This window comes from Kitasatospora sp. NPDC004745, from assembly GCF_042873275.1.
Lineage (GTDB): Bacteria > Actinomycetota > Actinomycetes > Streptomycetales > Streptomycetaceae > Kitasatospora.
Window position 1 is genome coordinate 109301 of record NZ_JBIALK010000014.1, and the last position, 96308, is coordinate 205608.

Here is a 96308-nt window from a genome sequence, read left to right on the forward strand (position 1 = left end):
CGACCGCCGCCTGTCTCTACCTCGCGCCGCTGGCCGAACTGGTCGGCCGCCGGCGGCTCGTCGTCACCGTGCACGTGTGGTGCGGCCTCGCGCTGCCGGTACCGCTGCTGGTCGGACTGGCGTTCCGCGCGGTGCGCGCGGACCTGTCGAGGCTGAGCCGCTTCCAGCCCGTGGACCGGGCGTGGCTGCGGGCCACCCGGGCGCGTGCCGCGCACCGCCCGGCGGGGAAGTTCAACGCCGGGCAGAAGCTCTACGCCCAGTGGACGCTCGGCGCGATGCTGGTGATCCTCGGTACCGGCCTGCTGATGTGGCTCACCCACCTGGCCCCGGTGGCCTGGCGCACCGGCGCGACCTTCGTCCACGACTGGCTGGCGGTGGCCATCGCCGTGGTGACCGCCGGCCACGTCCGGATGGCCCTGCGGGACCCGGAGGCCCGGCGCGGGATGCGCACCGGGCTGGTCGACCGGCGCTGGGCCGAGCGGGAGCACCCGCAGTGGCGGGGCGGGAGCCCCTCGGGCACGCCGGAGTAGCGTTCGCGGCGTGCCCGAGGGATCCCGCGGCGTGCTCGCGGGGTTCCGTCAGTCGGTGTGGGCCGCCCGGCGGAAGGCGAGGAAGCGGCGGCCGTGGGAGGACCAGCGCTCCGTCTCGACGAGGCCGGCCCGCCCGGCCCGTCGGGCGGTGGCCACCGCACCGCAGCGGGCCCAGCGGAACGGCGGGCCGAGCCGCCCGTGGCGCCCCTCGACCCGGACGGTGATCCGCTCGTCGATCTCCCGCGGGTCCACCTCGACCAGCAACACGCCGCCCGGCGCGAGGAGTTCGGCACTGCGGCCGAGCAGCAACCCAGGGTCGCCGCCGATGCCGAGATTGCCGTCGGCCAGTAGCGCGCCGCCCCAGCGGCCCTCCGCGGGCAGCCGGTCGAACACCGACCGGCACAGGGCGGGCCCGCCGAGCCTCCTGGTCCGGGCCACGGCGGCCCGGGTGATGTCGACGCCGAGCGCCGGCACCCCGAGGCCCAGCAGGGCCGCGACCAGCCGGCCGGGGCCGCAGCCGAGGTCCACCACCGGCGCGGCCAGCCCGGTGCAGCGCTCCAGCAACCCGTGGTCCGCCCCGGCGGCGGGCGCGCACCAGCGCTCCACGTCGAGCGGGATCCGGCCGCCGTCCTCGCGGCGCAGCCACAGCGGGCCCCGGCCGGCGCGGACGGCCTCGGCGAACGGGTCGTCCGTCCACGCTCCGGCCTGTGCGGCCACTCCGGTCCGCGTGGTCGGCTCCACCTGCGTGGTCGGCCCGGTCTCCGTGGTCACCCCGTCACCTCCCGGGCGCCCTCGATCGCCTGCAGACAGGCCGCGAACCTGCCGCCCGGCGCCTCGGCGGCGACGTCCCGGGCGTCGCTGATGGTGTCCACGTCCGTGACCACCGGGAGGTGCTCGGTCACCAGGCCCTCCGCGGCCAGCCGGTCGAGCAGGCCCCTTCCGGTGTCCGCGGTCGACATCGGCAGGCCGAGGAGCAGCCGCCGGGCGAGTCGCTCGCCGGGCCGGGCCAGGCCGAGCGCCCAGAAGCCGCCGTCGCCGGCCGGGCCGTACCAGGCGTCGACGCCGGCGCGCCGGGCGGGCGACAGGGCCCCGGCGAGGAGCGCGGCGTCCAGCTGCGGGGTGTCCATGCCGACCAGCAGGGCCGGCGCCTCCGGGGCGATCCGGCCGGCGTGCGCGAACGCGGCGGCGAGCCGGGCGTCCAGTCCGCCGGCCACCTGCGGCACGACCTGCCAGCCGGGCGGCAGCCAGTCGCCGACGGCGCCGTCCAGGACGAGCAGCCGCCGGCCGGCCGGCACCCGGGAGAGGACGGCGAGGGTGTCGGTGAGGGCGGCCTCGGCCAGCGCCGCCGCCTGCTCGGGCGTGCAGGGCGGCGTGAGCCGGGTCTTCACCCGGCCCGGGACGGGCGACTTGGCGATCACCAGCAGGGTCGGCGGCGGCGCGGCCAGGACGGCCCGCATGTCGCGGACGGCCTGCCGGGTGCCGCGCACCGTCCCGGTGACCTTGGAGCGGCCCGTCCGCGGCAGGTAGTCGACGGAGGTCTCGGCGATCCGCATTCCGGCCGCCGACGCCGAGAGCACCATCTCCAGCGGGTAGCCGGAGCGGCGGTCGCCCAGGCCGAGCGCCAGCAGCCGGTCACGGCGGGCGGCCCGCATCGGGCCGAGGTCGTGCAGCGGTGCGCCCGTCCGGGCCCGGAGCCGGCGGGCCAGGGCCGCGTTGGCCAGGCGGGCGTGCAGCGGCCACGCCCCGGCGGCGGCGGGGCGGCGCCGGCCGAGCACCAGGTCCGCCGAGCCGGCGAGGACGGGCGCGGCGACCCGCGGCAGCTGGGCCGGGTCCAGCGAGCCGTCGCAGTCCATGAAGCAGACCAGCTCGGCGCTCGCGGCGAGCAGCCCGGCGTGGCACGCGGCGCCGAAGCCGCGCCGCGGCTCCGCGACGACCGTCGCGCCCAGCGAGCGCGCCACCTCGGCGGAGCCGTCCCGGGAGCCGTTGTCGACGACGATCGCCCGCCAGCCCGGGGGCACCCGCCGCAGCACCCAGGGCAGGGCCGCGGCCTCGTCGAGGCAGGGCAGGATCACGTCGGCACGCGGCAGCTCGGCTCGCGGCAGCTCGGCACGAGGCCAGGAAGGAGTCGGAGGGATCACGTCGGCCACGCTAGGCGCGGGCGGGCCCGCGGCGGCCGAACCGCGCCCTTACGAAAGTCCTACGTCGGCCCGGCGGAGGTGCGGCGCTCGGACGGGGCCCCGGAGCGGCCGGAGCCGTGATCTTACGGAAGACGAACGCCCTCCCCGAGGCGGCACCCGGCCACGGCCGGGGCTCGTATCCTCGGCGAGGTGAACGACAGCGCCGCCACCGCGGTACCACCGGACCCCGCCCGCATCCTGGTCATCGACGACGACCTCACCGTGGGGGAGGTCGTCGCCGGCTACCTCACCCGGGCCGGCCACCACGTCGACCGGGCCACCGACGGCGACCAGGGCCTCGCGCTGGCCCGCAGCCACCGCCCCGACCTGCTGGTCCTGGACCTCATGCTCCCCGGCATCGACGGCCTGGAGATCCTGCGCAGGCTGCGCGCGACCGCGGACGGCGCGGACCTCCCGGTGGTCATGCTCACCGCCAAGGGCGACGAGGCGGACAGGATCCTCGGCCTGGAACTGGGCGCGGACGACTACGTCACCAAGCCCTTCAGTCCGCGGGAGCTCGTCCTGCGCGTGCAGTCCGTGCTGCGCCGTTCCCGTTCCGCCGCGCCCGCGACGCCGCCCCCCGGACCGCTGGCGTCCGGGGACATCACGCTCGACCCGCAGGCCCGCCGGGCCCGCCGCCGGGGGAACGAACTCACGCTGACGCTGAGGGAGTTCGACCTGCTGGCGTTCCTCCTCCGGCACCCCGGGACGGTCTTCCCCCGCCAGGAGCTGATGCAGCGGGTCTGGGGCTGGGACTTCGGCGACCTCTCCACCGTCACCGTCCACGTCCGCCGACTGCGCGAGAAGATCGAGGACGACCCGGCCGCTCCGACGCTGATCAGCACGGTCTGGGGCGTCGGCTACCGCTACGACCCCGCGACGGGCACCCGGGCGGCCGAGCCGATGCCCGGCGACCCCGCGACGGCCGACCCCGCTGCGGTCGACCCCGCTGCGGTCACCTCCGCCGCGGACGAGAAGGACGGACCGGCGTGAAGGACCTGCTGCTCATCGCCCTGTTCGCCGGGCTCGGCGCCGCCGGTGCCGGTCTGCTCGGCTGGCCCGCCGTGCGCCTGCTGCGCCGCCGTTCGATGGCGCTCTCGCTGCTCTGCGTCGCCGCCGTCACCGTCCTCGCCGTCACCTCCGGGACGTTCGCCGTCGCCCAGGCGATGTTCCTGTCCCGGCACGACCTCGGCGTGGTGATCACGGTCCTCGGCATGGCGTCCGTGGTCTCGCTGCTCACGGCAGCCCTGCTCGGACGCCAGGTCGTGGCGGGCAGCCGGGCCCTGACGGCCGCCGCCCGCACCGTCGGGAGCGACACCGGCTTCACCGCGCCGGAGCACCCCCTGGCCCGGGAACTCGCCCAGCTCAGCGCGGAACTCGCCGCCACCAGCGCCCGCCTCGCCGAGTCCCGGGCCCGGGCGCAGGCGCTGGACGCCTCGCGGCGCGAGCTGATCGCCTGGATCTCCCACGACCTGCGCACCCCGCTCGCCGGGCTCCGGGCCATGGCCGAGGCCCTGGAGGACGGCGTGGCCGACGAACCGGAGCGCTACCTCAGCCGGATCCGCACCGAGGTGGAGCGGCTCACCGGGATGGTCGACGACCTCTTCGAGCTCTCCCGCATCCAGGCCGGCGCCCTCGCCCTCTCGGTGTCCCGGGTGTCCGTCTACGACCTGGTCGACGACGCGCTGGCCGGCGCCCACCCGCTCGCCCGCCAGCGCGGCGTCCGGCTGGAGGGCCGGCAGGTCGCCGCCGAGCCGGTCGAGGTGGACAGCCGCGAGATCACCCGGGTGCTGGGCAACCTCCTCGTCAACGCGATCCGCTCGACGCCGGAGGACGGCGTGGTCGCGGTCTCGGCCCGCCGGGAGGTGGACGAGGTCGTCCTCTCGGTCACCGACGGCTGCGGGGGCATCCCGGAACAGGACCTCTCCCGGGTGTTCGAGACCGGCTGGCGCGGCAGCACCGCCCGGACCCCGCTGCGCGATCCCGGGGAGGGCGGCGACAGCGGGGCCGGGCTCGGACTGGCCATCGTCCGCGGCATCGTCGAGGCGCACGCGGGCCGCGCCCGGGTGCGCAACGTCAGCGGGGGCTGCTGCTTCGAGATCGCGCTCCCGGCGGCGCGCGGGTAGCGGCGGGCGGGCCCCGGCGGGCGGGCCCCGGCGGGCGGGCCCCGGCGGGCGGGTGGTCCCGCCCGCCGGTGGTCAGGCCCGCAGGGGCGCGGCGGCGAACTCGGCCATCCCCGCGCCGAACGGCACCCGGGCCCGCCAGCCCAGCTCCGCCCGCAGCCGGGAGGAGTCGGCGGTGATGTGCCGGACGTCCCCGAGCCGGTACTGACCGGTCACCACCGGGGCCGGGCCGCCGAAGGCATCGGCCAGCGCCCGGGCCATCTCGCCGACCGTCCGCACCTCCCCGCTGCCGACGTTGTACGCCCGCGCACTGCCCGGCGGCCGGCCGCCGAGGTCCGCCAGCGCGGCCAGGTTCGCCGCCGCGACGTCGTCGACGTGGACGAAGTCCCGGCGCTGGCCGCCGTCCTCGAACACCCGGGGGGCCTCGCCGCGGGCGAGCGCCGAGCGGAACAGCGAGGCCACCCCGGCGTACGGGGTGTCGCGCGGCATGCCCGGGCCGTAGACGTTGTGGTAGCGCAGTGCCAGGACGGACCCGCCGCAGGCGCGGGCCCAGGCGGCGGCCAGGTGCTCCTGGGCGAGCTTGGTCGCGGCGTACACGTTCCTCGGGTCCCCCGGCGCGTCCTCCGTGACCAGGCCCGGCCGGAGCGGGGCCGCGCACACCGGGCACGGCGGCTCGAACCGGCCGGCGTCGAGGTCGCCCGGTCGCCGCGGCCCGGGTGCCACGCTCCCGTGCTCCGCACACGCGTACCGGCCCTCGCCGTAGACCACCATCGACCCGGCCAGCACCAGCTGCCGCACCCCTGTGCGGGCCATCGCGGCCAGCAGCACCGCGGTGCCGAGGTCGTTGCAGCCGACGTACTCGGGCGCGTCGTCGAGGTCCAGGCCCAGGCCGACCATCGCCGCCTGGTGGCAGACCGCGTCCACCCCGGCCACGGCACCCGCCACCGCCGCGGCGTCCCGGACGTCGCCGTGCCGGAAGTCGACGCCGGCCGGCAGGTCGGGGGCCGCCCCCGAGGGGTGGACCGCGGGCAGCAGGGCGTCCAGCACGCGGACCTCGTGGCCCGCGCCGACCAGGGTCCGTACGACCGCCGAACCGATGAAACCGGCGCCGCCGGTGACCAGGATCCTCATGACCGGTGACGCTACCGGCCGGCCGGCGCGCCGGGCCGCCGCCGCGGGGCGGGGTCAGCAATCCGTAAGGTCGCCGCGGCGCCCCCGTGGTCCCGTTGCGCGCTGCGGCGGGACCACGGACGGGAGCCCGGTCGGGTGGGCGTGACGGTCAGTCGAGGGGGCCGCACAGGGCCGGTGCGGTGGCCTCCTGGGGCAGGGCGGGGTTCAGATCGCTGGGCCCGAGGACGCCGTCGTACCTGCCGTTGTGGTTGTAGTCGATGCCGTGGACCACCACGACGGCGTTGTCGGCCCGCACCTGCTGGGCGACGTCGCTGGTGAGCTGGATGGTCCGCGAGTAGTGGAAGGTGCCGGTGGCCGGGAAGCGGTCGACGGCCAGGGCGCTGGCCGGGCTGGTGTCGCCCTTGGTGGTCAGCGAGGTGCCGATCGGTCCGTAGGCGGGCAGGCCGTCGGTGGTGCTGATGGCCCGGTAGCCGTTGTGCAGGGTGGCGGCGTCGGCGGTGGGGCACTCGCCGCTGCCCTTGATGTGGATGTGCATGGCGTGCGGGGCGCCGTCGAGCAGTCCGCTGGCGTTCACGGTGATCCGGGCGGTGTCGTCGCTGTTGAGCTGGACGGTCGCGGTGCCGGCGCCGGAGACGTGGTTGTCCGGCACGGGCAGCAGGATGGCGAGGGTGAAGCGGGAGTGCTGCGGCGCCAGGAACGGCGAGGCGGCGTAGGCCGTACCGCCCTGGGCGCCGTCGTCGTCGCCCGGACCGCCGTGCGCGGCGGCCGGCAGTGCGCCGACGCCGAGCAGCACGGCGGTCAGGACGGGAGCGAGGAGTCTGGCTTTCATGGTCATCGGTCCTTGCGGAGGCGGTCGCGGCCCGTCACCCACCCGGTGCTGTGGGCCCCGGGGCCGGGCCGTGCTTCCTGTCTGGAATTCGTCCCCCGGTACCGCGGCGGATTGGTGTGATGGGCGGATCGCCCTCCGGGGCGCCCTCTCGCGGGAGCCACCCGGTCCACCGCCGGGGCGCCCCGGCGGTGCCCGTCCGGGCGGCGGACCGCGGGGTTCGCCGGGCCGGCCAATCCGGTGGGCCGTCCGCTCCGAAGAGCGGGTGTCAGCCGTTTCCGGTTCGTCCGGCGCGCCGAGCGCCGCCGTGGTCGTGGGAGGCCCGTTGTCCATCGCCCGTCCCTGGGGCCCACCGCCCGCCCGCCGTGCGGCAGGTGTCGCCGGATGAGCGCCGTCGTCCACCTGTCCGGCCCCGGACGGCCGGGGCCCGACCTGAAGGAACTGGTCGGGCTGGTCGCCCGCGGTGACCAGGACGCCTTCTCGCGGCTGTACGACGCGGTGGCCGGCCCCGTCCTGGGGCTGGTGCGAAGGGTCCTGCGCGACCCGGCGCAGTCCGAGGAGGTCGCCCAGGAGGTGCTGCTGGAGGTGTGGCGCACCGCCGCCCGCTACCGCGCCGACCGCGGCGAGGTGATGGCCTGGGTGCTGACGATCGCCCACCGGCGCGCGGTGGACCGGGTCCGGTCCGCACAGGCGGCCGCCGACCGGGACCAGCGCGCGGCCGCGGCCTCCCACACCACGGTGTTCGACGAGGTCGCCGAACAGGTCGAGGGGCGGCTGGAGCGCGAGCAGGTGCGGCGGTGCATGAGGACGCTGACCGAGTTGCAGCGGGAGGCCTTGACCCTGGCGTACTACCGCGGCTACACCTACCCGCAGGTCGCCGAGGTCCTCGGTGCGCCGCTGGGCACGATCAAGACCCGCATGCGCGACGGACTGATCCGGCTGCGCGACTGCCTGGGGGTATCCGCATGAGCGCCGCCGATCTGCACACCCTGACCGGAGCCTACGCCGCGCACGCCCTCGACCCCGCCGAGAGCGCCGAGTTCGAACGGCACCTCGACAGCTGCCCGGCCTGCGCCCAGGAGGTGGCCGAGTTCGCCGCCACCCTGGCCCGGCTCGGGGCCTCCGAGCCCGTGACGCCCCCGCCGGCCCTCAAGACGCGCGTGCTGGCCGCTCTGCCGACCGTACGGCAGGACGCTCCGCGCACCACCCCCGCCGTCCTGCCCGGGCGCCGGCACGGCCGACCCGCCCGCCGGTGGCCGGAGTTCGCGCTCGCCGCCTGCCTCGCGGTGGCCGTCGGCGCCGGCGGCGTCGCCGTCCAGCAGCACCGCCAGGCCGACCGGGCCGAGGCCCGGGCGGCCGCCCTCCAGCAGCAGCAGAACCACTTCGCCGACCTGCTCACCGCCCCGGACGCGCGCACCGTCACCGCCACCGCCTCGGGCGGGGCGGGCGTCGGCACCGTGGTGTGGTCGCAGAGCCGCGGTCAGGCCGGGTTCCTGGCCTCCGGGATGCCCGCGCCGGGCGCCGGCAGCACGTACGAGCTGTGGTTCAACGACTCCGGGACGATGCGCCCGGCCGGGCTGCTGCCCACCGGCGACGGGGCGATGGTGCTCTCCGGCCCGCTGGACGGCGCGGTCGGCGTCGGCCTCACGGTCGAGCCCGCCGGCGGCTCCGCGCACCCCACCGGGACACCGGTCATGCTGCTGCCGCTCACCTGAGGGAGCGGGACGTGCCGCCGTCCGCCTCCCGGCTCGTGGCCGGGAGGCGGACGGCGTTACCGGATCCCGTTGCCCGCCGTCGGCACCGGCGGTCGTTACCGGCCTTCGCCGACGGGCTTCGGACCGCGGCGCGGGGGCAGCGGGAGGAAGCCGCTGGTGCGGGCCGCGTAGTCGGCCCAACCGGGGCGTTCCGCGCCGAGCTGCCGCTCCAGCATCGGCTTGCCGCTGCCGAAGGCGAGCAGGTACGTCATCAGGAGCGGGCTGAGGACGAACGCCCAGCCGACCGGGGCGTCGGCGGCCAGCAGGAACAGGCCCCACCAGACGCAGGCGTCGCCGAAGTAGTTGGGGTGGCGGGTGTACCGCCACAGACCGCGGTCCATCACCCGGCCCCGGTTCGCCGGGTCGGCCTTGAACCGGGTGAGCTGGTGGTCGCCCACCGTCTCGAAGGCCAGCCCGAGCGCCCAGAGGGCGGCCCCGGCCCAGGCGAGCGCGCCGGGCGGGGAGGGCAGGTACTGGGCGGCCTGGACGGGCAGCGAGACGAACCAGACGATGGCGGCCTGCAGCAGGTAGACGATGCGCAGCGCGTACCGGGTGCGGGCCGGGCCGGCCGGGGCGCGGGAGAGCATCCGGGCGTAGCGCCGGTCCTCCGGGGCGCCCCGGGCCCGCCACCACAGGTGTGCGGACAGCCGCAGGCCCCAGACCGTGACCAGCGCGGTGGCGAGCAGCCGGCGCCCTTCGTCGCCGTGTCCGGCGGACAGCGCGTAGCCGGTCAGGGCCACCGCGGCGAAGGCCAGCCCCCAGGCGACGTCCACGCCCCGGTGGCGTCCGGTGCGCACCCCGACGGCGAAGGCCGCGAGCAGCACGGCGAGGGTGACCGCTGCGGTGACGCCGAGGTTGACCGCGAAGGCGCCGGCGTTCACCCGGCCACCTCCTCGCGGCTGAGCAGCACGTGGTGGACGTCCAGGTAGCCGGTGCGGAAACCGGCCTCGGAGTAGGCGAGGTAGAGCTCCCACATGCGGCGGAAGACCTCGTCGAAGCCGAGGCCGGCGACCTCCTCGGCCCGGGCGTGGAAGCGCTCGCGCCACAGCCGCAGCGTCTCGGCGTAGTGCGGCCCGTGGGCGTCGGCGGCCGTGACGCGCAGGGTGGTGTGCCGGGCGGCCGTCTCCCGGATCGCCTGCAGGGAGGGGATCAGGCCGCCGGGGAAGACGTACTTGAGGATCCAGGTGTAGGTGCGGCTGGACGCGAGCATCCGCTCGTGCGGCATGGTGATCGCCTGCAGGGCGGCCCGCCCGCCGGGGGCCAGGACGCGGTCGAGGGTGCGGAAGTAGTCCGGCCAGAAGGGGCGGCCGACGGCCTCGATCATCTCGACGCTGACGACGGCGTCGTACCGGCCCTCGACGGCGCGGTAGTCGCAGAGCCGGACCTCGGCGCGGTCGGCCAGCCCGGCGGCGGCGATCCGGTGGCGGGCGAGGGCCAACTGCTCCTCGGAGAGGGTGAGGCTGACGACGCGGGCGCCGCGGGCGGCGGCGCGCAGGGCGAGTTCGCCCCAGCCGGTGCCGATCTCCAGCAGCCGGGTGCCCTCGCCGACGCCGGCCAGGTCGAGCAGCCGGTCGATCTTGCGGTGCTGGGCGGCGGGCAGCTCCTCCCAGGTCGCGACCGGGCGCGGGCCGGGCCCGGTGGGGAAGAGCGCGGAGGAGTACGTCATCGTGGGGTCGAGGAAGAGCGCGAACAGCTCGTTCGAGAGGTCGTAGTGCCGGCCGATGTTGCGCCGGGCGTTGGCGCTGGTGGACAGCTCCGTCTCGGGCGGGCGCTTGACGTAGAAGCGGCGCAGCCACCGGGTGCCGCCGGGGACCAGGGTCTCCGGGGCGGCGGCCAGTGCGGTCAGCAATGCGACCAGGTCGGGGCTGTCCCAGTCGCCGGCCTGGTACGCCTCGCCGAAGCCGATCAGGCCGCTCTCGCCGACGCGGTGCAGGAAGTCCTGCGGGCGGTGCAGGCGCAGGACGGGTGCGTCGGGGGCGGCGGGCACCGTGCCTGAGGCGGTGGCGGCGTTCAGGGTGCGGCCGTCGGGGAGCTCGACGCGCACTCCGCGCCGGGCGGCGGCCCGGGCCAGCAGCCGCCCGGCGACGGCGGCACGCAGCGGCGCGTACGGGACGCGGGCGACGTCCGGCCAGCGGTCGGGGTCCACGGCGGGTGCCGGCGGGGCGCTCACGGGAGCGGTGGTGGTCATCTGCTGGGTACCTCTTCCGTGGGCGTGGCGTGCGGTGGTGCGGGGGTCTCGGGTGCCTGCCCGCCGGGCCCGGGGGCGGCGGGCGTGCTCCTGTCGGGCGTGCTCGTGCCGGCCTCGGGCCCGGCCGGGGCCGTGGACCCGTCGGCCACGGGTATCCCGGTCGGCCGGGGCGGGCCGGTGGCCGCTGGGCAGGGGTGCACGGGCAGTCCCCGTGCCCAGAGGCGGATGCCCTGGTAGCGGATATGTACACTCACCGCCCAGGTGGCGAAGGGGTGCCCGAGTGCGGCCCGGAGCAGGGCGGCGGGGCCGGCCGGGCGGCCGGTGCCGTGCACGGTGGCGGTGAACGCCCGCCCGCCGGCACGTTCGAGGTGGATGCTGAGGTCGAGCCGCTCGCCCGGCTCGGGCAGCGACATCCGGTAGTGGCCGTCGACCGGGAAGAACGGCGAGACGTGGAACTCCTTCGGCGCGACGGCCCGCCCGGCCGCGTCCGGGTGCAGCAGGTAGCGGTGCCGGCCGCCGTAGGTGTTGTGGACCTCGGCGACGGTGCACAGCGGGCGGCCCGCCTCGTCGTGGCACCAGTACACCGTGAGCGGGTTGAACACGTACCCGAGCGAGCGCGCCTGGGTGAGCATCAGCACCCGGCCGCGGCCGAGCCGGACGCCGTGCGCGGCCAGGAAGCCTTCGAGGTCCTGACGGATCGTCAACTCTCCTGAGGTGGGGTCGAGACGGTGGTCGCGTGACCGGAAGGAGGCCAGCGGGCGCAGCGCCCGGGGCACCCGGGGGAGGCGGTCCGGGTCCACCAGCCACAGGTAGCCGCGGTGCCGGAAGGCGTTGCGCAGCGGCGCGGTGCGCACGTGGGTGGTGCGGGTGTCGTAGAGGACGGCGCCCCAGGGCCCCGGCAGGGTGGTCACGGGGCTCCCACCCCCAGCAGGAATCGGGCCGCCTCGACGCCGGAGCGGCAGCCGTCCTCGTGGAAGCCCCAGCCGTGGTAGGCGCCGGCGAACGCCGTCCGGCCGGTGGCGAGTTCGGGCAGCCGGCGCTGCGCGGCCACGGAGTGCGCGGTGTACACCGGGTGCTGGTACTCCGTGCGGGAGACCACCAGGTCCTCGGGCACCGGGTGCTGGCGGTCCTCGTTGAGGGTGACCAGGTAGTCCTCGGTGGTGTCCAGGTGCAGCAGCCGGTTCAGGTGGTAGCTCACCCGCACCCGGTCGGAGGAGGCGTTGCAGTGCGGCATCCGGTAGTTCCACGAGCCGCGCGCCCAGCGGGCGGCGGGCAGGACGGCCGGGTCGCGGTGCAGCACCGTCGGGTTGCGCGAGTAGGTGAACGCGCTCAGCACCTCGAGCTCGGCGTCGGTGGGGTCGGCGAGCAGCCGCAGCGCCTGGTCCGCGTGGGTGGCGATGACCACGGCGTCGGCCCCGGTGCGGCGCCCGTCCTCGGTCACCACGGTGACGCCGTCCGGGTGGCGGCGCACGGCGCGCACGGGGGTGGAGCGGTGCACCGCGGTCAGCCTCTCGGCGATCTTCTCGACGTAGGTGCGCGAGCCGCCCACCACCGTGCGCCAGGTCGGCGAGCCCGTGACGCCCAGCATGCCGTGGTTGTGGAGGAACGCGAACAGGTAGCGCGCCGGGTAGTCGCCCGCCAGGTCGGGGGCGCAGGACCACACGGCGGAGACCACCGGGGTCATGAAGTGGCTCACGAAGTACGGCGAGAAGCCCTCGGCGGAGAGGAACTCGCCCAGGCTCGGGTCACCGGCGGCCGGGGTGGCGAGCAGCCGGCGCGCCCTCCGGTGGAAGCGCGGCACCTCGGCGAGCATCCGCAGGTAGCGGCCGCGCACCAGGCTGTCGGGCCGGGCGAGCAGGCCGGCCGGGCCGCGGGCCCCCGCGTACTCCAGGCCGCAGCCGTCGCAGCGCACGGACATGCTCATCTCGCTGTCCCGGGTGCGGACGCCGAGCTCGGCGAACAGGCGCACCAGGTGCGGGTAGGTCCGCTCGTTGTGGACCAGGAAGCCGGTGTCCAGGGACAGCGTCCGGCCGTCCGGGGCGGTCGCCTCCTGGGTGTGGGCGTGGCCGCCGAGCCGGCCGTCGGCCTCGAAGAGCTCGACCTCGGCCCCGGCCCGGGACAGCTCGTACGCCGCGGTGAGACCGGCCACGCCGGCGCCCACCACCGCCACCCGCCGGACGGGCGGGCCGCCGCGGCCGCGGGGGACGGTTCCGGTGGTGGGGGTGGTGGCGGATGTCGTCACGAAGGCCCCTGCGCTGTTCGGGGGCCGCGGTGGCGGCCCGCTCGGTCGTCTACAGCACTGGTTCGGAGCCGATCGCGTCGCGGATTGCCGGTGGGCGGGGCGGCGCGGGTTCCGGTGCGGGTGCCCCCCGGCCGCCGGCGCGCCCGGGGGGGGCGGTCCCCGGCCGGGGGCGTTGGCCGGGGACCGCGCTCGATGGCCTGACGCAGCGTCAGGAGGTGGGCATCAGAACGGTGTCGACGATGTAGACGGTGGCGTTGGCGGTCTGGACGTCGCCGCACAGCACCTTGGCGGCGGAGTTGACGGTGAAGTCGGGGGACGCGCCGGTGACGGTGACCTCGCCGGTGGCGAGCGTCTTGTGCGCGCCGGTGAGGGCGCTCGGGTCCAGGCGCTGGGGGACGACGTGGTAGGTGAGGATCTTGGTGAGCTTCTCCTTGTCCGCGAGGACGGCGTCGAGGTCCTTCTTCGGGAGCTTGGCGAAGGCGTCGTTGGTGGGCGCGAAGACGGTGATGTTCTGCGCGGAGTTGAGGGTGTCGACCAGTCCGGCCTGCTTGACGGCGGTCACCAGGGTCGACAGCAGCGGGTTGTTGGACGCGGCGGTGGCGACCGGGTCCTTGGCCATCCCGCTGAACGACCCGGCGCCGTCCTTCGGCACGGCCGAACAGGCGGTCCCGAACGGCTGCCCGGACATCGCCTGCGCCGCGCCGCCCCCGGTCATCGGCGCGGAGGAGGCCGAACCGGCGGCCGCGGCCGGGGCCGAGGAGGCGGTCGTCGCCTTGGCCGCATCGCCGGCCTTCGAGCCGTCGCCACCGCTGCTGCACGCGCTGAGGGAGGCGGCCAGCACGCCGGCGGCGAGGACGGCGGCGAAGGAGGTGCGCAGCGAAGGTGTCGTGTTCATCAGGTGAGGCTCCTGTAGCGGTCGCCGGGCGGATCCCGGACGCGGAACGTGACCGACCTGCCCGGGCCCGCGGGTGCCCGGTCGACGGCCGGCTCCCGCGGTGGTCCGGCGGATCCGGCCCGCCGTGCGGCCCGGCTCATCGGTCACGCCCCTCATTCGGCCGCCCACCGCCACCGGATGGGTGCCGATTTCCGGATCCCCCGATCGGGTGACGCCCCCCGGGCCGTCCGCCCCGGCGGCGTGCGCCGCTCCGCTGCGCGCCGGGATGTTCCCGGCCACGGGGGAACCGGACTCCGGACGGGCCCGGGGCGGTGATCCGGCGCACTTCCTGATCTTGGCGGGGTGACGGTAGCCTCCCAGCGGTACGTGTGCGCCTGAGCTCGCCCGTTCCGCGCCGGCCCGCCCGGGCCCGGTGGACCGGCGGCAGGCCGTAACCGCGCACCAGAGAGGCGATGTTTCGATGGCTGGCTCGACACCGACCAACGGTTCCCACCGGGCGGACGGACCGGGCCCGCTGCCCGCGCCCGCCGCCGAGGCGGAACTGCGGCTGCTGCTGGCCGGTCTGACGGCGGTGCGGGACGGCGACTTCAGCACCAAGCTGCCGGGTGACGCGGACGGGCTGCTCGGTGAGATCGCCACCGTGTTCAACGGCATGGTCGACCAACTGTCGCACTTCACCTCGGAAGTGACCCGGGTGGCCCGGGAGGTCGGCACCGAGGGCCGGCTCGGCGGCCAGGCGCAGGTGCCGGGCGTGTCGGGCACCTGGGAGGACCTGACCGAGTCGGTCAACGCGATGGCGGGCAACCTGACCACGCAGGTGCGGGACATCGCCCAGGTCGCCACCGCGGTGGCCAAGGGGGACCTCTCGCAGAAGATCACCGTCGACGCGCGCGGCGAGATCCTGGAGCTGAAGAACACCGTCAACACGATGGTCGACCAGCTGTCCTCGTTCTCCGGCGAGGTGACCAGGGTGGCGCGGGAGGTGGGCACCGAGGGCATCCTCGGCGGCCAGGCCGACGTCAAGGGCGTCTCGGGGACGTGGCGCGACCTGACCGACTCGGTGAACTTCATGGCCGGCAACCTGACCGGCCAGGTCCGGGCGATCGCCCAGGTCGCCACCGCCGTCGCCCGCGGTGACCTCTCCCAGAAGATCACAGTGACGGCCCGGGGCGAGATCCTGGAGCTGAAGACCACCATCAACACCATGGTCGACCAGCTGTCCTCCTTCGCCGGTGAGGTGACCAGGGTGGCCCGGGAGGTCGGCACGGAGGGCCGGCTCGGCGGCCAGGCCGACGTCCGGGACGTCTCCGGCACCTGGCGCGACCTCACCGAGTCCGTGAACGTGATGGCCGACAACCTCACCGCCCAGGTCCGTTCCATCGCCTCCGTCACCACCGCCGTCGCCGAGGGCGACCTGACCCGCAAGATCCGGGTGGACGCGCGCGGGGAGATCCTGGAGCTGAAGGAGACCATCAACACGATGGTCGACCAGCTCTCGGCCTTCGCGGACGAGGTGACCAGGGTCGCGCGGGAGGTGGGCACCGAGGGCAACCTGGGCGGCCAGGCGACGGTGCGGGGCGTCTCCGGCACCTGGAAGGACCTCACCGACAACGTCAACGTGATGGCGTCCAACCTGACCGGCCAGGTCCGCTCGATCGCCCAGGTCGCCACCGCCGTCGCCAAGGGCGACCTCTCGCAGAAGATCACGGTCGAGGCCAAGGGCGAGGTCGCCGCCCTGGCCGGGGTGATCAACACCATGGTCGACACGCTCTCCGCCTTCGCCGACGAGGTGACCAGGGTCGCCCGGGAGGTCGGCACCGAGGGCACGCTGGGCGGGCAGGCCCGGGTTGCCAACGTGGCGGGCACGTGGAAGGACCTCACCGACAGCGTCAACTTCATGGCGAACAACCTGACCAGCCAGGTCCGCAACATCGCCCAGGTCACCACCGCGGTCGCCAACGGCGACCTCACCCGCAAGATCGACGTCGACGCGCGCGGCGAGATCCTGGAACTCAAGACCACCATGAACACCATGGTCGACCAGCTGTCCGCCTTCGCTGCCGAGGTCACCCGGGTGGCCCGGGAGGTCGGCACCGAGGGCCGGCTCGGCGGGCAGGCCGAGGTCGAGGGGGTATCCGGCACCTGGAAGCGGCTCACCGAGAACGTCAACGAGCTGGCCGGCAACCTCACCCGACAGGTCCGCGCGATCGCCGAGGTCACCAGCGCCGTCGCCGCCGGCGACCTGACCCGCTCGATCACCGTGGACGCCTCCGGCGAGGTCGCCGACCTCAAGGACAACGTCAACTTCATGGTGGAGTCGCTGCGCGAGACGACCCGAGCCAACGAGGAACAGGACTGGCTGAAGACCAACCTGGCCCGGTTCTCCGCCCTGATGCAGGGCCGGCGCGACCTCGCGGTCGTCGCCGAGGCCGTCATGGACGAACTCGCCCCGCTGGTCGGCGCGCAGTGCGGCGCCTTCTACCTCGCGGAGGAGGGCGGTGACGGCACGGTGCTCCAGCTCGTCGGCTCCTACGCGTTCCCCGACGGCGAGCGCCCCACCCGCTTCCGCCTCGGTGAGTCCTTCGTCGGCCAGGCCGCCCGCAGCCGGCGCACCATCGGCGTCGACACCCTCCCGGCCGACTACCTGGTCGCCTCCTCCGGCCTCGGCCGCACCGGGACGCTCTCCCTGGTGGTGCTGCCGATCGTCGTGGAGGACCAGGTCCTCGGGGTCATCGAGCTGGCCTCCGTGCGGCCGTTCACCCAGGTCCACCGGGACTTCCTCGACCAGCTGATGGAGACCATCGGCGTCAACGTCAACTCCATCGTGGCCAACGCCCGCACCGACGAGCTGCTCGGCGAGTCCCAGCGGCTGGCGGCGGAACTCCAGGTCCGCTCCGAGGAGTTGCAGGCACGCCAGGAGGAGCTGCAGGCCTCCAACGCCGAACTCGAGGAGAAGGCCGAGCTCCTGGCCACCCAGAACCGGGACATCGAGACCAAGAACCTGGAGATCGAGCAGGCCCGGCAGGAACTCGAGGACCGGGCCCACCAGCTGTCCCTGGCCTCGAAGTACAAGTCGGAGTTCCTGGCCAACATGAGCCACGAACTGCGCACCCCGCTGAACAGCCTGCTCATCCTCGCCCAGCTGCTCGCGCAGAACCCCACCCGCAACCTCACCGCCAAGCAGGTCGAGTACGCCGGCATCATCCACTCCGCCGGCTCCGACCTCCTCCAGCTGATCAACGACATCCTCGACCTGTCCAAGGTCGAGGCCGGCAAGATGGACCTCACCGTCGAGCCCGTCCCGCTGCGCGCCCTGCTCGACTACGTCGACGCCACCTTCCGCCCGATGACCGGCCAGAAGAACCTCGCCTTCGCCGTGCACACGGCGGACGGCGTCCCCGCCGAACTCCTCACCGACGACTACCGGCTGCGCCAGGTGCTGCGCAACCTCGTCTCCAACGCCGTCAAGTTCACCGCGCAGGGCCGGGTCGAGCTGTGCATCGAGCCCGCCGAGGAGGCCGAACTGCCCGACGGCGTCCGGCCCGGCGGCCCGGTCGTCGCCTTCCGCGTCACCGACACCGGCATCGGCATCGCCCCGCAGCACCTGGAGAGCGTCTTCGGCGCCTTCCAGCAGGCGGACGGCACGACCAGCCGCAAGTACGGCGGCACCGGCCTCGGCCTGTCCATCAGCCGGGAGATCGCCTACCTGCTCGGCGGTGCGATCACCGTCCGCAGCACGGTGGGCCGGGGCAGCACCTTCACCCTCTACCTGCCCGCCGAACCCTCCGACCCGGCCGGCCCGGGCACCGTGCCGGCGGCCCGGGCCCAGGAGCCCGGCGGCGCACGGACCGTCGCGGTACCGGACGAGCCGCCGGCCGCCGCCCCCAGCAGCACGCCGCGGCGCCTCCTGGTGGTGGAGGGCCGACCGCACGGCCTGCTGCGCATGGTCGCCGAGAGCGCCCTCGCCGAGCTGGCCCGGCCCCCGCAGCACGGCGTCGGGAGCGTCGTCGAGATCGTCACGGCCGTCGGCGCGCAGGAGGCGGCCGCCACGCTGGCCGCCACCCCCTGCCACTCCGTGGTGCTGGAACTCGACATGCCGGACGGCGCGGCCCTGGACCTCCTGCGGGAGATGCACGGCGACCCGGCCCTGCAGGCGGTCCCGATCCTCGCGCACCGCAGCCGCGGCATCGCCACCGACGACGACCTCCCCGACGGCGGCGGCACCCGGACCCTGGAGGTCATCTCCAGCCTCGACGAACTGCGCGAGCGCATCGCCCTGCACATGAGCACCGACAACCCGGGGAACGTCCCCCAGCTCGCCCGGGCGGAGGGAGACTGGAGCGCCGACATCGACTCCTCGCTGACCGGCCGCACCGCGCTGGTCGTCGACGACGACGACCGCAACCTCTACGCCATCACCGGCATCCTGGAGCTGCACGGCATGCGCGTCCTGCAGGCCGAGAACGGGCGCGCCGCACTGGAGGCCCTGGCCGCGCACCCCGGGATCGACGTCATCCTGATGGACGTGATGATGCCCGAGATGGACGGGTACACCGCCACCGCCGCGATCCGCGCCATGCCCCGCCACGAGGGGCTGCCGATCATCGCCGTGACCGCCAAGGCCATGATCGGCGACCGGGAGAAGAGCCTGGCCGCAGGAGCCACCGACTACGTCACCAAGCCCGTCGACGCGGACGAACTGGTCGTCCGGATCAAGGGGCACCTCACCGCACAACCCGCGACCGCCGTGCCCGGCGCGGCGGTCCGTCCGCAGGAGGCCGTGTGAACCCGCCCCTGGAACCCGTGCCCACCGGCCCGGTCCGGGAGACCGCCGCCCCCGACGGCTTCCGGGTCGGACCCCAGCGTGACGCCGCCACCCGGGCCCCGGCCCCGGTCGGCCCGGACCACGAGCCCGGTGCGGTGAGCCGGCTGGCCGCCACCGTCGAGCGCCTGCGCGAGGAGCTCGCCCGGGCCCGCTCGGACGCCGCCGGCCGCTCCCTGGTCGAGCTCGCGGTCGGCGTCCTGGTGGAGCGGCTGCGCTGCGGCCCCACCGAGGCGTCCGTCCAGCTGACCACGCTGGCCGAGCAGGCCGGCGTGCCCGTCCTCGACGTCGCCGCCGACCTGCTCAACCAGGCCTCCGCGGACCGGATCTCCGCCATCGCCCGCACCTTCGTCGACCCCTCCGCGGACCCGGCCCCCGACCCGGCCGCGCTGCGGCTGCGCACCGCCCAGGCGAATGCGCTGGCCCCGACGGACAGCGAGTCGGCGGCCCGGTCGATGCTCGAACACGCGCTGCGCCCGCTCGGAGCGGCCGCCGTCGCGATCTGGGCCGCCCACCCCGACCAGTCGCTCTCGCTGCGCGGCAGCGCCGGCTTCGGCGCGGCCGAGGCCCGGCGCTGGCGGCACGTACCCCCGGGGGTCGTCACCCCGGCCCGCCGGGCCCTCGACGAACGCGCCGCGGTCAGCCACCCGGTGCTGGCCGACACCGCAGTGCCCTCGATCGGCCAGGAGGAGTTCACCGGGGGCAGGCTCGCCGTGCCGGCCGGCCTCGGCGGGCGCCTGATCGGTGTCCTGGAGGTGTGCTGGCACGAGCCGCTGCCGGAGCTGACCCAGTCGTTGCAGCGACAGTTCGAGGCCCTGGCGGAGCTGGCCGCCGCGACGCTGGAGACCTGGACCGACCAGGGGCCCGACACCGGCACCGGGAGCACCGAACTGGACGGCCTGCGCCAGCTCACCGCAGGGGTCTTCGACCCCTGCCTCGTCCTCCACCTGGCGCCCGACAGCGGGGAGGCGCCGCTGGAGTTCGTGGTGCGCCACGTCAACCCCGCCTTCGTCGACTTCGCCGGCCGGCCCACCAGCGCCGTCCTCGGAGCCCGGCTGCTGGAGGCCTACCCGCTGGCCGCCGAGCCCGGCGGCCTCGCCGAGAAGATCGAACACGTCTACGCCACCGGGGAGCCCTTCCGCACCACGAGCATGCGGCTCGCCGCCATGGTCGACGGCGTGCCGCTGCACACCCGGGGGCAGGTCAGCATCAGCCGGCACGGCGACCACCTGCTGGTCGTCTGGCGGCTGGAGGACGGCACCTCGCGCGTCGCCCGGCTGCTCCAGCACGCGCAGCGCCTCGGTCGGATCGGAGGCTTCGAGGAGAACCTGCACAACCGCCACATCGCCTGGAACGACACGCTGTTCGAGCTCCACGGGCTCCCGCCGACCGCCCGGCCCATCCCGCTGGAACACCTCGGCGAGCACGCCCACCCCGACGACCGGGACGCGATCGACCGCTTCCTGCGCACCGTCCTGCACCACCAGCGGCCCGCCTCCACCGCCTTCCGGCTCCAGCGCCCGGACGGCGTCACCCGCCACATCCGGGTGGTCGCCGAGCCCGTGGACCAGCCCGAGAGCGGCCTGCGGATCGTCCGGGGCGCCTACCAGGACATCTCCGCCCAGCACTGGACGGAGGTCGCGCTCGCCGCCACCCGCGACCAGCTCGCCCAGAGCGAGCAGCAGGCCGCCGAGCGCAGCCGCCTCGCCCTCCAGCTGCAGCACGCCATCATGCCGCCCGCCCGCGGGCCGCTCGACCTGCCGGACCTGCGCGTCGCCGTGCGCTACCGCCCGGCGGAGAAGGACCACCTCGTCGGCGGCGACTGGTACGACGCCCTCACCCTGCCGTCCGGGGACGTCCTGCTGTGCGTCGGCGACGTCGCCGGTCACGGGATCGAGGCCGCCACCGGCATGGTCGCGCTGCGCAACGCCCTGCGCGGCCTCGCCGCCACCGGCGCGGGGCCCGGCCAACTGCTGAGCTGGCTCAACAGCGTCACCCACCACCTGACCGACAACGTCACCGCCACCGCCGTCTGCGGGCTCTACGAACCGGCGACCCGCCGGCTGCGCTGGGCCCGCGCCGGCCACCTGCCGCCGGTCCTGCTGCGCGCGGGCCGGGCCGGGACCCTCCCGCAGATCGGCGGCCTGCTCCTCGGCGTGCTCGACCACGCCGACTACGAGGAACAGGAGATCCGGCTCGAACCGGGCGACACCCTGGTGATGTTCACCGACGGGCTGATCGAGCGGCGGGACCAGTCGGTGCACGCCTCCCTCGACAACCTGCTCGCCCTGACCGAGAAGGCGTCCCGGACGGCCCCGGACGGCCGGGTGGACCTGGAGGCCGCCCTGGACCACCTGCTGCGCTACAGCGCGGCGGACACCGACGACGACACCTGCCTGATCGGCGTCTCGGTGGGCGAGGCGCCGGCGGACGGCGCGGGCGGCGGCGCGGCCGGTGCCTGAGCGGCCGCCGGCGCGCTGACCGGCCCGGGCGGACGACCCCGCATGCACCGCCCGCGGCGGGGAAGCCGATCGGGGGAGAACGCGTCGAGCCGAAGGGACAGCCACCCATGAACCCCAGCCGGGAAGCCCTCGGCGCCCAGCCGGTCCCGGTCCGTGCGGGCCTCGCGCCCCTGCCGGCCGGCGGGCAGCGGCGGCGCCTGCCCCTGGTCGGACTGCCCAGGCCGGTGTCCCGCGCCCGGGCGTTCACCGTCGACGCGCTCGCCGACTGGTCCTGGCCCGATCCCGGGCGTGCGGGCGACGTCGTCCTGCTGGTCGCCGAACTCGTCGCCAACGCCGCGCTGCACGCCGGGGGAGCCCTCGAACTGGTCCTGCACACCTCCGCCACCCGCCTGCGGGTCGAGGTCAGCGACCGGTCCCGGGTGGTGCCGGTGCCCCGGGAGCCCCACCGGCCCGCCTCGCCCGGCGGCCACGGCCTGATCGTCGTCCGGCGCGCCGCCGACCGCTGGGGCACGGCCCTGCACCACCACGGCAAGACCGTCTGGGCCGAGGTCGACGTCTGAGGCACCGCCCACCTGCCTGCCCGGGGTACCGTTCACCCCTTTTGCCCGGGGTGCTGTCCGCCCGGCGCGGACATGACCGCGGCCGTCCCGGGCACCCGTCCGGACATGGGTACACACCAGGAGACCGAACGGAAGTACGACGGGGCCGCGCTCCCCGGGCGGCTCGACCGGGTGAAGGGCGTCGCGGCCGCGCGGAGCACCGACCCCGAGGAACTCGACGCCGTCTACTACGACACCCAGGACCTGCGCCTGCTGCGGCGCCGGATCACCCTGCGCCGCCGAACCGGCGGCGAGGACGCCGGCTGGCACCTCAAGCTCCCGCGCGGCGGCGACGTCCGCGAGGAGTTCCGGCTGCCGTTGACGGCGGGCCCGCCGAACGGCGTCCCGGCCGAGCTCGCCCGGCTGGTCGCCGCCTTCACCCGCCGCGCCCCGGTCCGCCCGGTGGCCCGACTGCGCACCCGCCGCGCCGCGCAGGCCCTGGTGGACGACCGGGGGAGCACGCTCGCCCAGGTGACCGAGGACCAGGTCACCGTGCAGCTCCTGGACGCCGAACGCCTCCCCGCCGCACGGCTCCCCTCCGCGCCGGCGGACGGGGCACCGGCGGGGGCGGCGGACGGGGCCGGCACCGAGGCCCGCGGGTGGACCGAGTTCGAGGTCGAACTCGTCGACGGCGCCCCCGCCCTGCTGGACCGCGTCGAGGAGCTGCTCACCGAGGCGGGCCTCGCCCGGTCCTCCTCGCCCTCCAAGCTGTCCCGCGCCCTCGGGGAGCCCGCACCGCCCGAGGCCCGGCCGGACGGCCCGGAGCAGGCGGAAGGGACGGCCGGTGCCCTCGTCATGGACGCCTTCCGGGCACGGCTGGAAACGCTCCTCCACCTCGACCCGGCCGTCCGCTGCGGCGAGGAGGACTCCGTGCACCGCATGCGGGTCACCGCGCGCCGGCTGCGCAGCCTGCTCAAGGCCCACCGGCGGCTGTTCGACCGCGACCGCGCCGACCCGCTGACCGACCGACTGCGCCGGCTCACCCGGCTGCTGGGCCAGGCCCGGGACCAGGAGGTGCTCGGCGCGGAACTGGTCGACGGGTTGGACGCCGTACCCGCGCCGCTGCGCCCGGACGCCCTGCGCGGGCGGCTCACCGAACGCTACGCCCGCGGTTACCGGACGGCCTGGCAGCGGGCCGTCGCCGAACTCGACGGCCCCCGCTACTTCGCCCTCCTGGACGACCTCGACGCCTTCGCCGCCGACCCGCCCCTGCGCGGACGGGCCGGCCGCCCGGCGAGCGCCCACCTGTCCCGCGTCCTGCGGCACGAGCAGCGCCGGACGGTGCGGCGCCTCGACGAGGCCCTGCGCCTCGACCCGGGCCCGCGACGGGACGAGCTGCTGCACCGCGCCCGCAAGGCCGCCAAGCGCGCCCGGTACGCCGCGGACGACGTCCAGTCGCAGGTGCCGCACCGGACGGCGAAGCGCGCGGCGAAGTTCGGCGCCGCGATGAAGAAGCTGCACAAGGTCCTCGGCACCCACCAGGACAGTGTGGTGGCCCGGCAGGAACTGATCGCCCTGCAGGGCGAGGACACCGCCGCGGGGCGATCGGACGCCTTCGCCTACGGCGTCCTCCACGAGCGGTGGCGGCACACCGCCGACACCGCACAGCGGCGGCTGCCGGAGCTCCGGCACCGGGCCTCCCGTCGCCGGCTCACCCGACTGCCCTGACCGGGCCCGGCGTGGTGGCCCGTGGGGGCGCGGCCACCCCGACGGTCGCCCCTTCGGTCACCACGGCGGCAGGTGGCGGGCCAGCAGGGCCGGCTGGGGGCTGCCGAGGGTGCTGAAGAGCACCGTGGTGCCGAGCGCGTCCACCGCGGGTGAGCGGGAGGCGGAGGGCAGTTGGCCGCCGTCGGGGGTGGTGCTGACGCGCTCGACGCGGCCGGTCCACAGGTCGCGGCGGAAGACGTCGGAGGCGCCGTTGGTGTCGCCGGGGACGAGGGTGTCGGAGTCGGAGGCGAAGTAGACCCAGCGGTCGTCCGCGGACATCACGGCGGTCAGGGCGTCGGCCGCCGCCACCGTCGTCACGGTGCCCTCCCGCAGGTCCCGGGCGTAGAGCCGGACGCGGACGGCGTCCTGTTCGCGGTCGAAGACCCGGAAGAGCGCGTAGCGGCCGTCGGGGCTGAGCCGGGCGTCCCTGGCCGCGTCGCGCAGGGTGCCGGAGGCGTCGATGCTGGCGCCCTGGATCCGGCCGGTGCGCACGTCGTAGGTGTAGAGCGGGAAGAGCTGCCGGGCCGGTGGGGGCTTGGTGGTGGTGCGCGCCGCCGTGGTGGTGGCGGGCAGCAGGTTCGTCGCCTTGGACCGGAAGGCGACGGTGAGGCCGTCCGTGCTGATCGAGGGCTCGACCGAGTCGCCGTCGGCGGGGGTCCGGTCGCGGCCGGTGCTGACCAGGCGGGTGGTCGCGGTGCGGCGATCGGTCAGGTGGACGTTCTGGACGCCGGGGCGGGCGCCGGGGGCGAGGTCGGTGCGGTCCGAGGTGTAGGCGACGTGCCGTCCGTCGGCGCTGATGGCCGGGGCCTGGGAGTTCCCGCTGCCGTCGCCGGGGGTGACCGGCTCGGTGCGGCCCGTCCGGCGGTCGCGCACGTAGACGTCGAAGCGGCCGCCGCCCTGCTGCCCCGGGACGACGCCGGCGGCGTCGGTGCTGAAGGCCACGTACCGCCCGTCGGCGCTGATCGCCGCCTGGTTGGTCGAGCCGTTCAGCTGCGAGCCGTCGTCCGCGACGCTGACGCGCTCGGTGCGGCCGGTCCACAGGTCGCGGACGAACACGTCGTACAGGCGGTTGGTGTCGCCGGGCACCAGATTGGACGCCAGGGAGGTGAAGAGCGCGTAGCGTCCGTCGGCGCTCAGGCCGAGCGGTTCCGACCAGTCGTCGGCCGGTGTGCCGTCAGGGGCGGTGTTCACGGTGACGGTGTCCCCCCGGAGCGGGGCGGCCTGGGCCGGGACGTGGCACACGGCGGTGGCCAGCAGGGCGGCCGCCAGCAGGCCGCCCGTCCTCGGCGCCCACCGGCGGCCGGTCACCGGACGGGCCCTCATGGAATGCTGCTTCACCCGGGATGTCCTCCCCTTCGCTCGGGCCGGCCGCCCTGCGCCCCCGTCGGCCGGCTGGAGGTGAGCCAACCCGTCCGTCCGTGTACGGGTCAACAGGGCGGGCCCGCGGTGCGGTGCGATCGCGCCACGCTCCGGCCTGCGGCGGGGGCGCCCGGCCGGCACGTCGGCGGACGCCACCGCCGGTCCGGGCGGTCCCCGGCGGGCGTTCAGGTTTGGCCGGAGCGAGGGGCGGTACACGCGGGGGATGGCAGGGCTGCAGTAGACGGGCTCCGCCTCCCGGGACGGCCCCGGTCCGACCGCCGGACCAGCGGGTCGCCCCTCCGACAACCGTCCCCGCACCCATCGGAGGGCACCGTGATCGTCCTCGGCGTCATTCTGCTCATCGTCGGCTTCGTCACCGGGATCTCGTTCCTGTGGACCATCGGCGTCATCCTCCTGGTCATCGGCCTCATCCTCATGGTCGCCGGAGCCCTCGGGCACGCCGTCGGCGGACGCCGTCACTACTACTGATCCGTCCAGGCCACATGCCGCGTCCGGCCGCCCCTCCCCGGGGCGGCCGGACGGGCGTTCAGCGGACGGGGCCCCGCGGGTGGCATGGACGCGGCGGACCGGGTTAGACGAACGGGCGGAAACCGACCGCTCCCCGGAAAGGACCCTCCCGTGACCGACCTGACCCGTCTTCCCGGAGCGCAGGAGCACCACTGGAACTGGCAGTTGGACGGTGCCTGCCGCGCCGCGGACAGCAGCATCTTCTTCCACCCCGCCAACGAGCGCGGCGTCGCCGCGACGGCGCGCGAGCGGGCGGCCAAGGCGGTCTGCGCCCGCTGCCCCGTCCGGGCCGAGTGCCGCCGGCACGCCCTCGCCACCCGTGAGCGCTACGGCGTCTGGGGCGGCCTGACCGAGGACGAACGCCGGGCGCTGCTGTCGGGCGCCCCCTCGGCTGCCTCGGCCGCGTGAACGGAGGCCGCGGCGGCGTCCGCGTCCGGCCCGAGGGGGCGGCGCGTTTGGCCCCGAAGCGCCGGGGGAGACGCCCGGTCGAAGAGGGGAGGCCGCCGAGGAGCCGAGGAGGAGACGCGCGATGTCGAACGACGCCATCGTCCTGCTACGAGAGGACCACAAGGAGGCCCGCCGCCTGTTCCGCGAGTACCGCAGCCTCGCCGACGCCGACGGCGACGGGGACCGCGACGGCCAGGACGGCCACGGCAACGACCGGGCGAGGCGCGAGGCTGTCGAACGGATCGTCGAGGCGCTGACCGTCCACACCTACCTGGAGGACGAGCTGGTCTACCCCCGGATCCGCCGGGAGGTGCCCGGACTGGCCGAGGAGATGGACCGCGCCAAGGAGGAGCACCACGTCGCCGACCTGCTCTGCGAGGAGCTCAGCCGGATGACGCCCGACGACGACGGCTACGACGCCAAGGCGGCCGTCCTGATCGAGGCCGTCGAACGGCACATCGCCCAGGAGGAGGACGACTGGTTCCCGAAGGTCCGGGCCGCGATCGGCCGCAACGAGCTCCGGGAGATCGGCGAGCGGATGCAGGCCGTGCGCGAGACCGCGCCGCGCCGCCCGCCCGGCGGGGGCATGCTGCACCGCATCGCCGACGCCCTGGAGGACTGACGCCCCGGACGACTGGCCCGGGCCCGCGCACCGAACCGGGCCCGGACGCCGTGGAGCAGCCCCCGGGCCGCGCTCAGCCGTCGCCGGGACCCGCGAGCGCCCCGCTGATCCGCCGGGCCGCGAAGCCCGTGCCGGCGACGAAGCGCATCAGCGGGCCGAAGGTGTCCGCCGCCGACAGCCCGGTGAAGTAGAGCCCGAGCACCGACGACTGGAAGTCCCGGTCCAGCCGGGGCGCGCCCGAGGGGGCGCGCACGACCGCCCTGCGCAGGGCGGCGTCGAGCACCTCCAGGCGGTCCACGTCGACCCGGTAGCCGGTGGCGGCCAGCACGTGGTCCGTCTCCAGCGGCTCGGGGGCGCCGCCCACCCGGAGCCGGACGACGCCGTTGGCGGACTCCACGCCGTCCAGGGGACGGCGCAGCAGCACCGGGACCCGGCCCTCCACGCGCTCCCGCAGCCACCACGCGCCGGAGGGCCCGAGCACGGTGCGGACCAGGCGGGACCTGGTGGCGTCCGGCAGGTGCCGGAAGGCGATCGGGGCGTGGCTCAGGGCGTAGTGGGACCAGCCGGGGCCGAGCGGGGTGCCCGGTTTGACGGCCCGCACCGGCAGCGGGCGGTCGCTGCTGAGGTCGGTGGCGGGAGGGTCGCCGAACAGCAGCTGCTCGGCGCGGGCGACCACGGTGGGCCGCGCGCCGTTCTCGTGCAGGAGCGCGGCGCTCTCCAGCGCCGACTGGCCGGCCCCGATCACCGCCACCCGCCGGCCCGCGAAGCCGGACAGGTCGGCGTGCGCGGAGGAGTGCGAGGCCAGGCCGCGCTCCTGCAGGCCGGCCAGGGCCGCCGGCACGCGGGCGTAGGGGCGCAGCCCGGTGGCCAGCACCACCGCCGCGGCGGTCAGCGACTCGCCGGTGTCGAGCGTGACGGCGAAGCCGTCCCGGTCGGCGGAGACCGCGGTCACCCGGGCCCGCTCCAGCGTCGGCACGAAGATCCGCTGGAACCACTCGCCGTAGGCGACGAACTCGTCGAGCGGCACCGGGTGCAGGTCCCCGCCGGACGGGCGCTGGTGGAGAGCCCGGAAGGCGGCCAGGCTGCCGTGGGCGCCGGGGTCGGAGATGGAGGACGCGGACGGGGTGGACTTCAGGAACATGCCCGCCGGCATCTGCAGCCGCCAGCTCTCCATGGGTTCGCCGAAGATCCTCAGCGGTACGCCCAGGGCGCTCAGGTGGGCGGCGGTCGCCAGCCCGTACGGTCCGGCGCCGATCACGACGACCGGCCGGCCCGCCGCCGCGCTCACGGCCCCGCCTCCGCTGGTGACTCGGTCCTTCGGGTCCGGGAGAGGCGTGGCATCGGTCCTCCTACGAGCGGCGGGACGGCTCCCATCCAGGATGCGTCGAAGCCGGGGCGGGGGCATCCGGGTGCCCTGGGGCGGCGGAGGGCGCCGGGCCGGCCCCGCACGGGCCCGGGGCCGTGAGGGGCCGACCATGCCCTCAGGGTGTTTCATGGTGATATGCCCGCTTCTCTCTCGGCGCCTCGTACCAGGACCGGGAGCCGGTGCGCGGAGGCCCCGACCGCTCCGGAGAGTCCGTCATGACGCTGCCCGTGCTGTCGGAGGTGACGACCGGGTTCCACTCCGCCGTGGGCGACCCGACCTCCGCACCCGTCCACGTGCTCCAACTGGACCTGGCCGTCCCGGGATCGCTGCGCGCCCCCGGTGGCCTGCCGCCGGAGAGCACCCACGGGCGCGTGCTGACCCTGGTGCGACTGGACGGGCACCCCATCGGGTGGGTGCGCGCGACCGTGGACCACCAGGACCCGGACGACCTCTACCGGGCCCTGGCGGACACCGCCCGCCGGGGCTTTCCCGTACCCGCGCCCGCCGTGCCCGCCGTGGAGCCCGCCCACCGGCGCCCCGACGGCGGGCCCCTGGTCAGCGTGATCGTGTGCACCCGGGACCGCACCCCGATGCTGGGCGCCTGCCTGGACTCGATCCTGCGGCTGCGCTACCCGCACCTCGAGGTCATCCTCGTCGACAACGCGCCGGCCAGCGACGCCACGCGCGAGCTGGTCCGCACCCGCTACGGCGACCGGATCCGCTACCTGAACGAGCCGGTGCCCGGCCTGTCCTGGGCCCGCAACCACGGGCTGGCCGCCGCCCGCGGCGAGATCTGCGCCTTCACCGACGACGACGTCATCGTCGACGACGCCTGGGTCACCGCCCTGGTGGACGGCTTCACCACCGACGCCCGCGCCGCCTGCGTGACCGGCCTGGTGGCGCCCGCCGAACTCGACACCGAGGCGCAGCTGACCCTGGAGGCGTACGCGCCGGCGGGCCGCGGCTTCACCCTGCGGACCTGGACGCTCGACGGGACGGACGCCGACGGACTGGCCCAGTTCTCCACGGGCCGGTTCGGCAGCGGCGCGAGCATGGCGTTCCGCACCGACGTGCTCCGCGGTGTCGGCGGCTTCGACCGGGCCGCGGGCGCGGGCAGCCCCGCCCGCGGCGGTGAGGACCTGCTGGCGTTCCAACAGGTCCTCACCGCCGGGCACACCGTCGTCTACCAGCCGGACGCCGTCGTCTGGCACCGCCACCGCCGCACCATGGACGCCCTGACCCGTCAGATCAGCGCCTTCGGCGTGGGTTTCGGCGCCTACCTGACCGCGGCGGTGATGCGCAGGCCCGGCCTGCTGCTGGTCCTGCTGCGCCGCCTGCCCAGCGGCGTGTGGCGCTGGCACCAGGCCGCCCGCAAGCGCACCCGGGGAGCCCCGCCCGGTTACCAGGGCGCGTTCCGCTCGCTCAAGCGGCTGGAGCGGCGCGGCTTCCTCTACGGGCCGTTCTGCTACCTCGTGAGCCTGCGCACCCAGCGGCGGGCCGCCCGGACGAGGGCCCCCGGGTGACGCCCGGGCCGGGGCCGTCGGCGCCACCACCCGACCCGCGCCGTGCCGACCCGTCACACCGCCCGCCCGCCGGCCCCCCGGGGCACGGCGGGCCGCCCGACCGCTCCGCGCCCGGGCGCCCCCCGCCGCGCGAACCCCCGGCGGGGGCCGGGCACGACGGGGCCACCGCCAGGGAGGCGCCGCACGGATCCACCGCCCTCCCGACCCGGACCCGCCGGCCGGCCCGCGCGGCCAGGGCGCTGCGCCCGGCCGCCCAGGCCGACTCACTGCTGCGTAACGGCCGCATCCTGGCGGCCAGCGCGGTCGTCGCCGCCGGACTCGGCGCGCTGTTCTGGATGCTGGCCGCCCGTCACTACAGTGCGGCGACCGTCGGGCGCTACTCGGCGGTGCTCGCCGCCGCGACCTTCCTGTCCACCCTCGGCAGCCTCAACCTCGGCGAGGCGCTGGTCCGGTTCGTGCCCACCGCGGGCGCGGGCACCCGCTCCCTGGTGATCCGCTGGTACGCCATCAGCGCCGTGTGCAGCGTCCTGGCGGCGGTGGGGTTCCTGCTGCTCGTCCCGGTGATCAGTCCCGAGCTGGAGTTCCTGCGCGCCCCCGGGCTCGCCGTGTCCTTCGTCGCCGCCACCGCCGGCTACTCCGTCTTCGTCCTGCAGGACGGCGCGCTCACCGGGGTGCGCAGGATGGGGTGGGTCCTCGGGGAGAACACCGTCTTCGCCGTGGCGAAGGCCGCGTTCCTGGCCGGCTGCATCGCCCTCGACCTGGCCACCGGCATCCTGGTCTCCTGGGCCGCGGCGATGGTGGTCTCGATCGTCCTGACCAACGTCGTGCTGTTCCGCTGGGCCGTACCCGCGGCCCAGCGCGAGTACGAGGGCCGGGACCACGACGGCCCCGACCGGCCGCCGGAGCGGATGGCCCGCTGGGCGACGGCCGACTACGCGGGCAACCTCTTCGGCTTCGCCACCTCCGCCGTCCTGCCGCTGATGGTGCTCGACCAGGTCGGGCCGGGCCAGAACGCCTACTACGCGCTGGCCTACGTGATCGCCTCCACGCTCTACGTCGCCGCCTTCAGCATGGGGTCCTCCCTCGTGGTCGAGGGGGCGCGGGACCCGCACCGGCTCCGCGAGTACTCCTACCGCCTGCTGCGCCACTCCGCGGTGCTGCTGGCCGCCGCGGTGGCCGTGATCGTGATCGCCGCACCGTGGGCCCTGCGGCTGTTCGGCCCGGACTACGCGGCGCACGGCACCACCGTGCTGCGGCTGATGGCGCTCTCCGCCGTCCCCAACGTGGTGGTCAACGTGGCGATCCAGGTGGCCCGGGTCCAGCGCTCCCTGCTGTGGATGATCCTGGTCCGGGCGGCCGTCGCGGTGCTGGTCATCGGACTCGCCGCCGTGCTGCTGCCACGGCTCGGGCTGGCCGGGGTGGGGCTGTCCTGGCTGATCGCCGAGTGCGTGCTGGCGGTGCCGCTGCTGGTGCTGGTCCGTCGATGGCTGTCCCCGGTCCTGGCGGGCCGGCCCGAAGGAGGCTGACGGCATGGACCTCGGGCCCGCTCTCCCGGGTGATCACGACGGCCCGGCACCGGGGAACGGCGTCGACGCCGCGGCGCGGGGCCGGCCGGTGCCGCTGGACGGCCGGACACCGGCGCTCCTGGTCAAGATCGGCCACTATCCCCAGCACCAGGGCGGGCTCGGCGTGGTGCGCACCCTCGGCCGGGCCGGCGTGCCCGTGCACGCCGTGGTGGAACACCCCTGCACCCCGACCGCGGTGTCCCGCCACCTCTCCCGGCGGTTCGTCTGGCCCACCACCGGGCTGGAGAGCCCCGGGGAGCTGGTCGCCCGACTGCACGCCATCGGCCTGGCGATCGGCACGCCGTGCGTCCCGGTGGCCACCGACGACGAGGCCGCGGTGCTCCTGGCCGAGCACGCGGAGGAACTCTCCGACGTCTTCCTCCTGCCGCCCGTTCCGCCCGGCCTGCCCCGGAGACTTGCCAGCAAGGCCGACCTGTACGAGATCTGCCGGCGTCACGGCGTGCCCACGCCGCGCAGCTGTGCACCGGCCGGCCTGGAGGAGATCCTGGACTGCGGGCGGCAGTGGGGGTTCCCGCTGGTGCTCAAGAACCGCGAGGCGTGGACCAGGCTCGCCCGCCCCGCCGTCGAGGCCACCACGATCGTGCCCGACCTCGCCACGCTCCGGGCCGTGATGGCGCCGCGGGCCGGGCGCCCGGTCCTGGTCCAGGAGTACCTTCCGCCGGAGCACTGCGAGGACTGGTTCACCCATCTGTGCTGCGGCCCGGGCGGTGAGCCGCTGCTGGTCTTCACCGGGCGCAAGCGCCGCTCGTGGCCCCCGGACGCGGGCGTGACCACCCGGGCCTGCTCGCTGCCGAACCCGGAACTGGCGGCCATGGCCACCGACCTCTGCCGGAAGGTCGGCTACGCCGGGGTGGCCGATCTGGACTGGCGCCTGGACCGGCGCGACGGGCGCTACAAGCTCGTCGACTTCAACCCCAGGACCGGCGCGCAGTTCCGGCTGTTCGAGACGGTCTCCGGCATCGACGTGGTGCGGGCCCTGCACATGTCGCTCACCGGCCTGCGGCCGCCCGCCGAATCCCAGCTGGTCCGGGACTACGGGCTGGGCAACCTCGACCTCGCGTCCGCCTCGGTCTGGGCCTGGCGGCACCGGCGGCTCCCGCCGCGGGCCACCCGCCTGCCCGCCCGCACGGAACGCTCCTGGCTCGCCGCCGACGATCCCGCTCCGGCCCTGGTCGAACTCGGCTGGCTCGCGGGGTCGGTGGCGCGCCGGATCACGGCGCGGGCCGCCCGTCGGGCCCGGCGCACCGACCCGCCGTTGCCCTCCCTGACGGACGGCCCCTCCCCGGCCACGCCCCACGGGGGACCGGGCGTGGCGCTCGACCGGCGCCGTCCGGGCCCGCGCCCCGTCGGCGGACCCGCCCCGGACACCGGGGCGCAGGTGGAGGAGCCGTACGCCGAGCCGTGACCGCGGCACCAGGCACCGCCGGCACCGCCGGCGCCTGCGGGTGAACGGACGGCGCGGTCAGCTCCTCCGGCGGAGTCAGCGGCGCACCGGCCCCGGCGCCGGGCGCTACGCGCTGCGGTCCGTGCCGCGGCGGAACCGGACGGGCAGCAGGCTCAGGGCCGCGGTGAGCGCCGCGGCAGGGTCCGCCCGGCCCGTGGTCGTCCCGGCCGTGGTGGTGGTGCGACCGGTGGAGCGCCAGGCGACGTGGCCGTCGGGGCGGACCAGGACGGCGCCGCCGGGGGTGGTGCCGGCGAGGGCGGCGAACTCCGGCCCGGGGTCGGCGTGGCGCAGCCCGGCGGCGTGGGCGGGCCGGGCCCAGGCGGGCGGACCGAGCAGGATCCAGTCCCCGGCGGGGAGGTCGAGGGTGGAGCGGGACCGGGCCGGGTCCGTCCAGGCGTGCGGGGCCCGGGTGCCGGGGCTGCCGTCGAGTTCGGCGGTGACGGGGGCCGCCGGGTGTCCGGCGTCGGCGAGGACGGCGGCGGAACGGTAGCGGTCGCCGAGGCCGTGGGCGGCCGGGACGGTCCAGTCGGGGTCGGCGGACGGGCTGCCGGGGACCATGGCCCGGGCGTTGGCGCCCGAGGCGGCGACGGCGTGGACGGCGGCGGGGTGGCGCTCCTCGTGGTAGGTGTCCAGCAGGGCCTCGTCCGCTCGGCCGTCGAGGACGGCGGCGAGCTTCCAGACGAGGTTGTGGACGTCGGCGATGCCGGTACTGGCGCCGCGGGCGCCGGCCGGGGGCATCTGGTGGGCCGCGTCGCCGGCGAAGAGGACCCGGCCCGCGCGCAGCCGGTCGAGCGTGCGCTCGCGGGCCTCCCAGGGCAGCACGCTGACCACCTCGGGCTCGACGCCGGGCACCCCGAGGACGTCCCGCAGGATCCGCTCGCACCGCTCGGGCGGATAGTCGGCAGGGCTCTCGACGGCCGGGTCGTAACGCAGGTGGAAGGCCCAGCGGGTGCGGGCGTCGATGGCGGTGAGCATGCCCCGCACACCGGCGCGGGAGATCAGGACGACGCTGAACTCCCGCCCCCGGACGAACTGTTCGAGGTCGGCGCGGAACAGGATGTTGAGCTGGTGCCCGTGGCTCGGGCCGTGCGTCGAGGGGACGCCCAGTTCGTGGCGCAGCGCGCCGCCCGCGCCGTCGGCGGCGATCAGGTAGTCGGCCGTGACGGCCTCGGTGGCGCCGGTGGCCGCGTCGGTCAGCTCGACGGCGAGGTGGTCGTCGTCCTGCCGGAGGCCGGTGCGCAGGGTGCCGAAGCGGAGCTCGGCCGGCCGGCGGCGGGCCGCGGCCAGCAGGACGGGTTCCACGGCGTCGAGGGTCGCGCGGCGGCCGGTGGTCGGGCTCCAACGGGCCATCGCGGCAGGGGCGAAGATGCTCTCGGGCCGGTCGCCGGCGTTCGGGCGGGGCGCCGTGCCGGCGAGGGAGGTGGCGAGGTCGGGGCCGCGGTGCAGTCCTTCGGCGCGGGCCAGCGGGGCGCCGGCCGTGCGGACGGCGTCGGCGACGCCGAGTTCGCGGTAGATCTCCATCGCGCGGGCGTTGAGGCTGCGGGCGCGCGGGTGGTCGTGGGTGCCGGGGTGGGCCTCGACCAGGAGCGAGGGGACACCGTGTTGGGAGAGGGCGAGCGAGGCGGTCAGGCCGACGATGCCGCCGCCGACGACGAGGACGGGGTAGTGCTTTCGGGTCTGCATGGAGTGCGCTCCGGGCGGGTGCCGAGGTGGACGGACGGGGGTTCGGGTGCCGAGGCGGGCCCGGCCGGGGTGGCCGGACGGGTCCGGGCGGGTTCGGACAGGGACTCAGGGGCGGGTGCTCCGGGCACCGGGCAGCAGCAGGGAGGCGAGGGCGCCCAGCAGGCTGAGCGCCGCGGCGGCGAGCAGCGCCGCGTGGGAGCCGTGCAGGAGCGCGGCGGGCGTCGCGGGGGCGGCTCCGGATGCGCCGACGTCGGAGGTGCCGGTGGCGGACTGGGCGATGGCGCCGAGCAGGGCGAGGCCGAGGGCGCCGCCCAGTTGGCGTGAGGTGTTGAGCAGGCCCGAGGCGAGGCCGGCCTCGGCGGGCGGGACGGCGGCGGTGGCGGCCGTGGTGGCGGACATCAGCATCAGGCCGAGGCCGGATCCGATCAGCAGCAGCGGCCCGAGCAGGTCGACGGCGTAGTCGGCGTCGGCCGGCAGGGTGGCGAGCCAGAGCAGCCCGGCCGCCGCCACGGTGCCCCCGTAGAACGGCAGTCGGCGGGCCCCGGCGTCCAGCAGACGCCGGGAGAGCAGTGCGGCGGCGGCCAGGCACACGCCCATCGGCAGCATCGCCAGTCCGGCCTGCTGGGCGGAGTAGCCGAGCACCTGCTGAACCAGCTGGGAGACGAGGAAGAGCGACGCCGTCAGACCGGCACCGAGCAGCAGGACGACGAGGTTCCCGGCCGGTACGCCGGGCAGCCGGAAGACCGGCAGGCGGACCAGCGGGTCGCCGGTGCGGGCCTCGATGCGGACGAAGGCGGCGAGCAGCAGAACCGCGGCGGCCAGGCCGGCAAGGGTGGTGGGGGACGTCCAGCCGTACTCGCCGCCGCGGGTGACGGCGAACAGCAGCAGGCCGACGCCGGCGGTGGAGACGAGGGCGCCGGGCAGGTCGAGCCGGCCGAGGGGGGCGCGCCCGTCGGCGGGCCGCAGACAGAGCTGGACGGCGGCCAGCAGCGCGACGCCGACGGGCACGTTGACGTACATCACCCAGCGCCAGCCGGCGTGTTCGGTGAGCACGCCGCCGAGCAGCACGCCGAGTGCGGCGGCCGACGAACTCGAGGCGGCCCAGGCGGACATGGCGCGCCGGCGCAGCTCCGGCCGGTCGGCGGTGGCGGCGAGGACGACGCCGAGGGTCGAGGTGGCCAGGGCCGAGGCCCCCAGCCCCTGGGCGGCGCGGGCGGCGATCAGGGCCGGGCCGCTGTCGGCGAGTCCGCCGGCGGCGCTGGCGGCGGTGAACAGCACCAGGCCCGCCCGGAGGGTGGCCCGGCGGCCGAAGAGGTCGCCGGCGCGGGCCGCGAGCAGCGTGAAGCCGCCGAGCACCAGCAGGTAGGCGTCCACCACCCACCGGGCGGCGGCGGAGCCGAGTCCGAGGTCGGCGTTCACGGCCGGCAGGGCCACGTTCACGATGGCGCCGTCCGTGACGACCATGAAGGACGCGGCGCAGGCGATGGCCACGGCCGCCGCGACGGGCAGGCCGGGCCGGAGGAGGGGCGGTGGTGCGGCCGGCGGGCCGGTGGGGCGGCCGGTGGGCGGAGGGGGTGCGGCGGGGTTGCGCGAGGAAGGTGGCGTGGGCACGGCGACTCCTGACCTGAACGGTGTTCTAGTAGAACGGTGTTCAGGTTAGGGTAGGCTCAGTGCCCTGTCAACGCGGGTGACCGGCGCCACGAAGGCGGTCCAACCCGCCCGCCCAGCAAGGAGATCCGCGTGCGCCTGCACCGCGAGGACGTGCTCGCCGGAGCCCTCGGGCTGCTCGACCAGGACGGCCTGGACGGCCTCACCATGCGCCGTCTCGCCACGTCCCTGGGCGTCGGACCGAGCGCCCTCTACTGGCACTACCGCGACAAGCAGGCCCTGCTGGAGGCCGTCGCCGAGGAGGTCATGAGCGGGGTCGCCGACGTCGACGCCGCCCTGCCGCCGCGCGAGCGGACGGCCGAACTCGCCCGGCGGCTGCGCCTCGCCCTGCTCGCCCGCCGGGACGGCGCCCGCGTCGTGTCCGGCACCTACGTCCGGCAGCCCAACACCCTTCGCTTCGGCGAGGTCGCCGTCCGGGCCCTCGCCGAGGCCGGCGTGCCGGCGGAGGAGACCGCACTGGCGTTCTTCGCCGTCCAGGACTACGTCCTCGGTCATGTCATCGAGGAGCAGAGCCGGGAGCAGCAGCTCGCCACCACCGACCGGAGCCCCGTGCCGGACGCCTCCGCCACCGGCGACTACGCGGCCATCGGCGCGGCCATCCGCCACTGGGCCGACCGCACCCCGGACGACCGCTTCGAGTACGGCCTGCGGCTGCTGCTCGACGGCCTCGACCGCCGCACCGGCGCCTGACCGGGCCGCTTCCCGCGGGTGGGGGGCTTGACGGGTCGGAATCACGTCAACCTCGTGTCCTATCGTCAACCTCGTGTCATCCCCGAGGGTGAACCCCGTCCGGACGGCTGCGCGGGTGCGGCTCGGCGCCCGGGTGGGGCCTGCGCTGCCGGCGCGCCAGGCGCGTGAGCTGCGGTGATGCGCCACCGACCTGCTGTTCGGCCCGTCCGGGCGAGCGGACGCGAGGCGTCGGCAGCCGAACCACGGGCCGGGCCCTCCGGGAGCGCCGGACGGCCCCTCGGCCCTCCGGCGGCTTGATTTCGTCCTGGTGCCGTCGAACGCCACCTGCCACTCTTGGCGCCGCCGAAGACGTCCGACGCCTCCCCGGTCCCCCCGCCCAGGCCGTCACAGGAAGCGAACGATGACCAGCCCGGAACCCGTCTGCCACGCCGCGACGATCACCGCACGGTGCGGCCCCGCCTTCTCCCCGTCAGGGCGCTTCGCCGCCACGCTGGCCACCGACGACACCGGCCGCCCCGTCCTCGAACAGTGGCGGCTCCTGCCGACGGGAGCGCGCCTGCTGCGCTGCCACGCCTTCCCCGGCGCCACCGCCCGTGCCGCTCTGCTGCCCCTGGACGACGGGCGGGTCATCAGCTCCTGGCCGTCCGTCACGGGCCGGCGCCTGTACCTGCACGGCGACGCCGCGTGCGAGGGCGAGGGCACCGAGCTGGCGGGGTGGCCGGGGCGCGGGTTCCACCCCCTGCCCGCACCGAGGGGCACCGGCCTCCTGGCCCTCGCCGTCAGTCACGACCAGGACGGGAACTCGGTGCTCCACGGCCTGCGCGCCGGCGCGGGCGGCTGGCGGGACCTGCGCACCGTCCCCGGCGCCCTGGTGGGCGGACACCTCTCCGGGCGCCGGGTCCTCTTCACGCTGAGGACGGCCGGCGGCCCGGGCGTGGTCGGGTTCGACCTCGCCCGCGGCACCCTCGGCCCGGCCGAACGCCTCACCTGCCGGCCGGCCCGGCTGCTGGCCGTCGGCGGCGGCCAGGCCCTCGTCGCCGTCGTCGAGGGAGCCGGCCACCGGCTCGGCATGGTCCCGGCCGGCGGGGACGGGCGGCTGCGGCTGCTGCCCGACGCCTCGCCGCTGTGCCGCCTCACCGCCGCCCTGCACCCGGTGGCCGTGGACCCCTCCGGCACCCAGGTCCTGCACGTCGAGGTGCGGGGAGTGCGGTCCGGCCTGATCCGGCACTCCTGGGACAGCGGCGAGATCCAGCGGATCGCCGTCCCCGAAGGGGAGTTGACGGCGCGCTGCGCCTGGACCGCCAAGGGCGCCTGGCTGCCGCTGTCCACCCCGGACGAGCCGCTGGTCATCGCCGGACTGCCCCCGGACGGCGCCGCCCTGAGCGCCCCGGCGCCCCGCGGCGGCGTCGCCCACGTCCACCGCATCGCGGCGCCGACCTGCGCTCCGCGCCCCCGGGCCGAGGTCCTCCCGGGTGCGGTCGGCCCGGTGGAGGCGGTGGTCCACGGCCCCGACTGGCGGTCGTCCCGGCACGTCGTCCTCGCCCTGCACGGCGGCCCGGGCAGCCGCTGGACCCTGCGCCACGACCCGTTCCTCCGGTCCCTCGCCGCGGCGGGCGTCACGGTCGTGGCCCCCAACCAGCGGGGCAGCGCCGGCTACGGGGCCGGCCACGCGCTGGCCGTCGTCAACGCGTGGGGCGGGCCGGACCGGGCCGACATCGCGGCCCTCGCGGACCACCTCCGCCACGGCCGCGCCCCCGGCGCCGAACCCCCGGCGCTGTTCGGCGCCGGGTACGGGGGGTGCCTGGCGCTGCTGACCGCCGCCACCGACCTCGGTCCGTGGTCCGCCTGCGTGGCGTACGCGCCGTTCGTCTCCGGCCCGAGGCCGTTCGCGGACGCCGCGCCCGCCGTCCGCGACACCGTGTTACGGCTCGCCGGCCTCCGACCCGCCGCCGACGCCATCGGCCCCCCGGACCTGGAGCGACTGGCCCCCGGCCTGCGGACCAGGGTGCTCGTGCTGCACGACGGCCTCGACGAGCCCGCCCCCGTCGCGCACGCCCGGGCCCTGGCCCGGTGCCTGTCCGAACGGGGCCGTGCGGGCGGGGAGTTCGGCTACGAGGAGCTGACCGCCGGAGGCCCCGGCGGCCCGGGCGGGGCGGGCCCCGACCAGGTCGCGGCCCGGGTCCTGCGGTTCCTGGCCGACGGCGGATCCGTTCCCGCCCGCCGGCCCGAACCGGCCCTCGGGCGGAGGTGAGACCGCGTCGTGGCACCCCGGTACCGGTGGCCGACGCCACCGGGGCCCACCATGCGCGGCCCTACGGCGCGGGCCACCGTACGGGCCCACGGCACGGGACCCAGCGCACGGGCCCCCGCGCGAGGCCCGGAGCGCTCCGCGCGGTGCACTTACGGCGTAGTCCCCGGGTACCGCCCCGGCGCCGAGGTTCCGCCCCGGGTATCACGGTTCGCCGCCGCGCCGCCGCTAGCGTGAGAGCAGGACGGCTGGTCGGCCCCCGGGCCGACCGTCCCACCGGGCCCCGGCCGGAAACTCCGGACCTCCCGGCGCCCCGCGGGCCGTCCGTGCTTGCGACCGGCACCACCGTCGACGGCATACGGAGGGCGTCATGAACACCGCGACCTGCCTGAACACGACCGGCCACGGGCTCGGCCGGACCGTCCGGACCCCCGGCCCCGCAGTCACACCCGCCCCGTGGGCGGCGCGCGACACCCGGCCGATCCCGACACCACCACTCATGCAACCGCTCACACCCCCGTTCACCACCGGCCCGGCGACGGCGGCCACCTGGACGCTCGGGATGCCGGCGTCGCCGCGCTGCGCGTGCCCCTGCTCCTGCCCGGCCGCAGCGCCGTCCGCACGGCGGGCCCCGCGGCCGGCCCGTCCGGTCCTGCCGGCGCCCGACATCGCCGGGGGCTCCCGCACCCGTCCGTCGCCGGACCTCCTCGGCATCCAGCGCCGGTGACCACGCGTCATCGGTGGGCGGGCGCCCGAGGCCGGGACCGACGGCCGGTCCCCGGTGCCGGACCGTCAGCAGCAGCGCCTGCCTGCGGACTCGCGGGGCCCGACTCCGCCCGACGGGGCGCCCCCGCCGTCAGGACCGCCCACCGGGGAGTTCGAGGCCGTCCACGAGCCCGACCACTACACCGTCTCGCTGATGGTCGGGTCGAAGCCCGGCCAGGGTGTGGGCGTCATGGTCACCCTGCCCTGCCAGGCCCCGCCCGCCGGTGCGGCCACGCCCACCCCGACCGTCACGACCTGAGGCCGGCACGGCCCGCGCCCCGGCGCCGGCTGTCCGGCGCGGTCACCGACCGCCCGGAGGGCCGGCCATGGCCCAACGGATCGCACCCACCACGCCGCGGCCGAGCGGCCTGATCACCGCCGCCTCCCCGGGAGGAGCCGGCGGGATGCCGATCAGCCTGCGGTACCCGGCGGGCAGGAGGTCGACCGCGGCGGCGGCCAGCGCACCGTAGGCCGGGCGGGCCGGGAGCGGCACCGGCGGGCGCAGCAGGAGGAAACGGGCCGCCGAACGGGCCTCCGCGGTGGCCTCGAGCTCGGGGCCGTAGGCGCTCAGGCGGGCGTCGAGCGCGCTCCGGTCGCACGGAGGGTCCGCGACGCCCAGGGCCGCCGCCACTCTGGCCAGGTCGGCGACGTAGCCGTCGCAGCCCGACCGGTCGAGCGGACGGGCGCCGTAGGCCTGGTGGGCGCGCAGGAAGCTGTCGGCCTCGGCGGCGTGCACCCAGGCGAGCAGGTGCGGATCGCCCGCCCAGTAGGCGCGGCCGTCGGCGGTGGTGCCGCGGATCCGCTCGTGCACGGCGCGCACCCGGTCCACGGCCGCCTGGGCGTCCCCGGCGGTGCCGAAGGTGGTGACGGCCAGGAACGTGCTGGTCCGCTGCAGCCGCCCCCAGGGGTCGCCGCGGTAGCCGGAGTGGGCGGCGACCGCCGCCATGGCCAGCGGGTGCAGCGACTGCACCAGCAACGCCAGCAGCCCGCCCACGAACATCGCCGCGTCCCCGTGCACCGTCCGGATCGGCCGCGACGGCGCGAACCAGCGCGGCCCCGGGGTGTCGTGGATGCGGTGCCGCACGGCGGGCCCGTCGGGGCCCGCCACGCGCGCGAACAGTTCGGCGCCGAGCCGCACGCGCAGCCGGTCGACCGCGGTGTCGGCCCGGAGAGCGTCCATGACGGCCACGGTACGACCGGCGTCCCCGGTCATCAAGGCCCCGCCGGGCGGCGGAGCGGCCCGGTCCGGCCGCCGAGCGGCGGCGGAACGGGCCCGGACCGGCCGTTCAGTGACGGTAGACGCTGAGCTCGCCGTAGGCCGGCAGCACACCCGCCAGGTCGCCGGGCCCGCCCTTCAGCACGGAGTCCAGGAAGGCGAGGGTGGCCCCGGCGACGACGCGCGGGCTCCCGGTGCGGCCCAGGGAGCCGACGATCGAGGGCACCGGCGGCAGGTAGAGCGGGCCGTCCATGAAGGTGAGGTGCGCGGCGCCGGGGACGGTGAGCCGGTAGCTCGTCGCGGTGCCGGAGGCGAGCACCTCGGTGAGGCGGGGCAGGTAGCGCGGGTCGGTTCCCGGGGTGACGGCCTGGGTGAGCGCGAGCGTCGGCCGGCCGAGGGCGGGCGAGGTGGGGCCGTGCGGGAAGCCGTCCAGATCGATGACGGCGTCGAACCGGGGGTCCTGCCGGGCCGCCTGCAGGGCGGCGGCACCACCCATGGAGTGGCCGGTCACCGCGACCCGGCCGGTGTCCAGCCGTCCGGTCAGCGGGTCGGCGCCCTCCCCCTTGTCGAGCGCCTCCAGCCGGGTCAGGACGAAGCCGAGGTCTGCGGCCCGGACCGCCGTCCAGCCGGCCGCCAGCTTCTCGTCCTCGTCCGCGTCGCCGCTGGAGGAGGTCTCACCGGTGATCGTCCGCCCGCCGGTGAGCACCACGGCGGCGGAGTCGTACGGGTGGTCGAGGGCGGCGACCAGGTAGCCGTGGCTGGCCAGTTCCTCCGCCCAGGCGGTGTTCTGGGTCCGCACTCCGCCCGACCCGGGGGAGAACAGCACCACGGGGAACCGTCCCCCCGCGCCGGCCACCGGGGCGCCGAAGACGGCGTGGCTACGGGCCCGCGGGACACCGTCGACCAGGAAGCCCGGCAGGCCGACGGCGTGGGCGAGGGCGGCGGAGACGGTGCGCGCCTCCTGCTCCGTGCGCCCGAGGTACTGGGCCCGCTGCGCCCCGGCGGGGCTCTGCTGCGCGGGGTACCAGAGCTGGACCACGACGGTGCGCCGGTCGTCCGGGTCGGCGGTGAAGGTCTCGGGGCGGCCCGGGTCCGTCCACTGCACCACGCGGGTGCCGACCGCGAACCCGCCCGACGGCTCGGGGAACACGGGAACGGGGAAGGCCCAGGCGGCCACCGGACCGGTGGCGATCAGCCCGGCGCAGGCCAGCGATCCCGGCAGCGCCAGCCACCAGCGGGCCCGCCACACCGGCCGGCCGGTCAGGCACGCCGGCAGACGGCCGCTCAGCCGACGGTGCCTCAGCAGGGGGAGGAGGGCGAACGGCAACGCGAGGGCGGCGCCCGCCAGGACCGGCAGCAGCTGCCAACGCAGCCCGGTCACGCCCAGCACGAGCACGGACAGCAGGAGAAGGGCCCCGGCCGCGATCGTGACGCGGGGGCGGGCGACGGGGGGCAGCCAGCGCGCCACGACCAGAGCGACGGCGCCCAGCAGGGCGAGGATTTCCAGGGGGGACAAGGACAGTCCCGCGATGATCTCGGTCACCCGGCCATGCTCGGCGCCGGGCGTGTGCCGCCACATCGATCCCCGGTCGCCATCGTGTGCGACCGGGGTCGCAGACCGGGGCGGGCCGTCGTGCCACCGGAGGAGCAGCCGAGCACACCGGATCGGCCGCCGCCCTGCGACCACGGGAGGTACGGACACTCCTCCTGCGGTCGTACCCCGGCACGGTGCCGTCCGACGTCGGGATCATGCGCGCCGCGGGGCCCGCGGCCTACCGTGACGGGGCTGCGGCGCGTGCCGGGCCGGGCGGGGCGAACGTCGCCCGTGCCCGACCCGGATCCGGCCGTACGGTGGCGGCCCCGGCCGGGGCCGCCACGAGGCCGAACCGACAGGGACGGACGTGTGATGACCGAGGCGGCCGCGGAACCCGGCGGGGCCCACCGGCACGGGCCACGGGGAGCGAGGACGGACCCACGGTCCACGGCGCGCGACCACCCGACCTCCGCACGAGCGGCGCGACCGGTGACGGCGGCCGCGCGCCGGGCCTCCCGCCTGCCGCCCGTGGTGGGGGACGCGCTGCTGCCGGCGCTGCTCCTCCTCAACGTCCTGACCACCCGCCCGGTGCACGAGCTCCCGGTGGCCGCCGCCCTCACCGCCGCCCTCGCACTGCCGCTGCTCTGGCGCCGCCGGGCCCCGCTCCCGGTGTTCGGCGCCGTGGCCGCCGCGGCCCTCGTCCAGTGGCTGGCGGACGTCCAACTCCCCGCGGACGTCGCCCTGCTGGTGGCGCTCTACACGGCGGCCGCGCACTCCGGCCGGCGCGGCGCGCTCGTCGCCGCAGCCGTCGTGGAGGCGGGGGCCGTGCTGGCCTGCCTGCGCTGGGCGCCGGACGGCGCCTTCCTGACGCCCTTCGTCGCGGTCACCGCGATGGTCGTCGCCGCCGCCGTCCTCGGCGTGAACGTGCGCACCACGCGCGCCTACCTCGCGGCCGTCGAGGAACGGGCCGCGCGCCTGGAGCACGAACAGGAACAGCAGGCGCGACTGGCCGTCGCCGAGGAGCGCACCCGCATCACCCGGGAGATGCACGACATCGTCACCCACAACCTGTCCGTGATGGTCGCGCTCACCGACGCCGCCGTCTACGCGCAGCACCGGTCGCCCGACCGGGCCACCACCGCCATGCTCCAGGTCTCCGAGACGGGCCGCCAGGCCCTCACCGACATGCGGCGCGCGCTGGGCGTCCTGCGGACCGACGAACCGGACGCGCAGCGCCACCCGCTGCCCGGCATCGCCCAACTGGAGGCCCTCGCCGACCAGATGGGCGCCGCCGGGCTGCCGACCCGGCTCGAGGTCCACGGCGGCCACGGGCACGTCCCCGCCACCGCACAACTCACCGTCTACCGCCTGGTACAGGAAGCCTTGACCAACACCCTCAAGCACACGCCCACCGGCACCCGCGCCACCGTCCGGATCGGGTGCTCCACCGGGGCCGTCACCGTGGACGTCACCGACAGCGGGCCCCGCCCGCCGCGTCCTGCGGCCACACCGTCCGGCCACGGCATCCCCGGCATGCGCGAACGCGCGGCCGCCTACGGGGGGACGCTGCGGGCCGGACCGCTCCCGGGCGGCGGCTGGGGGGTCCGCACCCGCCTCCTCCTCGACGGCGGCGGGGCGGTGTCCGCATGACGATCCGCATCCTGATCGCCGACGACGAGGCGCTGCTTCGGATGGCCTTCGGCACCGTCCTGGACGCCCAGCCCGACATGGCACCGGTCGGCGAGGCCGCGGACGGCGCCGAGGCCGTCCGCCTCGCCCGGGAGCTGCGCCCCGACGTCGTCCTGATGGACGTCCGGATGCCCGGGACCGACGGGATCGAGGCGACCGGACAGGTCATCGCGGCCTCCCCGCGGAGCAGGGTGCTGATCCTCACCACGTTCGACCTGGACGAGTACGCCTTCGCCGGGCTCAGGGCCGGGGCCTCGGGCTTCCTGCTGAAGAACACCAGGCCCGAGGAGCTCCTCACCGCGATCCGCAACGTGGCCGCGGGCGACGCGGTGGTCTCCCCGCGGATCACCCGCCGCCTGCTGGAGGACCTCCGCCCGCACATCCCGGGCGGCCCGGACGGCCCCGGCGGCCGCGGCCGTGGCACCGCCGAGCAGGACGAGCGGCTGGGCCGGCTCAGCGCCCGGGAACGCGAGGTGCTCGTCCAGGTGGGTCTGGGCCTGTCCAACGCCGAGATCGCCGCCGTCCTGTACCTCGCGGAGGCGACGGTGAAGTCCCACCTGGGGCGGATCCTGCACAAGCTCGAACTCCGCGACCGGATCCAGGCCGTGGTCTTCGCCTACGAGAGCCGTCTCGTCCACCCGGCCTGACGCCGCCGCGGTCGCCCGCTCACGCCGGGCCCGGCCGCGTCGGGTGCGCGTGGCCCGGAGCCGTCGCCGTCCGCGCGCTCCGGGCGAGGCCGGCCCGCAGGACGGCCTCGGCGGCCTCGGCCTGGCGGGCGTCGAGGACGCCGGCCTGCCGCCCGGCACGCTCCTCCAGCAGCCGCAGCCGGGAGTCGAACGGTCCGTCGGAGGCCGCCGTCGCGCGCAGCGCCCGCCAGAGCGCGATCTTGCCCTGGACACCGGCGCGCATGGCCTCCGCCTCCAGGAGGTCGCTCAGCGGGGAGCGGCGGACGACCCGGCCGTTGAGCTTGAGCCGGCCGGCCTTCTCCGCCGCGGTGCCCAGCAGCATCCGGTGCCACCGCGGCCGGACGCCGAGGGCCCGCATCAGGCCGACGAGGGTGTCACGGTCCTCGGTGATCTCCGTCGCCAGGCGCCAGAGTTCGGGCGTGTCCGGGTGCTCGCGGGCGATCCGCCGGGCCAGGGCCGCACCGCCGTAGGCACCGGCGAGGTGGTCGTTGAGGTAGAGCACCAGCAGGCGCCGGTCGTCGTCGTCCGTCATGGTGGAACCCCCTCGGGGTGTGGGTGCGGTGTCAGGCGGCCAGGGCGGCCGGGCGCAGCAGGACCTTCGTCCAGCCGTCGTCCCGGTGGTCGCGGCTGCCCAGTGGCAGGCGATGGAAACGGCCCCGGGTGGTGGTCTCCGGGCCCGGTCGCCGCTCCCGGCGGCCCTAACCGCGGCCCTCCACCGCCCGGGCGTCACCGGTGAGCGCGTAGCGGCGGCAGGCCAGGAGTTCGTCGAGCGTGCTGCCGACGTCCTTCCCGAGCAGGTGCAGCACCGACTCGGCGTCGCGGTCGGCGAGGTAGCCCGGCGCCACCCTCAGGGCCAGCAGGCCCAGCTCGCGGAACCCGTCGAGGACGCGCCGTTGGGCGTCCGCGCCCTGCGCGACGGCGGCGCGCCACGCCTCGACGTCGCAGCCGTCCGGTCCCTGGACGGAGCCGAGGTCGGCGGGCGGGGCGTCCGGGCGTTCGCGCAGTTCGGCGACGGCGTCGGCAACGGCGGTGCCGACCGCGGCCGCCGGCAGCCCGCCGGCGCCGTCGCGGGCCTGGCCGAGGCGCTCGGTGATCAGATCGGCGAGTTCGGAGAGGCGCCCGCGAAGCTCGACGACCGTCCGCACGGACAGCACCGGCCAGTCGTCCCAGGCGTGCGCGAGGGCGGGTCCGGCCGCGTCCGTCACGGTTGCCGCGATCACCTCGGCCGCCGCGGCGAGGTCGAGCAGGCGGTACGCGGTCGGCCGCGCGACGCCGAGCCGCGCCATGGCGTACGCACCCCAGGACGGGTGGCCGAGCGCGGCCCAGACCCGGGCCCGGTGCGCCGCACGGACCCGGCTCGTCAGGACCAGGGCGGAGGTGCCGGCGTCGGTGATCGCGGCCCGCAGCTCGTCGGTGAGGCGTTCGGCGTCGGCCCGGCCGACGGGGGCCCCGGGCCCGCGTGTGTCGTTCATCGGTCTCCCCTGGCAGTGGTTGGATGTGCCGGTCGGCCCCCGGTCCGACGGTAGGCGGAGGAGCGACCTCCGGGGTGGAGACCCCGCCGGATCGAGCTCCGTGGTTGAGGGGTGGCGTGGCCGGATACACGCCGGGTCGAGGTGTGCACACCGGAATGCGAGGGACCGACATGACCGCCCGCTGCGTCTGCTTCGACCGCTGCGACCCTCCCGCCCGCTTCGAGCGCTGCGGCGCGGGCCGCCGGACGTGGATGTCCGGGTGGCCGGGCGAGCCCGTCCTCCCGCGGCGCCCCCGGTGAGCGGCGTACGCCGCCGGGCCCCGAGCGCGCCGCGCACCGGGGGCCCGCGGTGGTGGCCCTCCCTGCGGGCGGTGGCGGTCGACGCGTGGCGGCAGGGACGGGAGATCGAACTCCTCCAGCGCTCGATGGCCTTCGCCGCGTTGTTCTTCGTGACGCTGGTGCCCCTGCTGATCGTCATCGCGGCCGCCTTCCCGTCCCGGGGCAGCGGGATCACCGAGTGGATCACCGACGGCCTCGGCCTGACCGGTCGCGGCGCCGACGCCGTCCGTGGGCTGTTCGGCTCCCGGGGCCAGGTCCTCAGCACCACCACGGCCTTCGGCCTGGCTGCCCTGGCGGTGTTCGGCGTGTCCCTGCTGGCCGCCGTCCAGGGCGTTTACGAGCGGATCTGGGGGCTGGACCGGGGTCCGTGGCACGCGGTGTGGCGGCAGGCGATCGGCCTGGCCGGGCTGACCGGCTACCTCGTGCTGGCCGCGTGGAGCGGCTCGCCCTGGCGGCACTCCGGCCTCCAGCCCACGGTCCGCATCCTGGCGTCGGTCGTCGGCGGGGTGCTGCTGTTCTGGTGGCTGCAGCGGCTGCTGCTCGCCGGCCGGGTTCCGGCCCGGGACCTCCTGCCGGGCGCCGTCGCGACCGTCGTGGCCCTGGCCGGGCTGCGGTTGTTCTCCCGGCTGGTCTTCGCGCCGCTGCTGGTGTCCAACGCGGTCTCCTACGGGACGGTCGGGACGGTCCTGGTCGTGCAGTCCTGGCTGATCGGGGTCGGCTACACCGTGTACGGCGGCGCGCTGGTCGGACGTGCGGTGATGCGCGCCCGCCGGGGGCCGTAGGCGCCCGTGTCGGGCCGTCGGGCGGCTCAACGCGAGGAGGCGGCGGGTGCGCCGGGCGGGTCGTCGCCGCCGCGGGGACCCTTCGCCCCGTCCGGTCCGGCCCCGTCCGGGGCCTCCCCGTCGCGGAAGGACACGTCGACGTGCTGCTCCGGCCGGCGTTCCTCCTGCCGGGCGACGGAGGACAGCACCTTCTCGTCCGCGCCGGTGAGGGGCGGCTGGAGCAGGCTGCGCGGCCACAGCCGGCGGGCGAGGACGACGTTGGTCTCGGCCGCGTAGACGGTGACCTGCGCGGCCAGGTAGAGCCAGGAGAGCAGGCCGATCACCGTCGCGAAGAAGCCGTAGACCTGGCTCGTGTGCCGCAGCTGGTGGGAGATCAGCAGCGCCCCGAACGCCTGCAGGACGGTGAACAGCGGCCCGGCGACGGCGCAGCCGGGCCACAGCGCCCGACCGGGCACCTCCCGCGGCGTGAGCACGCGGAAGCAGGCCAGGCACAGCGCGGCGTTGATCAGCGCCGAGACCAGCAGCCCGCCGACCCTGGCCGCGGGCCCGCCCAGCGTGGAGCCGACCAGCCAACCGGCGGCCGTTCCCAGCAGCAGTCCTACGGCGAGGACCGCGAACAGCAGCAGCCCGCGGGCCAGCCGGGGCCAGTAGCCCGGTCGTTTGACCCCGGGCACGTTCCAGACCTCCGCCATGGCGTGCTGGAGGACCTGGGCGATGCCGAGCGCTCCGTACAGCAGGCCGAGCACGCCGATGGTCAGGGCGAGGGCACTGCCCTGGAGGGAGTGGACGTTCTGGCGCAGCTGGTCGCCGATGATCGGGAAGTCGGCGAGGGCGGAGTCCAGCACCGACTTCTGGGCGCCGGGATGGCCGTGCAGCACGAACCCGAGGGTGGTGCTGAGCAGGAGCAGCAGGGGGAGCAGCGCGACGAAGCCGTAGTACGTGATCAGGGCGGACAGCAGACCGCCCCGGTCGTCCCCGTACTTCTTGACGACGCCGACGACCACACCGGGCACGAGGTGCCGCTGCTGGAAGCGGTCCGCGGACCGCAGCTTCCGTTCGATGGCGTTCATGCCCGCGCGTCTGCCCCGTACGGCGCCCCGGACACCCGGCACGTTCCCCGCGCCCCGGCCGCACCCCGTACCGCCGAGGGTTTCCGGGCCTACCGGGGAGTGATCCGCCGTGCACCGGGCACACGCGCAGCGGTCGGGGCGGGAACCGGCACGGGTTCCCCCGGCAGCCCGGGCGGCGCAGCGCCGCACCGGCGCCCGCGGGGCGACGGTACCCGGGGGCCCCGACCACCCGCCACGGAAGGAGCACGGCGATGAGCGGACGTACGGCCACGAGCCGACCCGAGAAGCCCGGCGAGCCCGGAAGCCCCGGGAAGTCCGGCAGGGGCGACGCCCCCGAGGTCGACGAGGAGACGCGCGAGCGGTCCTCGGAACAGCGGAACATCACCGCCCCCACCCCGCCGGACGTCCGGGCCGAGGGCGAGGACGACGACGAGCCGCAGCCGCCGGCCGCCGACACCCGGGCCCCCTGACCCGGCTCCCCGACGGCCCGACCCCGGGAGGCGGGGCGCATGACCTTCAGCCATCCGGCCGAGCGCGGCCGGGGGCGCTTCGCACGGCTGGCCGAGCGGGCGTCGAACCTGACCGGCTCGCCGCTCTTCTACGCCCTGTGCGTGCTGCTCGTGGCCGCGTTCGTCGGCGTCCACGTCGCCGGGGTCTCCCCGTCCTGGCAGTACTTCGTCGGCGACATGATGTCGGCCGTCACGCTGCTGCTGCTCGCCCTGCTGAAGAACGCCGAACGGCGGGCCGAGCGCGCGATCCAGCGCAAGCTCGACGCGATCGCGGCGGCGCTGCTCGCCCAGCAGGAGGACGACCCGGGCGAGGCGATGCAGGATTTGAGGGACGCGATCCGCATGGAGGAGGAGGTCTGAGCGGCCCGGGGTGTCACGGCGTTCCCCCGGCGGGGCGCCGTGACACCCCGGGGACCCACGCCCGGACGGAGAGGCACCAGGTCATGAGCGACGACGACACCGCGCTGGGCCGGGTGCTGGCCCGGCTGCTGGCCCGCTCCCAGGGGGCCGGACCGAACGAGGTGTCCCACCTGCTGCGGGAGGCCGCCCTGGCGCTGGGCGCGACCGACGCGCGGGTCTACCTGGCCGACGTCCAGCAGCGGAACCTCGTGCCACTGCCGGACCCGTCCGGCGCTCCCGGGTCGGACCCGGTGGACGTCGGGAGCACCCTGGGCGGCCGCGCCTACCGGTACCAGCAGGTGCAGATCTCCACCGGGACCCCGGCGGTCGGGTGGTTCCCGCTGGTGGACGGGATCGAGCGGATCGGCGTGCTGCGGATCGAGGCGCTGACCCTGGGCCGGGAGGCCGCCGAGGCCTTCGAGGCGCTGGCCGCGCTGGCGGCCCTGCTGGTGCTGTCCAAGGCCGCCTACAGCGACGTGATCGTCCGGACCACCCGGCGGGAGGACATGAGCCTGCAGGCGGAGCTCCTCTGGGCCTTCCTGCCGCCGCGCACCATCGGCACCCGCCACGTCACCTCCAGTGCCGTCCTGGAGCCCGCCTACGACGTGGGCGGCGACGCCTTCGACCACTCCATGGCCGGCGAGCGATTGCACGTGTCCGTCTTCGACGCGATGGGCCACGACCTCGCCTCGGGCGGCGCCAGCTCGGTGGCGCTGGCCGCCTGCCGGTCCACCCGGCGGGCCGGCGGCGGCCTGGCCGACATCGTCCGGACCATCGACGGCGCGCTGGCCCAGTGGATCCCGGACCGGTTGCTGACCGCGGTCGTCGCCGACCTCGACACCGCCACCGGTGACCTGACCTGGATCAACTGCGGGCACCCGCCCCCGCTGCTGATCCGCGACCGCCACGTCGTCCCCGACGCGCTGCGCCGCCACGCCGAGCTGCCGCTCGGGCTGGGGTTCCACGACGGCGAACAGACCGTCCACCACACCCGGCTCCAGCCGGGCGACCGGCTGCTGTTCTACACCGACGGCGTCACCGAGGCCCGCTCGGTCGCCGGTGAGATCTTCGGCGAGCAGCGCCTGACCAGCACCCTGGTGCAGTACATGGTCGCCGGCGAACCGGCGCCGGAGGCCCTGCGCCACCTGATCCACGGCCTGCTCGCCCACCAGGACCACCTGCGCGACGACGCCACCGTCCTGCTGGCCGAGTGGCACCCGGACCGCTCCGAGCAGTGACGGGCCGGCGCCGTGACCGCCCCCGAACTCCGCCGGGACGGGTCACGGCTGTGCGTGATCACGTGGCGTGGTCGAAGCCGGCGCCTGATTACGGTGGGTTGTTTGTGGCGGGTGGGGCCGGATAGACGGCACGGTCCATCGGAACGGGTCAACGCTCCGAACGGATCCACGTTCAGGGAAGTCGACCATGAACAACTCCAAGCCCTCCGCCGTGGGAGCTGGCTACCTGCTCGGGCGTTTGCACAAAGCCCAGTGGGCGCTGGCCCTCGCCGGTATGGCGGCCGGAGAGAGACTGAGTGCGAATCCCGGAGTCCTGGCAGGCCAGGCTGGAACGGACCGCACGCGCCCACCACCGGGTCATCGAGACCCTCGCACGGACCGGCCCCACCCTGCCCCTGCGCTTCGCCACCATCTACCGCGACGACCGGTGCAGCGAGGCCATGCTCCACGCACGGCGGACCGAACTCGAGGCCGGCCTGCGGAGGGTGGCCCACCGCACCGAACGGGGCGTCAAGGCCTACCTGACCCGCGGGCCGGCCGTCACCCCGCCCGAGGCGGACCGGCCCCGGCCGGCCGGCGGCGACCAACGGCCCGGCACCGCCTACCTGCTGCGCCGCCGCGCCCAGCACGAGGGCCGCCAACGGGCCGCGACCCGCGCGCTGGACGAGGCCCGGCAGATCCACGCGGCCCTCGCGGCCACCGCCGCCGAGTCGGCGCTGCATCCGCTGCAGAGCCCGGAGACGACCGGGCGGGGCGAGCCGATGGTCCTCAACGGCGCCTACCTCGTCGACGACGCCCGGCTCAGAGACCTCGACCGGGAGCTCGTCACCCTCGCGCTGCACCACCCGGGGCTGCGCCTGGAGGTGACCGGGCCGTGGCCGCCGTACTCCTTCAGCGGCGTCGAGCCGGCGGGAGGCGAGCGGTCGTGAGCCCGGCCCCTGACGCCCGGTTCGGTGCGGCCCTGGAACGGATGGAGCACGTCGCGCTGGTCGACCTCCTGGACCGGCTCCTGGCCGGGGGAGTGGTCCTGGCGGGCGAGATTACCCTGTAGATCGCCGACGTCGACCTGGTCCGGATCAGCCTGCGGGCGCTGATCGCCTCGGTGCGCGCGGCGGTCGAACCCGTTGACCGGAGACCGCCGTGACCGAAGCCCGGCAGGCCGGCCAGCACGTCGCCCTGGACCCGGAGGGCGTCGGCCGGGACCTCACCTGCCTGGTGCTCACCGTCGTCGAACTCGTCCGTGAACTCATGGAACGCCAGGCCCTGCGGCGCATCGACGAGGGCGACCTCACCGAGGAGCAGATCGAGGCCGTCGGCGTGACGCTGATGGCGCTGGAGGACCGGATGGACGAGCTGCGCGACCACTTCGGCCTCGCGCCCGAGGACCTGAACATCGACCTCGGGCCGCTGGGGCCCCTGCTGGCCCCCGAGCCTTCCGACGCATCGACCGCCTCGACCGCAGCGACCGCATCACCCGACGCATCGACCGGGCATGGACTCGGCGGTTCGGGGCAGACGCCGGACGAGGCCCTGGGCCCGTACCGTTCGAATCCGCCAAGGAGGACGTTGTGAGTGCCGGAAAGAAGATCAAGCACACGGCCGAGACCGCCAAGGGCAAGGCGAAGGAGGCGACCGGAAAGGCCGTCGGCAACGAGAGTCTGGCCGCCAAGGGCAAGGCCGAGCAGGTCAAGGGCGACATGTCCCAGGCCGGCCAGAAGGTGAAGGACGCCTTCAAACACTGACCCTTCCCCGTCCGGCGTGCGCCTCCCGACCCCGAGCCGGGAGGCGCACGCCCGCGCCCGGCCGTCGGGCGCGGGCTCCGCCCGACCTGCGCGGATCCGGTAGAGGACCGGCCCGGCGGGTACACGCCCGGTGGGTCCTCCCGGACCGAGGAGGAGGTGACGGAGATGACCAGGACCACGGTGACGAAGCGCCCCGCTCCGCAGCGGCCCAGCCCGCCGCTCGACCTGCGGACGCCGTCCGGCCGGCCGCTCCCGTACTGAATCCGGCCCGACTCCGGCACCGACTCCGCTCCGGTCCGATGACCGGGGCGGAGTCGGGTGCGCAGGGCGCGGTGCCGGCGGAGGACCACGGCCCTCCCGGCGGTGCTCCCGTCAGGACGCCGTGGGCTGGTTGGTGGCCCGGGCCGCCCGGCGTCCGAGGGCGGTGAGGCGGTGGACCGGCCCCCCGGGCCGGTGCCCGGCCGCGGCCCGGACCCCGGGCACACCGTGCTCGGGGGCGCCGCCGGCGGGCGGGAGCAGCCGCGCCGCCAGGGAGAGCAGGCGGTCGAGGTCCACCTCCGTGCCGAAGTGCGAGCGGACGGCCGCCACCAGCTGGTTCGGCGTGTCCGGGGCCACCAGGTCGCAGGCCGTCGCGGCGACGTCGCCGGGCCGCCCGCGCAGCCGCCGGACGGCCCGTTCCAGGGCGAGCTCGTCCCGGCCGCAGAGCATCACGGCGCAGCCGCGGTCCGCGAGTTCACTCGATCCAGGAACGCCCGGACCCGGTAGGGGGAGGCGCCGGTCCACTCCAGCAGGAAGGCGATCCGCCGCAGGGCCTCCTCCCGGGGCCGCGGCCGGTGGCCGGTGGGAGGTCACGGGCGCAGGTCCGGATCGGTGTCCGATGACGGGGTGTCCGCTCCCTTGCCGTTGCCGTTGCCGTTGCCGTTGCGCTGGCGCAGGTGGCGGACCGGCAGCAGCAGCCAGCAGAACGCGAACCAGCCCATGACGGCGCCGGTGATCCAGCCCGCGATCGCGGAGCCGGTCGCGACCCGGAGCAGGAGCAGCAGGGCGGAGCCGATGGTGAGGGCCAGCAGCACCAGGCCGACGGCCACCAGCTGCGCCGTGGCGTCCACCAGCTCCGGCTTCAGCCGGCGCCCGGCGAAGATCCGGTGGTAGGCCACCGGGGCGGCCAGTGCCCCGGTGGCGAGGGCGCCCTGGACGACCGTGGCCACGTACAGCCCGCGGTCGAAGGCCCCGAGCTGGGTGAAGCGGGGCATGAAGACCACGCTCAGCAGGAAGCCGAAGAGGACCTGCGAACCCGTCTGGGCGACCCGGACCTCCTGCAGGAGGTCGCCCCACCGCCGGTCGGCGCGTTCCTCCGGTGACTCCCGGCGGCCCACCCGGGCCTTGGGGATGCGGCCCGCACGGCCGGTGTCCGGTGCCGTCGGCATCGTGATCGCCTCCGTCTCTCTCCCCTCGCGGCGCGTGTAGCCGCAGCCGGGCCGGGCAAACGCGCGGCATGGACGAGGAACAGGCGGTGTGCCCGGCCGCACCCGGGCCACCCCGTGAGCTCCCGGTCGTCCGCGCGGCCCCCGGCGGGTCGGTGCGTGGGGGAGCCGGGGCCGGCGGGGCCGCCTGGCGCGACGGCCGGGGCGGCAGCGCGCAGCCCCGGTCGGACCCCGGGCCCGGCACGTCCCTGGCGCGGGCCCGACGGCCGCAGGGCGGCCTGCAGGTGGCCGTGGACCGCGACGGGCCGGTGCTGATCGTGAGCGTCGCCGGGGAGCTGGACCGCTACACCGGGGACGGGCTGCGCGGCGCGCTCGCCGGCCTCGTGGACGACGGCGTCGAGCGGATCGTGGTCGACTTCGCCGAGCTGCGGTTCTGCGACTCCACCGGGCTCAGCATTCTTCTCCAGGCCCGCATCCGGACCGGGCCGGCCGGGCCGCGCCTGGAGCTCGCGGGCCTGAGCCCGACCGCGGCGCGGATGTTCGCCATCACCGGAGCCGACACCGTGCTGCCGATCCACCCCGATCTCGGGTCCGCGCTGAAGACCCCGGACCGGTCGGGCGACGGTCCGGACCACCCGCTGCGGTTCGGACCACCCACTGACCGAGACGGGAAGGTGGAGCCGTGAACGGCTATGTGAGACCGCCGCCGCTGGCGGGGGTCGACGAGACGAGGCGCCTCGCGTTCGCCACCAGCGTGGGTGCGGTGCGGTGCAGCCGTGCCTTCAGCCTCGAGGCGCTGCGGGCCTGGCACTGGTCCGGCACCGACGACTCCGGCACCTACGACTCCGGCACCGCCGCCGGGGAGGAGCGGCGGGCCGTCGTCGAGGACGTCCTGCTGATGGTCTCGGAGCTGGTCACCAACGCCTGCCTGTACGCTCCCGGTGGCCCGCGGGAGCTGCGGTTGTCCTGGGACGGTATCCGCCTGCGGGTCGAGGTGGTCGACGACAGCCCGCTGCCGCCCCGGCCGCGTCCGTTCGCGGAGCCGGGACGGCCTGGCGGGCACGGCCTGCGCGTGGTGGACCGGCTCGCCCGGGCCTGGGGCTCGGTGCCCGAGGGCCGGGGCAAGGCGGTCTGGCTGGAGGTCTCGCCCCCGCTCGACGGGCACGTCTACCGGGGGCGGTACTGACACCTTCCGTGCGCTCCACGCGGACGCCCTCCGGGCCCTACGTGCAGTGGACCGTCACCGCTGCCCGGGATGCGGCGCCGGGGGCGGCGCCGGATCGGGATCCGGAAACGGCGGCACCGGCGGGGGCACCGGATCGGGGCCCTCGCCCGGCCGGGGTGCGGGGTTGGGGTGCGGGAACGGCTCGGTGTCCGGGTCAGGTGGCGTCGGGATGGTCATGGCGATGTCTCCGTCCGGCGGCGGGGTGGGGGTGCGGTCAGCGGCCGAGCGCGTGCGCCAGCTCGCGCTTGTTCATCTTCGAACGGCCCTTGATGTTGCGCTGCCTGGCCTCGTTGTACAGCTGGTCGTAGGTCGGGCCCTGGGCACCCTGGTGCGAGCGCAGCCCACCGCGGCGGCCGGACGAGATGTCGTGGGTGGAGCTGCGGCTCGCGGTCTTCGACTCGCCGTGCCGTGCGCGTTCCTTGTTGACCGTCCGGGCGGCGATCTCCTCGGCCCGGTCCTCACTCTCGCCGCGGTCGAGCGCACTCTCCTTGATGTGCTCGTACTGGCGCTCCCGCTTGGGGCTGGATCCTCGGGGCATGACCGGCACTCCTCTCGGCTTCGCGGTCGTTGCCCGGGCACGCCTACCCGGGCAAATCGAAACAAACCGGCCGAATCGTGAATTCAATGTCGCATGTCGGGTAGAACAACCGTGCGGCGGATCGGCAGAGACCCGCCGACCAGCACCGAACCGGGTGCCACCGGGACCTTCGCTTGAAGAAGCCGGGCACGGGTCCTGGGGGGAAGAAGCCCGCGATGCGCGAGCGAGAGCTCGCCGGCGTCGTCCGGGCGTTGACCCCGATGCCCAGGAGATTCAAGTGATCACTCCCCTCGATACCGCCAGTCCCACCGGCCGGGATCCCGCCGGGCCCGTCGACCCCGTCGAGTCCTCCGGCCTGCCCGCCGACCTTCCGCCGAAGCCCACCGAGGCCGAGCTGCGGGTGATGGGCAAGTCCGAGGCGCGCGAGCTCAGCGACGCGCTGTTCGAGCGCCTGGCCGGTCTCGCCCGTGAGACGCACGCGTACAGCTATGTCCGCGGCACGATCATCGAGCTCAACATGCCGCTGGTCCGCTTCATCGCGGCCCGGTTCCGGCACCGCCCCGAGGACATGGACGACATCCTCCAGGTCGGGACGATCGGCCTGATCAAGGCCGTCGACGGGTACGACCCGCAGCGTGGCGTCGAGTTCGTCACCTACGCCATCCCCACCATCGCGGGCGAGATCAAACGGTTCTTCCGGGACACCTCCTGGCCGGTGCGGGTGCCCCGCAGCATGCAGGAGCTGTACCTCACCGTGTCCCGCGGCTCGGACCGGCTGGAGCAGGAGCTCGGTAGGCTGCCGCGACCGGAGGAGATCGCCGAGGACCTGCACCTCACGGTCGAGGAGGCCACCGAGGGTCTGGTGGCCGGTCGGGTGTACCGGCCCAACTCGCTGGACGCACTGCGCGACCAGGACACCGACGAGAGCGGGAGCGCTCTGCTCGACCGCCTGGGCGCCTGCGACCCGGGCATCGAGCTCGCCGACTTCCGCACCGCCGTGCGCCCGCTCCTCGAACACCTGCCGGAGCGCGAGCAGACCGTGCTCAAACTGCGGTTCTGGGACGGCTGGACGCAGTCCCAGATCGCCGAGCGGATCGGCGTCTCCCAGATGCACGTCTCCCGGCTGCTCTCGGCGACCCTGGCGGGGCTGCGCGAACAGCTGGAGGACCAGGACGCCGACGGCTGGACGGACGACCCGCCGGAGGCGGAGGAGTGAGCCCCACGGGGCCGACGGGGGCCCGAGCGGGTGAACGCCCGGCGGCTTGATCCGCCGGGCGTTCGCCCGCCGGCCCGCACGGTCGGCCCGCCGCCCGGCGCGGTCAGTCCGCGTCTCCCGGGTCCGGGAACGAGTGGTGCTCGTGGGTGACCACCCAGCGCCCCGCGTCCTTGCGCAGGCCGACGGTCAGCCGCAGGCGCTGCGCGGGGCGGTCCGCGAGGTCCTGCGGCGTCCCGCAGCGCAGCAGGGCGAACGCGAACGCCACCTCCGACCCGGCGGTGACCTGCAGCGACTCGATCTCGAAGACGGCGCCCCGGGCCTGCCACTCGAAGAACGGCGGCCAGCTGTCCCGGTAGGCGTCGATGCCGCGCACCCCCTCGTACGGCGGGGGCACGTCGAACATCACCACGTCCGCCGCGTGGTCGGCCACGACGCCGTCCAGGTCGCCCGCGTGCACGGCCGCCGCCCAGCGCTCCACCAGTGCCCGGACCTGCTCCTCGTCAGTGGCCATGGTCAGGATGCTCCGCCACTCCGGCCCGCCCCGCAACGGCGGGGCGGGCCGGAGTCGCGGCCCGACCGGTGACCGGCGGGGCCGGGGTCGCTCAGGAGGACTTGCCGCGGCCGGTGACGAGGTCGCGGGCGCGGTCCACCAGGCCGGTGCCGGCGGCCAGCAGCTTGTTGTCCGGGGCGTTCGGGTGGGGCCGGGTGGGGGCGAGCTTCTTCGCCCGGCGCACCTGGTCCCCGAGTTCGTCGAGCGCCCCGGGCGGGCAGGCGTCCGCCAGGGCGGGGAAGAGGTTGCGCTCCTCGTCCTGGATGTGGGCCGTCACCTCGGCGACGAGGCGGTCGACCACCACGTCGAAGCGCACGTCGCCGCAGTCCACGCCCTCCAGCTCCTTGAGGAGCTTCTCCACCCGCTCGTGGTCGGCCACCTCGCGGTCCGCGATCGCGTCCCCGCCGGGGACGTGCTCGCGCACCGCCGGGTACAGGTACTGCTCCTCCGCCACCGAATGCCGGACCAGCTCGATGGTGACCTGGTCGGCGACCTCGCGGCGCCGTTCGTCGCCCACCGGAAGCGCCTGGATCCGGGCGAACATCTCCTCCACCTCGCGGTGGTCCGTCATCAGCTCGTTGACCACGTTGCCGCCGTGTCCCATGACCTCTGCTCCTGTTCCCGACGAGTGTGCCGGTCGACGCTCGGACGCGTGCCCGCTCGGGCGCGGGCACCTCGGACCCGGCGTCTTTCCGTGTTCGGGCGAGATATGCAGGGACCGGGGGCGGCGCTAGAAATCCGGGCCGTCGGGTAGGCGCGCGGTGGTAGCGGGACGTCCGGTACCGGGACGGAAGGGGAACTCCATGTTTCTGCTGGGATTTCTGCTGTTCGCGGCGTCCGGCGCCTTCATCGGGCTGCTGATCGCGGACAACCTCTCCGGAGGCCCCGAATACCAGGTGACGGTCCTCGGCCACGACCTGGTGACGCTGAACAGCCTGGCGATCTTCCTGTCCGGCGTCGCCCTCGCGCTGCTCTTCTGCCTCGGCCTGGCTCTGATGGGGGCGGGTCGGCGGGTCCGGCGCCCGGCGCCGGTGGCTGCGGGCGGCACCGTCCACCGCGAGGCCGATCCGCAGCCTCCGGCCCGACGGTCGCGGGTCGGTGAGGCGCACGACGGCGAGGAGCGGGTCGGCGAGGACCGGATCGGCGAGGAGCGGGTCGGCGAGGCGCGCGACGGCGAGGACCGGATCGGCGAGGAGCGGGTCGGCGAGGCGCGCGACGGCGAGGACCGGGCCGGTGCGGACCGGGCCGGTGCGGAGCAGGACGAATCGCTGACCGTCCCGGGGAGCCCGGCCGACGAGCAGGGCGGCCGAGCCGAAGGCATTCCCGTCGCGCCGCGCAAGGAGGCCCGCAGACGGCACCTGTTCGGCCACTGACCCGGCCGCGGCCCACGGCCGGGGGCGTGGCTCCCCGGCGTGAGCGGCTGCATACTGTCCGAACACGTCGGAGGTCCTCATGGCCATGGTGGATGTCGCCGCGCTCGCCCGGCTGGTCGCGGAGTACGACGCCCTGTCCGCGCTGCCGTCCGCCGAGGCCCGGCAGCGGCTGCGCGACGTCTGCTACACGATCGGCATCTACACCGGTGAGACCGACCCGGCCCGCGCGGTCGCCCGGGCCCGGACCCTGCTGGACCCGGCCCTCCGCGCCGCGGCGGCGGCCGCGGTGCAGCCGGTCGTGGCGGTCGCCGACCGGGCGACCGGTCCGTTGCTGGCCGAACTGGAGGAGCTCGCCGGCCGCGAGCGCGGACGGCACCGGCCGAGCCTGCACGACGTCGTCCAGCTGACCAGAGTGGTCCTCCCGGACTGCGTCGGCGCCGCCGTGAGCACCTGGTCCGACGACGGTTCCGTCGAGACCCTCGCGGCGAGCTCCCCACAGCTGCTGGCCCTCGAGCGGATCCAGGGCGAGGCGGGCACCGGGCCGCTCGCAAGGATCCGCGGCCAGGGGGAGGGGCAGGTCGTGGTCCACCTCGACCCGGGCCGCCCCGGCCGGTTCGCCGACCGGGCCAGGCGTTGCGGCGTGCGCGCCGTGGCGACGGAGCACCTGCGCACCCTGCCGCACGGGTGCACCGCCTTCAGCGCGTACCTGCGCACTCCGGTACAGCCCGGCACACCGGCGGCGGCCCTGGTCACCGTCCTCGCCCTGCAGGCGTCGGCCGCGCTGGACCGCTCCGCCCTGACCCGCACGGTCGCCGACCTGCTCGACCGGCGGCACGCCACCGGTCTGGCCCTCGGCATCACCATGGAGCGCTTCGGGGTCTCGGCGCACACCGCACTGACCCTGCTCGCCCGGGCGGCCCAGCGGCTGGGAACGGACCTCGACACCGTGGTCCGCCGCCTCGCCGCGGACGGCCGGCTGCTCCCCGCGGGCGCGGACGGGCCCGGTCCGTGACCGGTCCGGGGGAACGGCTTCCGTGCGGCCGGGCCCGGCGCGATGGTTACGCGGGCGGCGACCGGGCAGACGCGCGATCGGCCGGGAAGCGCCCGGTTGCACGACGCGAGGAGGCTTCAGATGAGCATGGTGAAGGAATCCGTCGACGTCGGCGTCCCCCTGCACGCCGCGTACAACCAGTGGACCCAGTTCGAGGAGTTCCCGCGGTTCATGGAGGGCGTCGAGTCGGTGACCCAGTTGGACGAGCGCCACAACCACTGGCGGACCAGCATCGGCGGCGTCACCCGGGAGTTCGACACCGAGATCGTCGACCAGCTGCCCGACGAGCGGATCGCCTGGCGCACCATGGACGGCGACGTCCGGCAGAAGGGCGTCGTGACCTTCCAGCGGCTCGACGACTCGCACACCCGCGTCAACATGGCCATCGACTTCCAGCCCACCGGGATGGTCGAGAGGGCTGGCGACGCCATGGGCATGGTCGACCGCAGGGTGAAGGGGGACCTGGTGCGGTTCAAGGACTTCATGGAGGAGCGCGGCCGGGCCGAGGGCGGCTGGCGGGGGCGGATCAGCCCGAGCTGAACCCGCCCTTCCGCCGTCCGGGCGGCTCCGGTCCCTCCCCGTGGGGCCGGAGCCGCCCGGGCTTCCGCCCGCCGCCGCCCGTGCTGCGGTGACCGGTCGCCTGCCTCCCGGTCGGGCCCGGTCCGCCACCCCGGCCGGAATGTCTTCGGCCCCCCGGGGTAGGCGCCCGACATGGAGGACACCGGACCCCCGGCGGACGACTGGACCACCGGCGACGACGCGGACGGGCTCGACCTGTGCGACCACTGCGGACAGGCCGTCGCCAACTCCGACCTGCTCGGCGCGCTGGTGCCGGACTCCTCGGCGCTGCACGCCACCGACCCGGCCCTGGACGGCAAACGGGTCCTGCTGGCCTGCTCCGTGGAGCACCTAGCCACCCTGATCGAGCACTACCGGGTCCGCCCGTTCGTCCCCGCGGAGCAGTGGGCGGGGAAGGTCTGCCGGGCGATCGCCGACTACGACGAGCCCGTACCGCTCAGCCTGGTCGCCCGGCTCAGTGGTCTCTCCGTGCAGGAGGCGTCGCAGGGCGTGGAATGGCACAACGCCCGCGCCCGGGAGTGGCGGGAGACCTACGGCGAACAGGGGGCGCCCGAAGAGGACGACGGCGAGCCGTGATCCGGTGGGCCGTCACCGCGAGAACGACGGTCACGACGGACCGCCGAACGACGGAGCCGTGAGAACGACGAGTCACGACGGGAAGGACGACGAGCCATGAGGAACGCCAGGCACTACCGTCTCATCGCCACCGACCCGCACCAGGAGATCCTGCTCACCGCCACCGGGGCGACGGGCAGTCAGGGCACCGAGGTGTACGTGGACGACTCCGGCGTCGTCCGGGCCGAGGTCGACGGCCACGGCGACGTGCGCACCGTCACCAGCACCCTCTTCCTGGGGCGCCCGCTCCGCATCGAACCCTGGTCTGACCCGGCCGGTCCGACCACCCGGGGGCGTTCGCGCCCCGACCCGACAGGCAGCCCGGCTGCCCCGACCCTGCACCGATCCCAGCCGACGCAGGAGGAGAGATGACCCATCACGCCAAGGCCCTGGCCATCGTCATGAACGAAGGCGTCGAACAGGACGAACTCCTCGTCCCCGTACGCCACCTGCGCGAACAGGGAGTGCAGGTCGACATCGCCGCCCCCGAGCGGGACCCCATCCGAACCCTCGTCCGCGACAAGGAACCCGGAGAGACCGTCGACCCGACCCACACCCTCGACGAGGTCGACCCCACCGGCTACGACCTGCTGCTCATCCCCGGCGGCACCCTCAACGCGGACGCCCTCAGGCTCCGCCAGTCCGCCGTCGACACCGTGCTCGCCTTCACCACCGCCGGCCGGCCCGTCGCCGCCATCTGCCACGGACCGTGGTTGCTGGCCGAGGCCGGAGTCGCGTACGGCAAGCGCCTCACGTCCTTCCCGTCGCTGCGCACCGACCTCGCCAACGCCGGTGCGACCTGGGCCGACGAGCCCCTGGTCCAGGACGACGCGAACGGCTGGCGGCTGGTCACTTCCCGCAACCCCGACGACCTCGAACACTTCCTGCGGGGCGTCGACGCCGCGCTGCGTGAGCGCTCCGAGGCCGCCGGCCTGCGCTGATCAGCTCAGGGGGCTGAGCGGCGTGCGGATCCAGCCATATCCTGAAGCGATGAGCGACCAGCACCCGGTCTCGGGGTGGACCTTCCTCACCAACCACGCCCGCGTGCTGGTGCAGATCGCCCGGGACCCGGGCATCCGGGTGCGCGACATCGCCACCCGCTGCCTGCTCACCGAGCGGGCGGTGCAGCGGATCATCGTCGACCTCGAAGAGGCCGGCTACCTCACGCACGAGCGTCGCGGCCGCGCCAACCACTACGAGGTGATCGCGGGCAAGCAGCTGCGGCACCCGGCCGATGCGGGCCCGACCATCGCGGAGCTGCTGGCCGTCCTGCTGCGCTGACCGGCGGTCCTGCTGCGCCGGGGTGAGTGCTGCAGGACGGCCGACCGTGCGGTCACCGCGGGTGTCCGGCTCGGCCCGCGCCGCGTACGGCTGCGCATCGCGGCCTCGACACGCAGCGATCCCCGCCGTCCCCTTTGCGTGGAATCCCCCTCGGGCGAAGGGGGTCGACGGGACGTCACCAGGGAGGTCCGGACGGCTCAGTCCCGGGCGCGGCGGTAGCGCTCGTAGACCACGCGGGAGGCGAAGACGCCGGTCTCGACCAGCTCCAGCCGGATCTGCTCGGTGACGGGCGGCAGGAAGGGGGTGCCGCCGCCGACGACGACCGGATGGCGGAGGATCCGCAGTTCGTCGACGAGGCCGAGTTCGACCGCCGCGGCGGCCAGGCCCGCACCGCCGACCGCGAGGTCGAGGTCGGTCGCGCCCTGTGCCGCGGCGGCCTCCTCGGTCAGCGGGGCCCGGGCGAGCCGGGCGTTGCCCCGGACGGTGTCCAGGGTGCGGCTGAAGACGACCTTGGGGACGGCGGACCAGGCGTCGGCGAACGCGGCGTGGAGCTCGTCGCCGCGCATCGATGGATCCGTCTCCCAGGGCAGCATGGTCTCGTAGAGCTTGCGGCCGCAGAGGAACCCGCCGAGCTCGCGGACCTGCCCGAGGTGGAAGCGGAACTGCTCGTCGCTCGGGACCGTCCAGGCGAACGCGCCCTCGCGGTCGGCGATGAAGCCGTCCACCGAGACGCCCATCGAGTAGATCAGCACGGCTTGGGCCTCCTGGGTGCCGGGGTGACGGACGGGGGTGTGACGCACCTCTCCCGCCCGGGTGATCGTACGGCCGGGCCCGCCGCCGGGCCGCGAACGCCGTGCCGCGGGTCGTGCGTGCGGGGCGGGCGTTGTGCGGCTGCGCCCCCGGCGTGCGCTCCCAGGCTGTGACGGAGGCGCCCTGCGCCGTGCGGAACTCCCTTGTCGGTGGCGGCGGTTAGTCTTGCGCCGCTGCCCCGCAGGTGGGTGGTGCCCGGGTGGCGGGCGGCGTTTGGCGGGAATCGGGGCGGTGGTGGTGCGGGTGGTGGACGTAGGGTGTGCGCTGCAGAACTGTGAACGACTCGACGGGGGACGACGATGAAGGTGGCTGCCAGAAGCCGGGACTTGGCCGGGCTGGAGCGCAAGCTCCGCAGCGCGGGGCGCCCGTGGACGCTCGCCGAGGTCGTGATGACCGCTGACGGGCAGTGGGCCGTGGGGGCGGCGAGCCGCCGGACGGCGAGCGGTCCGGAGCGGGGCCGGGAGGAGCACCGGGGGGCGGGTCCGCGCGACGCGGCGGGCGCCTGACCCCGGGCCGGACACGGCGTCAGGCCGCGGGCCTCGGGCCGGTCCGGCGGATCCTGCCAGGGCGCCGGGTCCCACCGGGCACGCGCTACCCGCCCTCGGCCGCGGTCTGCCGGGCGGCCGTGTGCAGGAAGGCGATCAGCTCGCGGACGAGGGTCGTCGGGCGGCGCTGGTGGACGATCGAGATCTCGCGGGCCGGCGCGCAGCCGGCCAGCCGGTGCAGGGCGAGCCGGGACCGGTCCGTCCTGGTCAGGACACTGGCCGGGACGAGGGCGACGCCGAGCCCCGCGGTGATCAGCGCGAGGATGGCGTGGTAGTCCGCGGACTCGTACGCGACGCGCACCCCGACCTCGGCCTGCCGGGACAGGCCCTCCAGGCAGACCCGGTTGGGGATCCCCGGGGCGCCGGAGATCCAGGACTCACCGGCGAGCTCGCGCAGGCCGACGGGCCGGTGCGCCGGCCGGTCGGCGAGCGGGTGACCGGCCGGGACGACCAGGCGCAGCGGGTCGTCGAGCAGCTTGTGCCGCTCGAGGCCCGGGTGCGGCGCCGCGGGCACGCCGGGATGGTAGCGGTGGGTGATCAGTGCGTCGAGGTCACCGGACGTCACCAGCCCGTAGCCGCCGGGCGGTTCGATGTCGACGAGGGAGAGTTCGGCCCGGGGGTGCCGGTCGCGCAGTGCGGCGAGGGCGGAGGGGACGAGGACCTGACCGGCGGTGGCGAACGCTCCCAGGGCCAGCCGCAGCGGTTGCTCGGCGATGACGGCGCCGATCTCGGCGCGCGCCCGGCGCAGCTCGCCGACGACCCGTTCGGCCTGGGCCAGGACGAGGGCGCCGACCGGGGTGAGGACGACGCCGGTGGCGCGGCGTTCCAGGAGCCGGACGTCGAGGTCCTTCTCCAGTTTGGCGATCTGCTGGGACAGCGCCGATGGGGTGAAGGCGAGCCGGCGGGCGGCCTCGGCGATCGAGCCGGAGTGCGCCACCTCGACGAGGATGCGCAGCCGTTGGACGTCCAGTTCCCGTTCCATGCCGCCCACCGTAAGCGCGGCTAACGGCCGGCAAGGAATCCTCGCTGGTGCTGATGGCTCGGCGCCGCCGATCATGAGGGCATGAACCCGACGCAGACGCTCTCTCCCGCCGCCGTCGCCCGTGCCGCCGAGCGGATCGGCCCCTACGCCCGCCGGACCCCGCTGCTCGACCTGGAGCTGGACGGCCGGCGGGTCCTGCTGAAGCTGGAGCACCTGCAGCGCAGCGGCTCCTTCAAGTTCCGCGGCGCCGTCAACGCGGTGCTGGAGGCCGGGGCGGCGGGCCCGGTGGTGGCGGCCTCGGGCGGCAACCACGGTCTTGCGGTGGCCGAGGCGTCGCGGCTGCTGGGCGTGCCCGCCACCGTGTACGTGCCGGAGTCCGCGCCCGTCGCGAAGACCTCGCGGATCGAGGCGGCGGGTGCGCGCCTGGTGCGGCACGGCGCCAGGTTCGCGGAGGCCGCGGTGGCGGCCCGGGAGGCGGCGGACCGGGCCGGGCACCGCTTCCTGCACGCCTACGAGGACCCGATCGTGATCGCCGGGCAGGGGACGCTGGCCGCCGAGGTGGTGGCGCAGGCCCCCGAGGTCGACGCGATCGTGGTCGCCGCGGGCGGGGGCGGCCTCGCGGCCGGGACGGTGCTGGGCGCCGGTGGTCGGACGGTGGTGGCGGTGGAGCCCGAGGGCTGCCGGTGCCTCCATGACGCGCTCGCGGCGGGCGGGCCGGTGGACTCGTCGGTGGAGTCGGTGGCGGCCTCGGCGCTGGGTGCCACCCGGGTGGGCGACCTGGCCTTCGGGGTGCTGTCCGGGGCGGGGGTGCGGTCCGTGCTGGTCGGGGACGATCAGCTGGTGGCGGCGCGGGACCGGCTGTGGGAGGAGTGCCGGATCGCGGTCGAGCCGGCCGGGGCGGCGGGCTTCGCGGCCTGGCTGGCGGGGCTCGTGCCGGGGCGCCGGCCGTGCGTGGTGCTGTGCGGGGCCAACGCGGAGTGGACGGCCGGGTGACGCTCCCGGCGCCCGCCGGGTGACGCCGCGGCCGTCCCCGGGCCCGGCGGGTGCCGGGGAGCGTGCGGGCGGCCGGGAACACGAAAGCTCGCCGGGAACGCGGACGCCGCCGGGAACACGAAAGCTCGCCGGGAACGCGAACGCCGCCGGGACGGGTCGGTCCCGGCGGCGTGGCGTGGCGTGGCGTGGCGTGGCACGACGGCCGCGGTCGCCCGCGGCGCGGGCCGTGGAGGGACCGGCCCTACAGCCCCTGCCAGGCCGGCTTGGCGGCGTAGGTGTCGCGGAAGTAGCCGGCCAGCTTGAGGCCGGAGGCGGCGGCCTCGTCGACCACGACGGTGGCGTGCGGGTGCAGCTGGAGGGCCGAGGCGGGGACGGCCGCGGCGAGGGGGCCCTCGACGGCCAGCGCGACGGCCTCGGCCTTGGCCTCGCCGGTGGCGAGCAGGACGAGGTGGCGGGCCTCCAGGATGGTGCCGATGCCCTGGGTGATGACGTGGTGCGGCACGTCGTCGATGCTGTCGAAGAAGCGGGCGTTGTCCTCGCGGGTCTGCCGGGTGAGGGTCTTGATCCGGGTGCGGGAGGCCAGCGAGGAGCAGGGCTCGTTGAAGCCGATGTGGCCGTCGGTGCCGATGCCGAGCAGCTGGAGGTCGACGCCGCCGGCCTGGGCGAGGGCCCGGTCGTAGGCGGTGGCGGCGGTGGCGATGTCCTCGGCGTTGCCGTCCGGGCCGAGGAAGGAGGCCTCGGTCAGGCCCAGCGGTTCGACGACCTCGCGCAGCACGACCGAGCGGTAGGACTCGGGGTGGCCGGCGGGCAGGCCGACGTACTCGTCGAGCTGGCAGACGCGGGCGCGGGAGGCGTCCAGCCGGCCGTCGCCGACGCGTGCGGCGAGGGCCTGGTAGATCGGCAGCGGGGTGGATCCGGTCGCCACGCCGAGCAGGGCGTCGGGTTTGCGCGACAGCAGATCGGTGATCGCCGTGGCGATGAGTTCGCCGGCCGCAGTGGCGTCAGGGACGATCACGATTTCCATACGGGTCCACCGTTTCTGAAAACGACAAGGAGGTCTAGACCATTCTGTCGTGAACGGGGGCCCCAGGTCCAGCCGGGTCCCGGGGCCGGTCACCAGGGGCCGGACCGGTGGTCGGGCGGTTCAGCGGCCGGCGGTGCGGGCGCGGCCGCCGGCGTGCCCGCGGAGGGGGCGGGGGACGGGCCGGCGGGCGGCGCGGACGACCGGCCGGACGGGAGCTCGGCGATGACGGCGCCCGCCAGCAGACCCACGGCGATCACGGTCAGGATGGTGACCAGCTTCGTGATGTCCCGGAAGCCCTCGATCGGGTGCCCGCCCGCCAGGTCCGTCAGCCCGCGCAGCCCCAGCGAGCCGACGGTGAGGGTGAAGAACCCCGGCAGCGCCAGGACGAGCCGGGGCGGCATGCCCGGCCGGCGACTGAGCAGGCCGGCGGCGGCCCCGAGCGCCACGGCCGCGACGAAGGTCCCGCCGAACTCGCCGAACAGCCAGGTGCCGACGGTCTGCACGCCGACGGTCAGGTAGACCAGCACCAGCAGCGCCGGCAGCAGCCGCCAGGGCACCGCGAAGGAGAGCACCGTGCCGACGGTGAAGACCACCCAGCTCAGGAACAGCATCCACCGCGGCAGGTCGCCGTGGGCCGCGACGTCGAACAGCGAGTGCCGCGGCGTCCCCGTGAAGACGAGCCCCAGCAGCACCCCGACGTACAGCTGCAGCAGCAGGAACACCGCGTAGACCAGCCGGATCGCGCCGGTGGTCAGGTACCCGGCGGCCAGCTCCGCGGCCGCGGCACTCAGGTAGTCGCCGGGGACGAAGTAGAACAGCGCAGGCAGCATCAGCAGGACCGGCCCGCCGTGGGCGGGGGTGTCGGCGAAGGCCTCCAGGGCGATCACCGAGACCGCCACCGCCGCGACCGGCGGCAGCAGGACGGCCAGCCGTGGCACGCGCTCGGCCCCCACGGCCAGCCCGGCGCTGACCGTGGCGAGCACCGCCGTCGTCCACACCTCGTACCAGGTGGCCTGCATCAGCGGGGCGAAGCCGACGGAGAACAGCACGATGCCCAGCATCCGCAGCCACCACGGGTAGGGCTGCGGGGCGTCGGCGATCGCGGCGAGCCGCCGGTCCGCCTCGGCCGCGCCGATCCGCCCGGCCGAGACCTCGGCCAGCAGGGGGCCGAGGGCGACCACCCGGTCGAGGCGGAACACCTCGGGGAACGCCCGCACCCCCGCCGTCGTGGTCCGCCCGTGCGAGGTCACCGTGACGGTGGCGCCGTCCGGCACCACCAGCAGGGCGGCGCTGCCCCCGCAGTCGCGGGCGGCCCGGCGCACCGTCCGCTCGACCTGCTCGGCGCCCTCCCCGCTGACGCCGAGCAGGACCTCCGTCAGCCGGGTCAGGAAACCGGCCAGCTCCTGGTGGGTGCCGGTCGGACGGTCCATCCGGGTACCTCCGCGGGTCGTGCCAGGGCGGTGGCGGCGGTCGCCGCGCGGCGCCGCGCGGGCGCTCAGGGGGTGCGATCCGTGATCCGTCCCACCCTGCCCCGGCCCGGGTGCCCCCGCCCGCCGGACACGGCCGTCAGGGCGCCCGGGCCGCCGGGCCGGGGACCCACGGCGACCAGCGCGATCAGGGCGACCACGGCGACCAGGACGGAGGCCCGGGTGCGGCGGCGTCCGGGCGGGCCGGTACATTCGCCCCCGTACCAGCCAGCGAGGGGAGAACTCCCGTGCCCGACCGGCCCAGCCTCCTGTACGTGACCGACCTGGCCTACCAGGCCCGCGGCCGGCGCTACTGCGACGAGGACATCCTGCTGACCTCCCGGCTCCGGTCCGAGTTCGACCTCGCGCTGTGCCACCCGCTGGACGCCCGCGCCCTGATGACGGGCTTCGACGCCGTGGTGGTCCGCAACAGCGGGCCGGTGCTGCACTACCGGGACGAGTACGCGCGCTTCCGCGAGCAGGCCCTCGCGGACGGCGTCCGGGTCTACAACCCGCTGACCGGGCGCGCGGACATGGCGGGGAAGCAGTACCTGCTGGACCTCACCGAGGCCGGCCACCCCGTCATCCCGACCGTCGACCGGCCCGGGGACCTGGACCGGCTGCCCGACAGCGCCGCCTACGCGGTCAAGCCCAAGGCCGGCGCGGACAGCATCGGCCTCGCCTTCCACCCGCGCGCGGAGCTCGCCGGGATCGACTGGACGGACGTCCTGGTCCAGCCCCGGATCGACTTCCGCTACGAGGTCTCGTTCTACTTCGTCGACGACGCCTTCCAGTACGCGCTGTACGCACCCGATCCGCACCGGCGCTGGGTGCTGGAGTCCTACCGGCCGAGCGAGGCCGACCTGGCCTTCGCGCGGCGCTTCGTCGCGTGGAACACCCTCGACCACGGGATCCAGCGGGTGGACGCCTGCCGGGCCCCGGACGGCGGGCTGCTCCTGGTGGAGCTGGAGGACCTCAACCCCTACCTGTCCCTGGACCGCGTCGACGACGCGACCACGGACCGGCTCGTCCGGGCCATGGCGGACTCCCTGCACCGCTTCCTCGGCTGAGGCAGGGGCCCGCACGCCCGCGAGCCCACGAGCCCCCGGGGCGGGCGTCAGCTCCGGGGCACGCCGCCGACGAAGTCCTTGAGGGCGTCGATCCGGGTGCGGCGCCCCGGCGGGAAGCGGCGAAGGGCGCGTTCGGCCCGGCGCGAGCCCTCCGGGTAGCGCCAGCGGGCCCACGGCGAGGCGGGCTTGGCCAGCCGCAGGCAGGCGACCATGGCGACGGGGGAGACCAGCAGTCCGATCACGCCCGTCGCCGTCTTGCCCTTGAGGATCGCGATGGCGCTCATCAGCGCGTTGACCAGCAGCACCAGGGCGAAGGTCAGATGGGCCGCGGTGCCGGAGCCGGCGTCGGAGAACGGGTTGAACCCGGCGACCAGCAGCAGCCCGACGGCCACCGCCAGGAAGGCGGCGTCGACCGACTTCCTGCCCTCGCGGCTCCAGTACACGTCCTCCAGGTGCAGCCAGAGCGCGTACTCGTCCAGCGCGAGCGCGGCGCCCGCGCCGAACAGCACCGCGAGGACCTGCACCCCCGGGCTGTCCGGGCGGTAGGCGAACTCGATCGCACCGGCCACCAGCATCGCGAGGATCCCGTACACCTGGTGGTGCACGTGGGTGCCGCCGACCTGGACGTCGCGGAAGGGCCCGCGACCGGCCCGGATCAGCCGGGTGATCACCCGGGTGCCGACGAAGGTCGCCACGAACGCGCCGAGCATCCAGAGCCCGATGCCGTGGTTCGGCACGGTGAGGTTCACCTCGATCCGCACTTCCGCGGTGTGCACGGCCGCCGTGCCCCGTCAGCCCCGGGGCCCGTGCGCGGCCCGCGCACGGGGCGGCCGGGGGAGCCACCGAACGGTCGTCGCCGCCACGCTTCGGGGGCCGCGCCCTGGCGGCGTTCGCTGTTCCGGCACCACTTCCGCACCTCCGTGGGCCGCGGCCGGCCCGCCCGTGCTCCGCGGGCCCGGGGCCCTCGCCCAGCCTATGCGGATTCCCCGCGCAGGGCCCGCGCCGGCGGGCCGGGTGGCCCGGTTCCCGTCCGCTCCTCGTCAGGCCTGGCCGGCCGCCGTCTCCGGCGCCCGGCAGGAGTCGATGAACGAGAGCAGGCGCTCGTTCACCAGGTCGGGGCGTTCCAGGGTGAGCCCGTGCCCGGCCCGCGGCACGATCTCGGCCCGGACCCCGGGGATCCGCGCCGTGCCCCGATCCAGCGCCCGGCGCGGCCGGCGCAGGATGCCGCGGCCGTCCTGCACTACCACCTCGGCCGGCTCTTCCCCGGTGCGCCGGCCCGCTCCGCCGACACCGGGTGACCGGCACCGGGTGACCGGCACCGGCCGGGGGACCGGTCGGGACCGGTGGGGACCGGGGCACCGCAGGACCGGGCCGCCGGAAAACCGCGAGCGCTCCCCGCCCCGGTCGTGCCAGGATGCTCGGCATGTCTGCTCGTGCCCTGAGCTTCGGCGCCGTCGCGGAAGCCTACGAACGGTTCCGGCCGGGATACCCCGACGAGCTCTTCGACCTGGTGGCGGCGTACGCGGGCCGGCCGTTGCGGACGGCCCTGGAGATCGGCGCCGGCACGGGCAAGGCGACCCGCCTGTTCGCCGGTCGGGGGGTCGCGGTCACGGCCACCGACCCCGACGCCGCCATGCTCGCCGAACTGGCCAGGGCCGTACCCGGGAACGTCACGACCGTACGGGCCGCCTTCGAGGACCTGCGGCCGGACGGGGCCCACGGGCTGGTCTACGCGGCGGCGGCCCTGCACTGGACGCGGCCGGAGGGCCGGTGGCCACGGGTGGCCGCGCTGCTGGAGCCGGAGGGCGTGTTCGCCTGCTTCGGCGGCCCCGTCCAGCTCGCCGACCCGGCCGTCGAGGCGGCCGTGCGCGCGGCACGGGCACCGTTCCTCGCGGACGACGAGGTGCCCGCCCCCGACGGCACCGCCCCGGGGGCGGAGCTGCAGTGGCCGGGCACCGAACTGCGCCGCTCCCCGCTCTTCCACGACGTCCGACAGGTCGTCGTCGCCCGGCGCCTGACGATGAGCGCCGCGGACTACGTCGGCCACCTGTCGACCGTCTCGGCCTACCTCCAGCTGCCGCCGGCGGTGCGGGAGCAGGCGTACGCCGCGATCACGGCCGCGCTGCCCGGCACGGTGGACATCGCCGCCGACATCACCGTCCACCTCGCCCGCCGCCGCCGCCCCGCCCACGGCCTGCCGGGCAGCTGACGGGGACGCCCGCTGGACCGGCGCTAGGCCTCCAGCGAGCGCTTCAACGCGGCCAGCGTCTCCGTCATGGTCCGGCGGTTCCACTCCGCGCGGTGGCCGGTGCGCAGCACGGTCTCCGTCGTCCAGGCGCTGATCCGGTCCCGGCGGTCCTGCCAGAACTGCTCCACCACCGTCACCCCGTCGCCCCCGGTGAGGCGGAAGCCCCAGCGGGCGACCGGGATCGGCCCGAAGCTGACGTCCCAGGCGAAGGCGTGCCCCGGCTCGGCCTCGACGACCCGGCAGACGGTGTTCCAGCGGATGCCCCCCTTGCGGTTGTGGCCCCGGAACCGCGCACCCGGCACCGGAGCGGCCGGGCTGCCGCGCCAGGAGGCGCCGGTGCACTCGGGACTCCACTCGCCCATGCGCGTCACATCGGCGACGGCGGCCCAGACGGCGTCCGGCGCGGCGGCGATCTCCGCCCGCACGGAGACGGACTCACGGCCGGCACTGCTCATGCGAACCTCCTGAGGATGTTCCCGGCATCGCACCGCGCGCGGGCCCGCCGCGTCAACGTGCGCCGGATCACAGCGTCCTGACGGGCCCGCCGGAGCGGGGGCGGCCGGGAAGCGCCGGCCCGTCGGCCGCGGCTCAGTCGAAGCGGATGTGCTGCACGCCCGTCCAGGCCCGGCGGAGGCGCCCCCGGAGCGCGCCGTCGGTGTTCGGGGCGAGTTCCAGCCCGCAGGACGCGGCGACGTGATCGGCGACCTGGCGGATCGTGAGGCGGTCGGTCCAGAGGTGTTCGGCGAACTCCGGCTCGCGCAGGCGTTCCAGGCAGAGGTCGAGCTTCGACACGGCGAAGCTCTCCCGGCGCAGCGGAGCGTCCTTCCCGGCGACGAACCGCACGGCCTGCCCGAAGCCGCGTTCGCGCAGCCGTCGCAGGACGGTGTCCCGCCCGGCCAGCAACGCGAAGTGCCGGACGTCGTGGTGCCGCTCCCGCAGCCGGCCGACGATCTCGCGGAAGTACGACGGCTCCACCACCGTCATCGGCACGATCACCACACCGTCGTGCCCGGTGAGGGCGCGGTCCAGGACCTCGAAGACACCCTGCCGCCAGGCCGGGAGGTCCTGGAAGTCCCCGCGCAGCGCCGGCGGCATCATCCGGTGCAGCCCGAACCCGACGTGTTCGGGGTCGCAGACGACGCTGCCGGGGAGCCGCCGCCGGATCTCGTGCGCGGTCTGGGTCTTGCCTCCGCCGAAGGGCCCGTTGATCCACAGGAGCATGCCCGGGACCCTACCCGGCCCGCCCCGGCGGCACCGGCGCCGGGCCCTCCCGGGCCCCCGGCGGCCGCGGCCGCCGGGGGAGCCGGTCTGCTCCGAGTGGAGGCCACGAGTGGTGGGCGGCCGCCCGGCGTCCGACGCTGGCCAGGGCCCGCCCGGAACCACCCGGCGGCGGGCGCAGCCACCCGGCGCCGCCCCGATCGGGCGGCCGGGGCGTCAGAGAGACGGGATCGCATGACGGAACAGGGCATCACGGCGGACCACCCGCCGCCCGTGCGCGGAACCGGCGGGACCGGCCGGGCCGGACGGCGGTGGCCGGGGCAGCGGTCCGCGCGCGGACGTCGCCGGGGCGCGCCCGCCGCGGCGGCGCTCCTCGCCGGCGTGCTGGCCCTCGCCGTCGCGGTCGGCCCGACGCCGAGCACCGCCGCCGCGCCCGCCGACCGGGCGTCCCCGGCGACGGGGGGCCGGGCGCGGTTCGTACCGGGCCCCTGCCCCGAGACGCCCGAGCCGGTCCCCGGGCGGTGCGGGTTCCTGGAGGTCCCCGAGAGCCGCGAGCGGCACCAGCACGGCGAGCGGGGTGGTCCCGGCGAGCGGGGCGGCGGGCGCACGCTCCGGCTGGCCGTCGCGATCGTCCCGGCCGTCTCGGCGACGCCGGCCGCGGACCCGGTGGTGTTCATGGAGGGAGGCCCCGGCGGCGACGCGTTCGGCAGCATCCCCTTCCTGATCGGCTCCGGGGTGAACCGGGACCGCGAGCTGATCGTGATGGCCCAGCGGGGCACGCTGCACGCACAGCCGAACCTGGCCTGCCCGGAGATCGACCGGTTCAACGCGACAGCGGTGGGGCTGCGCTACGACGCCCCCTCGACCGGGCGCCTCCTGGTCCGGGCGGCCCGCGAGTGCCGGGACCGGCTGACGGCCGACGGCGTGGACCTGAGCGCCTACAACACCACCGAGAACGCCGCCGACTTCGCCGCGCTGCGCACGGCCCTGGGCGTCGAGCGGTGGAACGTCTACGGGTACTCCTACGGCACCGAACTGGCCCTCACCTACCTGCGGCTGCACCCCCGGGGGATCCGCTCGGTGGCGATCGACTCCGTCGTGCCCCCGCAGGTGGTGAGCCTGCCGTGGACCTGGGACAGCGCCCGGGAGGGGATCGGCGCGATCCTCGCGGCGTGCGCGGCACAGCCCCGCTGCGGGAGCCGCTACCCCGACCTCCCGGACACGCTCACACGGCAGGTCCGGCGGCTGGAGGAGCACCCGCTGAGGGTGACGGCGCAACCGCCGGCGGGAGGCGAGCCGGTGCAGGTCGTCCTGGACGGCGGCGCGCTGGTGAACCTGCTGGTCGCCAACGCGGTCAAGGCCGTCGACGTCCCCGCGGCGCTCGACGAACTCGCCCACGGGAACCCGGAGCGCTTCGCCCGCGCCCAGGCCGCCGGAGCGACGCCCGTCATCGGCGAGTTCGCCCACGGCCTGACGCAGTCGGTGGCCTGCGCCGAATGGGTCCCGGGCCACTCGGAGGCCGACCTGCTCCGGGCGGGCCGCCGGGCCTTCCCCGACTGGCCGGACACCGTCCTGGCGCAGGCCCCGCAACTCCCCTTCGAACACGACGTCTGCCGCGTGTGGAACGTCCCGGACCGCACCGGGGTCCAGCGGGTCGCCACCCGCAGCGACGTGCCGACCCTGATCGTCTCCGGCAGCTTCGACGCGAAGACCGGGGCGAGCTGGGGCCCGTTCACGGCCCGGACGCTGCCCCGTTCGACCACCGTGCTGATCCCCGGGACCGGCCACTTCGTCGTCCCCCAGTCGCCCTGCGCGCAGAGCGTCCTCGCGTCCTTCCTCGTGGCTCCGACCGCACCGGACACCGGGTGCGTCGCCGGACTCGCACCGCCACCGTTCACCATCACCCCAGAGACGGACACCGCATGACGCCGATTCCCCCGCCCCACCGCCGACGCGACCGGCGACGGATCCGGGTCACGCTGGCCGGGGCCACCGCCGGCGCGCTCCTCGCGGGCCTCGCCGCGCTGCCCGCCCGGGCCGCGGACGGCGCCGACGCACCGCTCGGTACGCTCGCCCGGACGGCGGGCCGGGCCCACTTCGAGCCCGGCCCCTGCCCGCGGACGGCGGACCCGACCCCGGCCCTCGACGGGGCCCGCTGCGGAACGCTCACCGTGCCCGAGAACCGCGCCCGGCACAACGGGCGGACCATCACCCTCGCCGTCGCCATCGTGCCGGCCGCGCGGAAACGGGCCCCCGACCCGATCGTCTGGCTCGCCGGCGGGCCCGGGGACGACGCGAACTCCGAGATCCAGCTGGCGCTCGGCGGCGGACTGAACCAGGACCGGGACGTCATCTTCATGTCCCAGCGGGGGACCTACTCGGCCGACCCCGCGCTCACCTGCCCGAACGTCGACCGGTTCGCCGCGGACTCGCTCGGCCTCGTCTACGGCGCGCCGTCCACCGGGCGCCTGCACGTCGACGCGACGCGCGCCTGCCGTGACCGGCTGGTGGGCCTCGGGGCCGACCTGAGCGCCTACAACAGCACCGAGAGCGCCCAGGACTACGCGGACCTGCGCCTCGCACTGGGCATCCGGCAGTGGAACCTCTTCGGCATCTCCTACGGCACCGACCTGGCCCTGCTCTACCAGCGCCTGCACCCGGAAGGCCTCCGGTCGGTCGGCATCGACGGCGTCCTGCCGCCCTCGCTGGCCGGGGGAGCCGTGACCTGGAAGGCCGCCCGGGAGGGCTTCGACGGCATCTTCCGGGCCTGCGCCGACCAGCCCGCCTGCAACGACCGTTACCCGGAGCTGAAGGCCACCTTCGAGCGCCTGGTCCGCGAGCTCGAAGCCCGGCCGGTCACCACGACCGTCACGCTCCCGGACCACCCGGACCCGGTGGAGGTCACCCTGGACGGCGGCGTCCTGGTGAACTGGCTGACCTTCGCCAGCCACCTGGCCGCCGGCGTGCCCCGCTCCATCGACGAGCTGGCCCACGGCGACCCGGGGCGGATCGCCACCCAGTGGGCGGGCGGCAAGCTCAGCCCGCAGGCCGTCGGGCGGATGTCCCACGGGCTCGCCTACGGAGTCTTCTGCAGCGAGTGGACACCGTTCGAGACCGAGCAGGACGTGATCGAGGCGGGGCGGCGGGCGTTCCCGTCGTTCCCCGAGTCGGTGCTGGCCAATGCACCGCTGCTGCCCTGGCTGCACGAGGACTGCCGCGCCTGGGACGTCCCCGCCGCGCCCGCCTCGGTCCGGGACGTGACCCACAGCGACATCCCGACCCTCGTCCTGTCCGGCGGCTTCGACGCCCAGACCGCACCCAGCAGCGGGCCGTACGCCGCCCGCACGCTGAGCCGCTCCACGGCCGTCACCGTCCCCTACGTCGCCCACGTGGTCTTCGCCGACTCGCCGTGCGCGCAGGCGATCACCCGTTCGTTCTTCGACGCGCCGACCGCGCCGGACACGGAGTGCCTGGCCTGTCTGCAGCCGCCCGAGTTCGAGATCGCCCCCTGAGACCGAGCGGCCGCGGGGCCCACCGGCCGACGACTCGGAGGCGGCCCCGGCGCGACCGGGCCCGGCGCAGCCGTCGCTGCGCCGGGCCCGGGGTCGTCGCTCCTCCGGTCAGCCGAGCGTCGCCCCGCGCTCCTGTGCCAGGGCCTCCAGACCGTACCTGGCCACGTGCTCGGCGTTGCCCAGGTCGATCGGCCGGACGCCCTCGGCCGTCAGCCGCTCGTTGATCGCGTCCAGATGACCCTGCACCAGCTGCTTCTCGGCCTCCGTGGTACGGCCCTTGTGCGGCCGGCCGGCGTGCTCCAGGCTGGCGTAGTTGACCCGCTCCCTGGATCCGGCCGGCGCCGCCTGGACCGGAACGGCCTGCGCCACCCGCTTGGCACCGCGCAGCACCTCGGCCATCGGGGCGGCGGACGCCAGCCGGTCGAAGGCCTCGGCCTCCAGCACCACCGTCTCCGGCTCGTCGGCATCCGGGTAGTGCAGCTCGATCGTCACCAGGTCGAGCGCCAGGTCCTCCACCGCGGTCAACTCACTGCTCAGCGCCTCGATCTCGACCGGGCCGCCGTCCAGCTCGGGGTGCTGGCGCACCACGATGCGCACCAGGTCCCCGTCGTTGTCCACGTGCTCGCCGGTCAGGTCCGAGAACCGGATGATCTTCTGGCCCATGTCTTCCTCTCGCGATGGCGGTGATCAGTCCGAGAGCCTACGCCCGCACCCGATCACCGCCGACGCGGCGGTGGAGGACCCGAGGCCGGACGGGAACGGAGAGGTCGCGCTCCGGGCCGGGTTCGCGCTCAGGCCGTCCCGCGCAGCGCGGCCGTCGAACGCTCCAGGAGGGTGCGCAGCTGGGCGCGCTCCCCGGCGTCGAGGGCGTCGGAGAGCCGCTGCTCCACGCCGCGGGCGAGGGCGTCCGCCTTCCGCGTGAGGGTGCGGCCGGACCGGGTGAGCCTGGCCACCAGCACCTTCTGGTGGATGCTGGAGGCCTCGCGGGTGATCAGGCCCTTGGCCTCCAGGTTGGTCAGGATCGTCGTCATGGTCTGCGGCGTGACCATGCACTCGCGGGCGAGCTGCGCCCCGGACATCCCGGAGGACTGCTGGAGCAGCAGCAGGGTGACGTACTGGGGCACCGTGAGGTCGACGGTGCGCAGCACCCGCGACTTCTCGCCGATCAGCGCCTGCTCGGCCCGCTTGATGGCGTGGCCGAGCCGGTCGTGGACCTCGGACGCGGCCTGCCGGTCGGAGCTGTCGTCGGTCACAGTGCTCGCACCCCTGGCTCCCCGGCTCCGGATCATTCGGGCTTTACGGTACATCAGGGGACTGCCGGGCCTCCACGGACGGACGGACCCGCTGCCCGGCTCAGGACGCCGAGCGGACCGGCGCCATCCCGTGCAGCACCCGGCCGGCGGCGCGCTCGCGGTCGAGCTGCTCGGTGAAGACGGCGAGTCGCTCCTCGGGCTCCAGCTCGATCAGGCCGGGCGGCCAGGTGCCCGGCGGCACCAGGACGACCAGGGCGGCCCCCCGGCCGCGGGCCGCCGTCAGCCAGCCGGGCGACACCTCGACCCGGGCGTCGGGCTCCCACACCGACCGGCCGCCGACCAGCACCAGGCGCACCACCCGGCCGCCGCCGACCTCGACGAGCCCGGTGGTGTCCGGAGGCTCCCCGGCGGCGATCACGAACCCGCTGTCGACCGCGGCCTCCACCAGTTCGCCGTGCAACGCGGGGCCGACCTCCACCAGCACCTCGGCGAACGGCAGCCCGTCCGCCGCCTCGCGCACCGCCAACGCCCACACCACCGGGGCCTGACCCCGGTCCGTCTCATCCGTCACACCGGATCAACGAGCCACCGCCGGTGAGGAGCCGGGCAGACGGGGTGGTTCGCGGAATTCGACTGGTGCGAACGGGCGTGCGACCTCTAACGTGGCGCTCCGTCACGCCGGCCCGCCGCCGGCACCAGTACCCGTTCCGGAGCTCCTCACCGATGCCCACGCCCACCGCGTACCGCTCGCCCCGGGCGGCCGCGACCGCCGCCGTCGTCCTGCTCGCCGTCGTCGGCGCGGCGACGCTGTTCGTGCTGGCCACCGACGTCCGCCTGTTCTCGCTGGCCGGAGGCCTCGCCAGCGGCGTCGTCCTGGCCGAGCAGGCCGACTTCACGGACGTGGACCAGCTGCAGCAGACGGCGGGCACGATCCACCTCGTGGCCTTCCTGGTCTCGGCGGTCGTCTTCGTCAACTGGTTCCAGCGGGTGCGGGCGAACGCGGGGGTGTTCGACCCGCTCGGGCACCGGTTCTCGCAGGGCTGGGCGGTCGGCGGCTGGGTCGTCCCCGTCGGGACGCTCTGGATCCCCCGTCAGATCGCCGGTGACATCTGGAAGGCCAGCGGCCGGCCGGACGAGTCGGGGGTGCGCCCGCCGGCGCCGCAGGGGCTGCTCAACCTCTGGTGGGGCGCCTTCTGGATCTCGAACCTGCTGGAGCGGATCGGCTCCCGGATCAACTCCGGGGCGGCCGACTGGGGCAGCTACCGGACGTCACTGCTCTGGATCATGGCCTCCGACGTGCTGGAGCTGGTCGCCGCGGGCCTCGCCGCCGCGGTGGTGCTCAGGCTGACGGGCATGCAGGAGCAGCGCTGCGCCGAGTCCACGGTCGGTCCCCACGGCGTGCACATCTCCGCCGTCGAGGGCTGACCCACCCGGCGCGGGGCCCGTTCCACGGCACGCGTAAGGAACGGGCCCGCACCGGGCGCCGGCTCAGTCGTGGGCGAGCGCCACCGCGCAACCGATCGCGATGAGCACGACCACGCCCCACAGGTGGCCGCCGCCGGCCGACAACTTCTCCTCGCTGATGCCGAGTTCGCCGACCAGCCGGCGGACGGCCGGCACGTCCTGCCGGACCAGGGCGTTCTGGAGGTCCAGGTGTTTCTCCGGGTACTTCTCGAGCGAGGTGAGGATGGCCCTGAGGTCGCTCGTGGCCAGCTCGACGTGCTTCGGGTCGAACTTCTCCGGTGTCGCCACCTTCATGATCCGGTCGCTGGTCACCGGTACGCCGTTGACGTCCTTCGTGACGTCGGCAAATCCCATGATCAAACTCATCTGCGGTACCCCTGTCGGCTGTCGGCCCCTTCTCGGTGAGGGGCCGCCGTGGTCATCGTGACCTCGCGGGGAGGGAGCCGGCCAACGGTGCTGGGCTGTCCAGCCGACGGCGCTCCGGGGCGCGGCGCCGCGCGTGGACGCGGGGCCCGGAGTGCCGTCGGCGGTTCGGCGTCCGGTGGTTCAGACGTCCGGCGGTTCAGGTGTTCGGCGGTTCAGGCGAGGACGAGGGCGTCCCACTGCTCCCGGGTGGGGCCGTCGTGCCGGGGGGAGAATTCCGGGCGGGCGTCGAGCCAGGCGGTGACGTGGCGTTCCACCTCGTCGCTGCCGTAGGCGTCCGCGGCCGACCGCACCAGGTGGCGCACCTGGGCGCGGGCCCGCATCACGACCGGGTCCTCGAAGGCGCAGGCGGACAGCGCGGCGGCGCGCCGTTCGGCGAGGGTCGTGCCCTCGGCGAGGCGCTGCTCGGCGGCTTGGTCGGCCTTGACCTGCGCGTCGAACCACGGGCGGAGGGACTGCCGCGTCCAGGCGTGGTAGTCGGCCGGGTCGGCGGCGATCCGGTCGGCGTGGGAGGCGAGCTGCTGGGCGGCCTGCAGGCCCAGGGCGACGCCGTGGCCGAGGGTGGGGTTGGTGTGGACGAGGCTGTCCCCGGCGTTGACCAGGCCGGTGACGACCGGTCCGGCCTCGTCGACGAGCGAGGTCCAGCGGTTGTCCAGGCCGGCCATCGGCAGGACGGCGGACTGCGGCTCCGGGTCGAGGTCGAGCCAGGCGGCGGTCGCGGGGAAGGTGCGGGCGACCGCCTCGAACACCGCGGGGTCGGTGAGCGCGGTGCGCGTCGGGTCACCGGTGGAGAGCACCATGCTCAGCGCGAAGGTGTCGTTGTCGGAGGGGAAGACACCGGCGAGCGCGAAGGCCGCGGTGGAGCCGTTCTGCACCCGCCCGGGGTTGCGCGGTCCTTCGGCGCGCAGGCGGTACCAGCGGCACAGGTAGGTGATCCCGGTGCGGTGGCTCTCGACCACGGGCGGTCGGCAGCCGGCCGAGACCAGCCAGCCGGGGACGGGCGAGCGGCGCCCGGCCGCGTCGACGACGAGGTCGGTCGGGTGGGTGTGCGCACCGGCCCGCACGCCGGTGACGCGGTCCGGGAGGTCCGGCCGGTCCGGGTCGTCCAGTGCGAAGTCGAGGCCGGTCACCCGGACGCCCCGCCGCACCTCGACGGTGGGTTCCCGCCGCACGGCCGCGGCCAGGGCCGCCTCCAGCACGATCCGGCGGGTGCGCAGGGTCACCAGCTCCTCGTCGCCGGGCCGGTGCGGAGGGTGCTCGTCGAACCAGTCGAAGTCGTGGTACTCCCGGGCCCCGCGGGCCAGCAGGTCCGCGTGGACGTCGGGGGCCTCGGCGCGCAGGACGGTGCGCACCGGGGCGAGGAAGGAGTGGGGCTGGTTGGCCTGCGGTATTCGGGGCCGGTTCCAGTCGTGGAAGTCGCGGTCGAGGTCGTCCCCGGCCTGGCGCGCGTCCTGTTCGAAGAGCGTGACCGGATGGCCCCGCCGGCCGAGCATGAGCGCCGTTCCCAGCCCACTGATACCGCCACCGATCACTGCAACCCGCGCCACTGGCTCCCCTTAGCTCTCGCGTCGTGTTGCGGAACGATCTTACCCGGTGGCACTGCGGCGCAGGTGGGGAGGGGGGCGCCTGCGCGCCCGGGGCCGGTCAGTCGACGTGCAGCGTGAGCTCCGCGGTGTGGACCCGGCCGTCGGTCTGGAACTGGAGGAAGACCCGCCAGTCGCCGGGCTCGCCGAGCAGGGCGAGGAAGGTGAGCGTCGGGCCGCCGTGGTCGCCGTCCACGGTGCCGGTCGGGTGGAGGTGTGCCAGGGACTGGTCGCCCTGGTGGAAGGCGCTCAGGTGGGCGTAGCTGTCCAGGTAGGGCTGGAGGTCGGTGACCGGGCTGCCGTCCCGGGTGACGGTCGCCGTCAACTGGTGGGCGCCGGCCATCGGTTCGGCGCGCAGCGCGACGGTGTAGCCGTCGACGGTGGCGCTGCTGGCCGGGGCGGGCAGCGTTACGGCGGCGGCCCGGCCGGGCACGGTGACGGTGCGGCTCAGGACGAGCTCCTGCCCGCGGCGGGCGTCGGCGGGGACGAACGAGGCGTACAGCCGCCAGGTGCCGGAGGCGAGGTCGGCGAGCTCGGCGGTCCAGGTGCCGTCGGGGGCCATCTCCGGGTGGAGGTGCTGGTAACCGGTGAGGTCGGTGCGGATCGCGTAGAAGTGCAACGTGCGGGCCTGGTGGGCGGTGAAGGCGGTGACCGGCGCGCCGTTCGGCCCGATGACGCGGAAGCGGAAGGCGTTCGGGCGGCCCGCGGGCAGTTCGGTGGTGCCGGTGTCGAGCCGGTAGCCGTCCTGCTCGGCGGCGAGCCCCTGGCCGAGCGCCTGGCCGAGCGCCTGGGAGAGCCCCGGGTCGGTCGGGGAGGCGGTGGCCGGGCCGCTGGGCCGGGGGTCGGGACTGGCCGGTGGCGCGGTCGCGACGACCCCGAGGACGAGCAGCGCGGGGATGCAGGAGGCGAGCAGCCAGCCTCGGGCGAACGGACGGGGGGCGGCGGTCACCGGTGGATCCTTCCCGTGGCGGCGGGCGTGCCTGCGGGCGGCGCCCGGGGCCGAGGGGTTCGGCCTCACAGGAGTGGAGACCGCCGGCGGGCCCGGCGATAACGGAAAAGTCCGATCAATCGTTCGGATTCTCCCCCCGGTCGGCGCCGGCGGCCCTCGCCCCTACCGTTCGGTGCTGCGGGGCAGGACGGGCTTCACGTCCAGCACCGGGGTGCCGTCGACGGCCTCCAGGTCGCTGACGCGCAGGCGCGGCCCGTCCTCGGCCAGCAGGTCGACGGCGAGGATGGTGACCCGGTGCAGTCCGATCGGGTTGGGGCGATCGGGCGAGCGGGTGGCGAAGACCCCGGTCTCGGGCCGGGAGAGGTCTCCGCGGGGGTGGACGGCGAGCACGCCGCGGTCGGCCCGGTCGAGCCAGGTGAGCAGCAGGACGTCCTGTCCGACCCGGAGGTCGCGCAGGCCGCGCTCCACCGAGGGGTCGAAGCGGAGCCAGGCGTCGGGGCCGCCCTCGTCGCCCTGTTTGGGGGCGTCCGCGCGGTGGAGCAGCGGTGACTCCACCCGGCCGATGGCCCGGGCCCGGTAGTGCTCGTCCGTCATCGTTCGTTCCCTCTCCGCGTGGTGGACGCCGCCCGGTCGGTGCCCGGTCGGTGCCCGGTCGGCGCCCGGGCGTCCGGTGGGTCGCCGCCGGTGGGGGCGTCGTGCGTCACCGTCCTACCAGAGGGGCGTCCGGGCCGCCGGGCGTCGGGGCGGCCCGCCGTCGCGTCCGGCTGCGGTGGACCAGTGCGCCGACCAGGGCGCAGGCGGTGGCGACGGCCAGCAGGACGACGTCGAAGAATCCGGCGAGGACGAGGTCCGCCCGGCCCGCCCCGGCCGCGGCGGAGAACTCCGGGTCGACCAGCCCGCCCGGGTCCTCGGTGACGTCGACCTGCTCCCCGACGGTGTCACCCGCCTGGCAGTGGACGCTCCGGACCCGTCCGGGCGCGTCCGCGTACCGCACGGCGCAGCGGTAGCTGGTCGTCCTGCCGTGGATCTCCCGCACCTCGGTGACCGTGCCGGAGTGGGCGACGCCGCGGGCCGTCAGCACGGTCGCCTGCGCGGTGCTCATGCTCAGCAGGGGTACCGCGATCACCGGGCCGAACACCAGCGCCAGCGCCACCCGCCGCAGGACGCCCGTCGGGCAGAGGCAGCACAGGGCGGTGATCAGACCGACGAGCCCGGTGATCACGAGAACCAGGGCGGGCGCCAGCAGCCAGGGGCCGAAGGCGCCGAGCGCGCCGCCGACCGGCAGCAGGACGGCCGCGGCGGGGAGCCACAGGGCCGTCAGCAGCGGGCGCGCCGGCCACGCGTCGTCACTTCCGCGGCTCCTGCGCCGTCGTGGGCGCCGCGGCGCGGGCACGTCGTTCGTCATGGCGGGAGATCCTGCCAGGTGACCCGGACAGCGGGTGCGGCGGGCGCTTCGGCGGGTGCCACCGCCGGGTGGCGGGCGCTTCGGACGGGTGCCACCGCCGGGTGGCGGGCGGGCCGGACGCGTCGCAGGCCTCGGGGGCCTCAGGCGCGGCTGCGGGCCGGCTCCCGGTCGGCCCGCGGCGCCGGCTCGCGGCGGGGGAGCAGCAGCGGGGTCGCCAGGGCGAGCAGTCCGGCGGCGGCGAGGGCGGTGCGCGGGCCGGTGACGCCGGCGAGCAGTCCGCCGAGCGCGGTGAGGACGGCGACGGAGGCCTGCTGGCCGATCGACCAGGCGGCCAGGGTCCGGGCCACGAGGTGCCCGGGCGTGCGTTCGAGCCGGTAGGTGGCGAGCACCGGGGTGTACAGGCTCATGTGGACGATGATCGCCAGCTCGACGGCGATCACCGTGACCAGGCCGGTCACGCCGGGGCGGACGAAGGCGAGGCCGATCAGCCAGACCACGCGCAGGGTGCCGACGGTCCGCAGGACCCGGCGCCGGCCGTGCCGGGCCACGACACGGCGGGCCAGCCGCGATCCGACGAGCCCGCCGAGGCAGGGCAGGGCGAAGGCGAGGCCGTACTCCCAGGGAGCGAACCCGAGCCGGCGGACGAGGAGCACGGCCAGCACCGGTTCGGTGGCCATGATCAGGCCGGAGACGAGCAGGTTGTTGAGGTACAGCGCCCGCAGCCCGGGATCGCCGAGGATGTGGCGCCAGCCGTCCAGCACCGCGCCCGCCCGCACCGGGCTGCCGCCGGTCGGCCGCGGTGCCTCCCGGTCCCGGATCGCGCTGACGGCCAGGGCGGAGAACAGGTAGCTGACCGCGTCGGCCAGCACGGTGGCGACCGGGCCGAACAGGCCGATCGCGGCGCCGCCCAGGGGCGGTCCCACCGCGAGGGAGCTCCAGGTGGTGGACTCGAAACGGGCGTTGGCCACCAGCAGGTCCTCCGGTCGGACGAGGGTCTTGAGGTACGCGCCGGAGGCCGCGGTGAACGCGATCCTGGCGGCGGCGACCACGGCCGAGACCGCCAGCAGCTGGGCGAAGCCGAGCACACCCAGGGCGTACGCGGCCGGGACCGTCGCCATGGCCGCGAACCTGGTCAGGTCCATGGCGATCATGACGGGGCGCCTGCGCCGGACCTCCACCCACGGTGCGAGCGGAAGCGCGATCAGCGCGCCCACCGCGGGCCCGACCGCCGACAGGGCGGACACCTCGGCGGGGCCGGCGTGCACCACCAGCACGGCGACCAGCGGCAGTGCCCCGAACCCCAGCCCGGAGCCGTAGGCGCTGACCGCGTACGCCGACCACAGCCAGCCGAACTCCCGGCCCAACGGCCTCCTGCCCACCATGCCCAGCACGCTCCCCTGCCCGCCCCGACCGAACAAACCCGAGTTGACCGGAGAGAGCCAACCGGTCCGGACAAGCGCAGGTCAAACAACCTCATGGGCCCACACCCACAACCATCCGTTGTTCCCTACAGTGGGTCGGCATGGACCTCGAAGCCGTACGCACCTTCGCCGCCGTCGCGGAGGCGGGCCAGTTCCAGCTGGCCGCCGCCGAGCTGTCGATCACCCAGCAGGCCGTCTCCAAGCGCGTCGCCGCCCTGGAGCGCGACCTCGGAGTGCGCCTGTTCACCCGCACGCCCCGCGGCGCCGACCTCACCATCGACGGCCAGGCGTTCCTGCCCCACGCCCGCGAGCTGCTGCGCGTCGCCGAGCGCGCGGCCGGATCCGTGCGCACCGACCGCCGCCCGCTGCGGGTGGACGTGATCAACTCGCGCGGCGCGGCCTCGGCGCTGATGCGCGGCTTCCACCGCACGCACCCCGGGATCGACCTGGACGTGCTGATGCTCCTCGACATCGAGAACGCCGTGGCCGCCATCCGCTCCGGCGCGATCGACGCGTCCTTCCGCGCCGTCGCGATGCCCGGCCGGCCGCTCCCCGAGGACATCGCCTCCGTCCGGGTGGTCGACGAAACCCTGCAGCTCCTCACCGGCCCCGCCCACGCCCTGGCGGAGGCACGGTCGGTGACCCCCGCCGAGCTCGCCGGCCACCGGATCTGGATCCCCGGCATCGTCCCCGGCAGCGAATGGGGCGCCTACTACGACGACCTCGCCGCCGAGTTCGGTCTCACCATCGAGGCCACCGGCCCCAACTTCGGCTCCGACGCCCTGCTCGACACCATCGCCGACACCCCGGCCCTGGCCACCTTCACGGGAGTGGACACCCGCCTGGTCTGGCCCACCGGCCACGGGCTGCGCCGCATCCCGGTGACCGCTCCGACGCCCGTCTACCCGCACTCGCTGCTGTGGCACCGGGACAACCCCCACCCGGCGCTGGCCACCCTGCGCACCCACCTGGCCGCGACGGCGGCCGGCCACGACGCGGCCGGGACCTGGCGGCCGGGCTGGGTGTCCCCGCGCTGAACGCGGCGCCAGGGCCGCGCGCGTTCGAGGGAGCCGGGGCCGAACGGGCCGGGATCGGACGTGTTGGGTCCGGACGGGCCGGGTTCGCGCGCCCCGGGCCGGGCGGGCCCGCTCAGACCGTCGCGACCCTGGCGGGCTCCGGGGGCCAGGTGCCGGCGGCCAGCACACCGGTGGCGTAGGCGTGGGCGACCAGCGCGGTGCGGTTGGGCACCTGCCAGCGCCGGCTCAGCCGGGCGAGGTGGTAGTTGACGCCGTCCGGGGTGAGCCCGATCTCCCGGGCGATGTGGGCGGTGGTGGCGCCCCGGGCGGCGGCGGCCAGGATCCGGGCCTCGACCGGGCTGGCCTCGGCGCGCCGGTCCGCCGGCGGCACGGCGGGCGCGGGCGCGGGCGCGTCCACGCGGCTGAGCGAGAGCAGCAGGGAGGGCGTCTCCTCCGGGGTGTCGCCGACCAGGTCGACGGTCATCTCGCCGTGCCGCCGGGTGCCGTCGGCGGGGGACCAGGAGACCCGGGCCGGGTACCGCGAGCGGCGGTGCAGCCGGACGGCCTCGGCCAGGGCCGGCAGGGTGGCGCTGTCCCGGAGGGTGAAGAACTCCAGGATCCTCCGGTTCCGCAGCTGGCCCGGCAGGAGGCCGAACTCGGCGGCCATCGCCCGGTTGGCGATCAGCAGGCGGCCGCCGAACTCGCAGACGGCGATGGGCATCGACACGTGGTCGAGCAGCCGCAGGGCGCGGTTGCGCCAGACCACCGCGGGGTTCTGCCGGGGGTCCGTCGCCAGCCCGCATTCGTCGATGGCTCCCATGCGCCGTTCGTCTCCTCCGGTAGCCGGGTGGGTCGGGTCCGCAGGGTCGGCAGGCAGACCTGACGGTTCGTAGGCAAGTCTGCGGACCGCGTCGGCACTACACAATCATGTAGTGACCGCGGCCCGCGGGTCCGTACGGCGGCTCAGAGTGGAGGGAGAGCCGACAACGTTCCTGCTGCGGAAGGCGGACCACTGATGACGGACACCGTGCCGGACTCCTCGACCGGGTCCCTGGCCACGTCCCTGACCGGGTTCCTGACCGAGTTCCTACCCGACTCGTCGACCGAGTCCCTGACCGAGCCCCTGACCCGGGCGTCGGCCGGTGCCATGACCGGAGTTCCGGTGGTGGACATCTCCTCGGCCCCTCCGACGGCCGCCCCCGTCCTGCGCACCCTGGAACTGGGCAGAACACACGGCCCCGCCTTCGTCCAGCGGCTGCACGGCCGGGACACCCTGATCGTCGGCAGCCTGGACCTGGTCGCCGAGCTGGCCGACGAGGAGCGCTTCACCAAGGCGATCGGCCCGGCGCTGGAGAACGTCCGCGAGTTCACCGGGGACGGCCTGTTCACCGCCTACAACGGCGAGCCGAACTGGTCCAGGGCGCACGACATCCTGATGCCCGCCTTCGCCCTCGGCTCGATGCGCACCTACCACCCGGTGATGCTGCGGGTGGCCCGCCGGCTGATCGACACCTGGGACCGTCGGGCGGCCGCCGGACTGACGGTGGACGTGTCCGGCGACATGACCCGGATGACCCTGGACACCATCGGGCTGGCCGGGTTCGGCTTCGACTTCGGCTCCTTCGAGCGGGACGAGCCGCACCCGTTCGTCGAGGCGATGGTGCGCTGCCTGGAATGGGCGATGACCAGGCTCATCCGCTCCCCGGAGCTCGACCACACCGAACGTGACGAGGCCTTCCGCCGGGACGCCGACTACCTGGCCTCGGTGGTGGACGAGGTGATCGCGGCGCGCACCTCGGACGGGCGGCAGGACGGCGCACCGGCCGCTGCGACGCATGGGGAGCCGGCCGAGGATTTGCTCGGCCTGATGCTGGGCGCGGTCCACCCCGCCGACGGGACGCGGCTGGACCCGGCGAACATCCGCAACCAGGTGATCACCTTCCTGATCGCCGGGCACGAGACCACCTCGGGCGCGCTGTCCTTCGCGCTCTACCACCTCGTCAAGCACCCGTCCGTGCTGCGGCAGGTCCAGCAGGAGGTGGACGTGCTCTGGGGCGACCAGGCCGACCCGCAGCCCTCCTACGAGGACGTCGGACGGCTGCGCCACACCCGGCAGGTGCTCAACGAGGCGCTGCGACTGTGGCCGACGGCCCCCGCCTTCAGCCGCGAGGCCCGGGCGGACACCCTGCTCGGCGGCCGGATCCCGGTCCGCGCCGGGGAGCCCGTCCTGGTGGCGACCACGATGCTGCACCGGGACCCGGCCTGGGGCGACAACCCGGAGCTGTTCGACCCGTCCCGGTTCGACCCGGAGGCGGAGGCGGCGCGCTCGCCGCACGCCTTCAAGCCCTTCGGCACCGGCGAACGGGCCTGCATCGGGCGGCAGTTCGCGCTGCACGAGGCGACCATGCTGCTCGCCATGCTGGTGCACCGCTACCGGCTGATCGACCACGCGGACTACCGGCTCGCCGTCAAGCAGACCCTCACCATCAAGCCCGACGGCTTCACCCTCGCCCTCGCCCCGCGCACGCCCACACCCCCGGCCGCCGCCGACACCCCCTCCGCACCCGACGCACCCGACTCACCCGCACGCGCCGCGACCGGTCGGCCCGGACGCGTCCGCCAGGGCACCGGCCTGCTGCTCCTGCACGGCTCCAACTACGGGGCCTGCCGCGAGTTCACCCGGCAGCTCGCGGAGGCGGCCGCCGAGCTCGGCTGCGAGACCGCGACCGCCCCGCTGGACGCCTACGCGGACGGGCTGCCCACCGGCCGCCCGGTGGTGATCACCGCCGCCTCCTACAACGGGCAACCGACCGACGACGCGGCCGGGTTCGTCCGGAGCCTGCGGGAGTCGCCGGACGGCGCGGCCGACGGCGTCGAGTACGCGGTGCTGGGCATCGGCGACCGCACCTACGCCGCCACCTACCAGCGCGTCCCGGTGCTGATCGACGAGCGGCTCGCCGCCCTCGGCGGTACCCGGCTGCTCACCCGTGGCGAGGCCGACGCCTCCGGCGACCTGGCCGGCGCGGTGGAGGCGTTCACCACCGCCCTGCGCGACCTCCTGCTGGAGCGGTACGGGGACGCCGAGGCGCCCGCCGAACGCCCGGTGGAGGAGGCGGCGGCCTACACGGTGACCGAACTGGTCGGCGGCCCGCTGGACGCGCTGGCCGCCCGGCACGGTATGAGCGAACTCACCGTCACCGAGGTCGGCCACCTGACCGACCCGGGATACCCCCGGGTGAAGCGGCTGGTCCGCCTGAGGCTGCCGGCGGGCGTCGACTACCGGACGGCCGACCACCTCACCGTGCTGCCGGCCAACGACCCGGCGCTGGTCGAGCGGGCCGCCGGGCTGTTCGGCGCCGACCCGGAGACGGTGCTCTCCGTCGTGGCGCACCGGCGCACCGGCCCGGCCGTCGACCGCCCGCTGACCGTCCGCGAACTGCTCACCCACCACGTGGAGTTGCAGGACCGGCCGACCGCCGCGCAGCGCGCCGCACTGGCCGCGCTCAACCCCTGCCCGCCCGAGCGCGCCGCCCTGGCCGGGCTCCGCGAGGACGACCCGCGCACCCTGCTGGACCTGATCGAGGACCACCCGGCCCTGCGCGGGGTGCTGACCTGGCCGGTGCTGCTGGAGCTGCTGCCGCCGATCCGCCCCCGGCACTACTCGATCTCCTCCTCTCCCACCGGCGACGCGCGGCAGGTCGACCTGATGGTCTCCGTGCTCAGCGCCCCCGCCCGTTCGGGCCGCGGCACCTTCCGCGGCACCGGCTCCGGGTACCTGGACCGGCTGGCCGTCGGGGCGACCGTGCTGGCCCGGGTCCGGCCCTGCCGGGAGGTGTTCCGCATCGGCCACCGCGCCCCGGTGATCATGATCGCGGCGGGCACCGGGCTGGCGCCCTTCCGCGGTGCCGTGGCCGACCGCCGCGCGCTGCTCGCCACGGGGGCCGAACTCTCCCCGGCGCTGCTGTACTTCGGCTGCGACGACGCGGCGGCCGACTACCTGCACCGGGGCGAACTCGAGGCGGCCGAGCGGGCCGGCGCGGTGTCGCTGCGGCCCGCGTTCAGCGAGCGGCCCGTCGACGGGCGGCGCTTCGTCCAGGACCGCGTCGCGGCCGAGGGGGCGGAGGTCTGGGCGCTGCTCGCGGCCGGCGCGCAGGTGTACGTGTGCGGGGACGGCGCCCGGATGGCGCCGGGCGTGCGGGCCGCCTTCCGCGACCTCTTCCTGCGGCGGACGCCGGGCGCGGACGAGCAGCGGGCCCGCGGCTGGCTCCAGGGGCTGGTCGAGGACGGCCGCTACGTGGAGGACGTGTACGCGGGCTGACCCGGCGCCGGGTGACCGGCCGGTTCCGCCGGAGGGCCGTGGCGCCCCCGGCGGAACCGTACGCGGGCGTCAGACCGGCAGTGACCAGTACTGGTTGGCCTGGTGGTCGCCGCAGGTCCACAGCTGCACCCGGGTGCCGTTGGCGCTGCCGCCGCCGTAGACGTCCAGGCAGAGGCCGGAGCCGGCGAGCGTGCCGTCCGGCCCGGCCGTCCACTGCTGGAGCCCGCTGCCGCAGGTGCTCAGCACCACCGCGCTGCCGGCCGTGGCGCCCGTGGCGGTCAGGCACTTGCCGAGGGTGCGGACGGTGCCGTCGGCGGCCCTGGCCCAGCGCTGGTTGGCGTTGCCGGTGCAGTCGTAGAGGATCACCGGGTTGCCGTCGGCGGTGCCGCTGCCGGAGTCGTCCAGGCAGCGGGCGCCGTTGCCGGTGACCTGCCCGGTGGGCACGGCGGCCGCACAGCCGGCGCCGGGGGTGAGCCGCCAGACGGCGGTGCCGTGGGCCGGGACGCTCTGGCTCAGGGCCGTCGAGGTGGTCGAGGTGGCGCCGGTCCAGAGGTCCCGGGCCGTGACGGTGCAGCCGGGCAGGCCGACGGCGCTCAGCGCGACGCCGAGCGTCTGCGTGCTGTTCGAGCGGTTGAGCACGGCCACCGCGCGGTCGCCCCCGGCGAGCGGCCTGGCCAGCACGTCGGCGGCCGCCGTGCTGGAGACCACGGCGGCCTGCCGGCCCAGCGGGTCCTGGTCGACGGCGATCAGCGCGGTGTTGCCGAGCGCGCCGAGGCCGGCCGCGGAGAGCCTGGAGACGTCGGAGGAGAGGATCAGCGGCGCGGCCGACATCGACCAGAGCGCGACCTGGCTGCGGGCCTCGTCGTCGGTCAGTCCGGCGTCGCCGGCGATCAGGAAGTCCGGGTCGTTCCAGTGGCCGGGCGAGGCGAAGGAGCCGATCCAGCGGTTGTAGCCGTAGTTGCCGAGGACGCTGGACCAGCGGCTCGCGTTCGGGTGCGCGGCGTCGTAGGTCGCGATGTCGTAGCCCTCGCGCCAGAGCTGGCCGTCCTGGCCGACCCAGGACAGCACCTTGAACCAGTCGGCGTTGCCCCACTCGCCGGACTGGAAGTAGGCGGGCGCGGACTCGGAGAAGACGATGTCCCGGCCGGCGGCGCGCAGCGCGGCCGCCTGGGCGTCGTAGGCCTGGCGGTAGGCCTGCTGCTGGCTCTGGCCGGGCGAGAGGTGGAGGTTGCAGCCGTCGAGCTTGAGGTAGTCGACGCCCCAGGCGGCGAAGGCGGCGGCGTCCTGGGCGAAGTGGTCGGGTTCGCCGCGGGTGCCGAGGCCACTGCCGGGGTAGCCGCCGCAGGTCGTGGAGCCGGCGTCCTCGTAGATGCCGAACCTCAGGCCGCGGGCGTGCAGGTAGGAGCCGAGCCAGGCCATGCCGTGCGGGAACTTGGCCGGGTCGGCGGTGAGGTTGCCGGCGGGGTCGCGGGCGGTGGACATCCAGCAGTCGTCCACGGTCACCGTGTCGTAGCCCTTGGCGGCGAGTCCGGTGGAGACCAGGGCGTCGGCGTTGGCGGTGACGGTGCGTTCGTCGATGGCGCACTGGTAGTGGGCCCAGTCGTTCCAGCCCATCGGCGGGGTGGCGGCGAGGGCTCGGGGGGTGGCTGCGGTGGCGGCGGGCTCGGGCGTGGGGGAGGCCTGGGCGGGTGCGGTGGACACCAGGGACAGGGCGAGCAGCGCGGCGGACAGGGCGCCGGCGGCGAGCCGGCGCCGGGGTGTGCGGGAGGGGGGCACGGCGGACTCCTTGCTCAGGGGGAGGTGAGGAGAAGTGCGCCCCAAGTGCACTGCGTCTGCGCAGTACTGTCAATATGAATGACCTAATGAGCAACTCTGAGCAGAGTCTGCCGAGTTCTGGACACAGGGTTTGCCGCGGCGCTCCCGCGCAGGGGAGCGCCCGGTCAGGCGGGCAGACCGACCGCGCGCTCGCGGTTGCGGCGCTGCTGGATGACGACGGCGGCGACCAGCAGGGCGCCCTGGGCGACGTTCTGCCAGAAGGAGTTGATGCCCTGCACGGTGAGGCCGTTCTGCAGCGCGCCGAGCAGGGCGACGGCGAGCAGCGTGCCGCCGACACCGCCCCGGCCGCCCTTGAGGGCGCAGCCGCCGAGGGCGGCGGCGGTGATCGACTGCAGCTCCAGGCCCTCGCTGCCGGAGACGGGCTGGCCGCTGCCGGTACGGGCGGTGAGCAGGACACCCGCCAGGGCCGCGACGGTGCCGGAGAGGGCGTAGGCCGCGAGGAGGTACTTGTTGAGGTTGATGCCGGCCAGGCGGGCGGCGGTGTCGTTGCCGCCGATCGCGTAGACGTTGCGGCCGATGTCGGTGTACGTGAGCAGGGCGTGCACGGCGACGGCCGTGAGGATCAGCAGCCAGACCATGGTGGGCAGGCCGGCGATCCTGCCGCGGCTGAGGAAGACGAACACCGGATCGCCCAGGACGTAGCCCTGGGCGCGGCCGTCCGAGACGAGTTGGGCGACGCCCTTGTAGGCGGCGAGCCCGGCGAGGGTGGCGATGGTGGGGTTGACCCGGCCGTAGACGATCACGGCCCCGTTGAAGAGACCGATGCCCGTGCCGATGGCCAGAGCGGCGCCGATGCCGAGGTAGGGGTCGGCGCCGGCGGAGGTGAACACCATGGCGCTGGTGACGGAGGCGAGGCCGGCCTGGGAGCCGACCGAGATGTCCAGGCCGCCGCAGATGATCACGACGGTCTGCACGACGGCCAGCAGGCCGGAGATGGTGGCCGCCTCGGCGATGACCCGGATGTTGTCCCAGCCCACGAAGTTGGGGTCGAGCCAGCCGAACAGGGCGACCACGGCGACGAGGGCGCCGATCAGGCTGAGGTTCTGGCCGCCGATCGCGGCGAGCAGGCGGCGCGGGCCGCCGGACCGTGCGGGCAGGGCCCCGGCCTCGGGGGCCGGGGCGGTCGGGGGAGTGGCGGTGGTCATCGGGTCTCTCCGGTCTGGGCTGCGTCGGCGTCTGCGTCGGGGGTTGCGTCGGTGGCGCTGGCGGCCGCTGCGTCGGCGCAGGCGCCGGTGGTGGTGGGGTCGGCGGGCGCGGCGAGGTCCTCGGCCATGGCGAGGGCGAGGACGGCCTCCTCCGTCGCCTGGTCGCGGCTGAGTTCGCCGGTCGTGCGGCCGTTCTGCATCACCACGATCCGGTCGGCCAGGCCGAGGACCTCGGGCAGTTCGGAGGAGATGACCAGGACGGCGGTGCCCTCGCGGGCGAGGTCGGCGATGATCCGGTAGATCTCGGCCTTGGCGCCGACGTCGACGCCGCGGGTGGGTTCGTCGAGGATCAGCAGGTCGGGCTTGCGGGCGAGCCAGCGGGCCAGGACGACCTTCTGCTGGTTGCCGCCGGAGAGGGTGCGGACGTCGGCCTCGACGGAGGGGGCGCGGACCCGCAGGCGGTCGGCGTACTCCTGGGCGAGGGCCCGCTCCTGGCGGCGCCGCACGAAGCGCCAGCGGCGGAGCCGGTGCAGGCTCACCAGGGAGGTGTTGTCGCGGATCGAGCGCTGCAGGAACAGCGCCTGGGCCTTGCGCTCCTCCGGGGCCAGGCCGATTCCGGCGGCGACGGCGTCACGCGGGTTCCGCAGCCGTAGCACCTCGCCGTTGAGGGCCACCGTGCCCGAGCGGACGGGGGCGTCGCCGGCCAGGGCGAGCGCGAGCTCGGAGCGCCCGGCGCCGATCAGGCCGGCCAGCGCGACCACCTCGCCCGCCCGGACCCGGAGACTGACACCGGCGACGTCGTCGGTGGTGAGGCCCCGGATGTCGAGGACCACGCGCTCGGTGGCGACCTGCTGACGGACGAACAGCGAGGAGAGGTCCCGGCCGACCATGAGGCGCACGAGCTCCGCCTCGTCGGTGGCGGCGGCCTCGACCACGCCGGCGACCCGGCCGTCGCGCAGTACGGCGATGCGGTCGGCGAGCCGGAAGACCTCCTTCATCCGGTGGGAGACGTAGACGACCGCGACGCCCGCGTCCCGCAGCCGTCCGATCAGGGCGAAGAGGGCCTCGACCTCGTGCTCGGAGAGCGAGGAGGTGGGCTCGTCGAAGGCGATCGCCCGGGGCGGGACGGAGCCGGTGAGGGCTCGCATGATCTCGACCAACTGGCGCTGGGCAGGGGTGAGTTCGGAGCCGAGCAGGTCGGGGTCGAGCACCTTGGCGAAGCCCAGCCGGGCCAGGTCCGCGGTGATCCGGCGACGCAGCCCGGCGCGGTCCAGGAGGCGCAGCCGGGTACGTGGCAACGCGCCGGCGTAGACGTTCTCGGCGACCGGCACGTGCGGGATGATCTCGGGCTCCTGCGGGATGATCCGGATCCCCGCGCGGCGGGCGTCCTGCGGGGAGTGCAGGTCGACGGTCTCGCCGTCCAGCAGGACGCGCCCCTCGGTGGGGCGGTGGTCGCCGGTGAGGATGCGCAGCAGGGTGGACTTGCCGGCGCCGTTCTCGCCCATCAGGGCGGTGACCCGGCCGGGAGGGAAGTCGAGCGTGACGCCCTCCAGCGCCCGGACGGCGCCGAAGCGCTTGGAAACGCCCTCGGCGCTCAGGCCCGGGGACCGGTTCGGTGGTGGGACGGGGGGCGGTACGGGTGTGGTCATCTGGGCCTCGTCGGCGGTGCGGTGCGAACGGTCGGGAGGGGCCGTGGGTCCGGCCGGGGGAGGGGCGCTCGCGTCCGGCCGGCGCGGCCGGGGGCGGGGCCTGCCGGGGCGACGCCCGCGGCGCGGTGGCGGGCCGCCACCGGTGGGCGCCGGACGAGGCGTCAGCTGCAGGTCACGCCCGCGGACCGCCAGGTGGCGGGGTCGACCATGGTGGTCGGGGCGAACGCCTCCTGCGGGAAGTCCTTGCCGTTCTTGAGCTTGTCGTACATGGTCTGCACCGACAGGGCGCCGACGTCCCGGCCGCTGATGAACAGGGCGGCCTTCATCCCGGAGGGCTTGCCGGCGGCCCAGTCCTTGCAGGCGAGGTAGGCGCCCAGGCCGACGCCGTCGATGTCGTCCGGGCTGATCCCGGCGTTCTGCAGGGCGGTGACGGCGCCCTGGACGTTCTCGTCGTTGCAGCCCCAGACCACCCAGTGCTTCACGCCGGGGTTGGCGGTGATGGTGGCGGCGACCTTGTCCTGCGCGCCGGTGGGGGAGTTGTCGGTGGCGACGTCGAGCAGCTGCACGCCCGGCACGGCCTGGTCGAAGGCGGCCCCGGCGGCCTTCACGCGGTCGCCGCAGACGGTGACGTCCTGCTTCCACGCGGAGATGATCCGGGTGTCGGCGGCGTTCCACCCGGCCTTCCGGAACTCCTCGGCGGCGCGCCGGCCGACCTGCTGGCCCATCTGCTGGCCGGAGAAGCCGATCCGCGGCACCAGGTCGGTCGCCGCGCACTGTGCCGGCGCCGGTCCGCTGGTGCAGACCTGGTCGTCGGAGGTGAGCAGTGCGGCCTTCGCGTCCCGGGCCGTCTGCACGACCTGCGGGCCGACCGCCGGGTCCGGCACCACGATGATCAGGCCGTTGCTCTTCCGGGCGATCGCGGCCTGCACTTCGCCGACCGTCCGGTTGGCGTCGTTGCCGAGGTTCACCACCTTCAGGTCGGCGCCCAGTTCGGCGGCCTTGGCCTTCGCGCCCGCGGCCTCGTCCACGAAGTACTGCTGGTCGCCCTGTTTCTGCAGGTAGGTGATCGAGACCTTGCCGGACACCGGCGCGACCGGGGCGTCGGCGGCGCCGGAGGAGGTCTGCCCGGTGGAGCAGGCGGTCAGCCCTAGGGAGGTGACCAGGCTCAGGGCGGCGATCGGGGCCAGTCGGCCACGGGGGGAGAGGTGCATGGCGGGGCTCCTGAGGGGTGGGGGACAAGCTACGGGAAACAACAGAAGCGATCAGAAAACATCGCAATCAAACGTGACGGTTCCTGGGAGGGTGCCCAGCTCGGAGGCGGGTCAAGCCCAGGTTTCGCGACGGGAGTCGGGGAGGCCTTGTGGTGGTGTCACCACGCCGCGGACGGTGGTGAGGTCGGTGGTTTGAGTCGTTATTTCCTCTGTCACAGCAGGTAGTTGCTGTGATCGGGCGCGCCTGTCGGCTGCTGCTCCGTTGCCCTGGACAGCTTCGAGCAAAGCCGGGGCAGCGTCAATAGGCCTGGCAGGGGCATGCCGGCAGGGCGGTCCGGGGCCCTCTGGTGGCCCCGGACTCGCCGTAGTTGCGTACCGTCAGGCTGGCTGAATTTGTTGATTGGTGTTTATATCTGGCGCCTGCTCCCCGCCCGTCCCCGTGGGGGAGGGCGGCCGTCGGCGTCCCGGGGGCCGTCAGGCGGGTGTCACCACGTCGAAGCGCTCGGCGCCGAGCACCCAGTGGCCGCGGCGCATGACGGCGACCAGGTCGTGGGTCTCGGAGTCGAGGGCGACGAGGTCGGCGAGTTTGCCGGTCTCGAGGGAGCCGGTGGTGTCGGCGAGGCCGAGCAGCCGGGCGGGGGTGGTGGAGAGCGACTCGACGGCCTGGGCGAGGGTCAACCCGCCCACGGTGACGGCCCGTTGGAACACCCGGTCGAGGGTCAGCGTGGAGCCTGCGATGGAGCTGCCGTCGGGGAGCATGGCGACGCCGTCCTGGACGCGGACCTGGAGGGGGCCGAGGGGGTAGAGGCCGTCGCCCATGCCGGCGGCGCCCATGGCGTCGGTGATCAGGGCGAC

The 96308-nt window shown here is 75.6% G+C and carries 91 protein-coding genes and 4 pseudogenes (1 of these 95 cut by a window edge); 48 read left to right on the top strand and 47 right to left on the bottom strand.

The annotated features are described in order from the left end of the window. Positions 1 to 530 carry the 3' portion of a cytochrome b/b6 domain-containing protein gene (locus ACFYUY_RS22800; protein WP_360221143.1) on the top strand. Its footprint begins 91 nt before the window's first position, so 530 of the gene's 621 nt are visible here — the last part of the coding sequence; the start codon falls outside the window, past its left edge; it ends in the stop codon at positions 528 to 530. 48 nt (positions 531 to 578) lie between these two features. Here the strand turns inward: ACFYUY_RS22800 and ACFYUY_RS22805 are convergent, their stop codons facing one another. The 3 genes and pseudogenes from ACFYUY_RS22805 to ACFYUY_RS22815 all read right to left on the bottom strand — a co-directional run. Then, positions 579 to 1301, bottom strand: coding sequence for an SAM-dependent methyltransferase (locus tag ACFYUY_RS22805; RefSeq protein WP_387902974.1), 723 nt, complete (start codon positions 1299 to 1301; stop codon positions 579 to 581). Then, positions 1298 to 1987, bottom strand: a complete 690-nt coding sequence (locus ACFYUY_RS22810) for a DUF2064 domain-containing protein (RefSeq protein ID WP_360221178.1) — start codon at positions 1985 to 1987, stop codon at positions 1298 to 1300. Before ACFYUY_RS22810 ends, ACFYUY_RS22805 begins: the two co-directional genes overlap by 4 nt. Continuing rightward, positions 1961 to 2665, bottom strand: a pseudogene (locus tag ACFYUY_RS22815) (glycosyltransferase family 2 protein); the annotation flags it as partial. The gene ACFYUY_RS22810 and the pseudogene ACFYUY_RS22815, both read right to left, overlap by 27 nt. Before the next feature lie 192 nt (positions 2666 to 2857). On the opposite strand from ACFYUY_RS22815, the gene ACFYUY_RS22820 reads away from it, so the two are divergent. Then, on the top strand, positions 2858 to 3700 hold the full coding sequence (locus ACFYUY_RS22820) for a response regulator transcription factor (protein ID WP_387902977.1): 843 nt from the start codon (positions 2858 to 2860) through the stop codon (positions 3698 to 3700). Then, positions 3697 to 4833 (top strand): HAMP domain-containing sensor histidine kinase, encoded by a 1137-nt coding sequence (locus ACFYUY_RS22825; protein ID WP_360221149.1) that lies wholly within the window; start codon positions 3697 to 3699, stop codon positions 4831 to 4833. Before ACFYUY_RS22820 ends, ACFYUY_RS22825 begins: the two co-directional genes overlap by 4 nt. A gap of 72 nt (positions 4834 to 4905) precedes the next feature. Here ACFYUY_RS22825 and ACFYUY_RS22830 read toward each other — a convergent pair whose 3' ends face one another. Both ACFYUY_RS22830 and ACFYUY_RS22835 read right to left on the bottom strand, forming a co-directional pair. Further along, entirely contained in the window at positions 4906 to 5961 is a 1056-nt protein-coding gene (locus ACFYUY_RS22830; RefSeq protein WP_387902980.1) for an NAD-dependent epimerase/dehydratase family protein, read from the bottom strand. Positions 5962 to 6109: 148 nt separating this feature from the next. After that, the gene (locus tag ACFYUY_RS22835; RefSeq protein ID WP_360221155.1) at positions 6110 to 6790 is read right to left on the bottom strand and encodes a hypothetical protein; all 681 of its coding nucleotides are present in this window, start codon (positions 6788 to 6790) and stop codon (positions 6110 to 6112) included. Between the two features lie 381 nt (positions 6791 to 7171). On the opposite strand from ACFYUY_RS22835, the gene ACFYUY_RS22840 reads away from it, so the two are divergent. Continuing rightward, entirely contained in the window at positions 7172 to 7756 is a 585-nt protein-coding gene (locus ACFYUY_RS22840) for a sigma-70 family RNA polymerase sigma factor (protein WP_360221158.1), read from the top strand. Beyond that, positions 7753 to 8502, top strand: coding sequence for an anti-sigma factor (locus tag ACFYUY_RS22845; protein WP_360221160.1), 750 nt, complete (start codon positions 7753 to 7755; stop codon positions 8500 to 8502). The genes ACFYUY_RS22840 and ACFYUY_RS22845 overlap by 4 nt, the downstream gene beginning before the upstream one ends. A gap of 95 nt (positions 8503 to 8597) precedes the next feature. Here ACFYUY_RS22845 and ACFYUY_RS22850 read toward each other — a convergent pair whose 3' ends face one another. The 5 genes and pseudogenes from ACFYUY_RS22850 to ACFYUY_RS22870 form a co-directional block, all read right to left on the bottom strand. Next, positions 8598 to 9422, bottom strand: coding sequence for a DUF1295 domain-containing protein (locus tag ACFYUY_RS22850; RefSeq protein WP_387902985.1), 825 nt, complete (start codon positions 9420 to 9422; stop codon positions 8598 to 8600). Continuing rightward, entirely contained in the window at positions 9419 to 10729 is a 1311-nt protein-coding gene (locus tag ACFYUY_RS22855; protein ID WP_387902988.1) for a class I SAM-dependent methyltransferase, read from the bottom strand. The genes ACFYUY_RS22850 and ACFYUY_RS22855 overlap by 4 nt, the downstream gene beginning before the upstream one ends. Positions 10730 to 10914: 185 nt before the next feature. Continuing rightward, positions 10915 to 11631 (bottom strand): annotated as a pseudogene (locus ACFYUY_RS22860) (DUF1365 domain-containing protein); the annotation flags it as partial. A 5-nt stretch (positions 11632 to 11636) separates the two neighbouring features. Then, a complete protein-coding gene (locus ACFYUY_RS22865; RefSeq protein ID WP_387903132.1) occupies positions 11637 to 12899 on the bottom strand; it encodes an NAD(P)/FAD-dependent oxidoreductase in 1263 nt (420 codons plus the stop codon). 280 nt (positions 12900 to 13179) lie between these two features. After that, positions 13180 to 13866 carry a fasciclin domain-containing protein gene (locus ACFYUY_RS22870; protein WP_387902991.1) on the bottom strand — a complete coding sequence of 229 codons (687 nt, stop codon included), beginning with the start codon at positions 13864 to 13866 and terminating at the stop codon, positions 13180 to 13182. Positions 13867 to 14326: 460 nt separating this feature from the next. On the opposite strand from ACFYUY_RS22870, the gene ACFYUY_RS22875 reads away from it, so the two are divergent. The 4 genes from ACFYUY_RS22875 to ACFYUY_RS22890 all read left to right on the top strand — a co-directional run bounded on the left by ACFYUY_RS22875 (position 14327) and on the right by ACFYUY_RS22890 (position 23417). After that, complete coding sequence (locus tag ACFYUY_RS22875; RefSeq protein WP_387902994.1) at positions 14327 to 18652, top strand: HAMP domain-containing protein; 4326 nt, start codon at positions 14327 to 14329, stop codon at positions 18650 to 18652. After that, a complete protein-coding gene (locus ACFYUY_RS22880; RefSeq protein WP_387902997.1) occupies positions 18649 to 21150 on the top strand; it encodes a SpoIIE family protein phosphatase in 2502 nt (833 codons plus the stop codon). The genes ACFYUY_RS22875 and ACFYUY_RS22880 overlap by 4 nt, the downstream gene beginning before the upstream one ends. A gap of 107 nt (positions 21151 to 21257) precedes the next feature. Next, positions 21258 to 21710 carry an ATP-binding protein gene (locus tag ACFYUY_RS22885; RefSeq protein WP_387903000.1) on the top strand — a complete coding sequence of 151 codons (453 nt, stop codon included), beginning with the start codon at positions 21258 to 21260 and terminating at the stop codon, positions 21708 to 21710. A gap of 105 nt (positions 21711 to 21815) precedes the next feature. Beyond that, on the top strand, positions 21816 to 23417 hold the full coding sequence (locus ACFYUY_RS22890; RefSeq protein WP_387903003.1) for a CHAD domain-containing protein: 1602 nt from the start codon (positions 21816 to 21818) through the stop codon (positions 23415 to 23417). A 57-nt stretch (positions 23418 to 23474) separates the two neighbouring features. Here the strand turns inward: ACFYUY_RS22890 and ACFYUY_RS22895 are convergent, their stop codons facing one another. Continuing rightward, positions 23475 to 24779: a hypothetical protein gene (locus ACFYUY_RS22895; protein WP_387903006.1), complete on the bottom strand. Its 1305-nt coding sequence runs from the start codon at positions 24777 to 24779 to the stop codon at positions 23475 to 23477. A 369-nt stretch (positions 24780 to 25148) separates the two neighbouring features. Here ACFYUY_RS22895 and ACFYUY_RS22900 point away from each other — a divergent pair, with 369 nt between their 5' ends. The 3 genes from ACFYUY_RS22900 to ACFYUY_RS22910 all read left to right on the top strand — a co-directional run bounded on the left by ACFYUY_RS22900 (position 25149) and on the right by ACFYUY_RS22910 (position 26412). Continuing rightward, positions 25149 to 25304, top strand: a complete 156-nt coding sequence (locus ACFYUY_RS22900; protein WP_360219279.1) for a DUF6131 family protein — start codon at positions 25149 to 25151, stop codon at positions 25302 to 25304. A gap of 150 nt (positions 25305 to 25454) precedes the next feature. Beyond that, a complete protein-coding gene (locus ACFYUY_RS22905) occupies positions 25455 to 25751 on the top strand; it encodes a WhiB family transcriptional regulator (protein WP_360219276.1) in 297 nt (98 codons plus the stop codon). 121 nt (positions 25752 to 25872) lie between these two features. After that, a complete protein-coding gene (locus tag ACFYUY_RS22910) occupies positions 25873 to 26412 on the top strand; it encodes a hemerythrin domain-containing protein (protein WP_387903010.1) in 540 nt (179 codons plus the stop codon). A gap of 73 nt (positions 26413 to 26485) precedes the next feature. Here the strand turns inward: ACFYUY_RS22910 and ACFYUY_RS22915 are convergent, their stop codons facing one another. Beyond that, positions 26486 to 27700 (bottom strand): FAD-dependent oxidoreductase, encoded by a 1215-nt coding sequence (locus tag ACFYUY_RS22915; RefSeq protein ID WP_360219270.1) that lies wholly within the window; start codon positions 27698 to 27700, stop codon positions 26486 to 26488. Between the two features lie 293 nt (positions 27701 to 27993). On the opposite strand from ACFYUY_RS22915, the gene ACFYUY_RS22920 reads away from it, so the two are divergent. The 3 genes from ACFYUY_RS22920 to ACFYUY_RS22930 are packed head-to-tail and all read left to right on the top strand — an operon-like array spanning position 27994 to position 32292. Continuing rightward, the gene (locus ACFYUY_RS22920; protein WP_387903014.1) at positions 27994 to 29301 is read left to right on the top strand and encodes a glycosyltransferase; all 1308 of its coding nucleotides are present in this window, start codon (positions 27994 to 27996) and stop codon (positions 29299 to 29301) included. Further along, complete coding sequence (locus ACFYUY_RS22925; protein ID WP_387903016.1) at positions 29298 to 30827, top strand: lipopolysaccharide biosynthesis protein; 1530 nt, start codon at positions 29298 to 29300, stop codon at positions 30825 to 30827. The genes ACFYUY_RS22920 and ACFYUY_RS22925 overlap by 4 nt, the downstream gene beginning before the upstream one ends. Before the next feature lie 4 nt (positions 30828 to 30831). Continuing rightward, positions 30832 to 32292, top strand: coding sequence for an ATP-grasp domain-containing protein (locus ACFYUY_RS22930; RefSeq protein ID WP_387903019.1), 1461 nt, complete (start codon positions 30832 to 30834; stop codon positions 32290 to 32292). 105 nt (positions 32293 to 32397) lie between these two features. Here ACFYUY_RS22930 and ACFYUY_RS22935 read toward each other — a convergent pair whose 3' ends face one another. Continuing rightward, on the bottom strand, positions 32398 to 34014 hold the full coding sequence (locus ACFYUY_RS22935) for an FAD-dependent monooxygenase (RefSeq protein WP_387903021.1): 1617 nt from the start codon (positions 34012 to 34014) through the stop codon (positions 32398 to 32400). Positions 34015 to 34119: 105 nt separating this feature from the next. Next, positions 34120 to 35625 carry an MFS transporter gene (locus ACFYUY_RS22940; protein ID WP_387903024.1) on the bottom strand — a complete coding sequence of 502 codons (1506 nt, stop codon included), beginning with the start codon at positions 35623 to 35625 and terminating at the stop codon, positions 34120 to 34122. Positions 35626 to 35754: 129 nt separating this feature from the next. Here ACFYUY_RS22940 and ACFYUY_RS22945 point away from each other — a divergent pair, with 129 nt between their 5' ends. The 3 genes from ACFYUY_RS22945 (at position 35755) to ACFYUY_RS22955 (ending at position 39644) form a co-directional block, all read left to right on the top strand. After that, the gene (locus ACFYUY_RS22945) at positions 35755 to 36372 is read left to right on the top strand and encodes a TetR/AcrR family transcriptional regulator C-terminal domain-containing protein (RefSeq protein ID WP_360219252.1); all 618 of its coding nucleotides are present in this window, start codon (positions 35755 to 35757) and stop codon (positions 36370 to 36372) included. A 400-nt stretch (positions 36373 to 36772) separates the two neighbouring features. Then, positions 36773 to 38623 (top strand): alpha/beta hydrolase family protein, encoded by a 1851-nt coding sequence (locus tag ACFYUY_RS22950; RefSeq protein ID WP_387903026.1) that lies wholly within the window; start codon positions 36773 to 36775, stop codon positions 38621 to 38623. 778 nt (positions 38624 to 39401) lie between these two features. After that, a complete protein-coding gene (locus tag ACFYUY_RS22955) occupies positions 39402 to 39644 on the top strand; it encodes a hypothetical protein (protein ID WP_387903029.1) in 243 nt (80 codons plus the stop codon). 42 nt (positions 39645 to 39686) lie between these two features. Here the strand turns inward: ACFYUY_RS22955 and ACFYUY_RS22960 are convergent, their stop codons facing one another. Together ACFYUY_RS22960 and ACFYUY_RS22965 are read right to left on the bottom strand one after the other, a co-directional pair. Continuing rightward, positions 39687 to 40565, bottom strand: coding sequence for an oxygenase MpaB family protein (locus ACFYUY_RS22960; RefSeq protein ID WP_360219243.1), 879 nt, complete (start codon positions 40563 to 40565; stop codon positions 39687 to 39689). 106 nt (positions 40566 to 40671) lie between these two features. Continuing rightward, positions 40672 to 42180, bottom strand: coding sequence for an alpha/beta hydrolase family protein (locus ACFYUY_RS22965; protein WP_387903032.1), 1509 nt, complete (start codon positions 42178 to 42180; stop codon positions 40672 to 40674). A 444-nt stretch (positions 42181 to 42624) separates the two neighbouring features. Here ACFYUY_RS22965 and ACFYUY_RS22970 point away from each other — a divergent pair, with 444 nt between their 5' ends. Then, positions 42625 to 43785: a sensor histidine kinase gene (locus ACFYUY_RS22970; protein WP_387903035.1), complete on the top strand. Its 1161-nt coding sequence runs from the start codon at positions 42625 to 42627 to the stop codon at positions 43783 to 43785. Further along, complete coding sequence (locus tag ACFYUY_RS22975; RefSeq protein ID WP_360219234.1) at positions 43782 to 44471, top strand: response regulator transcription factor; 690 nt, start codon at positions 43782 to 43784, stop codon at positions 44469 to 44471. The genes ACFYUY_RS22970 and ACFYUY_RS22975 overlap by 4 nt, the downstream gene beginning before the upstream one ends. A gap of 19 nt (positions 44472 to 44490) precedes the next feature. Here the strand turns inward: ACFYUY_RS22975 and ACFYUY_RS22980 are convergent, their stop codons facing one another. Together ACFYUY_RS22980 and ACFYUY_RS22985 are read right to left on the bottom strand one after the other, a co-directional pair. Beyond that, on the bottom strand, positions 44491 to 45042 hold the full coding sequence (locus tag ACFYUY_RS22980; RefSeq protein ID WP_387903038.1) for a hypothetical protein: 552 nt from the start codon (positions 45040 to 45042) through the stop codon (positions 44491 to 44493). A 166-nt stretch (positions 45043 to 45208) separates the two neighbouring features. After that, positions 45209 to 45982: a hypothetical protein gene (locus ACFYUY_RS22985; RefSeq protein ID WP_360219228.1), complete on the bottom strand. Its 774-nt coding sequence runs from the start codon at positions 45980 to 45982 to the stop codon at positions 45209 to 45211. 155 nt (positions 45983 to 46137) lie between these two features. Between ACFYUY_RS22985 and ACFYUY_RS22990 the strand changes: the two genes are divergently transcribed. Beyond that, positions 46138 to 46281 (top strand): hypothetical protein, encoded by a 144-nt coding sequence (locus ACFYUY_RS22990; protein ID WP_387903042.1) that lies wholly within the window; start codon positions 46138 to 46140, stop codon positions 46279 to 46281. A gap of 71 nt (positions 46282 to 46352) precedes the next feature. Further along, positions 46353 to 47102, top strand: a complete 750-nt coding sequence (locus ACFYUY_RS22995; RefSeq protein WP_360219225.1) for a YhjD/YihY/BrkB family envelope integrity protein — start codon at positions 46353 to 46355, stop codon at positions 47100 to 47102. Between the two features lie 26 nt (positions 47103 to 47128). Here the strand turns inward: ACFYUY_RS22995 and ACFYUY_RS23000 are convergent, their stop codons facing one another. After that, positions 47129 to 48172, bottom strand: a complete 1044-nt coding sequence (locus ACFYUY_RS23000; protein WP_387903046.1) for a YihY/virulence factor BrkB family protein — start codon at positions 48170 to 48172, stop codon at positions 47129 to 47131. A gap of 251 nt (positions 48173 to 48423) precedes the next feature. Here ACFYUY_RS23000 and ACFYUY_RS23005 point away from each other — a divergent pair, with 251 nt between their 5' ends. The 7 genes and pseudogenes from ACFYUY_RS23005 to ACFYUY_RS23035 all read left to right on the top strand — a co-directional run bounded on the left by ACFYUY_RS23005 (position 48424) and on the right by ACFYUY_RS23035 (position 52060). After that, positions 48424 to 48642, top strand: coding sequence for a hypothetical protein (locus ACFYUY_RS23005; RefSeq protein WP_360219219.1), 219 nt, complete (start codon positions 48424 to 48426; stop codon positions 48640 to 48642). Positions 48643 to 48681: 39 nt separating this feature from the next. Then, positions 48682 to 49041 (top strand): low affinity iron permease family protein, encoded by a 360-nt coding sequence (locus ACFYUY_RS23010; protein ID WP_360219216.1) that lies wholly within the window; start codon positions 48682 to 48684, stop codon positions 49039 to 49041. An 83-nt stretch (positions 49042 to 49124) separates the two neighbouring features. Then, positions 49125 to 50318 (top strand): PP2C family protein-serine/threonine phosphatase, encoded by a 1194-nt coding sequence (locus ACFYUY_RS23015; RefSeq protein ID WP_387903049.1) that lies wholly within the window; start codon positions 49125 to 49127, stop codon positions 50316 to 50318. A 296-nt stretch (positions 50319 to 50614) separates the two neighbouring features. Then, positions 50615 to 51247, top strand: coding sequence for a GvpL/GvpF family gas vesicle protein (locus ACFYUY_RS23020; RefSeq protein ID WP_387903052.1), 633 nt, complete (start codon positions 50615 to 50617; stop codon positions 51245 to 51247). Between the two features lie 41 nt (positions 51248 to 51288). After that, positions 51289 to 51462: pseudogene (locus tag ACFYUY_RS23025) on the top strand (gas vesicle protein). Beyond that, positions 51459 to 51740: pseudogene (locus tag ACFYUY_RS23030) on the top strand (gas vesicle protein K); the annotation flags it as partial. The pseudogenes ACFYUY_RS23025 and ACFYUY_RS23030, both read left to right, overlap by 4 nt. Before the next feature lie 146 nt (positions 51741 to 51886). Beyond that, positions 51887 to 52060: a CsbD family protein gene (locus ACFYUY_RS23035; protein ID WP_360219204.1), complete on the top strand. Its 174-nt coding sequence runs from the start codon at positions 51887 to 51889 to the stop codon at positions 52058 to 52060. A gap of 372 nt (positions 52061 to 52432) precedes the next feature. Here ACFYUY_RS23035 and ACFYUY_RS23040 read toward each other — a convergent pair whose 3' ends face one another. Both ACFYUY_RS23040 and ACFYUY_RS23045 read right to left on the bottom strand, forming a co-directional pair. Beyond that, positions 52433 to 52771, bottom strand: a complete 339-nt coding sequence (locus tag ACFYUY_RS23040) for a hypothetical protein (protein WP_387903055.1) — start codon at positions 52769 to 52771, stop codon at positions 52433 to 52435. A gap of 137 nt (positions 52772 to 52908) precedes the next feature. Then, positions 52909 to 53487, bottom strand: coding sequence for a DUF6328 family protein (locus ACFYUY_RS23045; RefSeq protein WP_387903058.1), 579 nt, complete (start codon positions 53485 to 53487; stop codon positions 52909 to 52911). 281 nt (positions 53488 to 53768) lie between these two features. On the opposite strand from ACFYUY_RS23045, the gene ACFYUY_RS23050 reads away from it, so the two are divergent. Together ACFYUY_RS23050 and ACFYUY_RS23055 are read left to right on the top strand one after the other, a co-directional pair. Beyond that, positions 53769 to 54170: an STAS domain-containing protein gene (locus ACFYUY_RS23050; RefSeq protein ID WP_387903061.1), complete on the top strand. Its 402-nt coding sequence runs from the start codon at positions 53769 to 53771 to the stop codon at positions 54168 to 54170. Further along, positions 54167 to 54670, top strand: a complete 504-nt coding sequence (locus ACFYUY_RS23055) for an ATP-binding protein (RefSeq protein WP_387903063.1) — start codon at positions 54167 to 54169, stop codon at positions 54668 to 54670. The genes ACFYUY_RS23050 and ACFYUY_RS23055 overlap by 4 nt, the downstream gene beginning before the upstream one ends. Before the next feature lie 253 nt (positions 54671 to 54923). Here the strand turns inward: ACFYUY_RS23055 and ACFYUY_RS23060 are convergent, their stop codons facing one another. Next, on the bottom strand, positions 54924 to 55247 hold the full coding sequence (locus ACFYUY_RS23060; RefSeq protein WP_360223418.1) for a plasmid stabilization protein: 324 nt from the start codon (positions 55245 to 55247) through the stop codon (positions 54924 to 54926). A gap of 277 nt (positions 55248 to 55524) precedes the next feature. Here ACFYUY_RS23060 and ACFYUY_RS23065 point away from each other — a divergent pair, with 277 nt between their 5' ends. Then, entirely contained in the window at positions 55525 to 56463 is a 939-nt protein-coding gene (locus tag ACFYUY_RS23065) for a SigB/SigF/SigG family RNA polymerase sigma factor (RefSeq protein WP_360223415.1), read from the top strand. Positions 56464 to 56566: 103 nt separating this feature from the next. On the opposite strand, the gene ACFYUY_RS23070 is transcribed toward ACFYUY_RS23065, so the two are convergent. Then, positions 56567 to 56974 carry an SgcJ/EcaC family oxidoreductase gene (locus tag ACFYUY_RS23070; RefSeq protein ID WP_360223412.1) on the bottom strand — a complete coding sequence of 136 codons (408 nt, stop codon included), beginning with the start codon at positions 56972 to 56974 and terminating at the stop codon, positions 56567 to 56569. Between the two features lie 91 nt (positions 56975 to 57065). Then, positions 57066 to 57617: a hemerythrin domain-containing protein gene (locus ACFYUY_RS23075; RefSeq protein WP_387903067.1), complete on the bottom strand. Its 552-nt coding sequence runs from the start codon at positions 57615 to 57617 to the stop codon at positions 57066 to 57068. Positions 57618 to 57816: 199 nt separating this feature from the next. Between ACFYUY_RS23075 and ACFYUY_RS23080 the strand changes: the two genes are divergently transcribed. From ACFYUY_RS23080 to ACFYUY_RS23110, 7 genes are all read left to right on the top strand, one after another. Then, a complete protein-coding gene (locus ACFYUY_RS23080) occupies positions 57817 to 58386 on the top strand; it encodes a hypothetical protein (protein ID WP_387903069.1) in 570 nt (189 codons plus the stop codon). Positions 58387 to 58465: 79 nt separating this feature from the next. Next, positions 58466 to 59398 carry a DUF5133 domain-containing protein gene (locus ACFYUY_RS23085; RefSeq protein WP_387903071.1) on the top strand — a complete coding sequence of 311 codons (933 nt, stop codon included), beginning with the start codon at positions 58466 to 58468 and terminating at the stop codon, positions 59396 to 59398. Positions 59399 to 59518: 120 nt separating this feature from the next. Continuing rightward, positions 59519 to 59977: an SRPBCC family protein gene (locus tag ACFYUY_RS23090; protein ID WP_360219404.1), complete on the top strand. Its 459-nt coding sequence runs from the start codon at positions 59519 to 59521 to the stop codon at positions 59975 to 59977. A gap of 171 nt (positions 59978 to 60148) precedes the next feature. Next, positions 60149 to 60592, top strand: a complete 444-nt coding sequence (locus ACFYUY_RS23095; protein ID WP_360219401.1) for a hypothetical protein — start codon at positions 60149 to 60151, stop codon at positions 60590 to 60592. A 96-nt stretch (positions 60593 to 60688) separates the two neighbouring features. After that, the gene (locus ACFYUY_RS23100) at positions 60689 to 61003 is read left to right on the top strand and encodes a DUF6296 family protein (protein WP_360219398.1); all 315 of its coding nucleotides are present in this window, start codon (positions 60689 to 60691) and stop codon (positions 61001 to 61003) included. After that, entirely contained in the window at positions 61000 to 61572 is a 573-nt protein-coding gene (locus ACFYUY_RS23105) for a type 1 glutamine amidotransferase domain-containing protein (protein WP_387903075.1), read from the top strand. Before ACFYUY_RS23100 ends, ACFYUY_RS23105 begins: the two co-directional genes overlap by 4 nt. 49 nt (positions 61573 to 61621) lie before the next feature. Next, positions 61622 to 61912: a helix-turn-helix domain-containing protein gene (locus tag ACFYUY_RS23110; RefSeq protein WP_360219392.1), complete on the top strand. Its 291-nt coding sequence runs from the start codon at positions 61622 to 61624 to the stop codon at positions 61910 to 61912. Between the two features lie 197 nt (positions 61913 to 62109). Here ACFYUY_RS23110 and ACFYUY_RS23115 read toward each other — a convergent pair whose 3' ends face one another. Continuing rightward, a complete protein-coding gene (locus tag ACFYUY_RS23115; protein WP_387903134.1) occupies positions 62110 to 62649 on the bottom strand; it encodes a dihydrofolate reductase family protein in 540 nt (179 codons plus the stop codon). 378 nt (positions 62650 to 63027) lie between these two features. On the opposite strand from ACFYUY_RS23115, the gene ACFYUY_RS23120 reads away from it, so the two are divergent. Next, positions 63028 to 63228, top strand: a complete 201-nt coding sequence (locus ACFYUY_RS23120) for a hypothetical protein (protein ID WP_387903077.1) — start codon at positions 63028 to 63030, stop codon at positions 63226 to 63228. An 85-nt stretch (positions 63229 to 63313) separates the two neighbouring features. Here the strand turns inward: ACFYUY_RS23120 and ACFYUY_RS23125 are convergent, their stop codons facing one another. After that, positions 63314 to 64249, bottom strand: coding sequence for a LysR family transcriptional regulator (locus tag ACFYUY_RS23125; protein WP_387903080.1), 936 nt, complete (start codon positions 64247 to 64249; stop codon positions 63314 to 63316). A gap of 81 nt (positions 64250 to 64330) precedes the next feature. On the opposite strand from ACFYUY_RS23125, the gene ACFYUY_RS23130 reads away from it, so the two are divergent. After that, positions 64331 to 65242 carry a serine/threonine dehydratase gene (locus tag ACFYUY_RS23130; RefSeq protein WP_387903082.1) on the top strand — a complete coding sequence of 304 codons (912 nt, stop codon included), beginning with the start codon at positions 64331 to 64333 and terminating at the stop codon, positions 65240 to 65242. Between the two features lie 241 nt (positions 65243 to 65483). Here ACFYUY_RS23130 and ACFYUY_RS23135 read toward each other — a convergent pair whose 3' ends face one another. Both ACFYUY_RS23135 and ACFYUY_RS23140 read right to left on the bottom strand, forming a co-directional pair. Beyond that, complete coding sequence (locus ACFYUY_RS23135) at positions 65484 to 66266, bottom strand: glucosamine-6-phosphate deaminase (protein ID WP_360219380.1); 783 nt, start codon at positions 66264 to 66266, stop codon at positions 65484 to 65486. Positions 66267 to 66355: 89 nt separating this feature from the next. Beyond that, positions 66356 to 67696 (bottom strand): threonine/serine exporter family protein, encoded by a 1341-nt coding sequence (locus ACFYUY_RS23140; RefSeq protein WP_360219377.1) that lies wholly within the window; start codon positions 67694 to 67696, stop codon positions 66356 to 66358. A 284-nt stretch (positions 67697 to 67980) separates the two neighbouring features. Here ACFYUY_RS23140 and ACFYUY_RS23145 point away from each other — a divergent pair, with 284 nt between their 5' ends. Next, entirely contained in the window at positions 67981 to 68802 is an 822-nt protein-coding gene (locus ACFYUY_RS23145) for a hypothetical protein (protein WP_387903085.1), read from the top strand. A gap of 47 nt (positions 68803 to 68849) precedes the next feature. On the opposite strand, the gene ACFYUY_RS23150 is transcribed toward ACFYUY_RS23145, so the two are convergent. After that, the gene (locus ACFYUY_RS23150; RefSeq protein WP_387903088.1) at positions 68850 to 69578 is read right to left on the bottom strand and encodes a hypothetical protein; all 729 of its coding nucleotides are present in this window, start codon (positions 69576 to 69578) and stop codon (positions 68850 to 68852) included. A gap of 264 nt (positions 69579 to 69842) precedes the next feature. After that, positions 69843 to 70049, bottom strand: coding sequence for an alpha/beta fold hydrolase (locus tag ACFYUY_RS23155; protein WP_387903090.1), 207 nt, complete (start codon positions 70047 to 70049; stop codon positions 69843 to 69845). Between the two features lie 176 nt (positions 70050 to 70225). Between ACFYUY_RS23155 and ACFYUY_RS23160 the strand changes: the two genes are divergently transcribed. After that, positions 70226 to 71011, top strand: coding sequence for a class I SAM-dependent methyltransferase (locus ACFYUY_RS23160; RefSeq protein ID WP_387903092.1), 786 nt, complete (start codon positions 70226 to 70228; stop codon positions 71009 to 71011). Between the two features lie 23 nt (positions 71012 to 71034). Here ACFYUY_RS23160 and ACFYUY_RS23165 read toward each other — a convergent pair whose 3' ends face one another. Together ACFYUY_RS23165 and ACFYUY_RS23170 are read right to left on the bottom strand one after the other, a co-directional pair. Further along, positions 71035 to 71505: an SRPBCC family protein gene (locus ACFYUY_RS23165; protein WP_360219358.1), complete on the bottom strand. Its 471-nt coding sequence runs from the start codon at positions 71503 to 71505 to the stop codon at positions 71035 to 71037. Positions 71506 to 71638: 133 nt separating this feature from the next. Beyond that, positions 71639 to 72271: an AAA family ATPase gene (locus ACFYUY_RS23170; RefSeq protein WP_360219355.1), complete on the bottom strand. Its 633-nt coding sequence runs from the start codon at positions 72269 to 72271 to the stop codon at positions 71639 to 71641. Between the two features lie 231 nt (positions 72272 to 72502). On the opposite strand from ACFYUY_RS23170, the gene ACFYUY_RS23175 reads away from it, so the two are divergent. Both ACFYUY_RS23175 and ACFYUY_RS23180 read left to right on the top strand, forming a co-directional pair. Continuing rightward, the gene (locus ACFYUY_RS23175) at positions 72503 to 74194 is read left to right on the top strand and encodes an alpha/beta fold hydrolase (protein ID WP_360219352.1); all 1692 of its coding nucleotides are present in this window, start codon (positions 72503 to 72505) and stop codon (positions 74192 to 74194) included. Beyond that, the gene (locus ACFYUY_RS23180; RefSeq protein ID WP_360219349.1) at positions 74191 to 75780 is read left to right on the top strand and encodes an alpha/beta fold hydrolase; all 1590 of its coding nucleotides are present in this window, start codon (positions 74191 to 74193) and stop codon (positions 75778 to 75780) included. The genes ACFYUY_RS23175 and ACFYUY_RS23180 overlap by 4 nt, the downstream gene beginning before the upstream one ends. Before the next feature lie 108 nt (positions 75781 to 75888). Here ACFYUY_RS23180 and ACFYUY_RS23185 read toward each other — a convergent pair whose 3' ends face one another. The 3 genes from ACFYUY_RS23185 to ACFYUY_RS23195 form a co-directional block, all read right to left on the bottom strand. Continuing rightward, positions 75889 to 76443, bottom strand: a complete 555-nt coding sequence (locus ACFYUY_RS23185; RefSeq protein WP_360219346.1) for a hypothetical protein — start codon at positions 76441 to 76443, stop codon at positions 75889 to 75891. Positions 76444 to 76571: 128 nt separating this feature from the next. Beyond that, positions 76572 to 77033: a MarR family transcriptional regulator gene (locus tag ACFYUY_RS23190; protein ID WP_360219343.1), complete on the bottom strand. Its 462-nt coding sequence runs from the start codon at positions 77031 to 77033 to the stop codon at positions 76572 to 76574. Between the two features lie 100 nt (positions 77034 to 77133). After that, on the bottom strand, positions 77134 to 77604 hold the full coding sequence (locus ACFYUY_RS23195) for a hypothetical protein (protein WP_360219340.1): 471 nt from the start codon (positions 77602 to 77604) through the stop codon (positions 77134 to 77136). Positions 77605 to 77756: 152 nt separating this feature from the next. On the opposite strand from ACFYUY_RS23195, the gene ACFYUY_RS23200 reads away from it, so the two are divergent. Further along, positions 77757 to 78458 (top strand): DUF4328 domain-containing protein, encoded by a 702-nt coding sequence (locus ACFYUY_RS23200; protein WP_387903099.1) that lies wholly within the window; start codon positions 77757 to 77759, stop codon positions 78456 to 78458. A 63-nt stretch (positions 78459 to 78521) separates the two neighbouring features. On the opposite strand, the gene ACFYUY_RS23205 is transcribed toward ACFYUY_RS23200, so the two are convergent. The 6 genes from ACFYUY_RS23205 to ACFYUY_RS23230 all read right to left on the bottom strand — a co-directional run bounded on the left by ACFYUY_RS23205 (position 78522) and on the right by ACFYUY_RS23230 (position 84239). After that, on the bottom strand, positions 78522 to 78851 hold the full coding sequence (locus tag ACFYUY_RS23205; protein WP_360219334.1) for a hypothetical protein: 330 nt from the start codon (positions 78849 to 78851) through the stop codon (positions 78522 to 78524). A gap of 224 nt (positions 78852 to 79075) precedes the next feature. Next, positions 79076 to 80467 (bottom strand): FAD-dependent oxidoreductase, encoded by a 1392-nt coding sequence (locus ACFYUY_RS23210; RefSeq protein ID WP_360219331.1) that lies wholly within the window; start codon positions 80465 to 80467, stop codon positions 79076 to 79078. A 97-nt stretch (positions 80468 to 80564) separates the two neighbouring features. Further along, positions 80565 to 81452, bottom strand: coding sequence for a hypothetical protein (locus ACFYUY_RS23215; RefSeq protein ID WP_387903103.1), 888 nt, complete (start codon positions 81450 to 81452; stop codon positions 80565 to 80567). Between the two features lie 162 nt (positions 81453 to 81614). Next, positions 81615 to 82046: a tRNA (N6-threonylcarbamoyladenosine(37)-N6)-methyltransferase TrmO gene (tsaA, locus tag ACFYUY_RS23220; protein WP_360219325.1), complete on the bottom strand. Its 432-nt coding sequence runs from the start codon at positions 82044 to 82046 to the stop codon at positions 81615 to 81617. Between the two features lie 106 nt (positions 82047 to 82152). Next, positions 82153 to 82857 carry a hypothetical protein gene (locus ACFYUY_RS23225; RefSeq protein ID WP_387903105.1) on the bottom strand — a complete coding sequence of 235 codons (705 nt, stop codon included), beginning with the start codon at positions 82855 to 82857 and terminating at the stop codon, positions 82153 to 82155. Between the two features lie 140 nt (positions 82858 to 82997). Beyond that, positions 82998 to 84239, bottom strand: coding sequence for an MFS transporter (locus tag ACFYUY_RS23230; RefSeq protein ID WP_387903108.1), 1242 nt, complete (start codon positions 84237 to 84239; stop codon positions 82998 to 83000). A 140-nt stretch (positions 84240 to 84379) separates the two neighbouring features. On the opposite strand from ACFYUY_RS23230, the gene ACFYUY_RS23235 reads away from it, so the two are divergent. Beyond that, on the top strand, positions 84380 to 85315 hold the full coding sequence (locus ACFYUY_RS23235; protein ID WP_360219316.1) for a LysR family transcriptional regulator: 936 nt from the start codon (positions 84380 to 84382) through the stop codon (positions 85313 to 85315). Between the two features lie 112 nt (positions 85316 to 85427). Here the strand turns inward: ACFYUY_RS23235 and ACFYUY_RS23240 are convergent, their stop codons facing one another. Continuing rightward, a complete protein-coding gene (locus ACFYUY_RS23240; protein ID WP_360219313.1) occupies positions 85428 to 86114 on the bottom strand; it encodes a LuxR C-terminal-related transcriptional regulator in 687 nt (228 codons plus the stop codon). A gap of 327 nt (positions 86115 to 86441) precedes the next feature. Between ACFYUY_RS23240 and ACFYUY_RS23245 the strand changes: the two genes are divergently transcribed. Then, positions 86442 to 89612: a bifunctional cytochrome P450/NADPH--P450 reductase gene (locus tag ACFYUY_RS23245; RefSeq protein WP_387903137.1), complete on the top strand. Its 3171-nt coding sequence runs from the start codon at positions 86442 to 86444 to the stop codon at positions 89610 to 89612. 69 nt (positions 89613 to 89681) lie between these two features. Here ACFYUY_RS23245 and ACFYUY_RS23250 read toward each other — a convergent pair whose 3' ends face one another. The 5 genes from ACFYUY_RS23250 to ACFYUY_RS23270 form a co-directional block, all read right to left on the bottom strand. Then, positions 89682 to 91388: a ricin-type beta-trefoil lectin domain protein gene (locus ACFYUY_RS23250; RefSeq protein ID WP_387903111.1), complete on the bottom strand. Its 1707-nt coding sequence runs from the start codon at positions 91386 to 91388 to the stop codon at positions 89682 to 89684. 164 nt (positions 91389 to 91552) lie between these two features. After that, the gene (locus ACFYUY_RS23255) at positions 91553 to 92593 is read right to left on the bottom strand and encodes an ABC transporter permease (protein WP_387903113.1); all 1041 of its coding nucleotides are present in this window, start codon (positions 92591 to 92593) and stop codon (positions 91553 to 91555) included. Then, on the bottom strand, positions 92590 to 94242 hold the full coding sequence (locus ACFYUY_RS23260; protein WP_387903116.1) for a sugar ABC transporter ATP-binding protein: 1653 nt from the start codon (positions 94240 to 94242) through the stop codon (positions 92590 to 92592). The genes ACFYUY_RS23255 and ACFYUY_RS23260 overlap by 4 nt, the downstream gene beginning before the upstream one ends. A gap of 161 nt (positions 94243 to 94403) precedes the next feature. Continuing rightward, positions 94404 to 95453: a substrate-binding domain-containing protein gene (locus tag ACFYUY_RS23265; protein WP_387903118.1), complete on the bottom strand. Its 1050-nt coding sequence runs from the start codon at positions 95451 to 95453 to the stop codon at positions 94404 to 94406. A 474-nt stretch (positions 95454 to 95927) separates the two neighbouring features. Beyond that, the coding region (locus ACFYUY_RS23270; RefSeq protein ID WP_387903120.1) for an amidohydrolase family protein at positions 95928 to 96308 on the bottom strand (381 nt) is incomplete at its 5' end.

What these genes read in the sequence shown, in the direction of transcription:
- ACFYUY_RS23085 (WP_387903071.1), top strand. Translation starts at nt 58,466, where the DNA reads ATGGCCATGGTGGATGTCGCCGCGCTCGCCCGGCTGGTCGCGGAGTAC.
- ACFYUY_RS23060 (WP_360223418.1), bottom strand. Translation starts at nt 55,247, where the DNA reads ATGCCCCGAGGATCCAGCCCCAAGCGGGAGCGCCAGTACGAGCACATC.
- ACFYUY_RS23110 (WP_360219392.1), top strand. Translation starts at nt 61,622, where the DNA reads ATGAGCGACCAGCACCCGGTCTCGGGGTGGACCTTCCTCACCAACCAC.
- ACFYUY_RS23115 (WP_387903134.1), bottom strand. Translation starts at nt 62,649, where the DNA reads ATGGGCGTCTCGGTGGACGGCTTCATCGCCGACCGCGAGGGCGCGTTC.
- ACFYUY_RS23080 (WP_387903069.1), top strand. Translation starts at nt 57,817, where the DNA reads ATGTTTCTGCTGGGATTTCTGCTGTTCGCGGCGTCCGGCGCCTTCATC.
- ACFYUY_RS23260 (WP_387903116.1), bottom strand. Translation starts at nt 94,242, where the DNA reads ATGACCACACCCGTACCGCCCCCCGTCCCACCACCGAACCGGTCCCCG.
- ACFYUY_RS22930 (WP_387903019.1), top strand. Translation starts at nt 30,832, where the DNA reads ATGGACCTCGGGCCCGCTCTCCCGGGTGATCACGACGGCCCGGCACCG.
- ACFYUY_RS23075 (WP_387903067.1), bottom strand. Translation starts at nt 57,617, where the DNA reads ATGGGACACGGCGGCAACGTGGTCAACGAGCTGATGACGGACCACCGC.
- ACFYUY_RS23130 (WP_387903082.1), top strand. Translation starts at nt 64,331, where the DNA reads ATGAACCCGACGCAGACGCTCTCTCCCGCCGCCGTCGCCCGTGCCGCC.
- ACFYUY_RS23255 (WP_387903113.1), bottom strand. Translation starts at nt 92,593, where the DNA reads ATGACCACCGCCACTCCCCCGACCGCCCCGGCCCCCGAGGCCGGGGCC.
- ACFYUY_RS23180 (WP_360219349.1), top strand. Translation starts at nt 74,191, where the DNA reads ATGACGCCGATTCCCCCGCCCCACCGCCGACGCGACCGGCGACGGATC.
- ACFYUY_RS23200 (WP_387903099.1), top strand. Translation starts at nt 77,757, where the DNA reads ATGCCCACGCCCACCGCGTACCGCTCGCCCCGGGCGGCCGCGACCGCC.
- ACFYUY_RS23090 (WP_360219404.1), top strand. Translation starts at nt 59,519, where the DNA reads ATGAGCATGGTGAAGGAATCCGTCGACGTCGGCGTCCCCCTGCACGCC.
- ACFYUY_RS22960 (WP_360219243.1), bottom strand. Translation starts at nt 40,565, where the DNA reads ATGGACGCTCTCCGGGCCGACACCGCGGTCGACCGGCTGCGCGTGCGG.
- ACFYUY_RS22830 (WP_387902980.1), bottom strand. Translation starts at nt 5,961, where the DNA reads ATGAGGATCCTGGTCACCGGCGGCGCCGGTTTCATCGGTTCGGCGGTC.
- ACFYUY_RS23235 (WP_360219316.1), top strand. Translation starts at nt 84,380, where the DNA reads ATGGACCTCGAAGCCGTACGCACCTTCGCCGCCGTCGCGGAGGCGGGC.
- ACFYUY_RS22910 (WP_387903010.1), top strand. Translation starts at nt 25,873, where the DNA reads ATGTCGAACGACGCCATCGTCCTGCTACGAGAGGACCACAAGGAGGCC.
- ACFYUY_RS22985 (WP_360219228.1), bottom strand. Translation starts at nt 45,982, where the DNA reads ATGAACGACACACGCGGGCCCGGGGCCCCCGTCGGCCGGGCCGACGCC.
- ACFYUY_RS23185 (WP_360219346.1), bottom strand. Translation starts at nt 76,443, where the DNA reads ATGGGCCAGAAGATCATCCGGTTCTCGGACCTGACCGGCGAGCACGTG.
- ACFYUY_RS22810 (WP_360221178.1), bottom strand. Translation starts at nt 1,987, where the DNA reads ATGCGGGCCGTCCTGGCCGCGCCGCCGCCGACCCTGCTGGTGATCGCC.
- ACFYUY_RS23170 (WP_360219355.1), bottom strand. Translation starts at nt 72,271, where the DNA reads ATGCTCCTGTGGATCAACGGGCCCTTCGGCGGAGGCAAGACCCAGACC.
- ACFYUY_RS22950 (WP_387903026.1), top strand. Translation starts at nt 36,773, where the DNA reads ATGACCAGCCCGGAACCCGTCTGCCACGCCGCGACGATCACCGCACGG.
- ACFYUY_RS22980 (WP_387903038.1), bottom strand. Translation starts at nt 45,042, where the DNA reads ATGACGGACGACGACGACCGGCGCCTGCTGGTGCTCTACCTCAACGAC.
- ACFYUY_RS23000 (WP_387903046.1), bottom strand. Translation starts at nt 48,172, where the DNA reads ATGAACGCCATCGAACGGAAGCTGCGGTCCGCGGACCGCTTCCAGCAG.
- ACFYUY_RS23160 (WP_387903092.1), top strand. Translation starts at nt 70,226, where the DNA reads ATGTCTGCTCGTGCCCTGAGCTTCGGCGCCGTCGCGGAAGCCTACGAA.
- tsaA (WP_360219325.1), bottom strand. Translation starts at nt 82,046, where the DNA reads ATGACGGACGAGCACTACCGGGCCCGGGCCATCGGCCGGGTGGAGTCA.
- ACFYUY_RS23245 (WP_387903137.1), top strand. Translation starts at nt 86,442, where the DNA reads ATGACCGGAGTTCCGGTGGTGGACATCTCCTCGGCCCCTCCGACGGCC.
- ACFYUY_RS22965 (WP_387903032.1), bottom strand. Translation starts at nt 42,180, where the DNA reads ATGTGGCGGCACACGCCCGGCGCCGAGCATGGCCGGGTGACCGAGATC.
- ACFYUY_RS22870 (WP_387902991.1), bottom strand. Translation starts at nt 13,866, where the DNA reads ATGAACACGACACCTTCGCTGCGCACCTCCTTCGCCGCCGTCCTCGCC.
- ACFYUY_RS22890 (WP_387903003.1), top strand. Translation starts at nt 21,816, where the DNA reads ATGGGTACACACCAGGAGACCGAACGGAAGTACGACGGGGCCGCGCTC.
- ACFYUY_RS23225 (WP_387903105.1), bottom strand. Translation starts at nt 82,857, where the DNA reads ATGACGAACGACGTGCCCGCGCCGCGGCGCCCACGACGGCGCAGGAGC.
- ACFYUY_RS23005 (WP_360219219.1), top strand. Translation starts at nt 48,424, where the DNA reads ATGAGCGGACGTACGGCCACGAGCCGACCCGAGAAGCCCGGCGAGCCC.
- ACFYUY_RS23095 (WP_360219401.1), top strand. Translation starts at nt 60,149, where the DNA reads ATGGAGGACACCGGACCCCCGGCGGACGACTGGACCACCGGCGACGAC.
- ACFYUY_RS23125 (WP_387903080.1), bottom strand. Translation starts at nt 64,249, where the DNA reads ATGGAACGGGAACTGGACGTCCAACGGCTGCGCATCCTCGTCGAGGTG.
- ACFYUY_RS22920 (WP_387903014.1), top strand. Translation starts at nt 27,994, where the DNA reads ATGACGCTGCCCGTGCTGTCGGAGGTGACGACCGGGTTCCACTCCGCC.
- ACFYUY_RS22840 (WP_360221158.1), top strand. Translation starts at nt 7,172, where the DNA reads ATGAGCGCCGTCGTCCACCTGTCCGGCCCCGGACGGCCGGGGCCCGAC.
- ACFYUY_RS23135 (WP_360219380.1), bottom strand. Translation starts at nt 66,266, where the DNA reads ATGGAAATCGTGATCGTCCCTGACGCCACTGCGGCCGGCGAACTCATC.
- ACFYUY_RS22885 (WP_387903000.1), top strand. Translation starts at nt 21,258, where the DNA reads ATGAACCCCAGCCGGGAAGCCCTCGGCGCCCAGCCGGTCCCGGTCCGT.
- ACFYUY_RS23175 (WP_360219352.1), top strand. Translation starts at nt 72,503, where the DNA reads ATGACGGAACAGGGCATCACGGCGGACCACCCGCCGCCCGTGCGCGGA.
- ACFYUY_RS22895 (WP_387903006.1), bottom strand. Translation starts at nt 24,779, where the DNA reads ATGAGGGCCCGTCCGGTGACCGGCCGCCGGTGGGCGCCGAGGACGGGC.
- ACFYUY_RS23015 (WP_387903049.1), top strand. Translation starts at nt 49,125, where the DNA reads ATGAGCGACGACGACACCGCGCTGGGCCGGGTGCTGGCCCGGCTGCTG.
- ACFYUY_RS23165 (WP_360219358.1), bottom strand. Translation starts at nt 71,505, where the DNA reads ATGAGCAGTGCCGGCCGTGAGTCCGTCTCCGTGCGGGCGGAGATCGCC.
- ACFYUY_RS23140 (WP_360219377.1), bottom strand. Translation starts at nt 67,696, where the DNA reads ATGGACCGTCCGACCGGCACCCACCAGGAGCTGGCCGGTTTCCTGACC.
- ACFYUY_RS22845 (WP_360221160.1), top strand. Translation starts at nt 7,753, where the DNA reads ATGAGCGCCGCCGATCTGCACACCCTGACCGGAGCCTACGCCGCGCAC.
- ACFYUY_RS22835 (WP_360221155.1), bottom strand. Translation starts at nt 6,790, where the DNA reads ATGAAAGCCAGACTCCTCGCTCCCGTCCTGACCGCCGTGCTGCTCGGC.
- ACFYUY_RS23105 (WP_387903075.1), top strand. Translation starts at nt 61,000, where the DNA reads ATGACCCATCACGCCAAGGCCCTGGCCATCGTCATGAACGAAGGCGTC.
- ACFYUY_RS22935 (WP_387903021.1), bottom strand. Translation starts at nt 34,014, where the DNA reads ATGCAGACCCGAAAGCACTACCCCGTCCTCGTCGTCGGCGGCGGCATC.
- ACFYUY_RS23240 (WP_360219313.1), bottom strand. Translation starts at nt 86,114, where the DNA reads ATGGGAGCCATCGACGAATGCGGGCTGGCGACGGACCCCCGGCAGAAC.
- ACFYUY_RS23100 (WP_360219398.1), top strand. Translation starts at nt 60,689, where the DNA reads ATGAGGAACGCCAGGCACTACCGTCTCATCGCCACCGACCCGCACCAG.
- ACFYUY_RS23265 (WP_387903118.1), bottom strand. Translation starts at nt 95,453, where the DNA reads ATGCACCTCTCCCCCCGTGGCCGACTGGCCCCGATCGCCGCCCTGAGC.
- ACFYUY_RS22975 (WP_360219234.1), top strand. Translation starts at nt 43,782, where the DNA reads ATGACGATCCGCATCCTGATCGCCGACGACGAGGCGCTGCTTCGGATG.
- ACFYUY_RS22855 (WP_387902988.1), bottom strand. Translation starts at nt 10,729, where the DNA reads ATGACCACCACCGCTCCCGTGAGCGCCCCGCCGGCACCCGCCGTGGAC.
- ACFYUY_RS22990 (WP_387903042.1), top strand. Translation starts at nt 46,138, where the DNA reads ATGCGAGGGACCGACATGACCGCCCGCTGCGTCTGCTTCGACCGCTGC.
- ACFYUY_RS23010 (WP_360219216.1), top strand. Translation starts at nt 48,682, where the DNA reads ATGACCTTCAGCCATCCGGCCGAGCGCGGCCGGGGGCGCTTCGCACGG.
- ACFYUY_RS23205 (WP_360219334.1), bottom strand. Translation starts at nt 78,851, where the DNA reads ATGGGATTTGCCGACGTCACGAAGGACGTCAACGGCGTACCGGTGACC.
- ACFYUY_RS23070 (WP_360223412.1), bottom strand. Translation starts at nt 56,974, where the DNA reads ATGGCCACTGACGAGGAGCAGGTCCGGGCACTGGTGGAGCGCTGGGCG.
- ACFYUY_RS23230 (WP_387903108.1), bottom strand. Translation starts at nt 84,239, where the DNA reads ATGGTGGGCAGGAGGCCGTTGGGCCGGGAGTTCGGCTGGCTGTGGTCG.
- ACFYUY_RS22875 (WP_387902994.1), top strand. Translation starts at nt 14,327, where the DNA reads ATGGCTGGCTCGACACCGACCAACGGTTCCCACCGGGCGGACGGACCG.
- ACFYUY_RS23045 (WP_387903058.1), bottom strand. Translation starts at nt 53,487, where the DNA reads ATGCCGACGGCACCGGACACCGGCCGTGCGGGCCGCATCCCCAAGGCC.